Source organism: Nostoc sp. LEGE 12454 (assembly GCF_056620565.1).
In genome coordinates this window covers 1-114,933 of the sequence record NZ_JBWQXL010000021.1, presented here as the reverse complement: position 1 = coordinate 114,933, position 114,933 = coordinate 1, and the positions used below count along the sequence as shown (strand labels likewise).

At 42.0% G+C, this 114,933-nt stretch carries 78 protein-coding genes and 9 pseudogenes; 48 read left to right on the top strand and 39 right to left on the bottom strand.

Going from position 1 to position 114,933, the window contains the following annotated elements:
- The first annotated feature begins 282 nt into the window (after positions 1–282).
- Both topA and AC1F2U_RS21315 read left to right on the top strand, forming a co-directional pair.
- Positions 283–2,448 carry a type I DNA topoisomerase gene (topA, locus tag AC1F2U_RS21320; protein WP_480262892.1) on the top strand — a complete coding sequence of 722 codons (2,166 nt, stop codon included), beginning with the start codon at positions 283–285 and terminating at the stop codon, positions 2,446–2,448.
- A 35-nt stretch (positions 2,449–2,483) separates the two neighbouring features.
- The gene (locus AC1F2U_RS21315) at positions 2,484–2,738 is read left to right on the top strand and encodes a hypothetical protein (protein WP_480262891.1); all 255 of its coding nucleotides are present in this window, start codon (positions 2,484–2,486) and stop codon (positions 2,736–2,738) included.
- Here the strand turns inward: AC1F2U_RS21315 and AC1F2U_RS21310 are convergent.
- The 5 genes from AC1F2U_RS21310 to AC1F2U_RS21290 form a co-directional block, all read right to left on the bottom strand.
- Entirely contained in the window at positions 2,682–3,089 is a 408-nt protein-coding gene (locus AC1F2U_RS21310) for a response regulator (protein ID WP_480262890.1), read from the bottom strand. The genes AC1F2U_RS21315 and AC1F2U_RS21310 overlap by 57 nt on opposite strands.
- 6 nt (positions 3,090–3,095) lie before the next feature.
- The gene (locus AC1F2U_RS21305; protein ID WP_480262889.1) at positions 3,096–3,509 is read right to left on the bottom strand and encodes a response regulator; all 414 of its coding nucleotides are present in this window, start codon (positions 3,507–3,509) and stop codon (positions 3,096–3,098) included.
- 131 nt (positions 3,510–3,640) lie between these two features.
- A complete protein-coding gene (locus tag AC1F2U_RS21300; RefSeq protein WP_480262888.1) occupies positions 3,641–5,764 on the bottom strand; it encodes a sensor histidine kinase in 2,124 nt (707 codons plus the stop codon).
- Between the two features lie 33 nt (positions 5,765–5,797).
- The gene (locus AC1F2U_RS21295) at positions 5,798–7,558 is read right to left on the bottom strand and encodes a hybrid sensor histidine kinase/response regulator (protein ID WP_480262887.1); all 1,761 of its coding nucleotides are present in this window, start codon (positions 7,556–7,558) and stop codon (positions 5,798–5,800) included.
- 831 nt (positions 7,559–8,389) lie between these two features.
- Positions 8,390–8,908 (bottom strand): phosphoribosyltransferase, encoded by a 519-nt coding sequence (locus tag AC1F2U_RS21290; RefSeq protein WP_480262886.1) that lies wholly within the window; start codon positions 8,906–8,908, stop codon positions 8,390–8,392.
- Positions 8,909–9,005: 97 nt separating this feature from the next.
- Between AC1F2U_RS21290 and AC1F2U_RS21285 the strand changes: the two genes are divergently transcribed.
- Positions 9,006–10,457, top strand: coding sequence for an MFS transporter (locus AC1F2U_RS21285; protein ID WP_480262885.1), 1,452 nt, complete (start codon positions 9,006–9,008; stop codon positions 10,455–10,457).
- 171 nt (positions 10,458–10,628) lie between these two features.
- Here the strand turns inward: AC1F2U_RS21285 and AC1F2U_RS21280 are convergent, their stop codons facing one another.
- Together AC1F2U_RS21280 and ccmP are read right to left on the bottom strand one after the other, a co-directional pair.
- The gene (locus AC1F2U_RS21280; protein ID WP_480262884.1) at positions 10,629–11,441 is read right to left on the bottom strand and encodes a pentapeptide repeat-containing protein; all 813 of its coding nucleotides are present in this window, start codon (positions 11,439–11,441) and stop codon (positions 10,629–10,631) included.
- Between the two features lie 10 nt (positions 11,442–11,451).
- Entirely contained in the window at positions 11,452–12,093 is a 642-nt protein-coding gene (gene ccmP / locus AC1F2U_RS21275; protein WP_322670149.1) for a beta-carboxysome protein CcmP, read from the bottom strand.
- A 419-nt stretch (positions 12,094–12,512) separates the two neighbouring features.
- Between ccmP and AC1F2U_RS21270 the strand changes: the two are divergent.
- Positions 12,513–12,833, top strand: a pseudogene (locus AC1F2U_RS21270) (nitrogenase component 1); the annotation flags it as partial.
- A gap of 50 nt (positions 12,834–12,883) precedes the next feature.
- The gene (locus AC1F2U_RS21265) at positions 12,884–14,137 is read left to right on the top strand and encodes a glycoside hydrolase family 10-like protein (protein WP_480262898.1); all 1,254 of its coding nucleotides are present in this window, start codon (positions 12,884–12,886) and stop codon (positions 14,135–14,137) included.
- Positions 14,138–14,239: 102 nt separating this feature from the next.
- On the opposite strand, the gene AC1F2U_RS21260 is transcribed toward AC1F2U_RS21265, so the two are convergent.
- Positions 14,240–15,721 (bottom strand): site-2 protease family protein, encoded by a 1,482-nt coding sequence (locus tag AC1F2U_RS21260; protein ID WP_480262883.1) that lies wholly within the window; start codon positions 15,719–15,721, stop codon positions 14,240–14,242.
- Positions 15,722–16,024: 303 nt separating this feature from the next.
- Here AC1F2U_RS21260 and AC1F2U_RS21255 point away from each other — a divergent pair, with 303 nt between their 5' ends.
- Entirely contained in the window at positions 16,025–16,183 is a 159-nt protein-coding gene (locus AC1F2U_RS21255; protein WP_480262882.1) for a hypothetical protein, read from the top strand.
- Positions 16,184–16,295: 112 nt separating this feature from the next.
- On the opposite strand, the gene AC1F2U_RS21250 is transcribed toward AC1F2U_RS21255, so the two are convergent.
- The 3 genes from AC1F2U_RS21250 to AC1F2U_RS21240 form a co-directional block, all read right to left on the bottom strand.
- Positions 16,296–17,318: a spore photoproduct lyase family protein gene (locus AC1F2U_RS21250; protein WP_480262897.1), complete on the bottom strand. Its 1,023-nt coding sequence runs from the start codon at positions 17,316–17,318 to the stop codon at positions 16,296–16,298.
- A 103-nt stretch (positions 17,319–17,421) separates the two neighbouring features.
- The gene (locus AC1F2U_RS21245; protein WP_104900334.1) at positions 17,422–17,778 is read right to left on the bottom strand and encodes a hypothetical protein; all 357 of its coding nucleotides are present in this window, start codon (positions 17,776–17,778) and stop codon (positions 17,422–17,424) included.
- A 207-nt stretch (positions 17,779–17,985) separates the two neighbouring features.
- Positions 17,986–18,756: a lipoate--protein ligase family protein gene (locus AC1F2U_RS21240; RefSeq protein WP_480262881.1), complete on the bottom strand. Its 771-nt coding sequence runs from the start codon at positions 18,754–18,756 to the stop codon at positions 17,986–17,988.
- 113 nt (positions 18,757–18,869) lie between these two features.
- Here AC1F2U_RS21240 and AC1F2U_RS21235 point away from each other — a divergent pair, with 113 nt between their 5' ends.
- Entirely contained in the window at positions 18,870–19,349 is a 480-nt protein-coding gene (locus AC1F2U_RS21235) for a DUF6985 domain-containing protein (protein WP_480262880.1), read from the top strand.
- Positions 19,350–19,448: 99 nt separating this feature from the next.
- On the opposite strand, the gene coaBC is transcribed toward AC1F2U_RS21235, so the two are convergent.
- The 3 genes from coaBC to AC1F2U_RS21220 all read right to left on the bottom strand — a co-directional run bounded on the left by coaBC (position 19,449) and on the right by AC1F2U_RS21220 (position 21,716).
- Positions 19,449–20,657 carry a bifunctional phosphopantothenoylcysteine decarboxylase/phosphopantothenate--cysteine ligase CoaBC gene (gene coaBC, locus AC1F2U_RS21230; RefSeq protein ID WP_480262879.1) on the bottom strand — a complete coding sequence of 403 codons (1,209 nt, stop codon included), beginning with the start codon at positions 20,655–20,657 and terminating at the stop codon, positions 19,449–19,451.
- A gap of 86 nt (positions 20,658–20,743) precedes the next feature.
- Complete coding sequence (gene isiD / locus AC1F2U_RS21225; protein ID WP_094351471.1) at positions 20,744–20,956, bottom strand: protein IsiD; 213 nt, start codon at positions 20,954–20,956, stop codon at positions 20,744–20,746.
- Positions 20,957–21,110: 154 nt separating this feature from the next.
- Positions 21,111–21,716: an alpha/beta hydrolase gene (locus AC1F2U_RS21220; RefSeq protein ID WP_480262896.1), complete on the bottom strand. Its 606-nt coding sequence runs from the start codon at positions 21,714–21,716 to the stop codon at positions 21,111–21,113.
- Positions 21,717–21,913: 197 nt separating this feature from the next.
- Between AC1F2U_RS21220 and AC1F2U_RS21215 the strand changes: the two genes are divergently transcribed.
- Positions 21,914–22,240, top strand: coding sequence for a hypothetical protein (locus AC1F2U_RS21215; RefSeq protein ID WP_480262899.1), 327 nt, complete (start codon positions 21,914–21,916; stop codon positions 22,238–22,240).
- Positions 22,165–22,368 (top strand): hypothetical protein, encoded by a 204-nt coding sequence (locus tag AC1F2U_RS21210; protein ID WP_480262895.1) that lies wholly within the window; start codon positions 22,165–22,167, stop codon positions 22,366–22,368. Before AC1F2U_RS21215 ends, AC1F2U_RS21210 begins: the two co-directional genes overlap by 76 nt.
- 265 nt (positions 22,369–22,633) lie before the next feature.
- Here AC1F2U_RS21210 and AC1F2U_RS21205 read toward each other — a convergent pair whose 3' ends face one another.
- A complete protein-coding gene (locus tag AC1F2U_RS21205) occupies positions 22,634–23,212 on the bottom strand; it encodes a Uma2 family endonuclease (protein WP_480262878.1) in 579 nt (192 codons plus the stop codon).
- Positions 23,213–23,437: 225 nt separating this feature from the next.
- Between AC1F2U_RS21205 and purH the strand changes: the two genes are divergently transcribed.
- Complete coding sequence (gene purH / locus AC1F2U_RS21200) at positions 23,438–24,958, top strand: bifunctional phosphoribosylaminoimidazolecarboxamide formyltransferase/IMP cyclohydrolase (protein ID WP_480262877.1); 1,521 nt, start codon at positions 23,438–23,440, stop codon at positions 24,956–24,958.
- A 436-nt stretch (positions 24,959–25,394) separates the two neighbouring features.
- Here the strand turns inward: purH and AC1F2U_RS21195 are convergent, their stop codons facing one another.
- From AC1F2U_RS21195 to AC1F2U_RS21185, 3 genes are all read right to left on the bottom strand, one after another.
- The gene (locus tag AC1F2U_RS21195) at positions 25,395–25,832 is read right to left on the bottom strand and encodes a PIN domain-containing protein (protein ID WP_480262876.1); all 438 of its coding nucleotides are present in this window, start codon (positions 25,830–25,832) and stop codon (positions 25,395–25,397) included.
- Positions 25,829–26,128, bottom strand: a complete 300-nt coding sequence (locus AC1F2U_RS21190) for a hypothetical protein (RefSeq protein ID WP_480262875.1) — start codon at positions 26,126–26,128, stop codon at positions 25,829–25,831. Before AC1F2U_RS21190 ends, AC1F2U_RS21195 begins: the two co-directional genes overlap by 4 nt.
- 537 nt (positions 26,129–26,665) lie before the next feature.
- Positions 26,666–26,794: a hypothetical protein gene (locus AC1F2U_RS21185; protein ID WP_480262874.1), complete on the bottom strand. Its 129-nt coding sequence runs from the start codon at positions 26,792–26,794 to the stop codon at positions 26,666–26,668.
- Between the two features lie 129 nt (positions 26,795–26,923).
- Between AC1F2U_RS21185 and gatB the strand changes: the two genes are divergently transcribed.
- From gatB to AC1F2U_RS21165, 4 genes and pseudogenes are all read left to right on the top strand, one after another.
- Positions 26,924–28,399 (top strand): Asp-tRNA(Asn)/Glu-tRNA(Gln) amidotransferase subunit GatB, encoded by a 1,476-nt coding sequence (gatB, locus tag AC1F2U_RS21180; protein ID WP_480262873.1) that lies wholly within the window; start codon positions 26,924–26,926, stop codon positions 28,397–28,399.
- 682 nt (positions 28,400–29,081) lie between these two features.
- Positions 29,082–30,344, top strand: a complete 1,263-nt coding sequence (argJ, locus tag AC1F2U_RS21175) for a bifunctional ornithine acetyltransferase/N-acetylglutamate synthase (RefSeq protein WP_480262894.1) — start codon at positions 29,082–29,084, stop codon at positions 30,342–30,344.
- A gap of 173 nt (positions 30,345–30,517) precedes the next feature.
- Positions 30,518–30,803: pseudogene (locus AC1F2U_RS21170) on the top strand (IS701 family transposase); the annotation flags it as partial.
- Between the two features lie 74 nt (positions 30,804–30,877).
- Positions 30,878–31,060 (top strand): hypothetical protein, encoded by a 183-nt coding sequence (locus tag AC1F2U_RS21165; protein ID WP_480262872.1) that lies wholly within the window; start codon positions 30,878–30,880, stop codon positions 31,058–31,060.
- A gap of 13 nt (positions 31,061–31,073) precedes the next feature.
- On the opposite strand, the gene AC1F2U_RS21160 is transcribed toward AC1F2U_RS21165, so the two are convergent.
- Positions 31,074–31,328 carry a hypothetical protein gene (locus AC1F2U_RS21160; RefSeq protein ID WP_480262871.1) on the bottom strand — a complete coding sequence of 85 codons (255 nt, stop codon included), beginning with the start codon at positions 31,326–31,328 and terminating at the stop codon, positions 31,074–31,076.
- Between the two features lie 562 nt (positions 31,329–31,890).
- On the opposite strand from AC1F2U_RS21160, the gene AC1F2U_RS21155 reads away from it, so the two are divergent.
- From AC1F2U_RS21155 to AC1F2U_RS21125, 7 genes are all read left to right on the top strand, one after another.
- Positions 31,891–32,058 carry a hypothetical protein gene (locus AC1F2U_RS21155; RefSeq protein WP_480262870.1) on the top strand — a complete coding sequence of 56 codons (168 nt, stop codon included), beginning with the start codon at positions 31,891–31,893 and terminating at the stop codon, positions 32,056–32,058.
- Between the two features lie 477 nt (positions 32,059–32,535).
- Positions 32,536–33,918, top strand: a complete 1,383-nt coding sequence (locus AC1F2U_RS21150; protein WP_480262869.1) for a CmpA/NrtA family ABC transporter substrate-binding protein — start codon at positions 32,536–32,538, stop codon at positions 33,916–33,918.
- An 82-nt stretch (positions 33,919–34,000) separates the two neighbouring features.
- Positions 34,001–34,840 (top strand): nitrate ABC transporter permease, encoded by an 840-nt coding sequence (ntrB, locus tag AC1F2U_RS21145; RefSeq protein WP_480262868.1) that lies wholly within the window; start codon positions 34,001–34,003, stop codon positions 34,838–34,840.
- Positions 34,841–35,071: 231 nt separating this feature from the next.
- Positions 35,072–37,078 carry an ABC transporter ATP-binding/substrate-binding protein gene (locus AC1F2U_RS21140; protein WP_480262893.1) on the top strand — a complete coding sequence of 669 codons (2,007 nt, stop codon included), beginning with the start codon at positions 35,072–35,074 and terminating at the stop codon, positions 37,076–37,078.
- 84 nt (positions 37,079–37,162) lie between these two features.
- Positions 37,163–37,465: a hypothetical protein gene (locus AC1F2U_RS21135; protein WP_480262867.1), complete on the top strand. Its 303-nt coding sequence runs from the start codon at positions 37,163–37,165 to the stop codon at positions 37,463–37,465.
- 116 nt (positions 37,466–37,581) lie between these two features.
- Positions 37,582–38,439, top strand: coding sequence for a nitrate ABC transporter ATP-binding protein (locus AC1F2U_RS21130; protein WP_480262866.1), 858 nt, complete (start codon positions 37,582–37,584; stop codon positions 38,437–38,439).
- 185 nt (positions 38,440–38,624) lie between these two features.
- Positions 38,625–39,104, top strand: a complete 480-nt coding sequence (locus AC1F2U_RS21125) for a YbjN domain-containing protein (RefSeq protein ID WP_480262865.1) — start codon at positions 38,625–38,627, stop codon at positions 39,102–39,104.
- A 187-nt stretch (positions 39,105–39,291) separates the two neighbouring features.
- Here the strand turns inward: AC1F2U_RS21125 and AC1F2U_RS21120 are convergent, their stop codons facing one another.
- Positions 39,292–39,462 (bottom strand): hypothetical protein, encoded by a 171-nt coding sequence (locus tag AC1F2U_RS21120; RefSeq protein ID WP_480262864.1) that lies wholly within the window; start codon positions 39,460–39,462, stop codon positions 39,292–39,294.
- 332 nt (positions 39,463–39,794) lie between these two features.
- On the opposite strand from AC1F2U_RS21120, the gene AC1F2U_RS21115 reads away from it, so the two are divergent.
- Positions 39,795–40,145, top strand: coding sequence for a hypothetical protein (locus AC1F2U_RS21115; RefSeq protein ID WP_480262863.1), 351 nt, complete (start codon positions 39,795–39,797; stop codon positions 40,143–40,145).
- 65 nt (positions 40,146–40,210) lie between these two features.
- Here the strand turns inward: AC1F2U_RS21115 and AC1F2U_RS21110 are convergent.
- Positions 40,211–40,504, bottom strand: a pseudogene (locus AC1F2U_RS21110) (cyanophycin synthetase); the annotation flags it as partial.
- A gap of 830 nt (positions 40,505–41,334) precedes the next feature.
- On the opposite strand from AC1F2U_RS21110, the gene AC1F2U_RS21105 reads away from it, so the two are divergent.
- The 3 genes from AC1F2U_RS21105 (at position 41,335) to AC1F2U_RS21095 (ending at position 47,338) form a co-directional block, all read left to right on the top strand.
- Positions 41,335–41,571, top strand: a complete 237-nt coding sequence (locus tag AC1F2U_RS21105) for a hypothetical protein (protein ID WP_480262862.1) — start codon at positions 41,335–41,337, stop codon at positions 41,569–41,571.
- A 560-nt stretch (positions 41,572–42,131) separates the two neighbouring features.
- Entirely contained in the window at positions 42,132–46,373 is a 4,242-nt protein-coding gene (locus tag AC1F2U_RS21100; protein ID WP_480262861.1) for a PAS domain-containing hybrid sensor histidine kinase/response regulator, read from the top strand.
- A complete protein-coding gene (locus AC1F2U_RS21095) occupies positions 46,370–47,338 on the top strand; it encodes a diguanylate cyclase domain-containing protein (protein ID WP_480262860.1) in 969 nt (322 codons plus the stop codon). The genes AC1F2U_RS21100 and AC1F2U_RS21095 overlap by 4 nt, the downstream gene beginning before the upstream one ends.
- A 91-nt stretch (positions 47,339–47,429) precedes the next feature.
- On the opposite strand, the pseudogene AC1F2U_RS21090 reads toward AC1F2U_RS21095, so the two are convergent.
- From AC1F2U_RS21090 to AC1F2U_RS21075, 4 genes and pseudogenes are all read right to left on the bottom strand, one after another.
- Positions 47,430–47,633, bottom strand: a pseudogene (locus tag AC1F2U_RS21090) (helix-turn-helix transcriptional regulator); the annotation flags it as partial.
- A complete protein-coding gene (locus AC1F2U_RS21085; RefSeq protein WP_480262859.1) occupies positions 47,626–47,955 on the bottom strand; it encodes a type II toxin-antitoxin system RelE/ParE family toxin in 330 nt (109 codons plus the stop codon). The pseudogene AC1F2U_RS21090 and the gene AC1F2U_RS21085, both read right to left, overlap by 8 nt.
- An 87-nt stretch (positions 47,956–48,042) precedes the next feature.
- The gene (locus tag AC1F2U_RS21080) at positions 48,043–49,179 is read right to left on the bottom strand and encodes a cob(I)yrinic acid a,c-diamide adenosyltransferase (protein WP_480262858.1); all 1,137 of its coding nucleotides are present in this window, start codon (positions 49,177–49,179) and stop codon (positions 48,043–48,045) included.
- A 122-nt stretch (positions 49,180–49,301) separates the two neighbouring features.
- Positions 49,302–50,882, bottom strand: coding sequence for a group II intron reverse transcriptase/maturase (locus AC1F2U_RS21075; RefSeq protein WP_480262857.1), 1,581 nt, complete (start codon positions 50,880–50,882; stop codon positions 49,302–49,304).
- 761 nt (positions 50,883–51,643) lie between these two features.
- On the opposite strand from AC1F2U_RS21075, the gene fraC reads away from it, so the two are divergent.
- The 3 genes from fraC (at position 51,644) to AC1F2U_RS21060 (ending at position 54,163) form a co-directional block, all read left to right on the top strand.
- Positions 51,644–52,183, top strand: a complete 540-nt coding sequence (gene fraC, locus AC1F2U_RS21070) for a filament integrity protein FraC (protein WP_480262856.1) — start codon at positions 51,644–51,646, stop codon at positions 52,181–52,183.
- A gap of 60 nt (positions 52,184–52,243) precedes the next feature.
- A complete protein-coding gene (fraD, locus tag AC1F2U_RS21065) occupies positions 52,244–53,251 on the top strand; it encodes a septal junction protein FraD (RefSeq protein WP_480262855.1) in 1,008 nt (335 codons plus the stop codon).
- Positions 53,252–53,383: 132 nt separating this feature from the next.
- On the top strand, positions 53,384–54,163 hold the full coding sequence (locus AC1F2U_RS21060; RefSeq protein ID WP_480262854.1) for an ABC transporter permease: 780 nt from the start codon (positions 53,384–53,386) through the stop codon (positions 54,161–54,163).
- A gap of 150 nt (positions 54,164–54,313) precedes the next feature.
- On the opposite strand, the gene AC1F2U_RS21055 is transcribed toward AC1F2U_RS21060, so the two are convergent.
- Complete coding sequence (locus tag AC1F2U_RS21055) at positions 54,314–54,709, bottom strand: hypothetical protein (protein ID WP_480262853.1); 396 nt, start codon at positions 54,707–54,709, stop codon at positions 54,314–54,316.
- A 412-nt stretch (positions 54,710–55,121) separates the two neighbouring features.
- On the bottom strand, positions 55,122–59,900 hold the full coding sequence (locus tag AC1F2U_RS21050) for a beta strand repeat-containing protein (RefSeq protein ID WP_480262852.1): 4,779 nt from the start codon (positions 59,898–59,900) through the stop codon (positions 55,122–55,124).
- 217 nt (positions 59,901–60,117) lie between these two features.
- Between AC1F2U_RS21050 and AC1F2U_RS21045 the strand changes: the two are divergent.
- Positions 60,118–60,327: pseudogene (locus tag AC1F2U_RS21045) on the top strand (IS4 family transposase); the annotation flags it as partial.
- A gap of 612 nt (positions 60,328–60,939) precedes the next feature.
- Here the strand turns inward: AC1F2U_RS21045 and AC1F2U_RS21040 are convergent.
- The 5 genes and pseudogenes from AC1F2U_RS21040 to AC1F2U_RS21020 all read right to left on the bottom strand — a co-directional run bounded on the left by AC1F2U_RS21040 (position 60,940) and on the right by AC1F2U_RS21020 (position 64,893).
- Positions 60,940–61,596: a pentapeptide repeat-containing protein gene (locus AC1F2U_RS21040; protein WP_480262851.1), complete on the bottom strand. Its 657-nt coding sequence runs from the start codon at positions 61,594–61,596 to the stop codon at positions 60,940–60,942.
- A gap of 790 nt (positions 61,597–62,386) precedes the next feature.
- Positions 62,387–63,133 (bottom strand): SDR family oxidoreductase, encoded by a 747-nt coding sequence (locus AC1F2U_RS21035; RefSeq protein ID WP_480262850.1) that lies wholly within the window; start codon positions 63,131–63,133, stop codon positions 62,387–62,389.
- A 355-nt stretch (positions 63,134–63,488) separates the two neighbouring features.
- A pseudogene (locus tag AC1F2U_RS21030) lies at positions 63,489–63,748 on the bottom strand (DinB/UmuC family translesion DNA polymerase).
- A gap of 321 nt (positions 63,749–64,069) precedes the next feature.
- Positions 64,070–64,549 (bottom strand): SRPBCC domain-containing protein, encoded by a 480-nt coding sequence (locus AC1F2U_RS21025; protein WP_480262849.1) that lies wholly within the window; start codon positions 64,547–64,549, stop codon positions 64,070–64,072.
- A gap of 20 nt (positions 64,550–64,569) precedes the next feature.
- Positions 64,570–64,893, bottom strand: a complete 324-nt coding sequence (locus AC1F2U_RS21020) for an ArsR/SmtB family transcription factor (RefSeq protein WP_480262848.1) — start codon at positions 64,891–64,893, stop codon at positions 64,570–64,572.
- Between the two features lie 37 nt (positions 64,894–64,930).
- Here AC1F2U_RS21020 and AC1F2U_RS21015 point away from each other — a divergent pair, with 37 nt between their 5' ends.
- On the top strand, positions 64,931–65,269 hold the full coding sequence (locus AC1F2U_RS21015; RefSeq protein ID WP_480262847.1) for a hypothetical protein: 339 nt from the start codon (positions 64,931–64,933) through the stop codon (positions 65,267–65,269).
- Positions 65,270–65,911: 642 nt separating this feature from the next.
- Positions 65,912–66,808 (top strand): c-type heme family protein, encoded by an 897-nt coding sequence (locus AC1F2U_RS21010; RefSeq protein WP_480262846.1) that lies wholly within the window; start codon positions 65,912–65,914, stop codon positions 66,806–66,808.
- Between the two features lie 45 nt (positions 66,809–66,853).
- Here AC1F2U_RS21010 and AC1F2U_RS21005 read toward each other — a convergent pair whose 3' ends face one another.
- Together AC1F2U_RS21005 and AC1F2U_RS21000 are read right to left on the bottom strand one after the other, a co-directional pair.
- Positions 66,854–69,100, bottom strand: coding sequence for a caspase family protein (locus AC1F2U_RS21005; protein ID WP_480262845.1), 2,247 nt, complete (start codon positions 69,098–69,100; stop codon positions 66,854–66,856).
- An 878-nt stretch (positions 69,101–69,978) separates the two neighbouring features.
- Positions 69,979–70,083 (bottom strand): annotated as a pseudogene (locus AC1F2U_RS21000) (IS5/IS1182 family transposase); the annotation flags it as partial.
- 63 nt (positions 70,084–70,146) lie between these two features.
- Here AC1F2U_RS21000 and AC1F2U_RS20995 point away from each other — a divergent pair.
- The 13 genes from AC1F2U_RS20995 to AC1F2U_RS20935 all read left to right on the top strand — a co-directional run bounded on the left by AC1F2U_RS20995 (position 70,147) and on the right by AC1F2U_RS20935 (position 103,322).
- Positions 70,147–71,352 (top strand): sigma-70 family RNA polymerase sigma factor, encoded by a 1,206-nt coding sequence (locus AC1F2U_RS20995; protein WP_480262844.1) that lies wholly within the window; start codon positions 70,147–70,149, stop codon positions 71,350–71,352.
- Positions 71,353–71,359: 7 nt separating this feature from the next.
- Positions 71,360–72,541 carry a DUF1822 family protein gene (locus AC1F2U_RS20990; RefSeq protein ID WP_480262843.1) on the top strand — a complete coding sequence of 394 codons (1,182 nt, stop codon included), beginning with the start codon at positions 71,360–71,362 and terminating at the stop codon, positions 72,539–72,541.
- Between the two features lie 600 nt (positions 72,542–73,141).
- On the top strand, positions 73,142–79,261 hold the full coding sequence (locus AC1F2U_RS20985; protein WP_480262842.1) for an amino acid adenylation domain-containing protein: 6,120 nt from the start codon (positions 73,142–73,144) through the stop codon (positions 79,259–79,261).
- Between the two features lie 197 nt (positions 79,262–79,458).
- Positions 79,459–80,481 (top strand): TauD/TfdA family dioxygenase, encoded by a 1,023-nt coding sequence (locus AC1F2U_RS20980; RefSeq protein WP_480262841.1) that lies wholly within the window; start codon positions 79,459–79,461, stop codon positions 80,479–80,481.
- 251 nt (positions 80,482–80,732) lie between these two features.
- Complete coding sequence (locus tag AC1F2U_RS20975) at positions 80,733–84,761, top strand: non-ribosomal peptide synthetase (protein WP_480262840.1); 4,029 nt, start codon at positions 80,733–80,735, stop codon at positions 84,759–84,761.
- Positions 84,762–84,772: 11 nt separating this feature from the next.
- Positions 84,773–86,089, top strand: coding sequence for an MFS transporter (locus AC1F2U_RS20970; protein WP_480262839.1), 1,317 nt, complete (start codon positions 84,773–84,775; stop codon positions 86,087–86,089).
- A 339-nt stretch (positions 86,090–86,428) separates the two neighbouring features.
- Positions 86,429–87,655 carry an ABC exporter membrane fusion protein gene (locus tag AC1F2U_RS20965; RefSeq protein ID WP_480262838.1) on the top strand — a complete coding sequence of 409 codons (1,227 nt, stop codon included), beginning with the start codon at positions 86,429–86,431 and terminating at the stop codon, positions 87,653–87,655.
- 27 nt (positions 87,656–87,682) lie between these two features.
- Positions 87,683–88,840 carry an ABC transporter permease DevC gene (gene devC, locus AC1F2U_RS20960; protein ID WP_480262837.1) on the top strand — a complete coding sequence of 386 codons (1,158 nt, stop codon included), beginning with the start codon at positions 87,683–87,685 and terminating at the stop codon, positions 88,838–88,840.
- An 84-nt stretch (positions 88,841–88,924) separates the two neighbouring features.
- Positions 88,925–89,620 (top strand): DevA family ABC transporter ATP-binding protein, encoded by a 696-nt coding sequence (locus AC1F2U_RS20955; RefSeq protein WP_480262836.1) that lies wholly within the window; start codon positions 88,925–88,927, stop codon positions 89,618–89,620.
- A gap of 594 nt (positions 89,621–90,214) precedes the next feature.
- A complete protein-coding gene (locus AC1F2U_RS20950) occupies positions 90,215–91,702 on the top strand; it encodes a protein kinase domain-containing protein (RefSeq protein WP_480262835.1) in 1,488 nt (495 codons plus the stop codon).
- Between the two features lie 379 nt (positions 91,703–92,081).
- Entirely contained in the window at positions 92,082–92,633 is a 552-nt protein-coding gene (locus AC1F2U_RS20945) for a hypothetical protein (protein WP_480262834.1), read from the top strand.
- Between the two features lie 57 nt (positions 92,634–92,690).
- Entirely contained in the window at positions 92,691–97,607 is a 4,917-nt protein-coding gene (locus AC1F2U_RS20940; RefSeq protein ID WP_480262833.1) for a beta-ketoacyl synthase N-terminal-like domain-containing protein, read from the top strand.
- A 408-nt stretch (positions 97,608–98,015) separates the two neighbouring features.
- Entirely contained in the window at positions 98,016–103,322 is a 5,307-nt protein-coding gene (locus tag AC1F2U_RS20935) for an amino acid adenylation domain-containing protein (RefSeq protein WP_480262832.1), read from the top strand.
- Positions 103,323–103,371: 49 nt separating this feature from the next.
- Here AC1F2U_RS20935 and AC1F2U_RS20930 read toward each other — a convergent pair whose 3' ends face one another.
- Positions 103,372–103,518, bottom strand: coding sequence for a hypothetical protein (locus AC1F2U_RS20930; protein ID WP_480262831.1), 147 nt, complete (start codon positions 103,516–103,518; stop codon positions 103,372–103,374).
- Positions 103,519–103,849: 331 nt separating this feature from the next.
- Between AC1F2U_RS20930 and AC1F2U_RS20925 the strand changes: the two genes are divergently transcribed.
- Positions 103,850–104,437 (top strand): PEP-CTERM sorting domain-containing protein, encoded by a 588-nt coding sequence (locus tag AC1F2U_RS20925; RefSeq protein ID WP_480262830.1) that lies wholly within the window; start codon positions 103,850–103,852, stop codon positions 104,435–104,437.
- A 383-nt stretch (positions 104,438–104,820) separates the two neighbouring features.
- On the opposite strand, the pseudogene AC1F2U_RS20920 reads toward AC1F2U_RS20925, so the two are convergent.
- The 4 genes and pseudogenes from AC1F2U_RS20920 to AC1F2U_RS20905 form a co-directional block, all read right to left on the bottom strand.
- Positions 104,821–108,039: pseudogene (locus AC1F2U_RS20920) on the bottom strand (efflux RND transporter permease subunit).
- Entirely contained in the window at positions 108,036–109,373 is a 1,338-nt protein-coding gene (locus AC1F2U_RS20915; protein ID WP_480262829.1) for an efflux RND transporter periplasmic adaptor subunit, read from the bottom strand. The pseudogene AC1F2U_RS20920 and the gene AC1F2U_RS20915 overlap by 4 nt, the downstream one beginning before the upstream one ends.
- A gap of 40 nt (positions 109,374–109,413) precedes the next feature.
- Positions 109,414–110,289, bottom strand: a complete 876-nt coding sequence (locus tag AC1F2U_RS20910; protein ID WP_480262828.1) for a phosphotransferase — start codon at positions 110,287–110,289, stop codon at positions 109,414–109,416.
- A 606-nt stretch (positions 110,290–110,895) separates the two neighbouring features.
- Positions 110,896–111,553: pseudogene (locus AC1F2U_RS20905) on the bottom strand (ISLre2 family transposase); the annotation flags it as partial.
- Between the two features lie 234 nt (positions 111,554–111,787).
- Between AC1F2U_RS20905 and AC1F2U_RS20900 the strand changes: the two are divergent.
- From AC1F2U_RS20900 to AC1F2U_RS20890, 3 genes are all read left to right on the top strand, one after another.
- A complete protein-coding gene (locus AC1F2U_RS20900) occupies positions 111,788–112,066 on the top strand; it encodes a hypothetical protein (protein ID WP_480262827.1) in 279 nt (92 codons plus the stop codon).
- 499 nt (positions 112,067–112,565) lie between these two features.
- The gene (locus AC1F2U_RS20895; RefSeq protein ID WP_480262826.1) at positions 112,566–113,372 is read left to right on the top strand and encodes a class I SAM-dependent methyltransferase; all 807 of its coding nucleotides are present in this window, start codon (positions 112,566–112,568) and stop codon (positions 113,370–113,372) included.
- Positions 113,373–113,565: 193 nt separating this feature from the next.
- On the top strand, positions 113,566–114,876 hold the full coding sequence (locus AC1F2U_RS20890) for a prenyltransferase/squalene oxidase repeat-containing protein (protein WP_480262825.1): 1,311 nt from the start codon (positions 113,566–113,568) through the stop codon (positions 114,874–114,876).
- Positions 114,877–114,933: the final 57 nt, after the last annotated feature.

Sequence of the window (114,933 nt, the reverse complement as noted above, 5' to 3'; positions counted from 1 at the left end):
GAATCGTACTTGTCTTGAATGCTTTCTACTACCTGCTTATCAGACATATAAGCCTTTAATTCGGTTACATTCCGATCATCTAACCATTCGGCAAATTGTTCAAGTTATTTTTACATGATGCCTTAGAAGTGAAGCAAAGGTTAAAGTACAAGAAAATTACTTCAGAGTTCAGCAATTTGCAGAGCTTTTTGGTACAGTATTCTAGAAAATCCAGATGACGAGAATAGGCGATCGCTAATTGCAATTGCCAGTTTATTGCTCAAAATCTAGAACGCAGTTGCTATGATCAAACGCCTGCTTGTGGTAGAGTCTCCGGGAAAAGTCAAAAAACTCAGTCAAATTCTGGGTTCGGATTGGAAAGTTCTAGCCAGTTGTGGACATATCCGAGAACTCAGTAATGAAGGGGAAGATTCCTTGGGCTTCGTCATGGACGGCAGTAATGTTCGGTGCAATTACGTCCCACGTGACCAACGAGCGAAGGAAACAATTCAGAAACTCAAGTCTGCGGTGAGGCAGGTTGATGAAGTTGTCTTAGCAACTGACCCAGACCGGGAAGGCGAGACAATCGCTTGGCATCTCAAAGAAACGCTGGGTTTAAAGGAACCGAAACGAGTAATTTATACTGAGATTACAGCATCGGCGGTGCAGAGTGCGATCGCTAATCCTAGAAAGCTAGACCAAAACTTAATCGGTGCTGGGCTGTGCCGAGATTGCCTAGATAAGCTGGTAGGTTACAAAGGTAGCCCTTTAGTTTGGGCATTAAATAACGGTGCTAAGAGTGTTGGCAGAGTCCAAAGCGCGACGTTGCACCTGATTTGTCAGCGAGAAAACGAAATTCTAGCGTTTGTCCCCCAAGATTACTGGAGTGTGTGGGTAGATTATGCTGAAGGATTTCGGGCTTTTTACAAAGGGACGGTCGATTCTGTAAAAGATGCAGCAGACCAAGAAACTGAAACTCACGATGATGCAAAGGTTGGTAATAGTCCAGAAACACCGGAGTCTAAGCGCGTTCTTTCGGAAGCAGAGGCAACACGTTTAGTTGAAGAAGCACAACGACATCCTCATCAGGTGATTCATTTTGAAGGAAAAATCGTTAATCGCCAGCCACCGCCACCATTTACAACTTCCAGCCTTCAGCAAGCAGCCGGTTCAAAGCTGAGGTTTGCTCCCGACAAAACTATGATTGTGGCCCAAAAGCTTTATGAGGCAGGGCTGATAACATATATGCGAACAGACTCAGTAATGCTGAGTCCAGAATTTTGTGCCAGCGCCCGTAAATGGTTAGAGCAAAACGATCCGCCTAATGTGCCGCAGCAAGTTGCAAAACATCGCAGTAGCAAATCGGCTCAAGAAGCACATGAAGCGATTCGTCCAACGGATGTGTTTCGTCCCTCAGTTCAGTTGCGTTTAGAACTTCCTGATGATGAGTTTAATCTGTATGTGATGATCTGGAAACGGTCAATTGCTTCTCAGTGTCGGGCTGCTCAATTGCGTAAAACTCTGGTGATTACTCAGTCTGGTTCTCTACTGTGGTCAGCTAGAGGGCAAGTAATTGAATTTTACGGTTATGCTCGGTACTGGAATAATCTCAGCAAGGATAGTGTTTTACCTTCATTACAACAGGGACAAGCGCTGAAACTGGAGAATGCTGGACATGAGCAAAAGCAGACGCAGCCACCACCCCGTTATAGTGAACCAAAACTGGTGCAACTGATGGAACGTAAAGGAATTGGTCGCCCAAGTACCTATGCTCCTACTGTTGCTACTTTAAAAAAACGAAATTATGTGGAGTTGAAAAAAGACCATCTGCAACCGACAGCGTTGGGGTTAGAAGTTGATGCATTTTTGCTCAAAGCACTGCCGGATTTACTAGAGGCAGAATTCACAGCGAAAATGGAAGATGCCCTTGATGCAATCTCCGAAGGAAAAAACTCTTGGCAGCATTATTTAACTAGTTGGAATCAGAATTACTTTATACCAGCGCTCTCCAAAGCTAAAACTGTAGTTACGAGTTCCCCAGCAGGTAAAGCTCATGTGATAACTGAGCGGAAATATGAAACTTCCAAGACGCGATGCCCTGAATGCAAAAATTTTCTCGCCAAAATTCCGAGTAGTAAAGTTAAAAAGAAATATTTCCTCAAATGCACAAAAGGCTGTGAAAATGTCGTGTTGTTTTGGAGCGACTTTAACAAAACTTGGCAGCCACCACAAGCTAAAACAGTCCAAGCTGAGAATCAACAAAAGCCTCCCGTGAAGATGACGGCATATCCCTGCCCAGTATGTAAGAAACCTTTAGAGGAGTACAGTTATATCAAAGAAGGGCAGAGTAAGAAAATGTTGCGGTGTTGTGACCCACAATCGCGTAAAGATACCAAACATAAAGATGTGGCTTATTTCAGTACGCCAAAAGGGTGGTGGAGTCCTAAGTTTGGGGAGTTGAATTGTTAGACTAGACTGCTGATATTTTACTCAATACTAATTTGATGCATCGACCTGCACCTTTGTTGCATCGACCCGCACATTTGTTGCATCGACCTGCACGTTTGTTGCATCGACCCGCACCTTTGTTGTATCGCCCTGCACGTTTGTTGCATCGACCTGCACATTTGTTGCATCGACCCACACCTTTGTTGGATCGACCTGTACCTTTGTTGCATCGACCTACAAAAATTAGCTCACCCCTAACTGTCCTCAGTTGTACCTGGTGTAAGCAGTTGCTTAATTTGGTGAGCCAATAATTCTAGTCCAGCATCCTTGGCAAAAAATCCGTCTGCTTCTGGACACATTTGTTTGCCATGCACCTCTAACTCATTTTTGCTCATGTAAGCCGTGACGAGGATGACTACAGGAGAGCGAGGCAAGTGGCGCTTGAGAGCGGTAACAATTTCCATGCCATCTGTATTTAGCTCATACCGAGCCGTAGGTAACACGAAATCGACCAGAAAGATATCGTACTGGTTTAGTTCGTCTAACTCCCACAAGAAACTAGACACTGACCTATAGGTTGCTACATCATATTGTTGCTTCAGAAAGCGTTGGATGATGCGACACCAGTGTTCGTCATCATCCAAAATCGCCAGCTTGTACATGGAGATTCAATTCCTTTTTTGACCAAGAAGACTAATCATATCCAAAAAGGCATCGTAGTCAGTTATGGGTTTGGTATAGCAACTGTCAGCCCCAGATTGGGACAACAGGAGATGTTGATCGGCGGGCATGGTGTAAGCCGTCACCAGGATAATTGGTAACTGTTTCCACTGCGCCTTTAAATGGCGCGACAGGATGGAGCCATCGACTTTTTGTCCTTCCCACCTAGCTCCCGGCAAATTGATATCCATAATCACCAGTTCTACTGCCCCCGCTTCGCATTGTTGGAATATCTCTTTTGGTTCAGCAGTAATAAACACCTGATGACCCCCCAAACGTTCGATTAGTTTGGCGGTTCCCTTAGCCAGGAGTTCGTTATCTTCAACCAGCAGGATGTTCAAGATTGTTACTAAAACCTCCATGCTGTGGAAGCGCCTACATCCAATGAGAGTAAGGTACAGGTGATTTTAATTGCCGTCCAAATATTAAAATCCATAAAATACTCATCTTTTTTATAGTCAGGTGAAATATCTTCCAAGGGCCAAGCCCATAGCTAAAAGCTATGGGCTTGGCCCTCAACTAGAGAACCCTGACCTCCTACCTGACTTTGTTCGTTTAGAGGCAGGGTAAAAGTCACCGTGTTTCCCTGCCCTAGCCCAGGGCTTTCAAGCCAGATTTTACCACCCATTAGTTCCACTAATCGCTTGCAGATAGTCAGCCCTAAGCCGGTGCCCCCGTAGGAGCGCTGGGCAGAACCATCAGCTTGCACAAATGGGGAAAACAGTTGCTCTGAGTTTTCCATCTCAATGCCGATACCTGTGTCGTGTACCGAGATTTGAGCCATTGTCCCAGTACTATCGACGACAGCCCGGACATCGATTTGACCCTCATCGGTGAATTTGAAGGCGTTATCCAGCAGGTTTGTCATCACCTGACGGACTTTGATCTTGTCGGCGAAAACAGTCTCGATTTCACAGTCGAGTGTCAGAGGAATTGACTTGTAGCGGCTTTCGGCACCAGAAAGGAAACACTGCTCTTGTAAAAGCTTTTGCAGATAAACTGTCTCTAAATCTAAGGCTATGCGCCCGTCTTCAATCTTGGCAATGTCAAGGACATCGTTAATTATGGTGACTAGATTTTGCGTCGATTGGTAAGCGCCATCTATATATTCGCGCAACTCATCTTCGTCTTCATAAAGGCGCTCTTTGAGCAACTTTAAATAGTTTAAGGTCGAGGCCAGAGGAGTTCGCAATTCGTGGCTGGTAGAAGCCAAGAAGTTGCTCTTGAGGCGACTCACCTCTTCGGCGGCAGCTCGGGCATGAGAGAGAGCTTCGTTGTGCATCTCAACTATCAGGCGTTGCTGGCGTTCTCGGTGATAGAGGCGGTTTTGCAGCACAGCCAACGATAGGTGAATGTTCAAAGACTGGATGAGTTCCATCTCTTCGATGCTCCAGGGATGAGCTTTATCTTGTTTGAGCGCCTGCCATTGCGCCATTGACTGGCGGGGCCGCTGTTGGCGCTCATCGTCTTCCTCATAGCCTGGCCAAAGATTTTTTGTGCCGATTTGGTCACGAAAGAATGTTAAATACCCCAGGAATTCTTTACCATAATACAAGGGTTGAACAATCAAACCCCGAATCGGTGTGGTCTGGAAGGATTCAATCAGTTGGTGCAGACGCGGTTCTTGCTGAAGATTAATTACGACTCGCAGGGGAGGTTTATCTTCTTGAGTTAAGGCGGTGTCGATGGGAGCAGGAGTTTCCCCTACCTCTTGCCAAAGGGGATGATTTTCTAGTAAATGTGGTTGCTCTTGCTCGGATGGAGCCGGCTGATTTCCGTAAGTATAAAGATGGGCTGGTAAAGCCTCATCCGGGGAAGTTAGGTACAACCTTCCTCCAGAACTGCCAGAAGCTTTGACTGCTTGCTCCAGAACGTTATGCAAAATCTCTTCAGGGGTAAGAGGCGCGTGCAGCATAGTGGCAATCTGATTAACGATCGCATCACGCTGCTGCTGTTCCTGCATCTGACTCAGCAGACTCGCCTGGGTAATTGCCAGTGAAACCTGGTCAGCAAGCAATTGCACGACCAGCAAATCCTCTGATGTAATCTCTCTGGGTTCGGCATGATGAGAGATCAACAGCCCCCAGAGTTCCTGTTGATAAATTATTGGCACTACCACTGAAGATTGCACACCCATCTGGGTGAGATAGTCTACATGGCAAGGGTCTACCGGACGGCTTAAGATATCTTCGAGGGGTTGCTCTTGCACTTCTTCAAGGGTCAAGTCGCCGATTGCCGTCGTTTTAGAAGTCGGCAGCGAGTTGAGGATAATTCGCTGTTCGCTGACATTGACAATAGAGCGGGTACGTGCTTTGACAAACAAAGCCCGCGCTTGGGGCGGAATGTCATCAGCTGGATAGTGCAATCCCAGCAAAGAAGGTAGGCGGTTGGGGGCGCTGGCTTCGGCAACAACGTGTCCATGCCCGTCGCGATCGAAGCGGTAGACCTTAGTCCGATCGGTTTGCAAAAATGCCCGCAACTCGACCACAGTTGCATCCAAAATCTCTTGCAGGTTCAGCGATTGCCGGATGCGGTTCGCCATCCGAGCCAGTAGAGCTTCTTTGCCTTCAGGAAGGAACTGATCTTTTAGGTTTCTAAAACCGGAATTTGTTGCCAATTTTTACTCTCGACCTCTCAGAATAATTATTTATTATTTAACTAGGCTAGCAATTACCATCGCTAATTTTGCTGGTTCTATTGGCTTAGTCAAATGTTCTTGGAATCCTGCTTGGAGAATTTTTTCCTGGTTTATCTCTCCAGCATAAGCTGTCAGTGCGATCGCTCGGATCTCTCCCCCTTGCTGTGGCGGTAGCGATCGAATTTGCCGAATCAGCATATAACCATCCATTTCTGGCATCCCAATATCACTTAAAATAATATGTGGTTTCTCAAGTGCAAAGGCGTCTAGTGCAAGCGATGCTGAGGCGAAGGCACGTACAGAAGCACCATACTGTTGCAGGATGAATACTATTAACTCGCGGGTGTCAACTTCATCGTCCACAACTAGCACATTTATCCCCTCAAGATTAGGGGAACCATCAGCCAAACCCTTGTTTTCAGTTGTTTGAGGCTCGACACTCTTGATAGGTAACAACACAGTAAAGGTAGCACCTTTATCATCTCCTTCACTTTCTGCTTGGACTGTTCCACCGTGCAGTTCCACGATTTGACGAACGATCGCTAAACCAAGCCCCAAGCCGCCAAAGGTTCTTGTTGTGGTATTGTCAGCTTGACGAAAGTAATCAAACACGTGAGGCAGAAATTCTGGGTCGATGCCCTTACCTGTGTCACTGATTTGGATTTGCGCTTGTGTACCCACGCGCTCAAGTCGTATTTCCACTTCCCCCCCGGACTCTGTGAACTTAACAGCGTTAGAGAGCAAATTCCAAACAACTTGCTGCAAGCGACTGGGATCGCCTAAAACTTGCCCTACATCCGGTTCAAATTCCATCTTGAGTTGAATTGACTTGGCTTGAGCAGCTAGACGCACGGTATCAAGGGCTACTTCAATAACGGCGGACAGGTCAACAGAACCGATCTTCAGGCTGAGTTTGCTTTGAAGAATCCGGGAAACATCCAGTAAATCTTCCATTAGCTGAGACTGCAACTTGGCATTGCGCTCAATGGTTGCTAGGGCATAAGCCGTCTTTGCTTCATCAAATTTGCGGGTTTGCAGGAGTTTTGCCCAGCCCAAAATCGGGTTGAGAGGAGAACGCAGTTCGTGAGATAGAACAGCGAGGAACTCATCTTTGAGACGGTTGGCTTGTTCAGCTGCATTTTGTGCCGCTTCGCTAACGGCACGGGCGGCTTGTTCGCGCCGTGCCGATTCTTCGGCTGCTTGACGGGCGTTACTACTGTGAAGAACGGTGGCTGTAAAATTTGCGAAGCTTGTCATCAGCCGCAAGTCTTCTCGATCGAACTGCCGATGCTCATCGTGGGATACAATCCAAATCGTCCCAAGTGGTTGATTGTGAATCAATAAAGGAACCACCAATATCTCGACGATTGTTGGCTTAACCTGTTGCAAGAAGGTGAAATACCGTTCTGGATAGGAATACAACAGGGGGGCTTGACGTTCTAGGCAGGTGCCGCAGCAACTAAAGCTGTAAAGGGTGGCAGTTTGTTCATAGGCTTCTAACATCCCGGCTAGTGCGACCCAACGGCAAATATCTTCCCCGTTCGGAGTCATCTCAAGTAAGCTGACACCTGCTGATTCTGCCCGACACAGTTGAGTAATTATTTTTACAAGCTTTTTGAGCAGAATTTGAGGCTGCTCAACTACTTGCCCTATCAGGGTATGAAGTGCATCGTTTTCTTGCTTGAGGTCAGTGGTTCTGGGTATTCTATGAGATAACTCTTCAGTGATGAGAATATCCTCTAAACATATTTGTTCCACTTCCTCATTCGTCATTACACCACTCCGTTTCTAAGAAATATTGCCTTAGCAGTTCCTGTCCAGATTCACCAAGTTTCGTAACATTTCTTCAATTTTTATCAAGAAAAAATCAAAATTCAGAATTCAGAATGAATTCTGAATTTTGAATAAAAGAGTTTTATACACCCGCCTAATAAGGTGATTTTACAATCGGGTGGTAGTATAAAACCCTTTCATTCTTACTCCTGGATTTTGGTCAAGCCCTCCGGGCAAGGTAGAAAGTAGGAGGGAAGAAAAAGCTTTTGGGAAAGCCTTATGCGAAGGACTGTTTGGGGCCGGGCCACCATACCTCCGGTATGGTGGCCTCAAATACCCTTACGGACTCGCTACCCTACACTCAATTGTGGTTATAATCCCCAATTGATTGTTCCGTTTAGCATAGATGCCCCCTGCTTTCTTTTTTGGCTTCCTTTGATTCGCATAAAACAAAGACTACGACAAAATGATTTGCCTTTGGTACTTCCTGAAGGAAGATTTGGGAAGTACCTTCTAATACCAGCACAGCTTTTAGTTTGAAAGCTAATGTCAAAATTGACTTGCGATTAATAGTGCTAAGGGAAGCGATGCCTGCGGCGAGCTACGCTAACGCTAAAATTTAAAATACTACCAATGCGGTAATAAGCTATCATTTCGAATGTATTAAGCCTTTACGTATCAGTAATTACCAATTACCTTAACAAGTCCGCTTTGCGTAATTGTTAATAACGCAAAGCGGTACTAGTTACATTTACCATTTTGTGGAAAATTGTCCGTTAAGGAAGTTGGTAAGCATAAGCAAGTGTAAAATTCATTTTGTATAGGTATTAATCAACACAGTTGGCTTACCTTAGCCGCAAGTTCTGCGGGGTTCATCTGCTCGTAGTGTTCAAAAGGTTGATGAATCCAGGGGTTGTCAGGTAAATAATCAACATAATAATTGGGTGTTATAACTGAACAGGCTTTATACCAAAGAACGGCGGTGCGAATTTCCTCAATGGGGAAATCAATATTTTGCTCAAGCCAAGGTATAGTCTGTTGGAGTGTTACCCCAGAGTCTACTAAGTCATCCACTAGGAGAATGCGCGAACCTAACTTTTCGGCAGTCATCGTTAAGTGGCGGGAGAAAATTAAATTATTTCTTTCTTGCTTACCAGGGCCACTGTAAGATGAGGTTGCTAAAATTGCCAGCGGCTGCTGGTATATACGGGAAAGAACATCTCCAACTCTTAGTCCTCCTCTGGCAAGACAGATAATCTGGTTAAATTCCCAACCTGATTGATAAATCTGAATAGCCAGTTGTTCAATTTTTTGGTGATAATCTGACCAAGAAACATAAAGGTCTGGCATAAGTCTAACGGGAGTGGTAGATGGCTGTATTGAAGGCGATGTCTACGACGGGCTATGCCCACGCAGACTTTTTATTTTAGTATGAGTGCAAAGTTTTATGAATAATTCTGCTGCTGATGGCGATGTCCAACGAGATCCGCTCAGTGAAAAACTTGACCTTAAAACAAAGCTGGCTTACGGTGCAGGGGATTTAGGCCCAGCAATCACTGCAAATATCTCCGTCTTTTTTCTGCTGGTTTTCTTCACGAATGTTGCTGGTATTCCTGCGGGTTTAGCTGGCAGTATTTTGATGATTGGCAAAATCTGGGATGGCATAAACGATCCGTTTGTCGGCTTCCTGACTGATAAAACGAAATCTCGTCGTTGGGGGCGTCGTCTTCCGTGGATGTTTTATGGAGCAATCCCCTTTGGAATTTTCTTTTTCTTGCAGTGGATTGTACCGCAATTTAGTGCAAATCAGAGTGATAATATTTGGCCATTATTTTGGTATTACGTAGTCATTGGGGTGGTATCTCAGGCGTTTTACACAGTTGTGAATTTGCCTTATACGGCAATGACTCCAGAATTAACTCAAGATTACGACGAACGCACCAGCCTTAACAGCTATCGCTTTACATTTTCTATTGGTGGCAGCATTTTATCGTTGATTTTAACGCAAATTGTTTTTTCAGCGATCGCCGATCGCCAAAAACAATATCTCGTTTTAGCAGCCATTTGTACGGTAATTTCGATTTTAGGATTATATTGGTGCGTTTTTGGAGTCCGCGATCGCATCTTGGCTTTTGAGGCTAAACGCATCCAAACCGAGGAACCCGCATCTCTCCCCTTCTTTGAACAGCTAAAAATTGTCTTTAGTAACCGACCTTTTTTATTTGTTATTGGTATATATCTTTGTTCTTGGCTAGGTGTGCAGGTGACAGCCAGCATTATTCCCTATTTTGTAGTCAATTGTATGGGTCTTAAAGAATCAGACGTACCCACAGTGATGATTGCAGTCCAAGGAACTGCTCTGGTGATGCTATTTGTCTGGGGAGCGTTGAGTAAAAAAATCGGGAAAAAAGTTGTTTATTTTCTGGGAATGACTTTATGGATTATAGCTGCCGCCGGACTATTTTTCTTACAGCCTGGTCAAATAGTTTTGATGTATGTAATGGCTGTTATGGCTGGTATTGGTGTCTCCACAGCTTATCTAATTCCTTGGTCAATGATTCCAGATGTGATTGAATTAGATGAACTGCAAACCGGACAACGCAGAGAAGGCATTTTTTATGGCTTCATGGTTTTGCTGCAAAAATTTGGTTTAGCTTTGGGACTATTTTTGGTGGGAAATGCTTTGCAAGTATCTGGTTTCAAAGAATCTGTAGCTGGAAGTCCACTACCCATCCAACCGGAATCAGCACTGTTTGCTATTCGCGTTGCCGTTGGCCCCATACCGACAGTTTGTTTGATTTTTGGCTTAGTTTTAACGTATTTTTACCCAATTACCCGCGAGATGCACGCTGAAATTATGCTGAAACTCAAAGAAAGGCAAGAGAAGAGGGGGAATTAAAGAGCAGGGGAGCAGGGGAGCAGGGGAGCAGGGGAGCAGGGGAGCAGGGGAGAAGTGACAGTAAGTTTTTCCCCTCTGCCCCTCTGCCCCTCCGCCCCTCCGCCCCATCAAACGCCTGAAGCTTGTGAGAAATGCGGGAGTAGGGGGCTTTTCCCCAAAGCCAATTTCGAGTTAAAAATGCACAAAACGAGTGATATTAGGCATAATTGTTTCTTGAAGATTTACGCCGCTGAAGTCAGCTCCCCGAATGTCGGCTCCTCTAAGGTTAGTTCCTCTAAGATTCGCCCCTGCCAAATTCGCATCTCTAAGGTTAGTCCAACTCAAGTCAGCTTGACTCAAATTAGCTTCACTTAGGTTAGCCCGCAACAAGTATGCACCACTTAGGTGAGCCTTGGTCAGATTAGTTTTGTATAAGTCAGCTTTGTAAAGATAAGCTCCTAAAACATCTGCTTCGTACAAACTCGCCTCGCTGAGGTCAGCCGCAATCAAGTTAGCTTCAATGAGGTTGGCAAAAGAGAGGTTAGCCCGGATCAACTTTGCTGCACCTAAATCGGCATCTCTCAAGTTAGCGCCTTTTAAGTCAGTGCCAATTAGATTAGCAGATGCGATCGCAGCACCTCTAAGATCCACCCCACTCAAGTCAGCTCCAATCAAATTGGCATGACTCAAATCTGCCTGCGTAAGTATAGCACCACTCAAGTTAGCAACACTGAAGTTAGCCGCACTCAGGTTAGCTTCATTCAGGAAAGCATTATGGAGGTTGGCACTACTGAGGTCAGCACCACTGAGGTTTGCCCGCACAAGTAAAGCATTACCCAAATCAACTCTTCTCAAGTTTATCCCTTGGAGGTTTGCACCTCTGAGGTTATCGCCTTGCAAATTCGCGGCGCTGAGGTCTGGTTCAATCTGGGGATTTTTCTTTCTCCACTCAATCCATTTAACTGCACCTGCTTTGAGTAAAGTTAGATGCTCTCGATTTGCCATTTTCTCTCCTTTACTCCTGACGCCCACCCAGAGAATTTACCCGACCAGCGACACTTTCAATAGCCGTTAATGCTCCCGCTGCTCCTGCTAGAATATCCTGTTCTTGTCCACCTAAGTAAAGCCGTCCAAAACTACCTACAGCTTGAACTTCTAAAATGTTAATCCTCGCTGCTTTTTCCGCTTCATTGGCAGCTAATGCGGCGTAAGCAGCAGGCTCCACTTCTAATACATACAGCGTTTGACCTGCTAGTAGTAGCTGTCCTCGGCGCGTGCGATTAATCAGTTGTGTTTGATAAGCATCGATGTTGCGGATAATCTGACTAGAAATAACACGCGGTTTCAGACATTCCTCTCTTTTGACTCCCAGTGCCGCCAAAATAGCTTGACCAGCAGCTCTGGTTTCGCCTTGGGAGCTAGAATGAACTTCCAATAGCCCATATAGTCGTTCCACTACCTGTACTCCCGGACGGACAGAGGCAGATTTCAGGGCTATATCCGTAATTTTATTAATTTCGATACCAGGAGATATTTCAATCCACAGTGATGTATCTCCTGGTAATGGTAAGAAGCCTTGGGCTACTGTTCCCATATATGCTGCATGTTGAGGTTGCAGGCTGTCGAGAAATACGAAACTGCGTAATTCTATGCCCAAGATTTTGCTCTCCAGTCGTGAGGGTAAAAGTTATCTATATGCGAGATATAAGTGCCTAACTTGACAATATAGGGTATAAAAGAGCGCAAAATCCGTTAAACGGATCTACACCCGTGTGTCAAATAGCAATTATAGAAGCTAATGCTTATTTAAAAGACCATTGTCGTCTTGGGATAAAATCTACTTCGATCGGACGACATAATTTTTGTTTAACACGGCTGCTTTGTAAACATCTTGACCCTTTTACATTACCCCAGTTTTACCCCAAATATTTCCCCAACATCTCCCAACTGGAACTGCAAGGATTAGATACCAATAAATATGGCTCTTTCTAGCTATTTTCATCCTTATCCTCTCAATCAGGTAAATAAGCAGATACAAAGCACTTAAAAGCTTTGCCGTGGTTTGGGATTTCGGCGCGATCGCTAGGAGTTGAGATTCACGCAGCAGTGACAACAACACGCTTTCCTTTGCTAGAAAAATTTCCGATCAAGAGCGTCACTATCGGCGATTTGGAAGACTTTGAGCAACTAGCGGTTGGATCTGATTTGCTAATTACCAACTTTCATGGAGTAGCGATCGCTCAACGCTTAAAAATTCCTCTCTACCGTCAAGGGATTCCCATTTTTGACCGCTTAGATAGTGGCCAGTTATGCAAAGTTGGCTATCGAGGTACTATGCAACTTTTATTTGATATTGGCAATCTGTTTTTAGAGCAGGAAACAAAGGTTAAGCATTAATATTAGTTATCCCAATGTTTCCTTCAATGACACAGACATTTTAAATAATGATGAAAAGGTTTGTAGGGTGGTGTGTTGAGTTTTCTTCTTGGTGGAATATTCACCAAAGTAGAAAGTCTCTTTTGTTTATCGTTATGCTTACCTTGAGCACGATCGCTACGATGATGTTGTCGTTCCCATTGAACGCTCAAATTAATCTGCCGTCAACGCCAAAATCTGAGTTAAGGGGAGTGTGGTTAACAAATATTGATAGTGATGTCTTATTTGAGCGCGATCGCCTCAAGGGATCTTTGCAACGCCTTGATGAACTCAATTTTAACACTATATATCCGGCGGTTTGGAATTGGGGATATACATTGTATCCTAGCAAAGTTGCCCAAAAAGTTATCGGGCGATCGCTCGATCCCACGCCGGGACTCAAAGGGCGAGATATCCTCAAAGAAATTGTGGATGTGGGACATCAAAAAGGGTTAACAGTGATTCCCTGGTTTGAATTTGGCTTCATGGCACCAGCGGATTCTCTATTAGCTAAAAATCGTCCCCAATGGCTCACCAGTCGCAGCGACGGGACTCGGATTGTCAAAGAAGGGACACATAATCGCGTTTGGCTAAATCCCTTTCGTCCAGAAGTACAACAATTTATCCAAGATTTAATCGTTGAAATTGTTAGAAACTATAATATCGATGGTATTCAATTTGATGACCATTTTGGCTTACCATCAGAATTAGGATACGATGCCTATACAGTGGCACTTTACAAAAAAGAACATCGTGGTAAAGCTCCCTCCAAAAACTTTAAAGATCCAGAATGGGTGAGTTGGAGAGCTAATAAAATCACCGAGTTTATGAAACGGGTATTTACAGCCATTAAAGCTACTAAAAAAAATTGCCTGGTTTCTGTTGCTCCTAATCCTCAACGTTTTTCCTACGATTTCTTTTTAGCAGACTGGCAGAAGTGGGAACGGATGGGAATTATTGAAGACTTGGTTTTGCAGATATATCGGGATGATTTGAATGTCTTTATTAGCGAATTAGAGTATCCAGAAGTGAAAGCGGCAAAGAGCCATATTCCTGTGAGTATCGGCATTTTGGCTGGGTTGAAAAACAAATCTGTACCGATACAACAGATTCAAACACAAGTGCAAAAAGTACGCGATCGCAATTTTGCCGGAGTCTCTTTCTTTTTCTATGAAACCCTCTGGAATATGAGCAAAGAAAAGCCACAAGAGCGTCAAACTGCCTTCCAGAAAATTTTCCCCACACCAACAGCTTACCCGAATTTACTAGCAGGTTGGAAACCGTAGAAATTTAGGGAGTGGGGAGTGGGGAGATAGGCATAATTCTTCAAACTCCTCTTGTACAGACGCGATTAATCGCGTCTCTTTTGTACGATTAATCGCATCTCTCTATCCTATTCCCAAACGCCCAGCCAAACCGGGAGTTAGGGGTAGAAGCGTGGTAATCATCAAGAATAGAGCCAAAAGACCTAAAGCGGCTCTAGCATCATCAGGTTCAGTGACTTCATTCAAACTGGGGCGTTCTTGATCTCGTTGCAAGAAGAAAATCACGATCGCCCAGTACATGGCAAGAGTATTACCGAGAGACACTAACGCTAGTAAAATTAAAGTTGCGATCGTTGCTCGTCCTGCGGTTTTGCGTCCATAAATCGCCTGAATAATCCGCCCACCATCGAGTTGTCCGGCGGGCATTAAGTTCAAAGCGTTAATTACTAACCCCAGCCAACCAATCACCACTAGGGGATGAACACTTACCAGGGACGATTGCAAAGCCGAACCAAGGACAACTCGCGCCAAACTTCCCACCAAAATCGACCCTTGGAAAAACTGATTGGGCAATTGAAATAAACTACCTGGGTGGGAAAGCAGCAAGCCTGTCACCAGCATTAACAAAGAGACAATACCACCTGCGGCTGGCCCTGCCAAGGCGATATCAAATAATACCTTGCGGTTGGGCAATAGAGATTCAAAGCGGGTAATTGCACCAAAAGAACCAATTTGCACAGCCGGCAGAAAGAAAGGCCAGCTAAGGCGGATTTGGTGACGCCGAGCAAGTAACCAATGACCGATTTCGTGAGCTACTAAAATCGCAAATATCCCAGCGCCTATGGGCAAAGCTTCTTGAAACCGCCCAGGATTGCCAAAGAAATCAAAATTCAGCAGTAATCCCGCAGCTTCTAGACTTGTGGCAATGGTCGCTATCAACAGAATACCCGCAAAAGCTTTTTGCGATCGCAACATCGGCTTGGGATCGTTGCGGCTGGGTAGGACGATTACCACTGGTTTGCTGTCTGTATTTTCCACTAAAAACAGTCGATATCGATCGCCAAGGCGTTGCTGTAAACTTGCAGTTAGACGGTTGTGAGTTTCTTCTGGTTCTCCCCGCAAATTGCCTTTGAAAATGGCTCCATCTTGGTAAGCGATCGTTTCTGTGGCAAAAAACGTATCGATACCGAAAATACCTTTAACTGCATTCAAGTCTTCTTCTGGTATCGGTGGGATCTCCGGTTTCAATTCTGCTACTTTTGGTTGTGGGGAATTTGCTTCAAGTGAGGAAGCAGCAGCGAGTCTTTCTGTGGCGCGTTGCTTGAGGATGGCATCTTGCCCAGCTGCGCGTAACTGTCTGCCCAAGTAGACGTACAATCCGGCGGATGTCACCACTAAGAACAATATACCCGCTATATTGATGTAAATCCCTGCGGCAAACAATCCAAAAAACAGCAGCCAGGGAGTCATCAACACCACCGACTGTAACCAGGCTAAGATTCCCAGTTTACCAAAAGGTCTGGCGCGATAAAAGCCCCAGCCCAAAATGCCTAAAGCTACCAGTAGGATTGCCGCCAGGATAGAAGTTTCTGATAAAGTAAACATCTCCAAACCTTTGCTATTGAGACTAAGCCAGAACAAGTCCGGTATTGCAGATACACTTATTAATGTATAACGCCGCCTGTAATCTGCCCAAATTATCCCGCTTTGTGTAGGGCTATCGCGTACACACAAGTCTTTTAAAGTTACTGCCCAACATAGAGTAGGTTAATTTTTGCAAGTCGATGCAACAAAGGTGCAAGTCGATGCAACAAAGAGACATCTCCGAAAAAGAATATCAAAGCCTTGTGCTGTCAGGGTCAATATCTCATTACCGGAGATGTCTAGGTACAAGTCGATGCAGCAAAGGTGCAAGTCGATGCAACAAAGGTGCAAGTCGATGCAACAAAGGTGCAAGTCGATGCAGCAAAGGTGCAAGTCGATGCAACAAAGGTACAAGTCAATGCAGCAAAGGTGCAAGTCGATGCAACAAAGGTGCAGGTCAGGAGACTTGTGTATACACCGTAGCCTTGCTACGGGAGGGGCTACTTTTGAGAAGTCACGCAGGAATTACAACTAATTTACCGGGCATGATATGAGTAGATGAAGAGTTCAAACTCTATATGAGCAAAGTAGTCTTTTAAGTCCAATAAAGAATTTCAGCATTTGGAAAGCGCCTAGTAATCTCACTCTCAAAAAAGCTACGCAACGCCTTCATTGTGTCTTTCTCGTAAACGTACTTCGTCCCACCAAACTTATTACGCTTGACACTGCGTTTTGCTTCATCCATCTCTAATTTTGATTGCGGATACCAAGTTTGTAACACTTCTTTTGACCCTGGTGTAAACCGATGGGAGATTAACTCAAAGGTAAGGTTACAGTCAAAATCCAGTGCCTCGTTTATCTGGTCAAACAAACGACTATAGTGCATTTGCCAATCGTCTATCGGCATAATTGGCGCGATAACCAAACCTACTGGATAACCGCCACCGCCACGCTCTTGTGGTAGCGCCAACCGTCGCAACGCATTCAGTCTAGATGCTACGGATGCCGTGCCACCTTCAAACTTACCAGAAATCGGTGCGGCATTAACACTCATCCGACAGCGAGTATGCCCATTGTGTGGTAAATCGAGTAATCCATCCACAGCATCAAACTTCGATACCCAACGTAGATGTGCATTGCTACGAGTGCCAAAGTAACGGATACATTCAGCAAGACTTCCAGTTAAATGCTCAATACCCAATGGATCTGTGTAACAGCTAACTTCAAAACTCGTGGTTTTTCCCTGTTGCTCGTAGTTAGCTAAGTTCTCTAATATCTGCGGTAAGTTGGCAAAAGCGCGAATGACAGGCGGCCCCGACAAGCTACCCGCTAGGTAGCAGTATTGACAGTGAGCGGGACAACCTTCAGCAAGGTGAAACTGCCAATCCGCAGAAGGTGGGATCGGACTCAGTTTAAAAGAACTGGGTGGTGCAGTAACCACCGCTAAGGTACGCTTGGCAATGTTGTAAGTATCCCGCTCAGACTCACCGCGTAGTCCCTTCAGGCGGTTCTGTGATAGTTCTTCTATTGGTAAGTTGAGTGACTGCACGCGTTCAAAAATCTGCTGCCCCCAATCCTCATCTAGGGCAGCAGGTGTAAACAGTACCCGTTCAGGTATCCACAACCTTGGCGATCTTACTTGTGTCTCTGATACTGAAACTTGGTCTGTAGTTGTATTCAGCAATATCGTTCTCCGTTATTTAGTTTGCTGATTTCTGCAATTAATTTTCCAGGACTTGCTTAATTCGTCGCTCTAACAAATCAAGATCCAAACTGCCTTCATCACGGTTAATTCGACGCACAGTTGAATTAACATTAGCTAAATTAACCAATAAATCTTGAAGAATTTCCTGTTGCTGACGGGCTTGAGTAACTTCGCGTGGTTCTTGTACTAAATCACGCACGATGGTATCCTCAGCGCGAGAGGCGATAATTGGATCGTTTTGCCCTTGAACGTGAACAAAGGTTCGTCGCCCTGGGCCTCGCTCCTCTTCTATTGGTATAACTGCTGTCACTTGGTCAGAACGCACATATTTGCCAAATCCCAAATGGACTAGCTCTGATGAGAGTATTTTCATATAATTGAAGCGTTATTTTTATCTCTTACTTATATTATAAAATCTAGGAAAGTGACTTAAAGCCATAGACCATACGGCTTATACCCAATTGAAGGTAGTAGTTTCCTTTAGGAATTAGCTGCTTGATATCTCTCGTGTCAGTCACACTATTCCTACTTTCTACATAACTTAAAGTTTTGGAACAGGCGATACTTACGGTGAGCTACGCTAACGCACTTCATACAGCGATCGCAATTTGAGAATATCTTGCCATTCGAGATCGGTAAATGGTTGGCTAACTAGTTCTATGCCAAAGTACTGTTTTGCTGTCTCTGTCAATGTCTCCACAATCTTTGCAATCCAGCCATCCTCTTCCTGTGTAGTGCAAAGTGAGGTATTCCACGGAGCAGGTTGTTCAAAGATTTCCTGAAATAAATCTTTGTCCGTAGATAAAATCATCGAGCCGTGTTGAAGGATGGTATTTCTTCCCTTGCGTTGAGCGCTACCAATAAATTTACTTCCATCGGCAGTAACCAAGTCAGCTGCTGTTGCTGTGTTGAAGCAACTGGGATTATGAATGTAACCCCGTCCAGCAGAACCATAACTTAACTCAATACCCAACGTTTGCCAGCCTTGGATCAAAAAGTTACAGATTTTTTCATAAGTACCCCAGCTTTTTCCAGTACTAGCTGAGGTAATCACAGAGTAGGTCAAGTTCCCTTGGTGGAGAACAGCTCTACCACCCGTTGGCCGACGAACTAGATCGAGTGCCTGTCCCTGGTAAATCAGATTATGCCACTCGGCAGGCCATTGTTTTTGCAGATGTCCCAAGGAGAGCGCATGAGGACACCAGGTATAAAAACGCAGCGTGGGCGGGTGCTGTCCCTTTTCACATTGATTGAACAACCAAGCATCGATCGCCATTTGCACTGCTCCCGATGTCTGAAGCATGGGGATGAAACGCCAGGTGGATGGTGATTCCATTGCTACTTGTTTCATCGGTTTTTTAGGAGAGGGATATTACTGGTAAGGGCCTGAGCAAGAATATGTAACTATGAACAAAGATAAACATATTTTTTCATAATTTTGATGAATAAAGGTAGTACCTGAAGATGATGAAACCCCCAACGAGTTACTACGATGCTGAGTTTGGACAGATGAGAATGGAAGATAATCACTGGACTTTAGCAGAATGTGCTGTTTTGGGCGATCGCCGTGTACCGATTTGTGTGGATTTTGAACACGGGCAGATTGGGGAACTTTCATCGCTTCAGCGTGAAGCTATTCGGCAAGCTCTAGCCTTGCCACCAGATGTGTTACGCATCACTGCTCCTCTGGTGCTGCAAAATTATGATGTATATCGTGACATGATTGGAGATGAGTCAATGCCGCCCCTGGCTAATCCCATTCAGGTCTGGGATGAGGTCATTTTCTCATATATCTATGTGCCACCCCACGTTGAGTATGACCTGCATATTGCTACTTTTGAGTTGATAGCTGAGTGTGACTGGGAGCCAGAACACGGCTTAGAAGTGCGCTTTCGCAATGGAGTAGCAGACGATGCAGATCAGATAGGTGAAACAGGACGTTAACAATTCAAAATTCAAAACATTTTAGACATTTCAGACGGGGATTTAAACCCCTAATTTTAATTATGGGGTTCCTATCCCCTACACCCTACACCCTATCCCCTACACCCTCTTCATAAAATCAAATAATTGATGTGCCATTTCTAATTTAGAACAAGGTGCTATTTCTACCTGATTTCCTTGACTATCTAAAAATATGGCTTGATTATTATCGCTACCAAAACCACTATCAGGTTGATCGATGGGATTAGCAACGATCGCATCAAGTTTTTTATTGTGTAATTTTTCTAATGCTGGCTTGACAATATCCCCAGTTTGTGCAGCAAAACCAATTAATCTTTGATGCGGCTGCTTGAGTTCTGCTAATTGGGCGACTATATCCGGTACTGGTTCCAAGGATAAAGCTTGGGGGAGCGATCGCTTGGGCAATTTGTCTGTACTATAATCTTTCGGCTTCACATCTGCCACGGCTGCTGACATCACAATTACATCAGCATTGGGTAAACATTCCACCATCACGTGCTGCATTTGCTCGGCACTAATAACAGGAATTGCTTGCACTCCTAATGGTACATCCCAATTAGCTGGGCCATGTACTAGGGTGACATTTGCGCCTCGGTGAAATGCGGCTTGCGCTAAAGCTAATCCCATTTTACCTGTGGAAGGATTACCAATAAACCTTACTGGGTCAAGAAATTCTCGCGTTCCCCCAGCGCTAATTAAGACTCGTTTACCTGCTAAATCTCGTTTACCTTGAGTGTGTAATAACGATTGGATGTGAGCGAATATTTCTGGAGGTTCTGCTAATCTACCAGCACCGATGCGATCGCACGCTAATAATCCTGATGCTGTATTCATCCCATGATATCGGCTATCTATCAATAACTGTTGCCAATTCCGTTGCACCGATAATTGTTCCCACATATCAGTATTCATTGCGGGTGCTAACAGCACGGGACAAGTAGAAGCCAGCACGGTATTTGTGAGTAAATTATCTGCCATCCCATAGGCTAACTTTGCTAATGTATTAGCTGTCAAGGGGGCAATTACCATGACATCTGCCCATTCACCCAACTCAATATGTAACGGACGAGAGTGAGTTGGTTGCCAAAAATCATCATCTGTGTAGGCGGGATGACGAGATAGGGTTGATAAAGTCAGAGGCGTGATAAATTTTTGCGCCGAACGGGTGAGGATGACTCGGACTTCTACCCCAGTTTTAAACACCGTCGAAACCAATTCACAGATTTTGTAGGCGGCGATACCGCCACCTACAGCAATGAGAACCCTGTTCAATTTTGGATTAGTCATGGTAAAAAGTTAGGAGTGAGTCGTTCAAAAATTAGTACTAAATAGTTATAAATCCTAATTCTTAACTCCTAACTCCTAACTCTCAACTAAGCTTCATCGTAGGGTTCCAAGTCTAAGAGGTAGATATAGGGTTCAACTAACTCTGGACGCTGAAATGCGATCGCTCGCAATAGATGCCAATCATTTAAACCCTCAAAAGCATTACTATAATTATCCAGTTCCAGACGTGTAGCTAGTTCTTCTACTTCTACTGCACTCATGGCAGCAATTTCTTTTTGGGAAATGCTTAAAGTTGTCATAATACTTGCCCCTCCCTTATGCAGCACTCGCCTTCAGCATGGGTTAAGTTGCGCTGAACGCAGCCACCCAATATATATTACTCATTAGAAGTCATTAAGTTCGTGAAAATTGTCAGAATTTGTACCAGAATTTATAAAAAATTCGTAATCCTGACTAAGCAATTGTATTTACAACGAAATTTCGTAGCACCTCTAACGTTTTTGGATCTATTTCATGCCCCATATCAAATTCGTGGTATTCTACTGGCACTCCTAGAGACTTGAGAGTTTCTCGTGCCTTCAAAGCAGCTTGCAGGGGCACAACTTCATCATATCTACCGTGAGTGATTAAAGTCGGCGGAATCGCACTTTTAGCTGCCGTTAGCGCGTCAGGATGTAAATACCCGCTCATGACAACTAAACCTGCTAAGGGTAATTTTGAGCCGACATCTAAAGTCATTGCTCCGCCTTGAGAAAATCCACTTAAAATGGTACGTGACAAAGGTATGCCTGTGGTACTTTCTAAAGATTCCAAGAATTCTGTTAGCAGTTGCCGACTTTCTGCCAATCCTTGATACATATTTTCCCCTCGCAGGTCATACCATGCCCTCCCTATCGGAGAATAGGGATAAGGATAAGGTGCATTGGGCAATACAAACTGGTAATCGGGTAAGTTGAGCAATGGTAACAAAGATGCTACATCCTCAGCATTAGCACCCCAACCATGCAAAGTGACAATTAAGCCTGCCGGAGGTTGAGAAGTCGCTGTGGGAACGGTAATAGCTTGTAAAGACAGAGGTTTACTCCTAAAATTCTACTTTTATACATAGATCCTATCTCTTCAAGCAACTTAGTATTTTACGGCATTTGCTGCTTGTCTAAGGAATGCTACTTCGTCATGGCGATCCCAACTAATAGACCTCTTGCAGAATTATTTTATGGTAAGATACGGGGTTTTTAGCTTGATTCAACTAACTTATGCGATACAAGCAAACAAAAAAACTATCAAATCGAGAGTTCAAACGTCTGGTGGGAGTGCAAAGGGTGACATTTGATCAGATGGTCAAAGTCATGGGAGATACTACGGAAACCAAACAAACGCGTGCTTGTCCTCCTAAGCTAGATTTAGAAGACCAAGTTTTGATCTGCCTACAGTATTGGCGCGGAGTCGGCGACGCTCCGCCTCCGGAGAATATCGCACTTACTTGCATATTGCTCAAGATTGGCAGGTGTCGGAATCGACTGTTTGCCGTATCGTACACCGAATTGAAAGCACACTGGTCAGCTTTGGTAAGTTTCGTTTAAGCGGAAAAAAGTCCTTGTTGATTCCATCTCAGAAACCTTTAACAGCAGTGATGGATGTCACAGAGAGTCCGATTGAACGTCCTAAAATATGGTCAAATTTTGGTGGGATTAATTTTTTGGGATTGTAGGCATAAAATTTTCCCTCTTCTGCGAGGAGAGGGACGAACAAAAGGTTTTTCACTCCACTACTCTGCTGAGTGTATCTAACAAAACTGGCATAATTGACCTAGCCTGTAGCTTGGTTGAAGAATTTGACTTTGCGCTAAAATTCCTAAGTTGAGGTTAACTATTTGTTATCTGCTTCATCTTTAAGCAGAATGGTGTTCAGAAGATTTAATTCACTGGATGCCATAAAATAGCGATCGCTAAAAACTGTTGATTCCTAATGAAATTTTATGGATTTAAGCCAGCGCGTTGAAAGATTGCATGAGGGGTAATTTCTAATTCTGGTAGCAAATCATCAGTAATTACTTGATGAGAACGATAAGTAATCGGTAAGGAAGATGGTGCAAATACAGTTACAGTTCTAGCTTTTGTATCAACCACCCAAACACGAGAAACACCAGCTTTCAGATAATCAGTCGCTTTTTCAGCAATTTCACCAAAAGTTTGACCAGGTGAAATGATTTCGATGACTAATTCAGGTGCGACAGGACAAGCTTCATCTAATAGCCAATCAGCTGGAAGACGGTTATGAGAAATATAGGTCAGATCGGCCACAGGCATCCAATCTTGTTGATTTCGTGTTAGTTTAATTGCCCATTCAATCACAACTCGACCTTTTGCTTGTGCCCATGCAGACAATAGTATAAATAAAGCACCAGTAGTCGAGCCATGAAAAAATTTTGGTGACATTTGATTATCTTTATATTTGGGTACAGCTTCACCGTTAACAAACTCGTATGTAATATCTCCTTCGGGAAGTGCGAGAAATTCTTCTAGGGTTAGGCGTTGATTAGAAGACTGAACCATAGGTGTTATGTGGGTAAAAGATGCTTACTTTTAGTTTAGGCGATCGCAAATATTAGAGATTAAGCCTACTTAGTCCTTATTTCCAGCATTTTTAACAGTGCTGATGGGGGATGTAAGCATATAAATTACACGAGTCAATATTATTCCTCATGGTCTTGAAGTGAAGCAAGGCTTATGCAAAACTTGAGATCCTTCGCTTCTAGCCTACTTTTAAGGAATCGATCAATGGCGCGTCTAGCCCTGCTGAGTGTATCTAACAAAACTGGTTTAATTGACCTAGCCCGTAGCTTGGTTGAAGAATTCGACTTTGATTTAATCAGCAGTGGGGGAACAGCCCAAGCACTCAAAGATGCGGGACTCCCAGTTACCAAAGTTGCAGATTATACAGGTTCACCAGAAATTTTAGGTGGTCGAGTCAAAACCCTACATCCCCGGATTCATGGCGGAATTTTGGCCCGGCGAGATGTTCCCCAAGATATTACAGATTTAGAAAATAACCAAATTCGCCCGATTGATTTAGTGGTGGTGAATTTATATCCCTTTGAGGAAACGATCGCTAAACCAGGGATAACATTAGCTGAAGCTGTTGAACAGATTGATATCGGTGGGCCAGCAATGCTACGGGCATCATCGAAAAACTTTGCCCATCTCACTGTATTATGCGACCCAGCGCAATATGACGAGTATTTGCAGGAATTGCGCCAAAACAACGGTTTAGCATCCCTAGAATTTCGGCAAAAGGCGGCATTAAAAGGATTTTCGCACACTGCTAGTTACGATCGCGCGATCGCATCCTACCTCGCAGAAGCACAGCAATACACTCTTAGCGGCACACAATTACAATCTCTGCGTTACGGCGAGAATCCCCATCAACCCGCCACCTGGTATCAAACTGGTACTACTCCAACGGGATGGACAGCCGCGACAAAACTGCAAGGCAAAGAACTTAGTTACAATAACTTAGTTGATTTAGAAGCCGCACGCCGAATTATTGCTGAATTTACTGATACCCCAGCAGCAACAATTATCAAACATACAAATCCCTGTGGTACGGCATTGGGAAGTAGTATTTCTGAAGCCTATCAAAAAGCTTTCAACGCTGATTCTACTTCTGCTTTTGGTGGAATTGTCGCACTCAACCGTCCGATTGATGCGGCTACAGCTAGCGAGTTAACCAAAACATTTTTAGAATGCGTGGTTGCACCAAGTTGTGAAGCCGAAGCTCAAGAAATCCTGGCAAAAAAATCTAACGTGCGGGTTTTGACTCTAGCTGATTTCAGCAGTGGCCCTAAAGATACAGTGAAAGCGATCGCAGGTGGTTTCCTTGTCCAAGCTAGCGATGATATAATTGCTGACACCAGTCAATGGCAAGTAGTCACTGAACGTCAACCTACAGACAGCGAATTAGCCGAATTGCTGTTTGCGTGGAAAGTTTGTAAACACGTTAAATCTAATGCCATCGTTGTGACAAGCGATCGCACTACACTAGGGGTAGGTGCTGGTCAAATGAACCGCGTTGGCTCAGTTAAAATAGCTCTAGAACAAGCTGGAGAAAATGCCAAAGGTGCAACTCTCGCCAGCGATGGATTTTTCCCTTTTGATGATTCAGTCAAAACAGCCGCAGCCGCAGGAATTACAGCCATTGTTCAACCAGGGGGAAGTTTGCGCGATAAAGATTCAATCAAAGCTGCTAATGAACTGGGTTTGCTGATGGTCTTAACTGGTGTACGTCACTTTTTACACTAAATCATTGCTCATTGAGTGTGCGGTTTACAAAGTGTCACACTATATACTTTCTTTATGATTGAAGCAATGATATTATCTAATCGTGTGTGAGGAGCAAGTTAAAAATAAAAAGCGCCTGGGGTGGAAACACGGCAACACTCCCAAGCGCTTTTTAATTTGTCAGAAATTGGATTGCCTGTGGGTTTTAGAATTGTCACTCAATATACTTGCCATTTGATAGAAGTAGTGATATTATCTATTTGTGTGTGAGGAGCAAGTTAAGAATAAAAAATGTCTGGGGTGGAAACACGGCAACACTCCCAGGCATTTTTTAATTTGTATATAGAAATTATAGAAATTAACGCTTCCAAAATAATTTCATATTTTTACTACCAGTTAAAGATACGAATATTGTTAAAATTAATCACGTCAATTTCTACACTCTGAAGATAACTTGCTAGCTTGAATCATCAGTTAGTACAAGATACTTCCCTTTAGATAAAGTCAGGATTCCACTGTCAGTAAGTCCAAACTTGACAAATTTTTCAGTATTAACAGCATCTAAACTATTTACGTAGTATTCATCCAAAAGAGCAACCTTTTTAACAAATTGAGCAAATATTGCAAAGCACTGAGAACGTTCAGGTTCACCAAGTTGATTTGCAAGGCTATTAACTTCTGTCAGAATATTTGGAGTTGTTACAAGTTTTTGAAAGCGTGCAATAAATGCTAGCAGAAGCTCATAATCTTCTGGTATAAATTGCTGGGTTCGATTAAATTTAGTTATTCGTTCTTGATTGACGCTCCCAACTAAAAAGAGAAGCAGGATATTTGTATCAATTAAAATTCCTTTTTGGCAATAACGACGAACAAGGGAAGCAATCAAATCTTTCATACTTGTCTAATTTTCATTGCTTCTACTTCGCCAGTTTGAGAATTCACTTTAAAAAGTTTATATTCTCGTTCATACAACACAGGGGTAGAAGCAAGAGAAGAAGGAATTAAGTCTTCTAATCGGCTTTTAGGAGCTTTTTTAGGAATATCAAACCCTAGAGTAATCAACCAGAAGCTTTTATCTTCAGAAAGTTCAACTTCTTCAAGTCTCAAATCTCCTAATGAAGAACCCATCATGTCTTGTATGGATTTTATGTATTGATATGCAGCATTCACTGCTGTTTTGACATCAATCATAATCTTGGTTATTATCTGATATAATTTGCTAATTTCATACTTTATTATAGTAATTTAACCTTGGTTAGTGGTAGTTGGTTAACGCATAATTAACAATATCTACTTGACTTGTTTTTTCGGATTATTTTAATAGAGATCAATTGGGCAAGTCTGAATAGTGGGAAATTTTTTGTAAAAACTCTCTGACTTCTATCGGTTCGCGGAGAATAATAACTTGCTGGTTTAATTGTTACTTGACTAAGTTTTTCTAAAATCCCAGGACGACGAGTAATTGGGTATGACCAGATATATTTGAGAAATTCACAATTCAATCTTTCAGGACAATCTGATGCCATATCAGGTCTAGATTGTCCTGCATACATAAAGCGACGTTTAATCACTCGCGACAAACATAAAATTCGGGGAAAATCCAAAAAAATTACCGTGTCTGCAACCGACAAACGAAGATCGAGAGTACCGTCATAATTACCATCCATAATCTAAGATTCTCGTAGGGTTAGGTCTTGGATTATGCTCTGCCATTCAGTTTTTGGAGTCTCAACCCAACCAGGATTTTAGTACCAAGCATCCTAAGTGAATCACTTCTAAACCTAAGATGCTTCCCAGTTTGCGGGCTAGGGTAGATTTACCAGCACCTCCAGAACCAATGATTAAGATTTTCTTCACCTTAGATGTGCATCTCCCTTTTCAAGCTCAAGAGGTAAGCATTGCTCACCCAAATAACCGTCTTCAGGGCAACCCAATACGCCGCTACAATAGTACCACTACAAGGATTATGCCCAAATTATTGATATTATGACCACTGCTACGACCGTAAAAACTGAGTATGAAGCGATTATTGGTTTAGAAACCCATTGTCAACTGAGTACCAATACCAAGATTTTCTCTAATAGCTCTACAGCATTCGGCTCTGACCCCAATACTAACATTGACCCGGTTTGTATGGGTTTACCTGGGGTTTTACCTGTACTCAATGAAAAAGTATTAGAATACGCCGTCAAAGCTGGTTTGGCACTAAATTGTCAAATCGCTAAATATAGCAAATTTGACCGTAAACAGTATTTTTATCCAGATTTACCGAAAAATTACCAAATTTCTCAATACGATCTACCGATCGCAGAACATGGTTGGTTAGAAATTGAGTTGGTAGATGCTGAGGGTAATCCGATTCGCAAACGCATTGGTATTACACGTCTGCACATGGAAGAAGATGCGGGAAAATTAGTACACGCTGGTAGCGATCGCCTTTCTGGTTCTTCCTATTCTCTGGTAGACTACAATCGCGCAGGTATCCCGTTAGTAGAAATTGTTTCCGAACCCGATTTGCGTTCTGGAGTAGAAGCTGCTGAATATGCCGAAGAGTTGCGTCGGATTGTCCGGTATCTCGGCGTGAGTGACGGCAATATGGAACAAGGATCTCTGCGCTGCGATGTCAACATTTCCGTGCGTCCAGTGGGACGAAAGGAGTTTGGCACCAAGGTAGAAATTAAAAACATGAACTCCTTCAGCGCCATTCAACGGGCGATTGACTACGAAATTGAACGCCAAATCGCTGCCATCGAAGCAGGCGATCGCATTATCCAAGAAACTCGGCTGTGGCAAGAAGGCGCTCAATGCACAAGTAGTATGCGGGTGAAAGAAGGTTCTAGCGATTATCGCTACTTCCCCGAACCAGATTTAGCACCAATTGAGGTGTCAAATGCACAATTAGAGCAATGGCGTAGCGAACTACCAGAATTACCCGCTCAAAAACGCCATCATTATGAAAGCGATTTGGGGCTTTCCCCTTACGATGCGCGAGTGTTGACAGAAGATCGTTCAATCGCCGAATATTTTGAAACTGCGATCGCATCTGGAGCAAATGCCAAAGCTGCTGCCAACTGGATTACTCAAGATATTGCAGCCCACCTGAATAAGCAAAAACTCACTATTACTCAAATCGGACTGACTCCCACCAATCTAGCAGATATCATCACTCGCATTGAAACGGGCAAAATTAGCAATGCTCAAGCTAAACAAAAGTTGCCAGATTTGCTTAGTGGTATTTCTCCTGAGAAAGCCTTTGCCGGACAAGAGTTAATCACCGATCCAAGTGTACTGGAACCCATTATTGATGAAGTCATAGCCGCCAACTCCAAAGAACTAGAAAAGTATCGCAACGGTAACACTAACCTCAAAGGCTTCTTTGTTGGGCAAGTTTTGAAAAAGACAGACAAACGTGCCGATCCTAAGCTGACTAACGAATTGGTCGAGAAAAAACTGAACGCCTAGCAATCTGTCAAGTTAACTTTGCTGGGTGAGGAAGCAAAAGGTGCAGAGGGGCAGGGGAGCAGGGGAGCAGGGGAGAAGTTTCAGTAAGTTTTTCCCCTCTGCCTCTTCTGCCCCTCCGCTCCTCTGCCTCTTCTGCCAATGCCCAATTCCCAATTCCCCAATTCCCCAACTAAGTATTTTCCCGGTCTTGCTTCACACAATCTTCATATAAAGACTGGTGACAACCCTCATACGTAAAATGATATGCTGTGGTAAGTAGATGCACCCTGATGATCTGGAGAGCTGCCTAAGTAGCTCTCTTTTTTATTTTATTTTCATGGTATTTACGGATAAAGTTCAAAAATTTTTAAAAATAATCTCAATAAATAAGTATTAACCCTTAAAAAGTAAATCAGAGAGATCGGTAAGTAGATGTATCCTGACGATCTAGAGAGTAACCCAAGTGGCTCTGCTTTTTTGTTTTGGTTTTTCGTCATAAGAAAGGTAAAAACAATTATGCCAATCGCCAACTGGTGCATTATTATTGCCATCAGCAAATGAAAGGGATTGGGGAATGGGGAAGTAAGGAAAAACTAATAACTCTTAACTCTTGTACAGACGCGATTAATCGCGTCTCTCCTAACTCAGCACTTTTGTAAAGTACAAATTGACCTATCCAACCTGATAGTTGTAAGGAAGAATGATGGCAGATTGGCAAAAAATCACAGGTGGTATCACAGCACCAAGGGGGTATCAGGCGGCAGGAATTACCGCAGGATTGAAACCTTCGGGGCTGCCAGATTTAGCTTTGATATTCTCAGAAGTGGAAGCGATCGCAGCAGGTGTGTTCACCACCAGCCAAGTGAAAGCTGCCTGTGTAGAATATTGTCGCCAACGCTTGCAAGCGAAACAAAGCGCTCGTGCCATCCTCTGCAACGCTGGACAAGCAAACGCTGCTACAGGAACTCAAGGCAATCTTGATACCCTAGAATCTGCTCTGGCAATAGCCCAAGCCCTGAACATCTCGTCTGAATCTGTATTATTGGCTTCCACTGGTGTGATTGGTCAAAGAATAAAGATGGATGCTTTGCGAAGCGGAATTCCCAAAGTAGTAGCGGCACTATCAGAAACAGGTTCGGATGCTGCTGCTGGTGCGATTATCACTACAGACTTGGTAACAAAATCTATTGCTTTAGAGACAACTATAAGCGATGCCTCCGGCGGGCTGCGCCAACGCCCGGTACGAATTGGCGGAATTGCCAAAGGTTCCGGTATGATTCACCCGAATATGGCAACCATGCTGGCATTTGTGACTTGTGATGCTGTGGTTTCGCCTCATCTTTGGCAACAGATGTTAGCAAGGGCAGCTGATAGAAGCTTTAATTCCATTACTGTGGATGGTGATACCAGCACCAACGACAGCTTAATTGCCTTGGCAAATGGTCAATCTCGCACCCCAGCAATTATAGAATGGGGCGCAGAAGCAGAGAAATTAGAGGCGATGTTAACAGCAGTTTGCCAGCATTTAGCCAAAGCGATCGCTCGTGATGGTGAAGGCGCAACCTGTCTCATTGAAGTGGAAGTGACTGGCGCTCATGACGAACTCTCAGCCCGACAAATAGCCAAAACCATCGCTGGTTCATCCTTAGTTAAATCTGCAATCTTTGGACGCGATCCAAATTGGGGACGCATCGCCGCCGCCGCAGGACGTGCAGGTGTGCCCTTTGAGCAAGAAAACCTGCAAATTAAGCTAGGGAATTTCTTAATGTTAGAAAATGGACAACCTCTGGAATTTGACCGTGCAGCCGCAAGTGCTTATTTGAAAAAAGCATCGGTGGGTGCTTATCTGCAACAGGATACGGTGTTAATCTCCGTTAATGTTGGCAATGGTTATGGTGTGGGTAAAGCTTGGGGTTGTGATTTGAGTTATGACTACGTGAAGATTAACGCCGAATACACTACGTAAACGGATTGGAATAGTAAGTTGCATATACAGCACTTTGCAACTAAATGAGGTACAGAACCAAGGATTCACAAATCAAATTATTCTTCTGCCTCCTGCCTGGTTGTTGAGCGTAGTCGAAACACTCCCTCCTGCCTCAAAACCAGTGACTTTGTGCCTCATGCAAAAGAAAACTGCTGTATGTTAATCCTAAAACTCTCAGTTTTTGGGTAATAGATTATCGTATTTTCAACCCTGACAATGATGGTTTGACTAAGGTTGACCATGTGATAAATATGCTGAAAGGGCTTGTATATCAAAAGCTTCTGCCTTTCGATACAGAGAAGAATGGATACTTAGTATGCAGTCAATAATTTAATGCTTTATATCGATAGTCTAGATAAAAATTTTTATTGTCCTTTAAAGACTAATCGTTTAGTTGATGATACTTTTGGCAAAGAAAAATATAATTGTGTAGAATTGCATTCAGGACATTTCATTTGTCCATTATTACACTACTTTCATTACACTTTTAGCAACACCAAACTGTTTATCTAATGATGGATGTTTATGATGCTCGTAAAGATCAACCAAATTTTGAGCCTCCTAAAGATATGTCTTGGCGTGAGTGTTTAGCGTTTTTGGCCGATAAGGATATTTTTCATGAAACTTATTTTCATAAAAATGAATCCGGGGTGGTTGCATCCCCCAGATTCATCGATTCTGTTGAATTGTTTTGAGTATTTGAACTCATTAACGACGACAAGGCCCAGCTGGTCGTGTTTGTCCACCACAATAGTGTTTTCCCCTTCTTTTAAACGCTTCTGTTTCAACGCTAAGTCGCTTGTCATTTGGTTGAATTACAGTGTTATCGAGACTGCTGGTCTGAGCGATATTTGCAACATCACCGGTGGGTTGATAAAAATTTCCTTGAGCGTTTTGTGCAAAAGCTTCTAGGGGAGAAGCGAGTAATACTAAAGTAGCGATCGCAGTAATTTGGCGTTTCATAGTTAAATCTTTGTTTGTTGATGTTAGACAATCAAAATCATCAGTTTCTCTATTTGAGTCTGCAAAATTTGAACCTGCAAATTGAAATAGCTCAACCTTAACTTTTCATGTCTGCACAATACTTTAGTACAACCTCGCTTGTCTATAACCTATGTTTCACATTCTCAACTGTCACATCAACAAAACAATCGTAATGCTGAAGAATATCTGTCTAAAGTAAGAGAGGGTGCATCCCAGTTTTTATTTTGCACTGAGAGAATAACTTTAGCCAAAGATGTGTTGCAATCATTAATTGAATTGGTATAGGAATCCGGTTTGATTTTTGAAACGATCTACGTAGTCAGGGAACAGGGAACAGGGAACAGGAAAGAAGGCTTTCTTTTGATAGAGCGATCGCTAACTATGAGTTGGTTCTGTTTCTAGAGTACATACCACATATTCTGGAAACATGGCTGCAAGAAGTTCTATGTTGCCAGCATCGTCAAGTACCGCAGCATCATTGCGCTAATGCAAGACTTCTTTTCGGATATGTGGGCAAATAACAACAAGGACACGAAACTTCGTGACGCAGAACTACGGCTGCTGCTTAAAGAGACGGGGTTTATTCGCGGTGTTGGAAACGGCAGATAGTTGCGATCGCTGGATAATTAATACACCTATTTGGGCTATTTGCTTAGGTTTCCAACTTTCCCAGCCTTACCATCTCATTATTACCGCAGTGCGCTCCTAAATTATAGGGATAACATAATAGTTGCTATAAATAAAAACTTATAGATGACAAAAGACTACTAAAATTAAGTTACAAAACAAGTAAAGATAGTCAATCATCAAGTAAACATAATAGTCTTCATAAATAAGAGTTTATATATTAAAAATTATTCCTATAGTTGAGGATAATAGATAAACTTTTCCTTATACATCCAATCTAATATTTATTTAATAAATCGAGGTTCCAAGTTAACAATTTGGGCTTCAAAGGCTGTAAACTGATTTCAACAAGGTGAATGATACCTCTGCATCACACTAGAAAAGCAGAGCCAATAATTTAACCGAGTTCTTATATAGGTAGCTATTTCATTGATGAAATGGCTGCGATCGCTTGGCTAAATATAGCTTGATTAATCATTAGTGGCGCAAAAAATATAATGTTTTTTGCCTAAATTTTCATAGCTATAAAAAATAAAATTTACGTTTTCAGGAGATATTTATGACAGAATTTTTTAATCAAATTTCTCGCCGCAAATTTATTTTCACAGCCGGAGTATCTGCGAGTGCTGTATTGCTCAAAGGCTGTTTGGGTAATCCTCCTGAAAACCTTACTGGTGGAAGCACCCAAGCACAGCCTACTGCTCAGTTGGTTACTAATATTAGTCCCGAACAAGCACCAGAGACTACTACAGTCAAGTTGGGATATATTCCCATTGTAGAAGCGGCTCCTTTAATTATTGCTAAAGAAAAAGGCTTTTTTGCAAAGTATGGGATGAGTAATGTTGACCTTTCCAAACAAGCTTCTTGGGGTGCAGCCAGAGATAACGTAGAAATTGGTTCTGCTGGTGGTGGTATAGATGGCGGTCAATGGCAGATGCCAATGCCACATTTAATTACAGAAGGTTTAATTACCAAAGGCAATCAAAAAATTCCCATGTATGTATTATGTCAATTAATTACGCATGGAAATGGAATTGCGATCGCCAGCAAGCACCAAGGCAAAGGTATTAGTTTACAACTTGCCAGCGCTAAGTCTTTATTTAAGGAATTAAAATCTTCAACACCCTTCACTGCTGCATTTACCTTTCCCCACGTCAACCAAGATTTATGGATTCGTTACTGGTTAGCAGCAGGTGGCTTAGACCCGGATGCAGATGTCAAATTGCTCACAGTACCTGCGGCACAAACTGTTGCCAACATGAAAACAGGAACGATGGATGCCTTTAGTACAGGCGACCCCTGGCCTTATCGCCTGGTTCAAGACAAAATCGGCTACGTAGCAGCATTAACCGCAGAAATTTGGAAAAATCATCCTGAAGAATACTTCGCGATGAGAGGCGATTGGGTTGATAAAAATCCCAAGGCTACCAAAGCAATTTTAAAAGGAATTATGGAAGCCCAACAGTGGCTAGATAATTTTGATAATCGCAAAGAAGCGGCTCAGATTTTGGCTGGACGAAATTATTTCAATCTTCCTTCACCAGAAATACTGGCAGATCCATACCAAGGTAAATATGACATGGGTGATGGTCGCAAAATTGATGATAAATCAATGGCTGCTTACTACTGGAAAGATGAAAAAGGTAGTGTTTCTTATCCCTACAAGAGTCATGATTTATGGTTCATCACTGAAAATGTCCGTTGGGGATTCTTGCCAAAAGATTATATTGCTAATAATGCTGCTAAAGCTAAGGAACTTATCAACAAAGTAAACCGCGAAGATATTTGGAAAGAAGCTGCCAAAGAAGCTGGGATTGCCGCTGCCGATATTCCCACAAATACATCCCGTGGTGTAGAAGAGTTTTTTGATGGCATCAAATTTGACCCCGAAAAACCAGAAGAATATTTGAAGAATTTGAAAATCAAAAAGGTCAGTATTTAGAGACGCGATTCATCTCTTGTAGAGACGCGATTCATCGCGTCTACGACAAATAACAAATAAAATTTGAGGAGAACATAGCATCATGACACTCGCCCAAAAACGCCCTGCAAGCCCTAGATTGAATAATAGTTTTATATCCAGCCTGAAAAAGCAATTTCCCGATCTGATACCACCAACGATCGCCATCACAATCTTCCTCGTTCTCTGGCAACTCTTCGCTTGGATTCCAGGAGCCACATTACCAGGGCCAATACAGGTTATCCAAGACACTTGGGTTCTGATTTTCTGGCCATTTTATGACCGAGGTGGCATTGATAAAGGTTTATTCTGGCAGATTCTCGCTAGTCTGCAACGGGTTGCTATCAGTTATACCCTAGCTGCGATCGTTGGTATTGCCTTGGGCATTTTGATTGGGGTGAATAAAACCATGTCCAAAGCTTTAGACCCCATCTTTCAACTACTGCGGACAGTACCACCTCTAGCTTGGGTTCCGATTTCTTTAGCAGCTTTACGACAAAACGAACCAGCCGCCTTATTTGTAATTTTCATCACCGCCATTTGGCCCATCTTAATTAACACTGCTGTCGGCGTTACCCAAATTCCCCAAGATTACAACAACGTCGCCAAAGTTCTGCAACTTAGCCGCAAAGAATATTTCACTAACATTTTGATTCCGGCGGCATTACCCTACATCTTTACCGGGTTGAGAATTGCGATCGGTTTAGCTTGGTTAGCAATTATTGCCGCCGAAATCGTCATGTCCGGTATTGTCGGAATCGGGTTTTTTATCTGGGATGCTTATCAAAATAACAATGTCAGCGAAGTAATTTTAGCTCTAGTTTACATCGGTGTTGTTGGGTTGCTCCTAGATAAAGCTATGGGTTGGCTGCAAAACAAGATTTTACCAGCAGAACAAAAATAGTCATTAGTCATTGGTCATTTGTAGAAAGCTAAGGACTAGGGACTGTTTTCAAACTCAAAGATCCCCCCTAACCCCCCTTAAAAAGGGGGGGAAAGAAATTCTAAAAGCCCCCCTTTTTAAGGGGGGTTGGGGGGATCTTCAAAGACTAGGGTGCTTAAAGAGAGGTTTGAAAACACAACCTAATGACCACTTACCAAGGACAAATAACAAACGACAAATAACAAAGGACAAATAAGTATGTTCGTAGCTGTCGATCAAATTGAAAAAGTTTTTGAATTAACTGGTGGTGGCAAATATATTGCTCTCAAAGGAATCGACCTCCAAATTAAAAAAGGAGAATTCATTTCTTTGATTGGTCACTCCGGTTGCGGTAAATCCACTCTATTAAATATGATTGCAGGTTTGGATTTGCCTACTGAAGGTATTGTCACCCTAGAAGGACAAAGAATCACTAAACCCGGCCCAGACAGGATGGTGGTTTTCCAAAATTATTCGCTATTACCTTGGCGGACGGTAAGAGAAAATATTGCCCTTGCTGTGGACTCAGTGATGAAAGGTTCGCCCGCAGCCGAACGCAAAGCTATTGTCGAAAAACATATAAATATGGTGGGTTTGCGTCCCCATGCTGACAAACAACCGGGAATGTTATCAGGTGGACAAAAGCAGCGGGTTGCGATCGCCCGCGCCTTAGCAATTCGTCCTAAATTACTCTTGCTAGATGAACCCTTTGGTGCATTGGATGCACTCACACGCGGCAATTTGCAAGAACAACTGATGCAAATCTGCGAAGAAAATCAAGTTACCGCCGTAATGGTGACACATGATGTCGATGAAGCGGTGCTGTTATCTGACAGAATCGTGATGCTAACCAACGGCCCCGAATCTAAAATTGGTGACATTTTAGAAGTGGATATTCCCAGACCCCGCAAGCGGATGGAAGTAGTAGAACATCCCAGCTATTACAGCTTGCGGAGTGAGATGATTTACTTCCTCAATCAGCAGAAACGGATTAAGAAAATTCGGGCGCGGAAAACTGCCGACGTTGCCCGTCATGGATTAGAAAAAGTTAACCTAGAAATTGGCTTTTTACCTCTGACAGCTTGCGCCCCCTTAGCAGTTGCTAAAGAAAAAGGTTTTTTTGCCAAGCACGGTTTAGATGAAGTTAACCTGGTGCGGGAAAGTAGCTGGCGGGGTATAGAAGATGGCATCAGTGGTGGTTATTTAGATGCGGCTCAAATGCCTTCAGGAATGCCGATGTGGCTAACTTTGGGAGGACATAATAATCAACCCCTCCCCGTTGTCACTGCCCTTACCATGACTCGCAACGGTAACGCCATCACCTTAGCAAAACGCTTTTACGACCAAGGCGTGCAAACCTTATCAGACTTCAGAAACCATCTGATTCTCACCCACGAACAACGGCATACAATGGGGGTAGTGCATCCCGCTTCTATGCACAACTTGCTGTTGCGTTACTGGCTAGCGGCTGGTGGAATTGACCCCGATAGCGATGTAGACATGAAGACCATTCCCCCAGCGCAGATGGTAGCTGACTTAAAAGCCGGAAGCATTGATGGTTACTGTGTAGGCGAACCTTGGAACTACCGCGCGGCTGTGGAAGGTGTCGGTTTTACTATTGCTACCGATTTAGAAGTTTGGCTGGGACACCCCGGTAAAGTTCTTGGTGTGCGGGAAGATTGGGCAGAAAATTATCCAAATACGCATATCGCCTTGACTAAAGCTTTGTTAGAAGCTTGTCAGTATTGTGCAAATCCCGAAAATACCGAAGAAATTCGCCAAATTTTAGCAGGGCGAGAGTATGTCAGCACTGATTTAGAATACATTCAACTCGAAGATCCAGATAGTCTCACCTGTGACTTAGACCATCCGTTACGAGACTATGCCCATCACCAGTTTTATTCTGAGTCTGCCATTAACCGCCCCAGTCGCACCGAACAAATTTGGATTATGAGTCAATTGGCGCGTTGGGGTGACACTCCTTTCCCCAGAAATTGGGTAGAAGTTGTGGAACGGGTGTGTCGCGTGCGTGTTTTCAGTACCGCCGCACGAGAATTAGGTTTGGATATTAGCTATATTCGTCAACCGATCCAACTGTTCGATGGTACTCCCTTTAACGCCGACGATCCGATCGCCTATCTCAACAGCTTGAAAATTAAACGTGATTTTTCAGTCGCGGAAGTTGTTCTCGATGCACCAAGAAGGAGACTCGCCTCATAAAAAAATCGTGAGAGAAAGAGGGAGTGGAAGAAGTAGCACATCACACGCGAACCTTTTATCTCCGTTAACGAGTGTTTGAACTGGATGAATCCACCTTTTATCTCCGTCAACGAGTATTTGAACTGGATGAATCCACCTTTTATCTCCGTTAACGAGTGTTTGAACTGGATGAATCCACCTTTTATCTCCGTTAACGAGTATTTGAACTGGATGAATCCACCTTTTATCTCCGTTAACGAGTGTTTGAACCGGATGAATCCACCTTTGATCTCCGTTGACGAGTGTTTGAACTGGATGAATCCACCTTTGATCTCCGTTAACGAGTCTTTGAACTCCATTAATGATCTAACTTTTCACGTCATGTGGAAAAACCAACAAAAGACCTAACCCCCTACCCCCTTCCCTACAAGGGAAGGGGGAAAATTTAAAGCCTCTCCCCTTCTAGGGGAGAGGTTTGGAGAGAGGTCAGAATATCGAGTTGCACTTTTTAATAACCAAATACCATGCCAAACCCCAACTCAACAGCTACAAACACACTAGAAAAATCATTCGCCACTGCAACCACCAGCCGCAGACCTTTCCTAGAAATTAAAGACGTTACCAAAGTTTATCCGACAAAGCAAGGCCCCTTCACCGTACTCGACGGCGTTAACCTCAACGTTGAACAGGGCGAGTTTATTTGCGTCATCGGTCACTCTGGCTGTGGCAAATCGACACTACTAAATATGGTATCCGGTTTTAACTTTCCCACCTCCGGGCAAGTGTTACTCGAAGGAGAACCCATTACCAAGCCAGGCCCAGACAGAATGGTTGTCTTTCAAAACTACGCCTTGTTACCTTGGCGGACTGCTTTTGAAAATATCTACTTAGCTGTCAACGCCGTTTATCCCAACAAACCACAAGCCGAAAAAAGAGCGATCGTCCGCGATCATTTAGCAATGGTGGGACTGGCTGATGCAATGGAAAAGAAACCAATGCAAATGTCTGGCGGGATGAGACAACGGGTTTCTATCGCCCGTGCTTTGGCGATTCGTCCAAAAGTTTTAATTTTAGATGAACCTTTTGGGGCGCTGGATGCCATCACCAAAGAAGAATTACAGGAAGAATTGCTGAAAATTTGGGGTGATAACCGTTGTACAGTGCTGATGATTACCCACGACATCGACGAAGCACTATTTTTAGCAGATAAATTGGTAATGATGACCAATGGCCCTCATGCGAAAATTGGTGAAGTCATGGAAATTCCTTTTTCTCGTCCCCGCGATCGCAGCCGCATCATGGAAGATCCCCAATATTACCAACTGCGTAACTATGCCCTAGACTTCCTCTTTAACCGCTTTGCCCATGATGACGTAGGTTGAGACCATGCGGTAGGGGCGCAAGGTCTTGCGCCCCTACGATAGGTGTGGTTAATACATGAAAACTGCTTGCTGTAATCGTCATTCATTTTTCCAGAATAATACCAGATGTTGGCGGGAAGAATCCTACAACTACGTCTACAAGTTATAAAGTATGTGTAGAGCGAGTATGTTGAGAAAAAATCTGTATGACAAGCTACCCAGAAACCGTAACTAGTAACAAATCCGTTAATGATTTAATCGCCGAGACGACAAGCATTAACCATGTTGAGGTAATTGAAAATGTCATCGACTCTTTGGAACAAGATGATAGTGCGATGGTTAGCCACACTCCAGAGGGTGGTTATCTTTGGAAATTTAAGTATGGAAGCGTGGAAGTATTTGTCCAACTCAACGGCACAACCGATGAAGACACAATAACGGTTTGGTCTGCGGTGCTAAATTTACCTGCCAAAAATGAACCTAAGTTGATGCGGTATCTTTTGGAGTTAAACTGCTCTAGCACTTTTGAGGCACGTTTCGGTATTATTGAAAACCGAGTGGTTGTAATATCAACACGCACCTTAGCAGAATTATCTCCTGGCGAAGTGTCTCGGCTAATTACCGTTGTGGCAACGATCGCTGATAATAACGATGAAGCCTTACAAACTGAATTTGGTGCGACTTAAGGAATTTTAGATTTTTGATTGGGCTATTGCTACATCCGATGCATAGCAATCCGGTTTGGGCGAATCTGCAAAGATTTTTTTCTGTGTACCAATTAAAAAACGCCTGGGAGTGTTGCCGTGTTTCCACCCCAGGCGCTTTTTATTTTTAACTTGCTCCTCACACAAATAAATAGTATCACTGCTTCAATCAAAAGGCGAGTCTAGTAAGTGACACTTTTAAAACTGCACTGTCAATTGAATTTGGTTTATATTCCCTTGACTTGACCCCATCTGCCTTTTGGGTGCGATCGCTCCAGAAAGTCGGTTTGCTTGACAGACGCGATCGCGTCCAGGTTATGTGTTGGCTTACTGATTTCATTACACAGCCGCTTTATTGGTAATCACCAGCCCTCAAAAGGTGAGTTAGGGAGGATTTAGTCTTTACAAGTCGTAACATAACTAATTAAATAATTATTAAAAATATATGCATCCTTTAATTAATGCCTGAAACTTTTTAGTAATCAATCAAACTCTCAAATAAATATTAGCACTCAATGCTTGTAAGTGCTAATTTATAGCTGAAGTTTAACGCCTATGATATAGACCAAAACTGCACTTTCTGTAGATGCTTTAGTTCCTTTCCAGATATTATTTTAGAAATAGAAAAAACTAAATATTTCCTGTAAGTAATATAAAATTGGGAGTAGTGGCATGAAATACACTTTTGATATTGTAGGAATATCTCCACTTTTGCAGTTTTTTAATCAGCAACAGCAAAACGAGCAAAAACCACCTCACCAAGGTGTGGAATACTTGGGAATGCATACATGTACGCTAGATACGTTTTTAGAATCGGTAGAATCAGTTCCAGCAAAGCGAGATTGGAATTTGGATCAAGTGGTAGATACCGTGATTAAGTTTTGGTTGAATAACTCAGACAGTATTCGTTATTGGAAAGTGCGTTTAAATGATGCTGGTAAGGATAATTTACTAGTCACAAGGTTGGCGGATATAACCGCCTTACAAGCTGAATTTGAATCCCTACTAAATAAGGAGTGGTGAAGAGATCGGTAGAATTGAAAAAGAATTCAGGAGGGGAGCAACCTCTGCTTCGCCTCCAGTCAAAATCAATTATTTACTCTGTTATTCTCGTTTTCAAGTATTTTGAGAACTTGGAGATATAAATTTTCGACTTTTTTGATCTGAACTTCACCAAATGACGCATAGTGAGTTAAGCTAGGAGCGCCATTTACTTCAATAATTATATAATCTTTCATTGGTGAGGTTATATCACTAGCAAGAATATCCACACCTGATAATCTCAATTCCATATCTTTTGTAATATTTACTACTAATTTTTTAAAATCAGGATGGATATTGTCAGTGAAATCTATTGCCTCATCTCCAGTTGATAAATTTGCAATAGCCAAATTTATTCAAAAAAAAGTTTGAAACTACTTTGTCTTTAGTAATTCCCACTGATCCAAAAGAATTAATACTAAACCTGGTATTACGAAAAAAAGTTTTATTGCCGTTTTTAAATGTAATCAATCCCATAAAAGTGCATTCTGGATCTATTAAAAGTATTGCTTATATTTCCTCTGCTATTTTTTTAATTATTGATATTACAAATGGTGTTTTCATTATCGATAACTATAATTTCGTCGAAAAAACTTTAACTATTTTGTGGTAATTAGTCAATAATTTTCAATTTTAACAATTGCACTATGCTTTTAGAGTCAAAAGCTAAAGGAAAATTCATTTTTGAATATTTCAATAAACTCTGAAAATTTAATTATTCTCAACTAATTATAAAAAATGTAAATGCCTGCAATGTAGCTTTACTAATCACACTATAGAAAAATTAAGAGTGTGTACGTGTTGATTAGTTCTATGTATATTCTTCATTTTCTCTTCAACTTATAAATAGTATTTTTTCAGACATTAATGTTTGTTTTACCACTGATGCGGACTTTACTTATGTGTATGCATACAAATAATGCAAACCTAATAATTCCCAAACTTTTTGCTTAAACATTGTTGTGTCCTGGAAACAATTGCAGCTTAAGGCTTTGAGATTCATTGTCACCGGAAAATTTGAACTTAATTGGTCTAAAATATAGCGCTTAGTGTTGACAATTTATTAATAATCGAATAACAAGGTGGCAGCAGCATTAAAAAAAGCGTTAGTGCATTCCTACCTAGAAATTAATTAACGGTCTTCATTAAACTTCATACGGTTAACATAATTATGCCAGAAAATACGGATAACAAAACTTCCCAATCAGACAATCAAACTATTGCGTATAAAGAACGCCTCAATTCTTGGGCGATCGCTCGTCAACTTCCTAATACGCAACGGGAGATTGTTGCTCGCTTCCGCAGCCGTTCTGATGCCGATGGCTATATGCGGCACCTTCCTCAAGAAATACCAAATGCTTCCTATATGGTTGTTTTTGATTGTCAACGCCAAGAAGCTGCAATTTAAAGACGCGATAAATCAAGACGCGATAAATCGCGTCTCTACAATCTGGTTTTGTTGCTCATTCTGGAGTGTATTGGTTTTGAATTTCCATTACCCTTTTCTTGCGATCGCAGGTGTAGTCAACTGAAAATTTGCGCGAACCACTATATTTAATTTGCTCTCCAGCGAGAGGCTTAGATCCCCAACTTCTTGAAGTAAGTCGGGGATCTTTTGGTTTCTAGTACTTTCTACCATCTCAATTTATGTGAGGCTGTACTACAGAAAATTAGCAGTTCTCATCCTAATTCTCGGTGAAGTTGCACATTGTTTTGACCCCTGCCAACCTTACCAAGGAGATGTGCCGCAGGTGGTGGGATTTTTTACTAAGCGTATTCATAAATAATTGGTATCAAAATAAGTGTAATTATAATTAGAAATAATTAAGTTTTTCGTGCAATACATAAACATATTGATATATTAACTAAAAATTCAATACCGTAAATACCCTTTTATTACTGGTATTTTAAATTACTTAAAAGTAAAAGTTAGTGCAATAAGCCCTGAAAATTCTAGAGAGTTAATAAGTGGAAAAACAGCACCGATATAACTGGTTCAAAGCTGTGAGATTTTTTCGCCAACAAGAATTACTTGCCTTGTTGCTGGGGATTTTCTTCTCAATCTCTGTATTCTTACTCTGGCAGAGACTTTTAATCCGAAATCCGGGGTTATTAACACAACTAGAATTGATTGCAGGGTTATTAGTTGTTGTCACGCTGACATTATCAATTTATTTTGCCTTGGCAATGAATGCAAGAAACCAACAAATAACAGCAATCAATCAGGAGTTAACTCACAGAATTTTTGAACAGAAACAGATAGAAATTGCCGTGATCGCCAGTGAAAATCGTTTGCGACAGCTACTGGAAACAGTCAAAGTCATCCCTTGGGAATTAGACTTGAAAACTTGGCGATTTATTTACGTAGGGCCACAAGCCGTAGATTTGCTAAATTATCCGATCGCAGAGTGGTACGAGGAAAATTTTTGGGTTAATCATCTGCATCCAGATGACAAGAAAAATTCTATTCGTTTTTGTCAAGAAGCAACTGCTAGGTGCGAAAATCACGAATTGGAATACCGGATGTTAGCTGCTGATGGGCGAGTTGTTTGGCTGCGAGACATTGTTAGTGTCGTTGAGGAAGCCGGAACTGCGATCGGGCTGAGGGGATTTATGTTTGACATTACTGATTTGAAGCTGGTTGAAGAAACCTTGAGGCTGAGGGAGAGGGCACTTGCCGCTACCAGTAATGGAATTATGATTGCCGATGCCAGAATCGCCTACAATCCCATTATTTACGTCAACCCTGCCTTTGAGCAAATAACAGGCTACAGTGCTACTGATGTAATTGGGCAAAACTGTCGATTTTTGCAACGCACAGATACCCAGCAACCAGCACTTAATGAATTGCGTTCATCGATTCAAACTGGAAGAAGTTGCAAAGTTGTTCTCCGCAACTATCGCAAAGATGGTACTTTGTTTTGGAATGAATTGAGTATTTCTCCTATTTATGACGGCAATGGTGAGTTAAGCCACTTCATTGGCATTCAGAGAGATATTAGCGATGTCTACAACGAGCTTTGCTTACGCAAGCAAGCCGAAGCCAATCTACGTCGGCAAGCCCTCACCTTTGAAAATATGCATGATGGCGTAATTATCACAGATTTAACGGGAAGTATTGTTGACTGGAATCCTGCTGCCGAAGGTATGTTTGGCTATACCAAAGCCGAGGTTTTGGCTAAACATCCCAGTATTTTGCATCAGCCGGAAGTAGCCGCAACATTAAGCGCCAACATTTTGTCAACAGTGAATCAGCAAGGACGCTGGTCAGGGGAAATACACTTTATTCGCAAAGATGGCAGTGAGGGAATTTGCGAAACAACCGTAGTCGCTTTACAGGATGAACAGGGGGAAACTGTTGCTACTGTCGGCATTTATCACGACATTACCGAAAATAAACGAGCTAAAGAGGCACTGCAACGGCAATTACATCGCACCCTACTACTTGAACAAATTACTCAAGAAATTCGTCAAAGTCTTGACACCAGCAAAATCTTTAAGACGGCTGCTACCCAAATTGGACAAGCATTTGGAGCCGATCGCTGTCTAATCCACTCTTACATTAGTAACCCCACACCGCAAATCCCCTTAGTAGCACAATATAATACACTCCCTGGTTACTGCTCTGTATTGAAATTGGAAGTTCCCATGACTAACAATCCTCATGCCGAGCAGATGATGACCCAAGAAAGTGCGATCGCTTCTCCAAATGTCTACGTTGAGCCTTTACTGCAAATGGTTCAACCCATCTGTCGAGAAATTGGGCTGAAGTCTATGCTGTCAATCCGCACTTCCTATCAAGGAGAACCCAATGGTGCGATCGGCTTACATCAGTGCAGCTATTTTCGCCAATGGACACAAGACGAAATCGAATTACTAGAAGCTGTGGCGGCTCAACTAGGTATTGCTCTAGCACAAGCTCACTTACTGGAACAAGAAACGCGCCAACGTGAAGAACTTACCTTGAAAAACTTTGCCTTGGAGCGGGCAAAACGTCAAGCAGAAGCCGCAAATCGGGCAAAAAGTGAGTTTTTGGCAATGATGAGCCATGAAATTCGGACTCCAATGAATGCTGTTATTGCCATGACAGGCCTATTGCTGGATACTGACCTTACACCTCAACAGCAAGACTTTCTGGAAATAGTTCACAGTAGCGGAGATACTTTACTCACCATCATCAACGATATTCTAGATTTCTCCAAAATTGAGTCGGGCAAACTGGAATTAGAAGAACAGCCTTTTAGTTTGAGAGCTTGTGTGGAGGAGGCTATTTCCTTTTTAGCTCCGAAAGCTGCCCAAAAGGATATCGAACTAGTTTATCTGATCCAGCCCCAAGTTCCCATTCAGATCGTCGGTGATTTGACTCGTCTGCGCCAAGTCTTGATGAATCTGCTCAACAATGCTATTAAGTTTACCGAAACCGGAGAAGTATTACTCTCTGTGGAACTGGGGATTGGGGACTGGGGAGCAGGGGAGCAGGGGAGCAGGGGAGCAGGGGAGCAGAGGAGAAGAAGTAGCAGTAAGTCTTTCCCCTCTGCCCCTCTGCCCCTCTGCCCTTCTGCCTCTTATCCCCAATCCCCGATACCTGTTGAAAAAGAGCAACTTCTCTACGAAATTCAATTTGCAATCAAAGATACAGGTATTGGCATCGCACCAGAGAAAATAGAGCGATTATTTCAACCTTTCACTCAGGCTGATGTCTCCATGACTCGACGATATGGTGGCACAGGGCTGGGATTGGCGATTAGTAAGCGGCTCAGTCAGATTATGGGCGGCACTCTTTGGGTAGAAAGCCAGGGGTTTGTTGGTGGCAATCCTAGCCCTAGATGGGATAAAGGAAAATTATTATCATCTCCTAACTCTTCACCAGGTTCAACATTTTACTTCACCATTATTACCAAAGTGGCTGCTCAATCAGAACAAGCCGAATTAAGTATTTCGCCGCTGCTTGCATCCAAGCGACTATTGATTGTGGATGACAATCTAACCAATCGCCAAATTCTTAGCTTGCAAGCAGAGTCTTGGAAGATGGAAACTTATGCTGCCAAATCTGGAAAAGAAGCTTTAGTTAAACTTGCTAAGGGAACGCAGTTTGATATTGCTATTTTAGATATGCAGATGCCGGAAATGGGTGGCATAACTCTAGCTCGTCAAATCCGCAAGCAATCTGGTTGTCAAAATCTGCCTTTAGTGATTATGACCTCTTTAGCGAAAGTAGAAACTTCTTCTGACTTTAATGATGTCCAGTTTGCTGCTTCTTTGAGTAAACCCATCAAACACTCTCAACTTTACGATGTTATAACTCGTGTTTTGGGAAATCAGCCGATCTTAGCCAGTATTTCTCATTTTCCCTTGGTAGATCGGCATTTGGGCCATCGACTGCCACTGCGAATTCTTCTGGCAGAGGACACGGTTGTTAATCAGAAAGTTGCCCTACTGATGCTACAGAAAATAGGTTACGGCGCAGATGTCGTTAGCAATGGGCTAGAAGCGATCGCAGCTCTGCAAAAACAGCGATTTGACGTAGTGTTGATGGATGTTCACATGCCCACAATGGATGGGTTAGAAGCAACTCGGAGAATCTGTCAAGAATGGGGGGTAGGTTTTCGCCCCCATATCATCGCCATAACTGCCAATGCCATGCGGGGCGATCGCCAACTTTGTCTTGCTGCTGGTATGGATGACTACATTAGCAAACCCATTCAACTGCAAGAGTTAGCTCAGGCACTCAGCAAATGTCCACCCCAAAGAAATTTTGAATTTACTTCCATCGAACAACAAGGGGAAGTAATGTGCCCAGAATTGCAACCTTTGTCAAATATCTTACAGTCAGGGCAAAACCAGACATTAAAAAGTACCAAAATTGATGCCAAAATCCTTCAATCCTTGCAGCTTATGCTTAAAGGAGATCGTGTGGCATTTGCTGAACTAATTGAGTGTTATCTTACAGAGACAGCCAGACTAGTGCAACATATCAGCACAGCGATCGCAAGTCAGGATATCCAAACTATATGGAAGACAGCACACAAACTCAAGTCCAGCAGTGCTTCTATTGGAGCGATCGCCCTAGCTCACCTTTGCAAGGTATTAGAATCACAGGCACGCAGCAGTAACTTAGAAAACAATTTAGAATTACTTTCACTACTGTATCAGGAATATGAACAAGTTAAAACTGCCTTAGAAAAAGAACTCGCGAAGGAAGTACCATGAAAGCCACTGCTCAAGAAAGCCAATCTTTAGTTTTAATTGTTGATGATGAACCTTTTATTCGCCTGATACTGCGGCATTTCTTAGAGCGGGAAGGCTATCAAATAGTGGAAGCTCAAAATGGCATAGAGGCTTTAACTCTTTTTAACCAATTGCACCCTGATATAGTACTCCTTGATGCCATAATGCCGGATATGGATGGATTCGAGTGTTGCACCCAGTTGGAACTTCTGGATTGTAACAAGCATACTCCAATTTTAATGATTACAGGACTTGAAGATCAAGAGTCAGTTGACCGTGCATTTGCAGTGGGAGCAATGGATTTTGTTACCAAACCGATTCACTGGCCAGTTTTGCGACAACGGGTAAAACGTTTGATTCAGCAATCTCAGTTACAGCAAAAACTGGAAACCGTGAATCTGGAATTGCAGCGATTAGTTACTATCGATGGATTAACTCAAGTAGCTAATCGCCGACGATTTGAAGAGTATTTTTACCAAGAGTGGCAGCGCTTAAAACGCGAGCAACGTCCGCTTTCTCTAATTCTTTGCGATGTTGATTTCTTCAAATTATATAATGATACCTATGGTCATCGGGTAGGCGATCGCTGTCTTCAGAAAATTGCTCAAGCGATCAAAGATATTATTAAACGTCCCGGAGATTTAGTTGCCCGTTATGGTGGGGAAGAATTTGCTGTGATTTTACCGAACACAGACACTAAGGGGGCAACTCATGTTGCCGAACAAATTTGTGATGCTGTCCGAACCCTAGCAATTCCTCATCAAAATTCCCAAGTTAGTCCTCATGTAACTATTAGTGTTGGGTTTACGACAGAAATTCCTCAGCCAGATTCTGACTTAGAAGAAATGATTGCCGCAGCGGATCGGGCGTTGTATGAAGCAAAGGCAGTAGGACGCGATCGCTTTGTGCAAAATATTTTACTACCCAGAAGTAAAAATTCCTGCTAGTTGTCCACTCCTTTAAGCGGTTTTCTTCTTCTATCCGTACTAAATCGGCGCGATATTGGGCTTCGCGATTGAGCCAAAATGCTGTTGTACTCCCTAAAACTCGTTCTAGCTTTAAGGCTGTTTCTTCATTGATGGGTGCTTTGCCATTGATAAGTAGGCTTATATGTTTCGTAGTGTAGCCTAATCGCTCTGCTAACTGTACTTGTGTCCAATCACGCTCTTCTAATATATCAGCGATGGTATCACCGGGAGGAGATACCCAATCTGGAGTAAAGGTACGGCTTGTCTCAATCATGGTAATCTCCAATGAAAACAATACAAACAGCAGTAACTTTTGACCAATCAATGATTTCATCCTCGGTAAGGGGGATGGGGTCGTTATCTGGCTTAAATACAAGTCGTTTACCACCTTCTAGGTCTACTGCAAATTCACCTGCACGATCTCCTTTTAAGGGATGGGGACGACCTGCACATAATTCCTTGACACAGCTAACAGCTGCAAGGTCAGCCAATCGGGTTATCAATTTCTTGGCACAGTTTGCACCCAATTTTCTTTGCGCTACGTCTTGTTGTTCGCATAGATTTTGCAGTTTGCGGTCAGCGAAAGTGATTTCCATGCGTTACTAGACTAATATAAGTTTACCAAAATGGTAAATAAATTTGTTTTTTCTAGAAAATCTAGCATATCAATTAATCAGCAACGCCTAAAAATCTACCCCTCGTTTAAGTTCTACGCCTTGATTAGCATAGTGTTTGTGGCAATAAACCTCTGAGTGGACGCTAGCCAAATCAAAGTACGCGGGTGGATTTTGGCAGCGGCCAGTGATAATGATTTCGGTGTCGCGGGGTTTGCGGAGTAAAGCTTGGACAATGGGTTCAACGGGGAGTAGTTCTAAGTCAACAGTGGGGTTGAGTTCATCGAGAATAATAGTTTGATACAATCCAGAAGCGATCGCAACTTTTGCAATTTCCCAACCTCGTTCGGCTTCTACATAATCTAATTCTTGTCGGGAATTTCGCCAGACGATCGCATCTCCACCGCAACGCTGATGATCCACCACTTCTGGATATGACTGCTGCAAAGCGGCGATCGCTGCGTCTTCTGTGTAGCCGCTACCACCTTTAAGCCACTGCATAATCAATACACGGGTAGACCCTGGATGATTGATTCCCCTACCAATGGCCTGCAAAGCTTTGCCCAAAGCACTAGTAGACTTACCTTTACCAGCACCAGTATAAATTTCAATCCCTTCCAGGAAGAGGGCTTTGGCTGTTGGGTGGTGATGAGGTTTCATTTCTGAGTGCAAATCTGCAATATCGAGCAACTTTTGGGGTGCGGCGCGTCCAGTGGCGATGATTTCCAACTCTTGGGGTTTAGATTTTAATGTCTTTACGACTTCATCCACTGGTAGCAAACCCAAATCCAGAACTGGGTTAATTTCATCCAAAACGACAACTGAATATAAACCACTAGCGATCGCACCTTTGGCTACATCCCAACCCCGCATTGCTTCATCTCGGTCAAAAGTGGTGATTTCCTCCGGGCCAAAAAATTCCGCTCTCCCAGTGCGAACCTGGTCAATTAAATGGGGAAACCCGCGTTGTAAAGCTGCGATCGCGCCATCTTCGTCATAATCACGTTCTGGCCCTTTTAAAAATCGCAGCAGTAAAACCCGATTAGAATTGCTAGGCGTATTTATTCCCAAGCCAATGGAGCGCAAAACCACCCCCAAAGCCGCTTGAGATTTACCTTTACCCAGACCATCGTAGACGTGAATTTGACCAATAAGCCGTTCTTGACGCACTTGCGCCGTCCGAATTCCAATACCGTTCCTTGTCATCTCTCGAAAAGCTATAACTATGGCAGTCTTTAATCTGGTTGAGTCGATGGGGGATGTTATTCCCCGCACCTCTCAGTTAAATCTGGGCGTGCGACTTTCCCCGCACCCAGCTTCCGATGTTCTTAGCTTACACTTTTGCTCATGTGTTTGTAATCGTGGCAACTCTCGTGAATTGCTTCAAGATTGTTTTTCTTCCAGTTGGCGTGATTTCCGTCGATGTGATGCAGGTGAACCCGTTCCTCATCGATGAACTTTAAGCCGCAGGATGCACATTTATGGTTTTGCTTCTTAAGAGCTTTAGAGGTTTCGCCATCATAGAGTTTACTGTTACGTTCGCTCCAGTAGGCTGTATCTCCGTCATAGGGGGATTTTATTCCTTTGACCATGACGTGTTTATTTTCGGAGTAAGGAATCGCCGGAAACGCTTTATCTAGTAATGTTTTGCTAGAATGGCGTGTTTGCTTGGTTTCCTTGTTAAATACCTTGTAAGCTCTTGTTTCGATGTGGTACAGCGAATTCCTGGAGCCGTCCATCTTGCAGTACTTATGGTAATTTCTCCAGCCTCTAACTATTGGAGCCAGCCTTGTGGCTTTTTCCTTAGCACCATAATTCGAGTTGTTGACGATGTGTTTTACTTTCTTACGAAGTGCTTTGAAGTTATCCATTGAGGGAGTGCTTTTAAGCTTTCCGTTTTTCTGGACTTTGAAGTGCCAGCCGAGGAAATCAAACCCATCTGTCGCGGCGGTAACTTTGGTTTTCTTTTGGCTTATATTCATTCCGCGTTTGCGGAGGAACTCGCTGATTCTTTCAAGTATCTCTGTCGCATCATCTTCGGGTCGGAGTATAATAACCATGTCATCCGCGTATCGGATTGATGGCTCGACAATTCTCTTTTCTGAGGTGTTGTCTGTGATACTTTTACCGTATTTGTATTCGGCGTGGTATCTGTGGATACTCTCAATCCCGTTGAGTGCAATATTTGCTAGTAATGGGCTGACCACTCCCCCTTGTGGGGTTCCTTGTTCAGGAAATTCTGGGTTAACTCCTGCCTTGAGGCATCGGAAGATACCGAGTTTTAAGCCTTTGGGGGATATGAGTTCGTCCATTATTGCTGAGTGGTTAATCCTGTCGAAGCACTTTTCAATATCGAGTTCAATTACTCGTTTTTCTATTCCATTGACTCTGGAGCAAAGGTTATTAAAGATGTACTGTTGTGCATCATGGGCAGAGCGCCCAGTTCTAAACCCGTAGCTCCGTGCGTGGAAAGTGGCTTCATGTGCTGGTTCGAGTGCATATTTTGCTAGGCATTGCCAAGCTCTATCCGCGATGGTTGGTATTTTAAGCATTCTGGTAGTCCCGTCCTTTTTGGGGATGGGGATTTCCCGTAAGCCTTGATGCTTCCAATTTCCACTATTCATTTTCAGTATTTCTTCAAGGTTGAAGCGTTCTTCAAATGAGAGGGATTTCTTACCATCAATACCAGCCGTCTTTTTGCCAGCATTTAGCTGAGATACTTGTCTTATTGCAAGAAATCGAGCCGAGGTGGATTTTAGAATAAGCTTTTGGAGTAACCTAGCTTTCCGCTTGTCTCCAACAAGAACCGCTTTAAATACGCGCTTTTGAAGGCGGAAAAGATTACGGCGGAATTTCTTCCACGGTAATGCTCTCCAAGATTCACTAGTATGTTTACTGTGTCTAATCATTTTCTCTTCTAGAGTTTGTATTTTCTGAACACCTCAGACCAATTACGGTCTGTCCTACCCGACTTGTGGGAATTCCGCTTCTCGTCTAGCCTACTTGGGGTTCGACCGCCCCTAGACCCACAACTCGTTTTTATTCGTTCCCTCGGAGAGATTGATTGTTCCGTTAGATGTAGCCAATTCGACTGCTGGATTCCCTTGACTCTTGCCGTTATTTAGCTAAGAACGCGGCGGGAGTGAACTCCAGCGAGGTCAGGGTTTTTGTGTTGCGCCCTGCCTAGAGGTAAGTCGCTTTTCTAGGCTCTGTTTCATCGTAGGAACTCCCTATTAGCGCCAGTGTCAACCCGCAACGGCTGTCTGATTGCGCCCTGTTCCCAGCTTCACTCTACAAGAACCGAGCTTGTTCGGTGTGGGCAGATAAGGAGTCAAATCTGAGTCTGATTGGTAGGGCTTTCACCTACATCTGACCGAGAGTTCAGCCTTTAGTGACAGTAATCTGCTGTCAGGCTGGTTTAGTTATGTACGGGTTGATTACCGTGATTCACTAAACAACGAATCGCACTACCTAACCTCTTGTACTCTCAGATAGAGAAACTCCCCCTCTAACGCCTCTGTACAAGGGTCAGTTCGATCTATTAACAATATCAATAGAGGAATACTGGCACACCCGCATAGTAAAGGACAAGAACAATGGGATAATTTCCCCCATCACCCTTACTATCCCAGTTATACTCACTACAGCTAACCCTTACCCTTAACCATTTATGCCTGACAATTGGATGTTTCCCAGGATTTTTCCTATTGGTGGATTTCTGTTTGACTTTTTATTTGTACTGATTGCCATCCCCATCGAAGCTTATGTTTTGCATTCTCGACTAAAATTTGACAAAAAAACCAGTATTTTTTATGCAATTTCTATCAATCTGTTTTCTAGCGTAATTGGTTGGTTCATATTTTTTGTATCAGAACCAATGTTGCCAATACAGGTGAAATCAGAATTAATTAACTATATGTTTTTTAATAATTTTAAATCGCCGAACACACAGCCTTTAATTATTTTAACTGCTTGTATAATTTTTTTTACTACGTTTTTGATGAAATTTTTCATTTTAAGGGCTTTACTATTCTCATTAAATGAATCATTTGCGAAACCAGAAGAGGAACCTAAAACATCTCAGCGCTTGCAACGGCGTCGTTTTACCACCCTTAATTTCCAAAATACTAATTTAGTTACAACTATACTAATAGCAAATTCTCTAAGCTATACTGCAATAACTATTATTTTATTATTCCGTTCAAAATAGCAAGAGATTGTTTGTTTAATTTAGAGAGAAAATATCGATCGATCGGGTGTAAGGAGGAATATGAATACGCTACTAAAAGATGTCTTTGGTGTTTTTAAATTTGCTGAAGGGCTTTATGCAGGAATTAGAAAAATATTAATTCCACCCAAAGCTTATTCTTGGCAAACATTTATTTATTTAAGTATTTTTTCTTGGGTACTTTCATATTGTGCCACAGGTTATATCAAAGATATAATTGCCTTTTTCGGTTGGTTATTTTTAATTGCTGGTACAGCTTGGTATACAACTGAAGATCCTTTGAGAGTTCCTGGGACTTTTATGCCAGTCGGGGCAGTAATCACTGGATTCTTAGTGAGTGTTTTTGCATTTGGAGATCAACGAGATGTAATTACACCCAGAACAATCGTTTTTTGGCCGACAATTTCAGCACTAATTACGGCAATACCAGAGTTTATTGAAGGAAATGACACCGACGCAAAAGCTCGCATTCCTAAGCCGCAAGACCGCCAAAGAATCATAATTTTAGTTGCTAGTAGTATGCTGCTAAGTTGCTGGATTCAGTTTCACTTTGTGACGGATAATTGGTTACGACAATATCCCAGTTTGCAAGCAGATACTTTTAAAAATAGTATCTTTGTTGCCAGAACAGAAGAAACAGTAAAAATTCCCAAAAACGGCGTTGTAATTCTCCAGAGACTTCAACCAATAGTAGTAGAGCAAATAGCTGAAAGTCCTTGGTCAGAAGTAGAGAAATGGTTGCTAGATGCGAAACAACGGGTAGGAAATCTGGGTAGGGAAATCATTAAAAAGAACCTGAGTAAATATGAAGAGAAGGAATTATGGCGCGTTGAACCGCGTGTAACTAATACTAAGTCTGGATATATATTAGATTTATTAAGTATTTGGATAGGTCCGAGTTCTAACCCACGGGGCTATTACTTAAAAAAATCTTGTCGCATTGAACCAGTGGCAGCAGGTACTAATTCAGAGAATAAGATTACAGTTGCAGAAATCGAATGCGATCGCGCCAGTAAATTAATTTCTGGTTCACCACCTCCGCAGCAGTGAGGAGTGGGGCAGGGGAGCAGGGGGGCAGAGGGGCAGAGGGGCAGAGGAGCAGGGAGAAGAATAATAAAATTACCTTTTTACCCTCTGCCTCTTCCCAATGACAAATGACCAATGACCAATGACAAATGACAAATGACTATTAACAGAATTTTTGTATTGGCAAAGAATGTATTTCAGGAAGTGGTACGCGATCGCATCCTATATATTATTGGTTTTTATGCGCTAGTACTCGCCACTGCTTTCCGCGTCCTTCCTGAATTTGCAGCTACGGCTGAAGATAAAATGTTTTTGGACTTTGGGATGGCAGCGATGAATGGCATCGGGTTAATTATTACGATATTTATTGGTACGGGACTAATTAATAAAGAAATTGAAAAACGCACTATTTTAGTATTAATTGCTAAACCCGTTAGTCGCAGCGAAATTATCGTCGGCAAATACTTGGGTTTATCCGCTGTCCTAGCTGTGCTTGTCGCCACGATGACAGTAATTTATCTGGTATTTCTGCAAATTGGTAATATTCCTCATCCTACAGCAAGCATTCTAATTGCTGGAATTTTCTTATTTTTGCAGTTGTCATTAATTACTGCTGTGGCTATTACCTTCGGTGTTTTTACTGCTTCTCTGCTAGCAACTATTTTAACTTTTGCAGTATATTTAATCGGAAATATTACTCAAGATTTAGTACAACTTGGTCGTCTTAGCCGTAACCCTGGTATGGAACGTCTAACTCAAGCTTTGTTTCTTTTCTTGCCAGATTTATCTCGATTAGATTTGAAAAATGATGCCGTTTATGGTCTGCAAGCACTACCTGACACCACTGCACTGATTATGAATGCTGGTTATGGCTTACTTTATAGTGCCATGTTGTTAGCGATCGCAATTCTGATCTTTTCACAACGCGAATTTTAGGCATTGGGCATGGAGAAGAGGACAAGGTATACAAGGAAGATGAAGGAGATAGGGGAAAGACTTGTTCAATAATTCACTCTTGTCCCCTTGTCCCCCCTGCCCCTCTGCTCCCCTGCCCCCCTGCTTATCCAAACTGTATTGTTTACACATCTACAAGGGTTGAGTGCCTTGGCTAGATGCTTTTTGTGCAATAGTTTTCAAGCGAGTTGCTCTGCTTTTACGGATACGTTCACTTTTGCGAACTCCACCAGCCATCTCATATTCGCGGCTATCTTTGCCATATCTAAAACCGATTCCCATGAGCATTTTTTCGGAGAAAGTACCCAAGGTTTGTTCTAACTCATCAATTTCTACTTTGGAAGAGTCAATCGTGCTGAGAGCAGTATTATGAGCTTCTAACTTGCTGCGTAATTGCTCAATTAGTTCTGTCAGGATTTTTAAATTACAAGTCTCTCCAAGATCCAGATTGGCATCAATTGCTTTGAGTCCAGCAAATCTTAACTCAGCATTTTCTAGAACGCGGGATGTACGTTTTCTCAAAGACATAAATTTAGTTACTTGTAACATTTCTACAGTTACTATGCCCCATTAAAAATATATTCTGGTTCAGCAAAATCCACAAAAATAATGATATTTTTTCTGAAATAGATACTGGTAAATTCTCTTAATTTAGTTAAAACGTTTATAGCACTTCTCGTTTGTGTAAAGTACACCCGTAGGGACACGGCAGTGCCCATTGGTGTCAATTTAAGCAAAAAGCCTTTTCAAATCTCGTTTCCAGCCAGACGCTAGAAATGCGGCTCCTAGCGGCTCTCTCTGCTGCCAGAACGATGAGCATTTCCAGTTTCCGACTGGAAACGAGACAATCTAAAAGCTAGTTCTAGCCTGGGTTTTAGCTTAAGTTGCAATGAGTATTGCTGTGCCCCTACCACATGGTATATTTACCTGAAAATAGCATCTAAACTTGCACAACAAAATCTGATGCACTCAGAGTTGGCGCACCAGTCAGAGTTGCAAATAGACCGCCACTACCAAAACCAGCCGCACTGCCATTTTCGTTGTAAAATAACTGTCCACTCACAGGGTCGTAGATAATTTTTGCGGTGCTGGTTCCCGTATTAGAAATGATTTGAAAATCACTCTTGTTACTAAAACCTGTTCCAGTAGTTGAAGCGATGCCTACGGCAACTTGAAGCGGTAACGCACTAAAGGTAGTTTTATCTAGGACAATCTTATCACCTTGAGAACTGTTGAAGTCAGCGTAGGTGTAGCCCGTCGTAGACATCGCATCTACACTAACAGCAGTCGGGTCAAAAACTGCATCGGTGTTGTAAACGAAACAGTCAGCACCAGCACCGCCCACGAGAGTATCATTACCAGCACCACCCACGAGAGTATCATTACCAGCACCGCCTCGTAATAGATCGTTGCCACTCAAGCCATAGATAATGTCATTACCTCCCTGAGCATTAATCACATCGTTGGAGTTTTCAAAACCTGTGATGCTGTTATTCAGGTCATTGAGGAATGTGACTGTGTTTTTGTTAAACAGACTAGTTTGAGTGGAGTTGGCATCGAAGACATCAAAGCTGTCAGCAATGTTAGTTTGCCCATCAAACTCTATATTGCCAATCGCAGGTGTTGCTCCAGAAGCAGGCAAATTATCGAGGCTTTCTAATTTGAAGTTTTGCAGAGTGACTTTGGTATTAGCAACATTTTCAAAGGTGACTTCTAAGTTGTTAGCATTTTGAGTTAATTGCAAATTTTGGGCAGTTAAACCCGAACCTATAAATTGTAAGGTGTCCAAGGAGGCGATCGCTGTTGCCGAAGCCTTTGTGCCTTTACCAATGCCACTAAAATCGGTGATGGTGTCATTGCCATCGCCAGGGCGAAACACAAATTTATCTTGACGGATGTTGCCCATCAGGGTATCATTACCAGGAGTTACAGTCGGGTTAAGGGTGTCGCTACTGTTTATATTCGTCTCCCCAAACACCACATAGCTTTGCCCAGCAGCATTTTTGCCGTTGGGGTCGGCACCAGTTGCCCCAATAATCAGGTCGTCAATGCCATCATTGTTGATGTCCCCCGCATTGCTGACTGACTTCCCTGATAAGTCATTTGCTGCTATGCCGTTGATTATAAAGCCATTAGTGCCATTCAAATCAGAGAGATTGAAAGTGCCGCTACTACCGACATTCGTTCCCCCAAACACTACATAGCTTTGCCCAGCAGAATCTTTGCCGTTGGCGGTGGCATTATATTCCCCAATAATTAGGTCGTCGATGCCATCACCGTTGATGTCCCCCGCTTTGCTGACTGAGTAGCTTGAGGAGTCACCTTTTGCAATGACGTTAATTAAAAAGCCGTTAGTGCCATTCAAATCAGAGAGGTTGAGAGTGCCGCCACTGCCCAGATTCGTTCCCCCAAACACTATATAGCTTTGTCCAACAAAATCTTTGCCGTTGCGGGAAGCATATTTTGACGAAATAATCAGGTCGTCAATGCCATCGTTATTGATGTCCCCTGCATCGCTTACAAAGGAGCCTGAGTTGCTATCTTCTGCAATACCGTTAATTATAAAGCCATTATTACCATTCAAATCTGAGAGGTTGAGGGTGCCGCCACTGCCCAGATTCGTTCCCCCAAACACTACATAGCTTTGCCCAGAATCATAATTATAACTATCGGGGTAGAACTTTCGTGCCCCAATAATCAGGTCGTCAATGCCATCGTTGTTGATGTCCCCCGCATTGCTGACTGAGTAACCTAAGTGGCCATCTTCTGCAATGCCGTTAATGGCGAAGCCGTTAGTGCCATCTAGGGAAGAAACGTTGAGGGTACCGCCACTACCCAGATTCGTTCTCCCAAACACTACATAGCTTTGCCCAGCTTCATATTTGCCGTTGGGGGAAGTAAGAATTGCTCCAATAATCAGGTCGTCAATGCCATCGTTGTTAATGTCCCCGGCATTGCTTACTGACTCGTCTGAGTAGTCAGCTCCTGCAATGCCGTTAATGAAAAAGCCATTAGTTCCATCTAGGGAAGAGAGGTTGAGAGTGCCGTCACTGCCCAGATTCGTTTGCCCAAACACCACATAGCTTTGCCCAAGATAAGAGTTGCCATTCGGGTTGGCATTTGGTCCCCAAATAATCAGGTCGTCGATGCCATCGTTGTTGATATCCCCCGCATTGCTGACTGAGTTGCCTAAGGAATCACCTTCTGCTATGCCGTTAATCAAAAAGCCATTAGTGCCATTCAAATCAGAGAGGTTGAAGGTGCCGCCACTGCCCAGATTCGTCCCCCCAAACACCACATAGCTTTGCCAAGCAGAATCTTTGTCGTAGGGGTAGACAGCAGGTGCCCCAATAATCAGGTCGTCAATGCCATCGTTGTTGATGTCCCCTGCATTGCTGACTAAATAGCCTGAAGAGTCACCTGCTGCAATGCCGTTAATTATAAAGCCATTCGTGCCATTCAAGTCAGAGAGGTTGAAGAAAGGGTCGGCACCCGCACTACCGACAAGGGTATCATTGCCTGCACCACCGACAAGGGTATCATTACCTGCACCACCCCGCAGCAAGTCATTGCCACTGTTGCCGTCAATGATGTCGTCACCCCCCTGCCCATTAACCACATCATTAGAGTTGTCAAAACCCGTAATGTTATTGTTGAGGTCATTGAGGAAAGCCACCGTGTTCTTGTTGAATAGCGAAGTTTGAGTGGAGTCAGCATCGAAGACATCAAAGCTGTCGAAGGGGCTAGTTTGCCCATCAAACTCTATATTGCTAAGTGCAGGTCGTGAACCGCTTTCTGGGAGGTTATCCAGGTTTTCTAGTTTAAAGTTTTGCAGAGTGACTTTGGTAAAAGCCGCTTTTTCAAAAGTCACTTCTAAATTGTTACCATTTTGAGTTAATTGCAGATTTTCGGCAGTTAAACCCGAACCTTTAAATTGTAAGGTGTCAACATTGGCAATCACCGCCGATGTTGGGGTTGTGCCTTTACCAATGCCGCCAAAATCGGCGATAATATCATCGCCATCGCCAAGGCGAAACAAAAATTTATCTTGACCGCCATTGCCTTTTATGGTGTCGTCACCAGTCAACCCATTGATGATGTTGTTGCTAGGTGTGCTAAATAAGTTATCTGCATTAGCAGTTCCAGTCAGGTTGGGAGAAGTATTGCTACTGGCAATATTCGTCCCCCCAAATACCACATAGCTTTGCCCAGCAACATCTTTGCCGTTGGGATTGGCATAAGGTGCCCCAATAATCAGGTCGTCAATGCCATCATCGTTGATGTCCCCCGCATTGCTGACTGACTTGCCTGAGAAGTCATTTGCTGCAATGCCGTTAATTATAAAGCCATTATTGCCATTCAAGAAGGCGAGGTTAAAGATGCCGCCACTGCCCAGATTCCTTTCCCCAAACACCACATAGCTTTGCCCAGCATCACGGATGCCGTTGGGGTTGGCACCCGGTGCGCCAATAATCAGGTCGTCAATGCCATCGTTGTTGATATCCTCTCCATTCCTGACTGAGATGCCCTCTGAGTCGTCACCTACTGCAATGCCGTTAATCAAAAAGCCATTAGTGCCATCCAGAGAAGAGAGGTTAAAGGTGCCGCCACTGCCTAGATTGGTTCCCCCAAACACCACATAGGTTTGCCAAGGATAATTTCTGCTGTAGGGGTAGGGATTAAGTGCGCCAATAATCAGGTCGTCAATGCCATCATTGTTGATGTCCCCCGCATTGTTGACAAAGGCGCCTAACAAGTCATTTTCTGCAATGCCATTAATCAAAAAGCCATTAGTGCCATCCAGAGAAGAGAGGTTGAGGGTGCCGCCACTGCCTAGATTGGTTCCCCCAAACACCACATAGGTTTGCCCAGCACGATAGTTGCCGTTGCGTTTAGCACCCGGTGCGCCAATAATCAGGTCGTTAATACCATCGTTGTTGATGTCCCCCGCATTGCTGACTGAGGAGCCTAAGAAGTCATTTTCTGCAATGCCGTTAATCAAAAAGCCATTAGTGCCATCCAGAGAAGAGAGATTGAGGATGCCGCCACTGCCCAGATTCGTCCTTCCAAACACCACATAGCTTTGCCCAGCATTATATTTGCCGTTAGAGTCGGCATATCCCGTGCCAATAATCAGATCGTCAATGCCATCGTTGTTGATGTCCCCAGCATTACTGACTGAATAGCCTGAGTAGGTATCTACTGCAATGCCGTTAATTATAAAGCCATTAGTGCCATTCAAATCAGAGAGGTTGAGGCTGCCGCCACTGCCCAGATTCGTTCCCCCAAACACTACATAGCTTTGCCCAGCATTATCTTTGTCGTAAGGGTCGGTATTACTTGTCCCAATAATCAGGTCGTCAATGCCATCGTTGTTGATGTCCCCCGCATTGCTAACTGAATAGCCTGAAGAGTCATTTGCTGCAATGCCGTTAATTACAAAGCCATTAGTGCCATTCAAATCAGAGAGGTTGAGGCTGCCGCCACTGCCCAGATTCGTCTTCCCAAACACCACATAGCTTTGCCCAGCAGAATTTTTGCCATTGGGGTCGGCATATTGTGCGCCAATAATCAGGTCGTCAATGCCATCGTTGTTGATGTCCCCCGCATTGCTGACTGAGATGCCTAACTGGTCATATGCTGCAATGCCGTTAATTATAAAGCCATTAGTGCCATTTAAAGAAGAGAGGTTCAGCAGGTTGAATGATGAATTAGCCATGATTTTCTCCTGTATTTATTTCTTGTTAGTCAGAGAGTGGGCTTTAAAGTTTTACGCTTGAAGTTCCGTGTTCTAAGTAGGGGCGTACAGATGATATCATTGGTGTCAACTTAAGCAAAAAGTTAGCAAACATTTACGTAGATGTTGTCAGTGATACATCATGGGTGCAAACCGGCCTGCCAGTATTGGAAACCCAAATCTGCGCCAACACAAGCAGATACCAGCACCGCCAATTGAGGAAATCGAAAAACAACTATATTCATTGCTATCTCCTGCGAGCTTCAAGCCACTAAAATTATGTTCAGGGCAAAGATCAACAAAAAAATTGCGTTGGCGCAGCCTCTCGCAGGCATCATGAATATTGACATTATCAGTAATGATAGCGGTAGTGTTAAGCCTTGTGTATCGACAAACTCCAGGAAATCGCTATAGATGAATACCATTTCAAGGGTGACGCTTACACCTAACAAATTTGGGCTTTATCTTCTTAAGTTGAGACCAATGGGCTGCCGTGCCCTACACCCCTCGGTATAATGCTGTACCGCATCGGAATGGGAATGGCTATATTTTAATTATAGTTTGAGCATTTCTAACTACAGAAGAAGCTGTGTTAATTACAGTTTGAGTATTTCTAACTACAGAAGAAGCTGTGTTAATTACAGTTTGAACATTCATAATCACAGAAGAAGTCCTATTAACTACAGCCTGAGTATTCATAATCACAGGAGAAGTCCTATTAATTACAGCTTAAGAATTACTTATAATATAATGAATCTTTATAATTAATCCTTCAGTCGTATTAACTAAGGCTTCAAGACTTCTCGGTTAAGCATTTTTAATTCAGGATTGGGTTTTGGGAAAAGGGTAAGGATTATAAGGTTTTTTCTTTACCTTTCCTCTTCCCCCAAACCCGAGAAGTATTGGGTTTCAAGTTTACTTATTCTGACTTTTGAATTCTGAATTATGCTGCATCTCGTTTCCATGCAGAGTATGGAAACGAAATCACAAGATTATCTCACTTTAGCAGAGCTACTTCTAGCTAATAAATAACTATCTGAGGTTGCTCAATTGTACCATCAGGCATGATAGTATCCCGCAACTTCGTATAAATCAAATTCGTCTTCCAAAGGTTTGCATTGCTCAAGTTTGCTTTGGTTAAATTTGCCCATGTCAAGTCTGCACTAGTTAAGTTAGCCTCAGTCAAATTAGCTTCTAGTAATTTTGCTCCACATAGCTTTGCTCGTGTGAGATTTGCAAAACTTAAGTTAGCTTCAATCAGCGATGCTTCAATTAATTTGGCTTCACTTAAGTCTGCTTCTCTCAAATCTACATCACATAAAGAAGCACCCCAAAGAGTACTACCTATGAATTTCACTCGCCATAAGAAAGTTCCGCACAAATTTGCTCGTGTTAAATCAGCATTAGTCAAATTGGCTTCACATAAAGATGCTTCATACAAATTAGCTTCGCGTAAGCTAGCTTGCATCAAATTTGCGCCACTTAAATTAGCACGAGTTAGAACACAGCCAGATAAATTTGCATTACGCAAATCCGCTCCGATAAAGTTAATACCACTTAAATTAATTCCTTTCAGGTCGATTCCCCTCAAGTCACATCCACTAAAATCTCGGCGCTGAAAATATTTATTTGTGATTTGACTTAAAATAAATTCCTGTTGTTGAGCATAATTGTTCATGGTATTCACCTCTGGGTGTAATCGATCTCAAAGGTTGAGTGTGTTAGTTACCGCAATACTTCTCGGTTAAACATTTTTAATTCGAAATCGGGCTTTGGCAAAAAGTTACTGGGTTTGGGTTAAAGGTTTTTTCTTTCCCCTTAACCGAGAAGTATTGGTAGTTACCGTATATTGAGAGTACACCGCAAACAGAGATTAGCCCAGTAAATAATCAAAAATAAATTAAAAGAAAATCGGCAATCGCTTGAAAATGCGTTTTTTCAATGGTTTTTAAAACAAAAAATGCTGACATAAGTCAGGGAATATTCATATAACAAGAGTCATTTGTCTTTGGTCATTTGTCATTTATCATTCAATACAGTTCAGTTAAGCAATTTTTTCCTTCTCTTTCTTCTCTTTGCTTCCTCTGCGCCTTCTCTACGAGACGCTACGCGTTGGCGAAAGCCTCTCGTAGAGAAGGCGGTTCGTTAAAAAATAGACTTGGATAACAGAGTTTTAGCCTTAACCCAAGCGTATTGATTTATCATTGGTACTAATGACTTCGATTTCCCTACAGCCTTTTATGAAAAGCAGGGGATAAGGTAAGATTCAAAATTTCCATCAGTACTGAGTACTTCTCCTCACTTATTACCCAGCACTGATAGCGAAAGTATAACCCAACTCTGGCACACCCACTTATATTAATCCGTAATTCGTAATCCTAGCCTCTGTCTAGCAGCAAGCTACGTAATTAGAAAGTTTTTTAATATAACAACTATTTCAGAGAACCAATCTATATATATTGTGTCAATTACTTACCTCCCGAAACATCAATAAATGACCCTGTTGTATATGAAGCCTCGTCTGATAATAACCATAAAATTGCTTTTGCCACTTCTGCTGCTTTACCACCTCGCTTCATCGGTACAAACTCTTTTACTCTCTCAACACGATTCGGTTCTCCACCGCTTGTATGAATATCAGTATAAATAAACCCAGGACGTACAGCATTCACGCGAATACCTTCATCTGCTACTTCCTTTGCTAACCCAATCGTCATTGTATCGATAGCTCCTTTAGAAGCAGCATAGTCTACATATTCCCCAGCAGAACCCAGTCGAGACGCAGCTGATGACACATTTACTATCGCTCCTCCCGTTCCCCCATTTTTAGTAGACATCCGTTTCACCGCTTCTCGCGCACACAAAAAACTACCAATAACGTTTGTTTCAAATACTCGCTTTAGCCGCGCTGCATCCATATTCTCCAATCGCATTTGATGTTCTAAAATTCCAGCATTATTGACTAGGGCAGTTACTTTTCCTAATTGTTCATCTACCACTTGAAACAATTTAATTACATCCTCTTCCAAAGCAACATTAGCCGCAACTGCAATCACTCTACCTCCCATCTTTGCAATAGAACTAACAATTGCCTGTGCCGCTTGTTGATTATGAAGATAATTAATACAGATAGCATAACCCTGCTCGGCAGCAAGATAAGCCGTTGCAGCACCAATGCCACGACTACTACCTGTAATCAGCATGACTTTTTCCATTTTTATTAGGATTTACAAATTACTTCATTTAAAATACAGTGTTTTATTCAACTCAACAAATAAATTTTAACAATTGCCACTTTCCACATATTCAAACAATGGCAGTTGTATGACTTGTGTCTGTTTCGCGTTTTTTAGATTGGACAATGCAATTCCCAGCAACCTAATACTGCGGTTTTCCAGATCAATCGACTCAAACAGCGCTTTGCCACATTTCTCACAAGCTTATGAAGCGTTTGATAATGAGTAATAAGTAATGGGTAATGAGTAATAAGTAAAAGAGCAACAGGCGCAATACCAGTGCAAGAACTTGTACATTCTTACTCACTACTCATTACTCCTTACTCACTACTCATTACTCCTCCATTCGAGGTGTGGTGAGAAATCCGGGTTTAGCTATCTCAAAAATCGTAGATAGTTCACTGATGGGAGCAAGCATTGTCTTACTGCGGGTTAACTGGCGATAATCATAAAACTTGACTTTCAGAGTTAATGTGCGGCCTCGCGTTTGTGTTGCTCTAACCGTTGCTCGACAATTTGGGCAATCTGTTCGAGTTCATGTAACATCTGGCTGATATCGCTTAAGTCTTGTGCAAATGAAGTTTCTGCACCGATAGACTTACGAACCCGATTCGCCTCAACTGGACGGTCATCTTCTGCTCTTTATTCCAAATATCATATCTGCATTACTTAGCACTTGCTATGCGACCAGTCGCTACAGTAATGAGCTACGGCATTCGTCATCACAACTCATCTCGGAGCCACCAGGAGCAGATTGAAGTTACTTTAACAAACAGCAATATTAGTGTCAGTCGCTAAAAGAAGATTCTTATTTTGTATTAATGTTTTGTATTATAAATGTAGTATAAAAATATCGGTTTGACATTTACCTCAGCGATCGCTTTGGTAAATGTCAAGCCTGCGAGCAAGTTGTAATTAATCGTTTGGTTCTAAAAGCTTGCCCAAAGCTTCAACGGACTGCCGCCAGCCGCTTTCCATGCCGCTAGCAACCATGCCGTCACGGTCTGACTGGCTCATTGCTGTGCTATGGGTACGAATCTCAGTTGTATGTTCGTCAATTGCGACAAACTCAGCTTTTTCCAGCATGACATGCCCACGTTCCGGCATCCCCAAGAATTCAAATGTCTGCACGATTCGTTTATCTAGAGCGACTTCATGAAAACAGCCAGTAAACTCATACTCGTGACCGTCTTGTGATTGTTCAGCAATGTGCCAACTGCCGCCGTCTTGACAATCGAAGTGATACACTTTCATTGGATTACCGCGACACCACCAACTAGCAAACAGTTCCTCTTTGGTATATGCTTCAAATACCTTTTCTAACGGAGCGTTAATTGTGACAGTACCCAGGATATTTTGTGAATTTTCTGGAACTGTTACTGTAAGATGTGCCATACTACCCTCCTGCTACTTTGTTATCGATCTTCTAGTAGTTTTTCCAGAGCATCAAAGCGGGCACTCCAGATTTTTTCATACTCGCCCAGATACGCTGCGGCTACTTTGAGAGTTTTCGGCTGAATCTGAATAACTTTCTCCTTACCACTTCGACGCTTGGTAATCAGTCCGGCTTTCTCCAACACACTGATGTGCTTTGCGATCGCTGCAAAAGACATCGCATAGGGTTGTGCTAATTCGCCGATAGTATGTTCTGCTGTTGATACCCGCTTAAGAATGTCTCGCCGCGTCACATCAGCCAGAGCAGCAAAAATTTTATCAAGGGCTACATTTAATTCAACCATATAGTTGAATGATATCTAAAAATACAGATCGTGTCAAGTGACAACGCGGACAACTTTTACCTTCTGTCTTGGGCAAATTCTACCTGAAGTCACATACAATTTTGGGTGTTACTTCCACTGTGCTTCCAGGCGATCGCTAGGGAATCTTATTGCCAGCTTGCTCTACTGCCTGATGCCATACATCCGCTTGTACAGCCGATTCCAACTCGGCTTTCGCCAAAAACCGCAATTATCGTTTATTGGTCGCTTGTACTTCGCTCTTTTACAATCGCGAATAGTTTTGTGTGCCCGTGTATGCCAAAACCAAGAGCCAACGATGCGGAACTTGACAAAATCGCTCGATTTGAGCGAATTAAAAAAGCGATTACAGTCTTAGAAACAAGCTATTATATTAAGGCAGGGGGCGCTTGCTCCACAAGGAGCTTGGGTAGCGCGTTACCAAGTCCGCCAAAATCTGAAGAAGTATTGGTACTACAAATTACAAGCTTCTATTCCTTGCTTACCTCAAGCGACATCTTCAAAACTGAGTAAATACAAGCATTTAGGGTGCATCTGGTACTCCTGAACATATTGATGCTGTTATGTCTGTTTTCAGACGTTCTGTTTGGGATGAGATACAGAAAATAATTGATACCCTTGATGATTGTCTACTAGATATTAGTTCTGGTTCTGAGCAAGAGTCGGAAGATCCACAAGATTAAGTCACTCTTATTATTCGCGATGAATACTCGCGAATAATTTTCCTTTCTTTATTTTTGCACATTTGGGATGCTCCTGCGACAAGTCTATAAAGCAGGTGGGCAGATTTCATTAACGGGTGTAGAGTACACCTAGTTTTCTCACAAAGCCAGAGAAAAGAAGAGTAAAAACCTGCAAAAATGTCTTTTATCTATCCTCAAATAGTTGTTTTGATTATCTATCTATTGTTAAATATTTGTCTTTACTAAGCTTCATGAATCACTCGTTTAGTATTTAAGGTTATAGTAATATACTATAACCTTAAATACTAAAAATAGTTATGAGAATTGGAACGAAAGTCAATTTAATTGTGATGATAGCTTTTCTCTGTGGGATTTTAATTAGTGGTACTGCTTTATCAAGCGTTCTTGAACAAAAAGCAGAACAAGAAGTGTCTTCTCAAGCAATAATTGCCATGCAAATTGCAAATTCACTTAGAGAATATACCAATGATCGCGTACAACCATTATTGTTACCGAGAGTAGACACTCAAGAACAATTTATTCCAGAAGTTGTCCCAACATTCTCTGTTAGAGAAACTTTTGAAATTTTACGTAAAACCCAAGGATTTAGCAATTTTATCTACAAAGATGCCGCGCCAAACCCCACAAATATGAGGGATATGGCGGACAAATTTGAAGCCGATATTATTAATAAATTTAATCAACAACCAGAGTTAAAAAGTCTATCCGGTTTCCGAAATGTATTTGAAAATAAATTATTTTATACCGCTCGACCTTTTAGAATTGGCCAACAAAGTTGTCTGCGTTGCCATAGCGCTCCCGAAGTGGCTCCTAAAAGTCAATTAGTAACCTATGGAAAAGAACATGGGTTTGGGTGGAAGTTTAATCAAATTGTTGCCACTCAAATTGTTTATGTTCCGGCTGAGGAAATTTTTAAAAGTGCTCAGTGGTCTTTTTATCTAATCTTAGGACTTTTAGGGATTATTTTTACGATCATCGTTATCATTATTAATTTGTTGTTAAAAAAGACAGTGCTACAGCGTCTTAAAAGAATGGCTAATGTGGCAGAAAAAGTGAGTATCGGTGATATGGATGCCAATTTTGGTAAACAAGATAAAGATGAAATAGGAGCGTTGGCGGACGCTTTTAAACGGATGAAGTATAGTTTAGAAATTGCTCTGAATATGTTAAATAATAATACCAATACTAGATAGATATACTTTTCTGCCGCAAGCTCCTAGCGATAAATGTTCACTAACTTATTTTAATTTACCAAGTATCCTATATTCAAACTCTAAAGCCTTCTGCTTATTAGAGATTTTTGCTGCCAATTTGCTTACAAATTCTAGTAAGGAAATTTGCGGTTCAGATTTCAAAATCTCTTGAGTTAAAAAATTAGCAATTGGTCCAACTACATAGGCTAACTCGCGCTCGCATTTACTGATAAATTTGGGATCAATGCCTGAAGAATTATCTGACGTGGTTTTAGATGCAACAGTAGATTGTTCTAAAATAGCTATTGCTTGCTGCTCAAAACTTTGTTGCTGTTCTGGTAACAAGTAAAAGGTTAATTTTTCTACTAATTCTTTAGAGTTAGTTCCCTTTTTTAAAGCTTTTTTTAAAATGATAAGCGCAATCGGTCCTAATGATAGCTTCAGCAAGTGTTCTAATTTAGAATACTGTTCTGAGTCTAGCTTGAAATTTAATTGAGGTTGTGTTTTTTCTAAATAATCAGCAGCAATAGGAGCAGCAACAGAAACGGGCTGATTTGGAAATCGCTGGGATGAAGGCTGGGAAGCAAATTCTAGTTTGGGTAATTTATTAACGTCTTTGGGGAGTAAATTTTCCTGATTTCCTTGTTTGTTTTCCTCGTTTAATGGTACTTCCTTTGCCTGTAAATCTTGAAAAACTATGCCAATATTACCCGGTAAAATATCAATGACTGTTTGTGTAGCTGATAGCCAGACATCAAATTTGATACATTTTGCTGATAAATGCGTTTGTAATTGAGTAATCCATTTGGCAATTGACAACCCAACTTGCGGATTAGCTGCAATAAGTGTTTCTAGAAGTGTTTGAGAAAATAGTTCTGGCTCCTCTGCTGTGGAAGCACCGACAATTATACATTGTCCATGTTCCGTGCCGCTATGCAAATCTTCTATCCAGTTGTTTAGGGAAGTAGCCTCAGGACAATCCAGAATAATTATTTGTTGAGACTTTGCAGCGCGTCGTAACTCGTGTCTTAGCCAAGAACGACTTAGACGCATTCCATCGCCTAAAACTAACCAGGCTTCTCCATCTTCAATTTCCTCGATGTGCCCCCGTAAGTATAATAAGGAGGTTAGTGTCTTTTTGATTGTTCCTAACTGCGAAACGGATTTAGTTGCTGATTCACTACTCCAATGTAGAAAGTTTTGGATTGTTCCTCGTATTTCTGACCAAGATTTACCTTGTTGAGGAAAGAATTCTACCTCAAAGCCGCCAGCCCCAGCAAATAGCCGACTCAAGTCTGTTGTAGTTTTCTTATTTGCAAGTCCATCGATTACCAGCGCCCGTCGCTGTTTGTGAGATTCAACCGCATCAGGTTTGAATCCAAGAATTAATTCTCCTACTCCTTCCACAATTCGTTTGGGTGTTTGCAGGGGATATTCTGGATGGAGTTTACTGTCCCCACGATCGAGCTTTTGCTGATTAATCAGACGCAGTTGCTGATTTAATTTATCAATATATTGCAGCGTCTGGCGATAAACATATTTGTAAAGACCGTCGGCTTCGATGACACCCTGTGAGTCAGCGGCTTCACCTAATAGCCCCTGCATTAAGTAGTAAGTAAATAAACCATGCCCTAGTTCTGGAAATTCCCAGGATTGTTGTCCTCGATCGCATGATAGTAAGGCGCAAAATCCTTTACTTTGTGATGCACGTTGTTGTAACACCTTCATGAAGGTTGGGGCACAATTAAATAAATTATCAGAGATGTTTCCGTCTCTAGCCTTACCAGCGTTTCCCCCTAATAACTTGAAGTCTCCACTATGACAGGTGTCTAAACAAACTATTTGCTGATTTGCCGCAGTACCCTCCAACATCTGTAATAATTCTTGCAAACCCAAGCCCGTAGTCAGCAAGTCATCTTTGCGGGTATCTGCTAAACAAAGTACAGCCTGCTGAGTATTAGGCTCTAACATGCCATGTCCAGAAAAATATAGCAGAAGCGAATCCTCGGATCGAGTTTGCAAAACAAATCGTCGCAGGCTGCAACGAATTGTTTCCAAGGTCGGCGGTTGTGCCGCCAAATCATTATGAATAATTACTTCTTTATTAGGAAATCCCTGTGTAGCTTTTATTAGTGCTTCTTTTAACCCTTGGCAATCCACAGCTGGGTAACGCAAAGAAGGTAAGCCCGAATCTTGGTAATCGTTAACACCTACTAATAAAATCCAGAGCTTGGCTTCTCCTGTTTTTAATGTATTATTTGAGTAACTAGAACCAACAGCTATTGGAGACATCTTTGCTAGTTTTATCCTAAAATTACTGTTTATAATTAACTTCTTTAAAGTTATACTAAACTCAAAATCTCCGAAAGGCGTTACTTGAAAAAACTACTTTGCCTTTCATTTTTTATAGCAAGAATTTTGTAGTCACTTATTGAAACCCACATGCTCCAGGTGCCATCGCCAAATCTTGTATTTTTGATGCATAACAGCCTCAGCATTAGATATCAGCATACTAGATATTGACCACTACGGCATAGCCACAGGCATATCTATGAATATCTTATGTGCCTAATAAATCAAGAATTAGGCACATTGATGGTATCTTGAACAACAGCAATCCAGTTACTGCTTAAGAGAATCTCCATCTAAAAGCCGCCGATTCCCAACTGAACGTCGCGATTCTATCTTAACGTGTACTCAGACAGATTGCCTTTAATCGGAATCTTGTCCAACTCGCTGGGTGCGAAAGCTCGAATAATCGCAAATTGGTTAGATGCAGTGTAGAAGACACTGGAGGAACTGCCAAGCACAAATATATCTCCACTACCTCCAAGGATAAGTTTATCCTCTCAGAGGATGCTTGAAAAGTTTTTTAGAGGTAAAATATTATGCTAATAGCCTCGTATAATGCGGATCATGGCAAGATAAATAAAAGTCTCGAATGTTTCGGGCAATAACTCGCGCGTCTCTGATTAATCGCTGATATCCCATCAGCCAACTAAAAGTTAAAGTTTGTTCTGACTTTTCACGGTAAGTCTTCAAGCCCCGAAAAAGCGTGGCTTTTTCCACAGTATAATTATCAATAGCTCTAAGCTAATGATAATGGTTAACAGAAAAATCAGGGTTTGGAAACCCTCAAAATGACCTTTTCCACATACCGTGAAAAGTCAGAAAGTTTTTTCGACTACCCAACGTTTTTCAAGCAAAACAAAGCCTTTGGCTTCTTCCGATCGCAGAACCACCTGCACAATCCAACGGCAAAAGTTCATCACCCATTACATAAACCAGGACTTTTTAGTTGATAACTTAAGACTTATGCAAGAATGAGTAGTTATTTTATGCGTACTCGTAAAAGTATCAATGAATTATTTACAACTTTTTTACAATTAGATGCTGACAGAATAATTGGTTGGGCAATCGATCCTAAACTACGGCGAAATCTACTTAATTGTCAGGCAAGTCTATCGCAGCCAGAAGATTCAGAGAATTTTTGGATATTTTATTGGTATAAATTGTGGCAAATTCAACCAGAAGGTCTGGCAAGAGAACATTTTTCGGCTTATTTACAAGAACCGTGTTATTGGGCGGCTTACAAAATAATTACTAATCTTTCTGCTACTCAATACACAGTATCTGACTGCTTTCAAATGGTCATAACTAGTGTAGATAAAATTTTAAAAGGATTTAAACCCAACATGGGTTTTAATTTGAATAATTATGCGAGTGCAATTTTCAGTAACGAGATTAAGGAAATACTGCGATCGCACAATGAAATTGATATTAGTACTAACTGGCGATTGTTACGGAAACTGACTCAAAAGCGTTTGGTGGAGTCTTTACAAAATGTTGGCCTCAGTGGAGAGACAATACAACGCTACGTATTAGCTTGGAAATGCTACCAAGCATTATATGCTCCACAGCACCCTACAGGTACTCGCCAACTGTCAAAGCCAGATGACTCTACATGGATTGCGATCGCCCAGCTTTACAATTCGGAACACCACACCCAACTTTCCCAACCAGGGATGGAGTGCAACCCGCAAACGATGGAAAAATGGCTGGTTGCTTGTGCCAAAGCAGTACGAGAATATTTTTACCCCAGTATGGCTTCTCTGAATGCGCCCAGAGGGAATGACGATTCTGGAGAGTATCAAGATATATTACCGCAACTGAAGCAGGACTCCTTAATGACGGAAATCATTGCTCAAGAAGAATTGCTTGAGAGACAGTCAATGCAATCTCAAATCAGCAATGTGTTAATTGCAGCGTTGAACAACCTGGATGAGGAAGCACAAAAGATAATAAAACTTTACTATAGCCAGAATTTGACTCAACAGCAGATTGCCCAACAGATGGGAATTAAGCAATATACCATTTCTCGTAAACTCGCCAAAGCAAAAGACTCGTTACTACTCAAGCTGGCAAACTGGAGTAAAGAGTCACTGCATATTTCTCTAAACTCACTCATACTTAACTATATCAACACCGTTTTAGAGGAATGGTTAAAAGCTTACTATAGTCTTTCCTCCTCTAAGTTGGAGTAGTATCAACATGATGTTTAATCCAGGCACAGTCAATTTAATAAACTCTACACATTTGTGGTTAGAAATTCCGGAAGCCGAGCAAACCAAACTTTGGCAGCAAAGTCAAGCATTTTCGACGAGTAATCGCCGTTGGATCGCATATCTCAACCGCTTGAGCTTGAATGCTTTTCTGCCTTGGCTACGATCGGAACATACTCCCAATGCTGCTGTTTTTCCTAATATTGCTGCTTTGCCCAGCGTTTGGGAAGTAGTCGATGGCGTAGCGATTTCCCTGGAAGAAAAACGGTTGGTATTAATTCCATCTGAAGCAGCAGATTTAAGCGAACTGCGCGTTCCTCAGGAGTGGGTGGATATTCCTACCTGGACAGCAGATTATTATCTAGCGGTACAAGTTAATTTGGAAGAGAGTTGTATACGGTTTTGGGGATACACGACCCATACTCTACTGAAAAGTATGGGTCGTTACGATGCGAGCGATCGCGCTTATTGTTTGGATGGAGAGGATTTAATTTCTAACCTCAATATCTTGTGGATGGCAAGTCAATTATGTCCAGAAGAAGCGACCCATGCTGAAGAAACTGTACCACTGCCAGAATTAGCGATCGCGCAAGCACACAACTTACTTCAACGTCTAGGAAATCCGGAAGTGATTTTACCACGGCTAGCAGTACCATTTTCAATTTGGGGAGCGCTCCTAGAACATGGAGGTTGGAGACAGCGATTGTATGAACAACGCCAAGGACAACAACAACAGTGGTCGATTAATCAATGGTTGCAAACTGGGGTGTCAGATTTTGCACAGAAATTTGGCTGGGCGAGTATCGAGCCACAGTCAAATTTTGGATTAGCTAGGAGTTCACAGCAAGCATCAACATTGCCAATTTTAGTGCGGAAAGTCACCATTGCCGGACAACAATACAAGTTGCGCGTACAGCCTAAAACTAATATTGAAGATAGAGTATGGCGCATTGAACTGCATAATGCAAGCAAAGGCGAGATGATTCCCAGTGGATTTAAATTGAGACTTTTGACAGAAGATTTACAACCATTTGATGGAAACCAAGTACAAGCAAAAACTGCTGTAGATAGGCTTTACATTGAAGTAGCTCTGGGCGATCTCCAAGAAGGATTGGTTTGGGAGATAGAACCGACCCCAGACAATTTTGAACGCGAAATCTTACTTTTTTAAATTCAGTAGACCGAGAACTTTTGCGATGCCTGCGGCGGGTGTAGCCATCGCTAAAAAATAGTAGTGTACGATAGACCGCCAGATAAGATTTCCTAGTTATTTAGAGAATTGCTACTACTGTTTTACAGAGACTCCCACAGAAGGTTGCGTTGAGTACCTAGAGGGTGATGTACCACTTGTGAGAGGTAAGAGTGATTGCACATTTGTCAAGAGGGTGCAGAAAAAAGGTAATCGACCACGGGGGCGATCGCAGAAGGCTGGCTCAACTTTTAAAATCTCTGCACCATCCAATGAAAGTGGCGGTAAAGTCCGCCTAGTTTATTAGATGTAGGGATTTTGCTAGGAATTACCATTGACTTTTCAAAAAAGCAGCGAGGGTTCAGTTTTTCTGCCAGACATCTCCTCAAAGCCGCTTTACAACTAGCATACGAGCTTAACTTATCGTGCATACGCCCAAAATCAGCAATGCCAAAACAAGATATGTCGAGAAGTGACTGCATAAATTTATTGAGCTTGCCCTATAGAAATTTTGACCGATACTAGCCACTTACGTTGTGTAACTTTACTAAAGTTACCTTTTTAAATACAAGCAATAAATTTATGAGTGACTTACTAAAGCGTTTAGAACATCTATCGCCTCAAAAACGCGAACTTGTTCTGCAAAAATTGTTGGCACAGCAATCTTCTACAATCAACAATAAACCTAAAGTTCCACGAATTGAATCTGTTAGCACTGATAAATTAATACCTTTATCTTTTCCTCAACAAAGACTTTGGTTTCTCGACCAAATGGAGGGTAATAGCGCTGCATATAATATGGCTGCTGCGGTAGAAATTACTGGGAATTTGCAAGTATATATCCTCGAACAACTCATCGCAGAAATCATTCAACGTCATGCAATACTTCGCACTAACTTTAAAACAATTGATGGAAATGCTGTCCAGATAATTACACCTTGTTTAACAATAGCTGTTCCAGTAATTGACTTACAAACATTGCCAGCAGAAGAACAGTTTGTCGAGGTAGAACGTTTGGCAATTGAGGAGCAACTACAACCTTTTGACCTGACAAAAGATTGTTTGTTGCGAGTGACATTACTACATTTGGCATCAGAGTCTTATGTATTGCTAGTAACGATGCACCATATTGTTTCTGATGGCTGGTCGATGGGGGTATTTATTCAAGAGTTTTCCAGTTTATACGCAGCTTTTTATCAAAATCAACCTTCTCCACTACCAGAATTAGCCATCCAATATGCTGATTTTGCTCATTGGCAAAGGCAATGGTTGCAAGGTGAGGTATTAGAAAATCAACTCAACTACTGGCGGCAGGAGTTAGCTGGTATCCCACCAATATTAGAATTACCTACAGACCGTCCGCGTCCTCCAGTTCAAACCTTTCAAGGTCAAACTTTACATTTTGAACTCAACCAAAATCTCACAAAACAATTAAATATCCTGTGTCAAAAGTCAGGGACAACTATGTTTATGACCCTGATGGCAGCTTTTGTAACTTTACTGTTCCGCTATAGTAACCAGTCAGATATTGTTATCGGTTCCCCGATTGCTAACCGCGATCGCCAGGAAACACACTCACTAATTGGTTTATTTGTCAATACCTTAGTGCTGCGGACTAATTTAGAAGGAAATCCGAGTTTTGCAGAATTGCTGCAAAGGGTGCGACAAGTTGCTTTAGATGCCTATGCTCATCAAGATATGCCTTTAGAGAGATTAGTTGAAGCTTTGCAACCAGAGCGATCGCTTTCTCACACGCCTTTGTTCCAAGTAGCATTTGCCATGCAGAATGCACCGATGGGTAAATTAGAATTACCCAACTTGAGCTTAAATCTCTTAAAAATCGAAAATCGCACAGCGAAATTCGATCTCACCTTATCAATGCAAGAAACCGAGTCAGGACTTTTAGGAGAATGGGAATTCAATAGCGATTTATTTGATGCTACGACTATTAGCCGTATGGCAGGGCATTTTCAGACTTTGCTGGAAAATGTTGTGACTAACCCTCAGCAAAAAATTGCGGAATTATCACTACTCAGTGCTAGGGAGCAGCACCAGTTACTTGTAGAGTGGAACGATACCCAAACTGATTATCCCCAAGGTAAATGCATTCATCAGTTGTTTGAAGGGTGGGTAGAACAAACACCAGATGCAGTGGCGGTAGTCTTTGAGAATCAGCAACTTACTTACCGAGAGTTAAACGATCGCGCCAACCAATTAGCACATCAGTTACAAATCTTGGGTGTAAAACCAGATGTACTGGTGGGTATCTGCGTTGAGCGTTCTGTAGAAATGATAGTTGGGTTATTGGGGATTCTCAAAGCAGGTGGTGCTTATGTACCTTTAGATCCTAATTATCCGAGCGATCGCTTGGCTTTTATGCTCGGTGATGCTCAATTACCAGTGCTATTGACACAACAGCGATTGGTTGAGAAGTTACCACAGCATCAAGCAGTAACAATTTGCCTGGATGCAGACTGGAACGAAATTGCTAAGAATAGTAGCTCTAATCCTGTTGGTGCAGTTACCACTTCCAATTTAGCGTATGTAATTTATACCTCTGGGTCAACGGGTAAACCAAAAGGCGTGATGGTGGCACATACTGGGTTATGTAACTTAGCCAAAGCGCAGATTCAGACTTTTGACGTGCAAATATCGAGCGGGATTCTTCAGTTTGCCTCTTTCAGCTTTGATGCTTCCATTTCGGAAGTCATTATGACTCTGGGCGCAGGAGCTAGACTTTATCTGGGAACAAAAGAATCTTTATTGCCTGGTGCATCATTAATTCAACTATTGCAAAACTACGGTATTACCCACATCACTCTACCACCATCGGCTTTAGCGGTCTTACCTGCTGACGAACTACCAGCGTTGCAAACTATCATTGTAGCAGGAGAAGCTTGTCCTCCCGACTTGGTGGCACGTTGGTCTTGTGGTCGGCGTTTCTTCAATGCCTACGGCCCAACTGAAGCTAGCGTCTGCGCCACGATCGCAGAATGCAGCAGCAACAACACTAACAAACCCCCCATTGGTCGTCCAATTGCCAATACACAAATATATTTGCTTGATGGAGATTTGCAACCTGTACCCATTGGTGTTCCTGGGGAACTGCATATTGGTGGCATTGGATTAGCCAGAGGTTATCTCAACTGTCCTGAGTTGACACAACAAAAATTCATTCCTCACCCCTTTAGCAATGAACCAGGAGCGCGACTTTACAAAACCGGCGATCTCGCCCGCTACTTGAGCGATGGTAACATTGAGTACTTAGGACGTATCGACCATCAAGTTAAATTACGCGGCTTTCGCATTGAATTAGGAGAAATTGAAGCTTTACTCAGCCAACACCCAGGCGTAATTCAAAATACAATTATCGTCCGTGAAGATATCCCTGGTAGGCAGCGTTTAGTTGCTTACACAGTTCCTAATTCAGACCAAGTACCAACAATTAGTGACCTGCGACAATTCCTAAAGGAACGGCTACCTGAGTACATGGTACCATCGGCTTTTGTGATGTTAGATACTCTGCCTTTAACACCAAACGGCAAAGTAGACCGTCGGGCATTACCTGCACCAGAATCCCGTCCTGAGTTAGAAGTCAACTTTGTGGCTCCACGTACCCCACAAGAAGAAAAGTTAGCGGCAATATGGGCGGATGTGTTGAGATTGCAGCAAGTGGGGATTCACGATAACTTTTTTGAAATTGGTGGCGATTCTATCCTCAGCTTGCAAATTATTGCCAGAGCCAACCAAGCCGGAATTCAATTAAATATCAAGCAGTTATTTCAGCATCAGATAATAGCTGAGTTGGCTGCTATGGCAAACACAACACAGAGCATCAAAGCAGAACAAGGTTTAGTTACAGGTTCCTTACCATTAACACCTATTCAGCATTGGTTTTTTGCACAAAATCTACCTCAACCAGCCCATTTTAATCAGTCAGTGTTGTTGGAAGTACCAGCAGACCTGAAACCAGAAATATTAGAACAAGCCTTGCAGCAATTATTATTGCACCACGATGCTTTACGTTTGAGATTTATCCAAGAAGGGGAAAGCTGGTTACAAACTAATGCTGATGCTGATGGTACAGTAACTTTAACTTGTGTAGATTTATCAGCGATCGCCTCACAAGAAAAACAAGCAGCCCTAGAAACTACTGCTAACAGGCTACAGGCTAGCTTAAATCTGTCACAACAGTTAATGCAAGCTGCCCTGTTCAACTTTGGTGCCGAACAACCTGCTAGATTGCTCATAATTGTGCATCACTTAGCTGTGGATGGTGTTTCGTGGCGAATTTTGGTAGAAGACTTATTTAATGCTTATCAACAACTAAATCGGGGAGAAACAATTCAACATCCAGCCAAAACATCTTCCTTCAAGGAATGGTCGCATCACTTAGTTGAATATAGCAACTCAGAAGCACTCGCAGCCGAAATAGACTTTTGGTTGGCTCAGTCATCCGGCTCTACTTCTTTGCCTGTAGACTATAAAGCAGTTAATACTGTTGTTTCATCCGCACAAGTTTCGATATCTCTCGACGAAGAACAAACCCGTGCTTTGCTGCAAGAGGTTCCTGCTGTTTACAACACCCAAATTAACGATGTGTTGTTAACTGCTTTGGTACAAAGTTTTGCTCAATGGACTGGTGAATCTTCCCTACTCGTTGATGTTGAAGGTCACGGACGAGAAGAACTGTTTGCAGACATCGATTTGTCGCGCACTGTCGGGTGGTTTACTTGCCTTTTCCCCATTAAATTAGAATTGGCAGCGTACGCCGATGCTGGTAAAACTTTAAAATCAATTAAAGAACAACTACGCCCTTGCCAAAAACGGGGTATTAACTACGGGATTCTCCGCTATCTCAGCCCCAATTCAGCAATTCGCCATCAACTCGCAACTGTACCCCAAGCACAAGTTAGTTTTAACTACTTGGGACAATTTGACCAAGAATTATCGGAATCTGGCTCGTGGAAATTGACCCAAGAATCTGCTGGTGCAGAGCAAAGCAAATTAGGCGATCGCACTCACTTACTAGAAGTTAACGCCTTAGTAGCATCAGGTAAGCTGCAACTTAATTGGACTTATAGCCAAAACATTCACCAACAAGCCACTATTGAGGCTTTAGCTGCTGGTTTCATCAATACACTAATAGATATTATCAATCACTGTCAGTCTGCTAATGTTGGTGGTTATACACCTTCAGATTTTCCCGAAGCTGAGTTAACTCAGAAATATCTGGACAATTTGATTGCAGAAATGGCAATCCGTGACACAGCCAGCAAAAAGAAAAATATTGAGTCGATTTATCCCCTTTCCCCGATGCAGCAAGGTATTCTCTTTCATAGCCTGTATGACCCAGAGTCTGGAGTGTATTGCGAACAGTTAAGCTGCGCTCTCCACGGATATATTAATACAACAGCGTTTGCCCAAGCTTGGCAACGAGTAGTTGAGCGTCATCCGGCTTTGCGTACCTTCTTTGTCTGGGATAATCTTGACAAGCCACACCAAGTCGTTTGCAAAACTGTAAATCTACCTTTTGCTGCTGATGACTGGCGTTCTCTATCGCCTACCCAGCAACAAGAACAACTTACAGCTTTTCAGGAAGCAGATAGAAACAGGGGTTTTGAACTTAACCATGCTCCCTTGATGCGTTGTAGTCTCATCCAAACAGCAGATGATACTTACGAATTTGTCTGGACTTTCCATCATTTATTGATAGATGGATGGTCTTTACCTATTGTGGTTCAAGAAGCTTTTGCTTTCTATGAAGCTGCGAATCAGGGTAATGATTTATATTTAAAAACCCCCCGTCTCTTCCGAGATTATATAACTTGGTTGCAACAACAAGACCTTTCCCAAGCCAAAGAATTTTGGAAGCGATCGCTTCAAGGTTTTACAGCCCCAACTTTGCTAATTGCAGATAAGTCTGTTGTTCACAATTCCCAGCAAAAGCAAACTTATCACGAACAGCATATTCAATTACCACAAGCATTAACAACTACGCTGGAATCTCTAGCTAGACAACATCAACTGACTCTTAACACTGTAGTACAAGGAATTTGGGCACTGTTACTCAGCCATTACAGCACCCAAGAGGATGTAGTGTTTGGCACAACTGTATCCGGTCGGCCTCCATCTCTTGTAGGTGTAGAAACTATGGTAGGCATGTTTATCAATGCGTTACCAGTACGGGTACAAGTATTAGAAGATTCTCAAATCTTACCTTGGCTGAAAAATTTACACATACAGCAGGTAGAACGGGAGCAATACTCTTATACTCCCTTAGTGGAAATTCAACGGGTAAGTGAAATAGCTAGCGGCACACCAATGTTTGAGACTAACGTCGCATTTTATAATTACCCGGTAGATCCTACTTTGCAAAATTCCAGTAGCGGCTTAAAAATTGACAACATCAGTAATTATGAACGCACAAAATATCCTTTGATGTTAGTAATTATGCCTGGTGAAAATTTATCTGTGGGACTGAGCTATGAAGGCAACCGCTTTACTCACGATACTATTGCTAATATTCTAGACAATTTTGCAACTATTGCCAAAAAAATTACTGAACAGCCTGATGTACAGTTAAAAATATTAGCAGAAATACTTGTCCAAGCAGACAAACAAAAACAACTCATCAAAGACCAAAAACTGGCAGCAACAGCAATTAATAAGTTGAGCAAGTTCAAACGTAAATCAGCTTAATTTTCTGGCGTTGCTAATCAAGTGTGAATTTTACTCACGCAAAGACGAGACAGCGCCGTGGGCGGGCTTCGCGACTTGAGGCGACTGTCGTCGGCTTTGCTGACTTGAAGCGACTGCCGTCGCAGAGGCACAAAGAAGGGTGTAAAAAATCAATTTTGCAAGTATTGTTTGATTTTGAACTTTTATCCTTAATAAAAATGAACAATTTAGAACTAACAACAAACACCATCAAAAAACTACAAATCGGCAAACGCAAAGTAGTTGAAAAATTAGTCAACATAGAACCGCTCAACTCAGCTAATCCTCTACCGTTAATCATTTACCCTGCTGTAGATGGTGTCAATTTAATTAATTGGACGCAGCAAAACCGTGATTTTATTGAAATTAATTTACTTAAAAATGGTGGCATACTTTTCCGAAATTTCCATGTCAATACAGTCGAAGATTTCCAAAGGTTTGTGAAGGTAGCTTCAACCGGAGAACTCTTAGATTACACCTATCGTTCAACGCCACGCACAGAAGTAAGCGATAAAATCTACACTTCAACTGAATATCCCGCAGATGAAGCAATTCCACTACATAACGAAAATGCTTACTCTCCCATTTATCCCATGAAGATATGGTTTTTCTGCGTTAAAGCATCTGAAATTGGCGGAGAAACACCAATCGCTGATAGCCGTAAAATCTTTGAACGCCTCAATCCATCCATCAAAGAACGGTTTATCGAAAAGAAAGTCATGTATGTGCGAAATTATGGAGATTTAGATTTGCCTTGGCAAGAAGTTTTTCAAACCGCAAATAAATCTGAGGTAGAAAGTCATTGCCGCAAGTTGGGTATCTCTTTTGAATGGACAGGTAACAATACCCTCAGAACAAGCCAAGTTTGTCAAGCTGTTGCCAAACATCCTAAAACAGGTGAAATCGTGTGGTTTAACCAAGCTCATTTATTCCATATTTCCAGCTTGAAAGCAGAAGTACGCGAATCATTGTCTGCATTACTCAAAGAAGATGAATTTCCTCGCAATGCCTATTATGGTGATGGTTCTCCGATCGAAGTCTCTATTTTAGATGAAATCCGCGAAATATATCGCCAAGAAGCAGTTATTTATCCTTGGGAGAAAGGAGATGTGTTAATGCTGGACAATATGTTGGCAGCACATGGACGGATGCCATTCGTCGGCAAAAGAAAGATTGTAGTTGCGATGGCAGAACCTTGTTAAAGCAGTTTTATTTTGCTTTTTTTCAACGCAAAGGTACGCGGAGGTTAGCGCAAAGGTACGCAGAGGGTTTTTAATGTTATCCTCCCAAATGCTTATTAGGTAAGTATTTGGGAGTTTTTGTTTAAAATCTGGTAACTTACAGCATAAATTGATTTGGCTATCCCTATTAAAACATTGATGCAGGTGCGACTTCGTTCAATTTACATAACTTGTATCGCCAGTATTAATTAATTGCAAAGGATTTCAATTTTATGCACGTTGAAATGACCAATCTGATTCGCATTTCTCCTCAGCAAAAGCATTTATGGTTGCAACAAAAGGATAATTATCAAGCTTACTGTTCCCAAATTGCGATAAATATCGGAGGTAATCTTAACCCCGATATTCTTAAATTAGCTTTAGCAAATATCAGCGATCGCCACGAAATATTTCGCACTATTTTTCACTCCTTAACAAATATGAATATCCCGTTCCAATCAATTAGCGATCGCAGCACAATTTCACTTGGAGAATACGATTGGAGTAGTTTAACTTCTCAAGTACAAGAAACCAAAATTGATGCGCTTTTTCAAGATAAAAGCCTCCGAACTTTTGATTTTGAACAAGCCGCAAGTTTACATTTTATCTTAAGTAAATTAGCTCCAAACAAGCATCTACTGTTTATCAGTTTGCCTGCTTTATATGCAGATATAACAACACTCAATAATCTTATATGTGAAATCGGTCGTTCTTATACAGCTTGTTTACACAGCGAAGAACTGTCAGATGAAATGATGCAATATGCAGAGGTTTCTGAATGGCTAAATGAATTATTAGAGTCTGAGGAGACAGAGACAGCAAGAAATTATTGGGATCAACAAGATATTTCTTCTGTGTTAAATTTGCAAATTCCCTTTGAAAGTAAAAATGTCAATCAATCATCTGGAGAAATTGTATTTGCACCACAATCGCTCTTTTTGGAGATTAATCGAGATACGGTAGAAAAACTGGCAATATTGCAAGAAAATTATCATACTTCAACTGAAGTAATTTTATTAGCTTGCTGGCAAGTACTAATTTGGCGCTTAAGCGGTCAGTCTAATATTGTGATTGGGACTGCTGGCAATGGACGCGAATATGACGAATTAAAAGAAGTTTTAGGGCTTTTAACTAAATATTTGCCCACTCATTCACACTTAGAGGATGTTTTGAAATTCTCAGAACTTATGGAAAGAGTTTCTGAGTCTTTGCGTTTTGTCAAAAAATGGCAGGAGTATTTTGATTGGGAGCATTTGATTGCTGCAAATGAGAAGTTTGCTTCTCGTGCATTTTTCCCTTTCTGTTTTGATTTTACGAAACAGTCACAGAGCTATGTAAATGCTGATATTTCCTTTTCGGAATCTAAAAAATCCGCCAATGTAGAGAAATATCAAATTAAGCTTTCCAGTGGCTATAGTCAGAATAATCTATCTTTAAATTTTGATTACGATTCTAGTTTATTTTCAGAGGATAGTATCAAAATTATTGCCGGACAATATCTGACATTAATAGAGAGTGTCACTCATAACCCAGAAGCAGCAATCATTGATTTAAATATAATTGGTGAAAGCGATCGCCAAAAATTATTGATTGATTTTAACAATACAAAAACAGAATTTCCACAAGATAAATGCATCCATCAACTATTTGCAGAACAAGTAGAACGCACACCCAAGAACATCGCCATTGAATTTAATAACGAGTATCTCACTTATGCACAATTAAACGCTAAGTCCAACCAGCTAGCGCATCAACTACAAAAGTTGGGAGTAAAACCAGAAGTATTGGTAGGAATTTGTGTAGAACGTTCCTTAGATATGCTGATTGGTATCCTTGGTATCCTCAAAGCAGGTGGTGCATATATACCATTCGATCCCACATATCCCCAAGAACGCCTGGGATTTATGTTAGAAGATGCTCAAATTCCTATACTGTTAACTCAACAAAGACTTGTAGATAAGTTTGTTGAACATAACACCCGTTTAATTTGTCTCGATCGAGATTTGCCAGAAAATGCCACACTCAGCATTGAAAATCCTGTAAGCGAAGTCACGCCAGAAAATCTGGCTTATATAATTTATACCTCTGGTTCTACAGGAAAACCTAAAGGAACCATGATTCCCCACAGAGGTTTAGTTAATTACCTGAGTTGGTGTACAAATGCGTATAAACTTGCCCAAGGTTACGGCGCTCCAGTACAATCTTCCATAGGGTTTGACGCAACGATTACCAGCTTATTCTCACCGTTATTGGTCGGACAAAGGGTAGTACTGTTGCCTGAGAAGGAAGAAATTGAAGCATTGTCAGCACTTTTGCAGTCTGATAAAAACTATAGCTTGGTTAAAATTACTCCAGCTCACCTAGAAATGCTCAATCAGATGTTACCTAACCGCGAAGGTGTAACGAAAACGAGAGCATTAATCATCGGTGGCGAAGCATTATTGGGTAAAAGCTTGAAATTTTGGCGCGATAATGCTCCAAATATCAGAATAATTAACGAATACGGCCCAACCGAAACTGTTGTTGGTTGTTGTGTTTATGAAGTTAGCGAACAAACTTCTTTATCAGGTGCAATTTTAATAGGTCGTCCTATTGCGAATACTCAACTTTACTTGCTTGATGAAAATCAAAAACTTGTACCAATTGGTGTTCCCGGCGAACTATACATTGGTGGTGCAGGAGTAGCTAGGGGTTATCTCAATCGCCCAGAATTAACACAACAGCGATTTATTCCCAATCTTTTTAGCGATGAACCTAATTCTCGCCTATATAAAACAGGGGATTTAGCGCGATATTTACCTGATGGTAATATAGAGTACCTCGGACGCATTGACCATCAAGTTAAAATTCGCGGCTTCCGCATTGAACTAGAAGAAATTGAGTCTTTACTGGCTCAACACCCCTTAGTAAATTCTGTTACGGTTATTGCCAGGGAAGACCAACCTGGAAACAAACGTTTAGTAGGTTATATTGTTCCTCAAGAGCAAGCCCCAACAAGTAGCGAACTGCGCCAATTTTTACAGGAAAAGTTACCCGAATACATGATACCTTCTGCCTTTTTGATGTTAGAGGTAATACCTCTAACCGCTCATGGCAAGGTAGACCGACAAGTTTTACCGCAACCCGATACATCTCGTCTCAGTACACTCAAAACCGAATTTTTAGCACCACAAGATGATTTAGAACAGAAATTAGCTAATATTTGGGAAAATCTACTCAACGTCCATCCTGTGGGAGTAAAGGATAATTTCTTCGATCTGGGCGGTCACTCGCTGTTAGCTGTACGCTTAATGGCTCATCTTAACCAAGAGTTTGGTAAAAACTTGTCTTTAGCGACACTTTTCCAAAATCCTACAATTGAAAAACTGGCTAATATTCTTCGCCTAGAAACAGAAATATTATCTTGGTCTGCCTTGGTAGAAATTCAAAAAGGTAATTCCAAGTATCCTTTTTTCTGTTTACCTGGAGGTGGCGGCAATGTCCTCTATTTACATAATTTGGCTCGTTATTTAGGGGAAAACCAAACATTTTATGGATTGCAAGCACCTGGTTTAAATGGGGAATCAGAACCATTGACTTGTGTTGAGGATATGGCAGCTTATTATATCCAGGCAATAAAAACCGTTCAGCCTGAAGGGCCATATTTTCTTGGAGGTCACTCCTTTGGAGGTATTGTTGCCTATGAAATGGCTCAACAGTTAATCAAATCAGGAAATGAGGTTGCTCTGGTTGCGATTTTAGACGCTCCGGCCCCGGTTGCTAGCGACAAACCCTTATATATTGATGTCGATGATGCAACTAGACTGACCGAAACTGCTCGTCTCATCGAACGCTGGGCAGGCAAAAACCTAGATATATCCTATGAGATGCTCCAGCCGCTAGAACTCGACGAACAATTGGAATATCTCAAAGAGCGATTAATCACCATTGATTTACTGCCTACTGGTACTGATACAAAGCAAGTGCGTGGTTTGGTGCAAGTTTTCGAGGCAAATCTGCAAGCTAGTATCAAATATTTACCACAAGAAGCTTATCCCAATCGCCTGACTCTGTTGCGAGCTAGCGAAGTGAATGCGGAGGATGCTGCACTTTTAACTGATTTACGCGAAGATCCCGCTTGGGGATGGGGAGAGTTTTCCGCTCAAAACATCGATATTCACGTTGTTCCAGGCGACCATATTACGATGATGGCTCAACCTCATATTCTAACTGTTGCAGAACAGCTGGGAATCTGCATTGAGCAAGCAAATGTAGGTAAATGAGGAGTATTGAAATGACCCAACATCCAAAAAATACAGGAATGCAAATTTTTACCCTCATCTGGTTTGGACAGATGATTTCTCTCATCGGCTCTCAGTTAACTAACTTTGCCTTGGGTGTATGGGTATACCAGCGAACTGGTTCGGTAACACAGTTCGCCCTCATTTCACTATTTACCAGCTTGCCCATGATTCTGATTTCCCCTATAGCAGGAACGCTGGTAGACCGATTTCCCCGCCGTTGGATGATGGTATTTAGTGACTTAGGATCGGGCATCGCTACAGGGGTAATTGCGATTTTGTTAGCCGCAGGTGATTTAGCTATTTGGCACATATACGTGGGCGCTGCCATTAGTTCCTGCTTCAGCGCCTTTCAATGGCCAGCTTATACAGCTGCTACCACTCTCCTTGTCCCGCCACAAAAACTGGCACGCGCCAACGGTATGCTGCAAATCGGGGAAGCAGCTGGTCGGTTGGTTGCACCAATGTTAGGAGGTGTACTGCTGCTCTTTCTCGACATTGATGGCATTATCTTTATTGATTTTGCCACCTTTGTTTTTGCTCTGAGTACTCTGTTACTAGTTTCGTTTCCCAAACAGTACATTGATAGACATCGCGCCGAAAAAACTCCTTGGTTTGAGGAAACATCCTACGGCTTAGTATATTTAGTGAAAAGAAGAGGACTGTTTGCACTGCTACTTTTCTTTGCCGTTAACAATTTTCTTGTCGGAATTGTGCAGATGCTAATTACACCTCTAGTCTTGTCTTTTGCTTCAGCTACAGACTTAGGTACAATTATGACCGCTGGTGGTGTGGGAATGCTGGTCAGTAGCGTTCTCATCAGTACAGGAAAATCGTCGCAGCATTTAATTCTCAGTATATTTACTTTTATGCTGCTAGGTGGAATCTGCATTACCTGTGCAGGATTTTATCAATCTGTTTTAGTCTTAGCACTGATAGCTTTTCTATTTTTCTTTGGTCTACCAATTATTAACAGTTCAGCCCAAGTTATTTTCCAAAAGAAAGTACCCTCCAGTCTCCAAGGTCGAGTTTTTGCAACAATAGGAGCGATCGCTAACGCGTCACAGCCTTTTGCTTACACAGTTGCAGGGCCAATGGCAGATAAAATCTTCGAGCCATTAATGACTCCGAACGGACTTTTAGCAGGAAGTATAGGAAAAATTATTGGTGTCGGTCAAGGGCGTGGTATTGGTTTGATGTTTATTGTCATGGGAATACTAACTGTATTGGTAACAATTATTGCTTATCAGTATAAATCGTTGAGACTGGTAGAAAAGATTGTGCCCGATGCTATTAACCCAAGTTGCTAATTGTTCTTCCTTAAGTCATAAAATCCCCTCTAGATGAAAAATACGAGGGGTTTATGCCCAACGGAATAATGCCATCCATACTTAGCACTTAACCCTCTTGCTCCCCCTGCTCACCTTAAGAGATAACTTTCTTCACCGAACCGTATTCGGTGAGGACAGCCATACCACAAGATATTTTGGGATGTTTTTTGATTTTTCAGTGCCTAAGCGAGTGCATAAAATAATTGGCTTACCCCCTATCAAAATACAGAAGCGAGATGATTCGGAATTGAAGAATATTTACGAATTACAAATCTCAACATCTAAAATTGCACGAATATTAAATGAGGTTGACCTCCAATGGACATTTTTCGCAAACCAATAAACTTTGATACAAAATCTAAAAAGTGGAGGCTAGCTTTAATAGTTCCTGTAGGACTAGCGGCTGTTGGTGTACCAACCTATATTTTTTCCACTAGCTCAAATTTTAATTTGCAATCTACGAAGCAGAGTAATATTGCCCCAGTAGTTCCAGTTCAACAACCTGTAAATCCAACAGTCGCAGCTTTGGGACGTATCCAAACAAAGGATAAAATCATTAACTTATCTGGTCCATCAGCTTTGCAAACTGCTAGGTTAGATCGGGTTGTGGTAAAAGAAGGCGATAATGTTCGTCGCGGACAATTAATTGCTGTTCTTGATAATGTCAGTCAACTGCAAACAAGCCTAAATAAAGCACAAATAGGTGTTCGAGTTGCTCAAGCGCAACTGATGCAAGCTAAAGCGGGGACTACAAAACAAGGAGAAATTGCCGCTCAACAAGCACGCATTGCAGATTTAGAAGCGCAGTTTCAAGGAGATATTAACATTCAAAAAGCTAAGATTGCTGGATTGCAAGCGCAGTTGAGAAATGCCCAGACTGAATATACACGCTTTCAATCTTTATACGACCAAGGAGCCATATCTGCGGTCACTAAAGATACTAAAGTTTTAGCAGTAGAAACTTTGCAAGCACAACTCAAAGAAGCTAAAAGTTCTCTCAACCAGACTTTATCGTCGTTTCCCAATCAGATTAGACAAGCTAAAGCTAGCTTGGAAGAGTTAAAAGAAGTTCGTCCTGTAGATGTGCAGGTTGCTCAAAGCGAGTTGGAAAAAGCAAAAGCAGCTGTTCTGGAAGCCAAAGCTAACTTAGATTTAGCTTACGTGAAAACCCCGATGGATGGAAAAATTTTAAAAGTTAATACTTTTCCGGGAGAAACTATTAGTGAAAAAGGAATAGTCGATCTAGCTCAAACTCAAACTATGTATGTAGTTGCAGAAATTTACGAAACTGACATTAACAAAATTAAAGTAGGTCAAAAAGCTTTGATATCAAGTATTGCATTACCTAAAAAATTTTCTGGAACCGTTGAAACTATAGGTGTCCAAATAGGTAAGAGAAATGTTGTCAATAATGACCCAGCCATCAATATAGATTCAAGAGTTGCAGAAGTAAAAGTTCGCTTAAATCGCAATGATGTTGACGAAGCCGCTAAGTTTATTAATCTGCAAGTCAATGTCAAATTAGAAACTGATATCAATAGTTAAGTTAAATTAATAGATAAATACTAGAATATGAACGCTACAACACCAGTTGCTTGGTTACAATTAATTCATCGCAAATCCCGACTAGTAGTAACAATTACTGGCGTTACTTTTGCTGTGATGTTGATGTTTATTCAATTGGGTTTTCGAGACGGTCTTTTTGAAGATGCTGTTGTATTCCATAAAAAAATACAAGCAGATTTAGTAATGCTACATCGCGACACCGAGCGCTTTTTTGATATGAAAGTGTTTCCACGACGCTATTTGTATAACATCTCAGCGGTTGATGGCATCGCATCAGTCAATCCTTTTTATTTTTCCGTTATAAATTTTAAAAATCCTGAAACTTTTGTCAATAGACCAATCGCTATTGCTGGTTTTACACCCGATCAACCTGTTTTTAATTTGCCAGAAGTCAATCAACAGAAAGAACTGATAAAAGCTGCTAACACTATACTATTTGATAGACTTTCTCGACCTGAATTTGGCCCAATCGTTGCAGAATTAGAAAAGCATGGAGAAGTAACAACAGAAGTATCTAATCAACAAATAAAAGTGAAAGGATTATTTTCTCTAGGAGGTGGGGTGATGACAGCTGATGGTGTAATCATCACCAGTGATTTAAACTACTCTGAGATTTTAAACCACCCATTAGAAAAAGTTCAGATGGGAGTTATTCAAGTTAAACCTGGTGTTAACCCTAAAAGTATAATCAAAAAAATCTCAAAAGACTTACCTCAAGACGTGAAATTAATGACTCTAGAAGACTATATAAAACTAGAGAAAGACGTTTTAGCACAATCTACACCTATAGGATTTATTTTTAATATGGGTACTGTGATTGGCTGTGTCTTTGGTGGCATTATTGTTTATCAAATTCTATACACACAAATTTCTGATAGCTTATTTATTTATGCAACATTTAAAGCTATTGGATACGGCAATTCTTACTTGGTAAAGCTGGTTTTACAACAAGCAATTTTAATGTCATTGATTGGATATATCCCTGGATTTGCTGTTTGCATGTATCTCTATAACTTTGTTCAAGAGGCTACTCGTTTACCAATGATTATGACTATTACTAGGGGTGTAATAGTCATGTTGCTCACAATTATTATGTGTTCTCTTGCAGGAATGTTAGCGATGAATAAACTTCGTTCTGCTGACCCAGCCGAACTTTTTGGGTAAAGTCATACCATCATTAATAACCTTAGTATTTTCAGAATATTTACACCACAAATTTATCTATCTTTCAATTTTAAGGTAATCACTATGTCACAAGGTTCTATCATATCTGTTCAGCATCTCAACCACTACTTTGGCAAAGGCTCGTTACGAAAACAGGTTTTATTTGATGTTAGCTTGTCAATTCAATCTGGTGAAATTGTAATTTTGACTGGCCCTTCTGGCTCAGGTAAAACAACTTTATTAAGTCTAATGGCTGGTTTACGGAGTGTGCAAGAAGGTAGCGTGAAAGTTTTGGGAAGGGAAATATATCGAGCTAACAATCAAAAGCTATTACAACTACGCCGTCAAATTGGGTATATTTTCCAAAAACATAATTTAGTACCTTTTCTAACTGCTAGTCAAAATGTACAAATGACTATGGAATTAGCTCGAAATATGTCTCGTAAAGAAATGTGTAACCGAGCAGAAGCAATCTTGGAAATAGTAGGTTTGAATCACCGTATTCATTATTATCCTGAGCAACTTTCAGAAGGACAAAAACAACGTGTGGCGTTTGCACGAGCGCTAGTTACTCAACCTAAATTAATTCTTGCTGACGAACCAACAGCATCGCTAGATAAAAACAGTACTCATACAGTCGTTGAAATTTTAAAAGAATGCGCCAGATATCAAGGTTGTTCCATTCTTTTAATTACTCATGATAATCGCATCCTTGATATGGCTGACCGCATCATTCACATGGAAGATGGCCAATTAAAAAATGATGTATGCGCTGCTTAATAAGTAGAAGTTGTACTTACACCAAAGTTACCTTATTTCCCTCAATCTAAACTAACATTCACTTTGATTATAGGAGATATCTCATGATAACTACAGCAAAAAGTTCTATCACAAGAATTTGTAATCCTAGCAAGCAAGAATTCTTAAATCTGTGGAAATAAGGGCAAGCATTTATTATTAATGGTGTAGCTAACCAATGAAATGCTTATAAAAATTGGTTAAATAGCTATCTAACAAATGTTTCTGGAGATAATCTTGTTCCTGTCGAAACTTATAATCCAACATTCTTTCAAAATTATAACTTTGCTTTTGGCAATTATTATAATCATCCCAAGCAAATGATGTTTAAAGACTATATTAATATAGTTAATGGTAATCAAAAAGTAAAGCTAAATTATCTATGACAATGTAGCTGCTTGGGATGGCCATACTAGCAGTAAATTGTTGATGCATATGTTCCCTAGCGTTAGTTTTCTCCTGGAGGAGGAAAATTTTATTTATTCGCTAACTGTCTGTTTTTTGCATAATTCTTGAGGATGCAACACTATTAAATAAAGAAATAATGTTTGTTCCAAAATTAATAAGGTATTAGAAATGATTACAGAAATTGAGTCAGGAACTTTAATAAATAACCGTTATCAGATTCAGAAATTGCTTGGTAAGGGAGGATTTGGACGAACTTACCTAGCATTAGACAATCAGCGATTTGATGAACCTTGTGTTTTGAAAGAGTTTGTACCAACAGCGTCAAAAGCAGAAAACCTACGGAAATCCCAGGATTTATTCGAGCGTGAAGCAAAAGTTTTATACCAGATTCAGCATCCTCAAGTCCCCAAATTTTTAGCTTGGTTTATAGATAACCAACGAATCTTTATCGTTCAGGAATATATTAACGGCAAAACTTATTCTGAAATTTTCTCAGAACGCCTGGTGCAGACAGGTCAGCCTTTTTCTGAAATAGAAGTGAGAACATGGCTGACAGATGTATTGCCAGTTTTAGACTATCTCCACGAACGTAAAATAATTCACAGAGATATTTCACTAGAGAATATCATGCTACCTCATAATCAATCTAAACCTGTGTTGATTGATTTTGGGACAGTTAAAGAAAATTACACGCCGATTCTGTCTGCTGATTCTCTAAACTTTTATAACTCAATTCGTATTTCAGTAGTTGGAAAGTTTGGCTATTCTCCACCTGAGCAGTTACGTTTAGGATATTCCTATCCTTCCAGTGATATTTATGCACTTGGTGTTTGTACAGTGATTCTTTTAACTGGAAAAATGCCACATGCTCTCTTAGATGAATCACTAAATTGGCAATGGCGTTCTCAAGTCAATATAAGCGATGATTTTGCCAAAATTATCGAAAAAATGTTAGTACAAGAACCAAATGCCCGCTTTCAATCAGCTAAAGAAATTCTCCTTGTCTTGAATAATCTAGACAGTAGTTCATCTGTTTTACCTCGTTTTGACTTCAAAATCACATCTCCAATAAAGGCTATTAAGATTCGTAGAGAAAAAAAAGAAACTAATAAGGCATTAGAAGAATTATTAGTTTTACAAAATTTAGAACGAAACCTAAGAAAATCTAATAATATAAATGAAAATATTAGTCTGCAAAAACCTATTTATCTCAACTTAGATTTATCAGAGTATACAAAACAAAAATTGAGTGTAAATTCTGAGTCTTCTACTCATGCCTTGATTAAAAATTCGGCGATATTCACAAAAATTCATAATTTTTTAACGAAAATAACTACTAAAGAAGTAGCAGAAAATAATGACTGTAATAACAAAATTTATATTCAAATTAACATACATAAATTTATAGAGAATTATTCGGTAACTAGTAATTTACAGCTTTTTGAACTTATCAAGAAAGAATATACTAATTTTGTTGGGCCAATTGCACAGCTAATTATTAATAACGTACTAGTAAGTTTTTCAGATTGTTCTACCAAACAAATTATTGAAATATTAGCAGCAGAAATTCCTGAAAAATTAATGGCAGAACAGTTTCAAAAGCACATGTATAAGATAATTGAATCAAAATTGTATATTTTACAAACTACTGAATAAGTAGCTGTCATCAACTGTATGTCATAATAACTTTTGTAGGCGATCGCAGCTCTCAAAGGCGCTTTAAATCTACGGTTTTTCGCCACAGCAATATTTATAAGTTAACTATATCGCTTATAAATCGTTTATAAATTACTTAATATTTTCTTTTCTACTCTTTTCCTTCAAAGACGCTATATGAAAGGAGATGGCGGAGACGTTCGACAAATTATTTAGAGCTTTATATATTTCTTAATGTTTGCTATTTACGACTATCTTTTCTAAAAATTGCTTTTCAATTGCATAATTTTATAGATTAGATCCGTAATATACATTATAAGCAACTCTCCTAAAATTTTGAATGAATTCACTCATCTTAGTTATACATTAAAGTAGAAAAATGAACTTTTTAGTATTGGTTAACGAGCAGCAAAAAGAAGTACAAAATTTTGTTGATGAAAGTAACCTCAACCTAAATAAACATTTTGTCAGAAACATAATTAGTATTCGAGGTGCTAATTATTCCACTCAAGCTATTGAAAAAATCGTAAATCAAAGCCATCCTTCCTTAAGAAAAAATGCAGGAGTGGCATTTCCCGTCGAAGTTAATTATCAAGAACGGTTAGTAGTTATTCAGGAAGTAAAGAGAACCTATTCACATATTCTTAACGTGGATGAAGTAATTCAAGCTATCCGTTCTGCTGTGTTGGAAGAACATGGATTGCAAATATATGCTGTAGTACTTCTAAAGGCAATAAGTCTCCCAAAAGACTCTGATGGAAAGATTGACCGTCAAACTTGTCAGAAAATTTTTCTGAATGCAAGTTTGGATGCAATACATACTTGGACAGTAAACCCCCAACAAGATTTGCAGCAACTACAGGCAGATGTAGATGCTTTGTTAGAAAACATACAAATGTCTATTCAACAGGCACAGTTCAAAGTCTCTTAACTTCACTATTAATTACAAACTCCGTCCATTGCTGGATTTATTATAAGGAAAAAGCAAATGATTACTAGCCTCAACAATTTTGCCAATAAAAATAATGTTAACTTTTCTACTTTAATAGACCTTTTAACCTATAGAGCGCATAATCAACCTGAGCAAACAGCTTATACTTTTCTTGTTGATGGAGAAACAGAAAGTGTTAACTTAACTTATCAAGAATTAGATCGAAAAGCACGCGCGATCGCTACTCAACTTCTGCAACAAGGAGTACCAGGTTCGCGAGCTTTGTTACTGTATCCACCTGGACTAGAATTTATCGCCGCCTTTTTTGGTTGTTTATATGCTGGTTTTGTCGCAGTTCCAGCTTATCCACCCCGACGCAATCAAAAAATGTCTAGGCTACAGGCGATTGTATCTGATGCTGAAGCGGTAGTAGCATTGACTACAGAATCTATATTGACAAGCATCTCGCCTCAATTAGCTGAAAATATTACATTGGCGATGATACCCTGGATCGCAACTGATAGTATTAACATCGGTATAGTTGGAAATTGGCAGCATCCAAATGTCAATAGTGATACTTTGGCTTTTCTGCAATACACTTCGGGTTCTACTGGCACACCGAAAGGAGTAATGATTACCCACGGTAATTTATTGCATAATTCTCAACTAATCTATAACTTTTATCAACACACACCCCAAAGCCAAGGTGTAATTTGGCTGCCACCTTACCACGATATGGGATTAATTGGTGGGGTTTTGCAACCGATATATGGTGGTTTTCCAGTAACGCTGATGGCACCGGTTGCTTTTCTGCAAAAGCCTTTCCGTTGGTTGCAGGCGATTTCTAATTACAAAGCAACTACGAGTGGAGGCCCAGATTTTGCTTATGACCTCGCCTGTCGCCAAATTACCCCCGAACAACTAGCAAGTCTTGATTTGAGTAGTTGGAAAGTTGCGTTTACAGGTGCTGAACCGATACGCGCCCAAACACTGGAACGTTTTGCCGAGACTTTTGCTCCTTGCGGTTTCCGGCACTCAGCTTTCTATCCTTGTTATGGGATGGCGGAAACGACTTTAATTGTATCTGGCGGTTTAACATCTGAAGTTCCAATTGTTCGTCATATTCAAACCACAGCTTTGTCACAAAACCAAGTCATAGATACTACTGCTGAAGCTGGCGGCAAAGCGATTGTTGGTTGCGGTAAAAGTAGCCCAGACCAAAAAGTATTGGTTGTAAATCCCGAATCATTTATGCCTTGTGCAGATGGACAGGTGGGAGAAGTTTGGGTATCAGGGCCTAGCGTTGCTCAAGGTTACTGGAATAATCCCGAACAAACAAAAAATACTTTTCATGCGTACCTTGCAGACAATACAACTGGCCCTTTTTTGCGAACTGGAGATTTAGGCTGTTTACAGGATGGTGAGTTGTTTATCACTGGTCGTCTCAAAGATTTAATTATTATCATGGGTCGCAACCATTATCCCCAAGATATTGAATTCACAATTGAAAATTGTCATCCAGCATTACGTCCTGCTAGTGGTGCAGCCTTTGCAGTTGAAATCAATAACTCAGAAAAGTTGGTCATAGTCCAAGAAGTTGAACGCTCTCATCTCCGCAAACTCAATGCTGATGAAGTCATAACAGAAATTCGTAAAGCCGTAGCCGAACACCATGACTTGCCAACTCATGCCATTGTCTTAATTAAAACCAACAGTTTACCCAAAACTTCTTCCGGCAAAGTGCGACGCAGTACCTGCCGAGCTGAGTTAGAAGCTGGTACTCTTGATATGGTTGCCCAGTGGAGTGCTGATGCTCCCAACAAGACGCAAGAAGCAATTGCACCACAATTAGAACAAACAGTAAACACCGAAACGATCGCAGCTTGGTTAGTCGCAAAAGTTACTGAACAATTGCAATCTCCCCAGGAAATTAATATTGACGAACCGCTTGCACAATATGGTCTGGGTTCCTTGGCAGCCGTGAGAATTTCTGGAGAATTACAAGAATGGTTAGGACGGGAACTTTCACCGACGCTGTTATATGATTACCCTTCTATCGCTGTGCTGGCACAATATTTAGGTGATGGAGTGCCACAACCGAAGATAATAGCGCAACCGCAAACAGAAAATAATGCGATCGCGATCGTTGGTATTGGTTGCCGTTACCCTGGTGCTAATAACCCAGAAGCCTTTTGGCAATTACTCCGTAATGGTGTTGATGCCATTAGTGAAGTACCTAAACAGCGATGGAATATCGATACTTTCTACGATCCAAACCGCGCTACACCAGGCAAAATGAATACTCGCTGGGGTGGCTTTTTAGAGCAAGTAGACCAATTTGACACGCAATTTTTTGGCATCTCCCCACGCGAAGCAGAATCTCTCGACCCGCAACAGAGATTATTACTAGAAGTTAGCTGGGAAGCGCTGGAAAATGCAGCTTATCCACCAGATAAGTTAGCAGGAAGCAATACTGGTGTCTTTGTCGGGATTAGTAATTTTGATTACTCTCAATTGCAATCCAAACGAATTACTGGATTAGATGCTTACACGGGTACAGGTAACGCTTTTAGCATCGCCGCTAACCGTATTTCCTATTTGTTAGATTTGCGCGGGCCGAGTTTGGCAGTAGATACAGCTTGTTCTTCATCTTTAGTTGCGGTTCACCAAGCTTGCCAAAGTCTGCGTCAGGGAGAATGCGAACTGGCCTTAGCTGCTGGTGTAAACTTAATTCTCACTCCACAATTGACGATTACATTTTCCCAAGCCGGAATGATGGCTAGCGATGGACGTTGTAAAACTTTTGATGCTAATGCTGATGGTTATGTCCGGGGAGAAGGTTGTGGTGTAGTAATTCTCAAGCGTCTTAGCGATGCTCGTCGGGATGGTGATAATATCCTGGCAGTGATTAAAGGTTCGGCAATTAATCAAGACGGACGCAGCAACGGACTGACAGCACCCAATGGCCCAGCCCAACAAGCAGTGATTCGGCAAGCGATGCAAAATGCAGGTGTGTCACCTGATGAAATCGGCTACATTGAAGCCCACGGTACTGGAACCTTTTTAGGCGATCCTATCGAAATCAATTCCTTAAAAGCTGTACTGACGCCAGGGCGATCGCCGGAAAATCCCTGTGTGATTGGTTCGGTCAAAACCAACATTGGACATTTAGAAGCAGCAGCGGGAATCGCTGGTTTAATTAAAACTGTACTATCGTTAGATCGCGAGGAAATTCCACCCCATCTGCACCTCAAACAAGTTAACCCCCACATTTCTTTGGCTGGAACGTTATCCATCCCCACTGCATGTGTACCTTGGCATCGAGGACATAAACGGCGCTTGGCTGGTATCTCTTCCTTTGGTTTTGGTGGTACTAATGCACATGTAATTTTAGAAGAAGCACCTCTTCAAAAACAAACAGGCCGCGATGAACGGCAGATGCATCTTTTTACACTCTCTGCTAAAAGTGAAAATGCTTTGCGCGATTTAGCACGAGATTATGAAAATTATCTTGGTAATAACCCTGATGCATCATTAGCAGATATTTGTTTTACGGCTAATACCGGACGTTCCCATTTCAAACATCGCCTAGTTGCGATCGCTCAATCTAACATCGAATTACAAACGGGACTTGGTGCTTACACGGTTGGTAAAAAAACATCTCAGTTAGAAAGCGGTAAAATTAGCGGCAAAAAGCATCCCAAAATCGCCTTTTTATTCACAGGTCAGGGTTCCCAATATCTAAATATGGGTCGCCAACTTTACGAAACTCAACCGACCTTCCGCGCTTGCATCGACCAATGCGATGAAATTTTGCGGTTACATTTAGATAAACCTCTGGTGTCGGTTTTGTATTCTGATGAAAGTAGCTGCATCGATGAAACTGCCTATACCCAACCAGCTATATTTGCTGTAGAGTACGCTTTGGCGCAATTATGGAAGTCTTGGGGTGTGGAACCAACAGCGGTAATTGGTCACAGTTTCGGTGAATATGTGGCTGCTTGCATTGCTGGAGTATTTAGTTTGGAAGTAGGACTGAAGCTAATTACTGAACGATCGCGCTTGATGCAAGAAATCAAGTCAATGGGTGCGATGGCTGTGGTATTTGCCAATGAAGCGCAAGTGCAAGCTGTAATTGAATCTTACAGATCGGAACTTACGATATCTGCGGTTAATGCTCCTAATAATATTACCATCTCTGGTACGATCGCCAAAATTGAAGCCGCGATCGCCCAATTCACAGCCCAAGGAATTGAGACTCGACGCTTGAATGTATCTCATGCTTTCCATTCTCCTTTAATGGATGAAATGCTTGATGCTTTTGAACAAGTAACAAGCCAAGTCAAATTTCAAGCACCACTGATTCCTTTAGTTTCCAATGTCACCGGGAATTTTCTACCAGCAGGACAAGTACCTGATGCCAAATACTGGCGATGCCATACGCGCCAAGCTGTAAGATTTATGGCAGGGTTGAATACTTTATTAGCAGAAGGTTACGAATTATTCATAGAAATTGGTGCTAAACCAATTCTTTCTAGTCTGGGTAAACGTTGTCAGCAAAACGAAGATTCGGTTTGGTTGCCTTCTTTGACTGCAAAGCGAGATAATTGCCAAACATTATTGGAAAGTGTATCAGTATTGTATCTGCGAGGAGTAGATATTGACTGGACGGGATTTGAAAGCGATTATTCGCATCAGGTACTTCCAGTTCCTACTTATGCGTTTCAAAGAAAACGTTACTGGGTTCAATCGCAAAATTCGGTTGACAGTACAGAAGTAAATCTCAATAGCAATGGTTCTAAACCTGTTGCTTCAGTTAATGGTGATGGTAGAAGAACACCATCTCAAGCATTGGTAGAAAAAATGCTCAAACAACAACTACAGATTATGTCTCAGCAATTAGAAGTTTTGCGTAGTCATAATTTGTCCACAGACAAATTTTTGCCATTCCAGAATGGAATACGGTCAAGATAAGTCCCCTGTAGAGACGCGACGCCAGTCGCCTCAACGGAGGGAACCTCCGCACGGGAGGCGGAGGGTTTCCAACGCCTGTGCGGTCTTGGGGTCTTCCCACAGACCGCACTGGCTCCTTCGCAAACAACTGCGTTAGCAACGCAGGAGAGTCACCCAAAGGGCGCTGGCTCATTAATCGCGTCTCCTAAAACTAAACCGTATTGATTTATAACCAAATTTAGCGAAAAAAAGAACGGTAAGTTAGTGATTGCATAAATTAATTGACTTACCCCTATAAAAACATAGGCGATATATGGGACTTATTTTATTTTTGCGAAGTTAGGTACACATTTATTCCTTCTTCCTTTTATATATAGCCCCTGGAAAACTAATCAGATTAAATTCCAATTAAGCAATTGATGAAAAATCATGAACACATATACTTTTAACACTGATAATTCTTATTTTCAAGTTACCAGTCAACCCAATAAATGCCAAAAATTATTAACAGAACTACGTACAATTATTGCAAATTTACTCAAATCCGATCCAGAAGATATTGATGTTCATGCTCCTTTTTTAGAAATGGGTGCTGATTCGATAGTGCTAATTGATGCCATTCGTCAAATTGAAAATACTTTTGGAATTAAAATTGCGATTCGTCAGTTATTTGAAGAACTAACAAACCTCAATACATTAGCAAACTATATTGATGAGAGTATACAACAAGAACCTATCAAATCTCAAATTCAAGAACAACCCGAAATATCGCCCTCTCAAGCGTCAGAAACGACATCTGAAACATTAGTAGAAATCGTTCTTCGGCAGCAGTTTGAATTGATGTCTCAACAGTTGGAAATCTTGCGTAATTCAAGCTTATCAATAAATTTAAATTCTTCCCCTAGCCCACATAAAGAAGCGAAATTTGCCCATAACCCAGTAGAATTACAGAAATCAACCGCAAAACAAGATTTACCCTCTTCTTTCTGGCGAGTTGAACAATCGGCAGCCAAAACCCTCACCCCACAACAACAACAATATTTAGATTCTCTGATCGCCCGTTATACCAAACGTACAGCAAAATCCAAACAGCGATCGCAAACCTATCGCCCTGTCCTCGCCGACAGAAGGGCTTCTGTAGGATTTCGTCCCGAAACTAAAGAAATCCTCTATCCTATTGTTGGCGATCGTTCTCAAGGTTCAAAAATTTGGGATATTGATGGCAATGAGTATATAGATATTTCTATGGGTTTTGGCGTACATCTTTTTGGTCATGATGTTCCCTTTATTACAGAAGCTCTAGAAAATCAACTCAAGCAAGGCACGCAAATCGGCCCCCAATCTAAACTTGCTGGTGAGGTAGCAACTTTAATCTGTGAAATGACAGGAATGGAACGAGTCACTTTCTGTAATTCAGGTACAGAAGCAACGATGACAGCGATGCGTATAGCCCGTGCAGCTACAGGTCGTGCCAAAATTGCTATTTTTAAAGGCGCTTATCACGGTCATTTTGATGGCACCTTAGCCATACCACAAACATCTGAGGATGGAAAATTACCAGCACACCCAATGGTTCCAGGGGTGCTGCAAAATATGGTTGATGATGTTTTGCTTCTGACTTATGGGGCTTCTGAATCGCTTGATATTATCAAAGCCAATGCTCATGAATTAGCAGCAGTTTTAGTTGAGCCGATACAAAGCCGCAAACCCGATTTACAACCTAAAGAATTTCTGCAACAGTTGCGAGAGGTAACACAACAACTAGATATCACCTTGATTTTCGATGAAGTAATCACAGGTTTCCGTGTTCATCCCCGTGGAGCGCAAGCATGGTCTGGTGTTGATGCAGATATTGTCACCTATGGCAAGTTAATTGGTGGGGGAATGCCAATCGGGGTAATAGCTGGAAAAGCAGCTTATATGGACAAAATTGACGGTGGTATGTGGAACTATGGAGATGAATCTTATCCAGAAGTAGAAACGACATTTTTTGCTGGTACTTTCTCCAAACATCCTTTGACGATGGCAGCAACACGAGCCACACTCCTACACCTCAAAGCTGAAGGAGCTACCCTCCAAGAGCGATTGAATCAACGCACATCACAGTTAGCCGCAACACTCAATACTTACTTTGAACAAGAAAATATCCCTGTCCAGATAGTGCATTTTAGCTCGCTTTTTCGCTTTACTTTATCGGGAAATTCTAGCTATCTATATCAGCCTTTAGAAATGGATTTGCTGTATTACTCTTTAATTGCAAAAGGCGTTTATATTTGGGAAGGACGCACCTGTTTTCTATCTACTGCACATACAGATGAAGATATAAATTATGTAATTCAATCAGTCCAAGATAGTGTACAAGAATTGCGCACAGTAGGTTTTTTTCCTAAAAAGGTAAAATTATCGATAGTCCAAAAGCAGACATATAACACATCAGACAAATTGAGAAGTTCTGTAGCTTTGGAAACCCAAATTAAAAATGAATTAGAAGTAAAACCAGCATTCAAAATTCCCCTGAGTGATGCCCAAAAGCAGCTTTGGTTTTTAGCTCAAATTGGTGACAATGGGTCTTTAGCTTACAACATTTCCCTCAATATTCAATTACAGGGTACACTTCATCTAGCAGCCATGCGTCAAGCAGTGCAGCAAGTGATACAACGTAATGAGGCTCTACGTACAACTATCAGCAGTCAAGGCGATTTTCAAGAAATATTACCATCACTGCAAATAGACGTTCCTGTAATTGACTTTTCAAATGTAGAAGATGGCAACTTTCAACTAGCCCAGTGGTTGCAAAACGAAAGCCGCGAATCTTTTGACCTCACCAACGGGCCTTTATTCCGCGTTCGGATTCTGAAATTAAAAGACCAATTGCATATATTAGTTGTTAGCGCCCATCACATTATTACTGATGGCTGGTCAATCAGCGTTATCTTGCAAGAAATGATTGCATTGTATTCAGCAACTTGTCAGGGTGATGTTTACCAGCTAGAACCACCGATGCAATATAGTTCATATCTCGACTGGCATCGTCAATACTGTGAAACAGACGAGATGAAAGCTCATGAATCTTATTGGTTACAGAAGTTTGCCAGCCCAGTTCCAGTTTTAGACCTGCCCACTGACCGTCCTCGCCCACTAATCAAAACTTATCAAGGTGGCAGACAACAGTTACAGCTTGACAGTAGCTTAAGTGGTGCAATCAAACAATTCAGCAAGCAAAACGGTTGTACCCTATTTATGACGCTGCTGTCTGCATATGCTGTCTTACTCTATCGCTTAACCAACCAAGACGACATTACCATTGGTATTGTTGCTGCTGGACGCTCTCTTGAAGGTAGTGAGCGACTAGTTGGTTATTGCAGCCATATGCTACCGATACGCGGTCAAATTGTGGGCGATGCGACATTCGTCGAACATCTCAAAACTTGCAAAAGTTTGTTGTTGGATGCCTATGAGCATCAAGATTATCCTTTCGCTAAATTAATTGACAAACTGGGAGTAAAGGCTAGTAGCAGCATGTCTCCTTTAGTGAACGCCACCTTTAACCTGGAGCGCCCCGTAGACATTCCCCAAATGTATAATTTGTCAAGTAGCTTGTTACCTCAATCTATAAGTTTTGCTGACTACGATCTAGGCTTGAATGTGACTGAGATTGAAAACGAGTTACTGTTGGAATGTGATTATAATGCAGACTTGTTTGATGCTGCCACTATTGACCGCATACTTGGACATTACCAAACGTTATTGATGGCGATTATTGCCAGCCCCCAAACATCGCTCTCGCAATTATCCTTATTAACAGCAACCGAACGCCATCAAATACTGGTTGAGTGGAATAACACTCAAACCGACTATCCCCAATATAAGTGTATTCATCAAATATTTGAACAACAAGCACAATTAACTCCGAATGCTGTAGCAGTAGAATTTGCTGAAGAAAAACTGACCTACCGAGAGCTAAATCAGCGTGCTAACCAATTAGCGCATTTTCTACAAAGTTTAGGTGTAAAACCAGAAGTCCTCGTGGGCATTTGCGTTGAACATTCTGTAGAAATGTTAGTAGCGATGCTGGGTGTTCTCAAAGCTGGTGGTGCTTACGTACCCCTAGACCCGGCTTATCCTCAAGAACGCTTGGCTCATCTGCTAGGTGATTCTCAAGCCTCAGTGCTACTGACAAGTGCTGAATTAAAGAGTCAACTGCCTCCACACTCTGCAAAACTAGTAGCATTGGATACGGATCGGCAAGTGATTTCTCGTCAATCAATCACGAATCCTGTTAGTGTTGTTGAGCCGACAAATTTAGCCTATGTGATTTATACTTCGGGTTCTACTGGCAAATCGAAAGGGGTACTAATTCCGCACCAAGCCTTAGTAAACCATAACTACGCCATAGCTAAAAATTATGAACTCAAAGCGAGCGATCGCGTCCTACAATTTGCAAGCTTTAGCTTTGATGTAGCTGCCGAGGAAATATTTCCTACTTGGTTGAGTGGAGCAACTTTGGTACTACGACCAAAGAAAATGTTTGCAATCGCAGATTTTGTGCAATTTGTCAAAAAACAAAAATTGACTGTCCTAAACCTGCCAGTAGTATACTGGCAAGAGTGGGTTTCCCAAATGCCCCATATCAGCTGGGCAGAGAACGTACGTTTATTGGTTCTTGGTAGCGAAAGAGTCCCATTAGAGCGGTTTATTACTTGGCAACAGCAAGTAGGTAGCAACGTTAGTTGGCGAAACGCTTACGGCCCTACCGAAGCTACAATTACAGCTACAGTCTATGATTCCCAAGTGAGTTTAGAACATCAAACAGCTTCTTCACTGTTTATTGGTCATCCCATAGCTAATACTCAAATTTATATTCTCGACCATCATTTGCAACCAGTGCCTATCGGTGTTGCAGGTGAATTGCATATTGGTGGTAATGGTTTGGCACGAGGTTATCTTAACCGTCCAGAATTAACAGTCGAAAAGTTTATTTTCAACTCCTTTAGTGATGAACCGACAGCCCGCTTGTACAAAACAGGAGATTTAGCCCGCTACAGAAGCGATGGTACTATTGAATTTATCGGTCGAATTGATAACCAAGTGAAGATTCGCGGTTTCCGTATTGAATTAGGAGAAATCGAAGCAGCGCTGAGTCAACATCCACAAGTCAGAGAGTGTGTAGTTATAGCCAGCGATGACCAACTAGATAATCAGCGATTGCAAGCATACATTGTTTTTCATCAAGAGCAAAATGTAGATAGTAGCAAACTGCATCGCTTCCTCAAGCAAAAATTGCCTGAGTACATGTTACCCTCTACTTTCTTCCAAGTAGAAACCATACCCCTTACCCCTAACGGTAAAATCGATCGTCTTGCTCTAAATAGCTTGGGTGTGTTAATCAACAATATTGAGGTGAATATGGTTTCACCCCGCAACCCTATCGAGGAGTTACTAGCTTCTATCTGGGCAGAAGTTTTAAACTTAAAACAAGTCGGTATCCACGATAATTTCTTTGAATTGGGAGGCAATTCGCTCTTAGCTATGCAACTTGTAAATCAGGTCAACGAAGCCTTCTTGATAGAGTTACCGTTGCGTAGTTTATTTGAATGCTCGACAATCGCTGAAATAAGCGAATTGGTACAGACTCACAAACTTGAACAAGTAGAAAGTGATTCTCTAGAACAAATTTTAGCTGAAGTTAATGAGTTAATGGATACAGAAATCGAACAAATGCTTGCCAACTTTTAGTAGGCTAAGGAATAAGGATTAAATAAGATCCAATAATTATGGATTTTATTTAATCCTCATTTATTAGTGGTATCATCACCACTTCTTCTAGGGAGCATCCACTTTTGGCAGAAACACTCAAATGTCTCTCTCCTAAGAAAACAGAATGGTTTCTTCCATCTATAGTGGGCGATCGCTCATGAACAGCTTCTATCACTTTCCGGGTATTCTGAATATCTGAAGTTTGGGAAAAACAAGCGACAATGCTCTGCCGAAGATCCTTGCGATCGCTAAAACATAGCTTTCAGTAAAATGTATAAAATGTTCAGGCACTGCTGGGATTAAGGAAAGAATTAAAAATAGAGTTACAAAAATTATTCCAACTGCCAGCTATCCATTGACATCGCAGATGTAACATAATCTCTGCATTATCTCGGAGCCAAAACTTACTGTAGGCATCGCAGAACTTGTTGGTGTACTGAGTGTATCTTAAATTGCCAAGGATGTGATAGCATACTTTCAACAATTTTAGATAGCATAACCTTTTCATGAATCAAGTTCGACTCCCCAAACTTAGCATCGCCGTGATTGGTTTGGTAGTTGCAAGCGTATTTCATGCTACTCCGGTGCTGGGAGCTATTCTAACTAAACAAGAATTTTCAGGTGATTTTACCTTAGTCGATGCTACTACCCCATTCCTTACGAACTTTTTGCCATTCAAGAGCGAATATTCGGGATTCGTGGTTTACTCAGAGAATGGGACTTTGAGAGATTGGGAGCTATCCGTCAACAATCTAAACCTGAATTTGAATCCAGGATCTACTAATGGCGGTGACTTAACCCCAGATGTTGATTTTGAGCTTGATTCTAGGTCGAATTGGAATTTAGTAGTTGATTTTGGCATTGCTTTTGATGCTCCTAGATATACCCTAGAAAGAACTTCAAGCTCTGAAATTACCTTGACGGGTGAAGTGGGACGGGCAGGAACATACATCTATCAAGATTCTGCTGCCAATATTACCCTGAGTTCTTCATCTACATCAGTACCTGAATCCACTTCCCTACTAGGTCTATTGTTTGGAGTTGGTGCAATTGCTGTCTCTAAAAAAGCTAGTGAGACTAAATCTCAAGGATGAATACTCAACTCTTTAGCAAAGCTTTATCGATCTACACAGCTTTGAGCCAATCACAGACCACAGACCTACGCCCGCTATTCATTGCTCTATAGCCGAATGGCACGCTTGATAACGTGAAATCTAGCCAGGGCAGGGTGTAGGGGGTAGGGTGTCGGGTGTAGGGAACAAATCAAGAAAATGAACAACAAGTGCGAACATTAATAAACTTTTTCGTCACTACACCCGACACCCGACACCCAAAAGTCTTATGAATACTGGATTTGCTGATATCTTAGTGCCATTCCTCTATAGCCATCCTGAGAATGGGTTTAATTAAAATTAAACTGCAAAACATTCTTCAAATTTTTTGCGGTCTCCCCTAACCGAACCGTATTGAATCAGCTCTAATGGCTGGCTGTATGGCTACTGCGATCGCGTGAAAAATCATGCAACAGTGCCATCAATGCCGGAACCACAGTCGGGGTCAGGATTGTGGAAAACGCTAAACCTCCGGTTAAGGCAATTCCTAGACCTTGATACAGTTCAGATCCCTGTCCTGGAAAGATTGCTAAGGGAATCATACCCAGGACGCTCGTACCTGCTGACATAAAAATGGGACGGAGGCGATCGCGTGTCGCATTGTAGAGCGATTCATCGTATTTTTGCCCTTCCTCCTGAAGTTGTAGCACTCGCTCCACAATCAAGATGGCGTTATTCACCACTACTCCAGTCAAAATCAAAAACCCCAATCCGGTAATCATATCTAAAGGCACAATCACGCCAGGAATCCAGTTGGCAACAACCAGACTTAGCAATGCTCCTGTCAATCCCATTGGTACTGTTGCCATAATCACCAGTGGATAGAGGAATGAACGGTACAGGGCAACTAGTAGCAAATAGGTGATAATCACCGAAAATACAAAAGCAGAGGCGAGTTGTCCGACGGTTTCTGAAAGGCGATCCGCAGATCCAGCCAGTTCCAGGCGGAATGCCGACGGCAATTTGGTTCGTAATGGTGCCAGAATTTGATTTTCAGTTTGATTGACAAGTTTTCCTAATGGTGCATCTGGAGTCAAGCTCACCGTTAGAGTAGTAGAGCGTTCTAAATCCACATGATTAATCACACCGGGCCCGGTTGTTTCGCGGACAGTTGCTACATCTGCAAGCTGAACTTGTCCCCCTTGAAAGCTAGTCATTGATTGCTGACTATTCCCTGCTGGCTGCGCTTGAGGAATTTGAGAACTGTACAGCGACAACTGACGCAGCTGTTCGGGTGTTTTGACAAAGATATTTTGCAACTGTACAGTAACATCCAGTTCTTCTTTACCATCCACAAATTCAGAGGCAAAGCGTCCTCCCAGTGCCGCTTCGACCATCGCGCCAACCTCCGATTCTGACAAACCCACTTCGGCAAGCCGGAGGCGGTTGGGAATGACTTGCAGTTGGGGAGCGCCGTTAATAGAGTTAGAGCGAGCATTCGCAACTCCCGGCAAGGCTGAGATTTGCTGAGTTAACTGTTGCTCTAGCTCCCCAAGTAGTTTCAGGTCTGGCCCAATGATCTGCACCTCAAAGGATTTACCCGGATCATTGAAGATGGGAAACCGGATTGGAAACATGAATTTGTAGCCTGGATAACCAAAGCTTTTACCAGTCAAGCGTTCTACCATCTGGGCTAGCCCGCTACCTGTCGCTGATTCTGGCTTGAGGCTGATGCCAATCCCGCGAAACTGCGGAAAGTTAATAAAAAATGTGTTGGCGATTTCAGATTGCTCTTTCAGGAATCCTCTGGCAGGCGCAGATAGTTTGACTGCCTCTGGGACACTGGTTCCGGGAAACGTCTCGGTCAACCAAAACACAAAATTGAGGTTGCCTTCTGGTAAATAGTCTGCCGGGGGCAGCAAGACAATACTGGAAGCTAGCAAAACAATCGGAATAGACAGCAATGCAAGTCTGCGCTTGAGCCGACGCGGGCCTAGTGCCCAACCAACTGTTGCCAATAAAAAGCTTTCTAACTTGCTTTGCAGCCGTCGAAACCCGAACGAAGTCTGCACGATCGATCGCTCTAGCCAGTTGCCGCTACTTTGTAGTTGGGAATCGCTGGCGTTTCCTAATTGGAACGTTTGCTGTGCTTCTGCTGGGTTGAGAAACAGACTCGCTAACATTGGTAGCAATGTCAATGATGCAAACATTGATAATACAGCAGCAGCCGTAATTGTAATTGCCATATCGACAAACAACTGTGCGACTTCGCCCGTCACCAGCACCAGGGGCGCAAATACTGCCACGTTTGCCAATGTTGCCGCCAAGATTGCCCCGCCGACTTATTGCGTCCCATCAATTGCCGCTTGCAGGCGACTTTTACCCTGCTGCATGTGGGTAAAAATGTTTTCAATGACGACGATCGCGTTATCGACCACCATCCCCGCCGCAAATCCCAATGCTGCCAAACTGATGATGTTGAGCGATCGCCCCAGCACTGCACTGACGATGAACACCACGATCATCGCAATCGGAATGCTAATGGCAACAACAACAACGGTGCGGAGTGAACCCAAAAACAGTAGCAATACTGCGATCGCCAACACTCCACCTGTAATTAAATCACCCCGGACGTTAGACACCGACTGGTCAATGTACGTGCTTTCATCGTAAAGAATCTCAAACTCAACTCCTTCCCCCTGGCGATCGAGTTGCGTTGCCAAATTCGCTAATGCGGCGCGGACTCCCTTAGACACTTGCGGCACATTCGCGCCTACCCGACGGATGATGCCAATTCCGGCAGAGGGAGCATCGTTGAACAGAAAGGCGCTGTCCTGGAACTTGCGCCCCATTTCCACCTCAGCAACATCCCCCAGATATACTGTTCCTGCGTCGTTGCGCCGCAGGACAAAGGTTTTGAGTTGATCTAACTCTTGCGCTCGGTTGACCGTCCGCACCTGATATTCGCGTTTTCCTAGCACCAAGGGCCCGCCCCGAATATCACGATTGTTGGTTCTTAGGGTGTCAGTGACATCGGTAAGGGTAAGATTGCGATCGGATAAGGCTTTCGGATCGACTAATATCTCAACTTCCCGCTCCTGTCCGCCGACAATAAAGAAGCGACTCGTCCCTTCCACTCGCCTTAGTGCGGGTTCAATCACTTCATCAATCAGGTCGCGGTAGCGGTTAGAGTCAGTCTGATAACCGGGTTTGGGCTTCAGCACGATCCACATCATCGGGTTATTGTTGCCGCTAGCAACCTGTACATCAGACTCGCCCGCTTCCTCTGGTAGTTCTTCTAGCTGCTGTAATTTGTTCAGCAGATTGACTAGGCGGGCATCGACATCAGTACCCCACTCAAACTCGATCGTGATAGTGCTAATCCCTGATAGACTTTGGCTGGTTATTTCTTGAACGCCCTCGATTTCCTCCACCACATCTTCAATTGGGCGAGTGATCAAATCTTCTACTTCTGCTGGAGCTGCACCGATGTAGGGAGTGGTAATTGTAATTTCTGGGCGATCGCCTCCTGGTTGCAGTTCCAAAGGCAGTCTGAACAGGGCAATCAACCCAAACATCGTCAACAGACAAAATAAAACAAAGGTGCCATGCCGCCAACGGACAGAGGTTTCAATGAAGTTCATGATTCTTGCCTCGTGTTTTGTTCCGCAATCTGCACTGGCGCTCCATGCATCAGCGCTTCACCACCCCGCACCACAACGGGTTGCCCGACTTGCAATTGACTGCTAGAAATCGCCACTGTTTCGCCCATATCAACGACTAGTTTCACTGGTACTTGGGCTGCTTTGCCATTGGCAACGGTGTAAACCAGCCAATCTTCATCACGCCGAACCAAAGCATCGCGGGGGACGATAAAGCTATTCGGCTCAACCTGCAACTGTAGCTCTGCCGCGATCGCCATTTTGGCCAATAAATTCTGGGGTGGATTTTGCAATCGCACTCGTACCATTTGCCGCCGTGATGCGGCGTTGGCAGCCGGAACCACGCCGCTAATTGTGGCACGTCTGCGCCAGTTAGGAATAGCACGGGCAGTCAATTCTACAGGCAAACCGGGGGTGATGCTGCCGCTGAGTTGCTCTGGCAATTCGAGAAAGACATCCAACTCGTTGCTATTCACCAGGGTTAACACCGGATCGCGAATATCGACCAAATCGCCTGTGCTGACCTCCCGCGATCGCACAATTCCCATCATCGCAGCTTTGACCTGTGTCCGTGCCAAGGCAAGTTGTGCCTGATTGACCAAAGATGCGGCGGCGGCGACGCTGGCTTGTTGAGCCGCAATTTCTTCGCGGGTAGGGCCGGCGGTGGCTTCTGCCAGCGTGGCTTCTACTTTCAACCGTTCTGCTTGGGTTGCATCCACCGCAGCCCTTTCCTCTAATAGCGCTTTCTCACTGATTGCTCCTGCTGCCACTAACTCTTGATAACGTTTGAGGTTCTGCTGTGCCTCTCGTTCTCGTGCTTGGACAGAACGGAGTTCGGCTCGACGCTGGTTAATGATTTCCGGTCGGGTGCCTACTAAAAGACGCGCTAGTTCGCTGCGCTCCTGCGCCAGCCTTGCTCGTGCTTCTGCCAATGCTAGCTGCTGATCTGCATTGTCTAACGTGGCAATCGTCATTCCTGGTGTGACGCGATCGCCCACCTCCACCAAAACCCGCTCGACTGTGCCAGCTGTTTGGGTACGGAGTGTGGCGCTTTTACTTGCCTCAACTTGCCCTAATAACTGGATGCGTCTAACGCCTTCGCCTCGTTTCAGGGCAACGGTTTCTACGGGCGTTGGGGGCAGTGCTTGAGCCATTTTAGAAGATGCGGGTTCACTGGCAGGAGTGATTGTCCGCCAAATAACCACACCGCTACCCACTAGTAACAGGAGTGCTAGCAGCCCAAGTTGCACTCGGTTTAGGCGGCGAGGTGCAGCTGAAGGTTTTGGTGATGAACCCTGAGATTGGGAAGTTTTCATAGTGAACGAAGCACCTCTAATTAGATGCCTGGTATGGGTTCTATTCGTTGAGATAGTGCTCATCGCGTAAGTTATTGAGCATCACTTTGGCATATTCAGCCCAGTCAGGAAATTCTGGTAGTAACGCATAAACCCAGACAATCGCGTGGAGTTGTCGCATCTTGATGTATGGCTCCAGTACGCTAGAGTCAGGCGCGTTGGGATAAGCTGACCTCCCTTCGTCATCCAGGTTGATCAAGTCCCAGGCGATGTGCCCCCTGCAAGTGTCCTCAAAGTCGTTCCAAAGCCATCCTTCTGCTGTGGGGATTAAATTTAAAGCATTGGCATCACCATGCAATGGCTGTAGTTGATCGGTTGCTAACTGAGGCAATAAGCGATCGTAAGTCTCTTGCAGCAATGTTAAATCACTTGTAGTCAAAATATCGCCCGCCTGTTTCAACCGCTCCAGCCCGCGGGGAATATCGTTCCGGGGCGGTGCTAATAGAGGTAGATCGCCAGGATAATCGTGCAGAAGCGCGTGTAATTCAGCCAGCATTCGGCCGATGATTTGAGGATCTGGCAAGCGATCAGAGACAGGTTGGACATAGCGCCAGAAGGTCATAAATAACCCGTCGTGCTGGTGCGGGATTGCGGGTAAGCGATCGCTGGGTGCAATGACTGGAGAGCCGCATGAGGCAAGAAACTCAGCTACAGAAATTTCACGCGCCAGCCAGGACTCGATTGGCGAACGGAGTAAAGCGGTGACGGTACTGACACGGGCAACAATCGGTGCAGGGTGTAAATAAACCCGCACTGAATAAGCATTATTCAGCACATGGGGAGCGTTTACCTTTACGCCGTGGGCAGAAACAACCGATACGGCTGCTGCGACTGCCCGTGCTGTGAGTGCAGTGCGGTTTGAATTTTCAGATGACATGACGAAGACTTTTTGCTTTGTAGCGTGTGACTCATCGCAGAGAAAGTATATTTTGTAAAAGGGGCTAGGGACTGGGGATTAGGGATTGGGGACTGGGTGTAAAATCGATTATGTTATAAGTGGGGCTTTTACCCACCACCAAATTTTAAAAAACAATTCCTGGTACCCAGTACAGGAGTGTCGGAGTCCTCCACCAACTTTTATGTATGATGCGGGACTTTGACGCTCGTAGACTCGCTAACGCCGCGACCAAAACACCAATAGCATTACCTAAGGAAGAAACAAGCGAGAGTGTAGACTACCGGAGCAACGTGATTTTCTGAAGTCGGAAAAAAAAAAGAGCGATCGCTAAAATATATAGCTAAGTAAAAGTTATTTTTGACACAAAATGCTCTAAATAAGTATGACAATTAATCTTAATGAGTTATTTCAAAAAGATGACTGGTCAGTAATTTGGTAATAATTTAGCTTTAATACCAAGTATTAATTATTATAATAAGCTGTCGATGAGAGAGTTTATGTATAAATTGTTGAAGCACAGCTGAGGTTAAGGAAAGAAGTAAAAATAGAGTCACAAAAATTTTCCCAACTTCCAGCTATCCATTAACATCGCAGATGTAACATAATCTCTGCGTTACTTTGAAGCCAAAACTTACCGTTTCCCTTCATACGTAAGTTAACAGCTTGACGAATTAAACAATCAAGAAGCACCACTACCAAGTGGTAGCTGATGGGAGGCAACAACAGGATAGTTTAATAGCCGCCTACGATATGCTTTGAGAAGATAATTACGCTCTCTAACTAAAATTTTACAACGCTCTCCAGTCGATGTTGTAATAAATTCACCCATATCTCTCATTAAATTTAGAGATTGACCTTTTTTCAAAGCTTTTCGAGCTTTTTTAAACCATGATTGACGCTCATTATCTGTAGTAAAAGCAGCATTAGCAAAGTCTTGTAAATGTGAAGCAGCATGATAAAAATCTAATAGCTGATAAGTGGCAGTTGGGCATTTTACTTTCTCCAATAAAGGCGGAATATGTTTCTAAATCCACTCAGCACCATCAGCAACTAACAAAACCTGTTTAGCTTAACTTATTACCAAATCAACTAGATACATCTATAAAATTTTTACCAACTCTTTATAACCTAAATATGTACCATCATTGGTAATAGGTATAGCTGATGTTCTAACTTTTTTACCATGCTCATTCACGGAAATAGTTAATAACTGTGGTTCAACCCATTCGTAAGTAAGTTGTACTAAAGTTGGAATCCAAATTTCAACTTTAGTTGGAGCCAACCTTCCATTTTGATATGGACTGATTTATCAATCATTCTATTGAGCAAAAGTTTCAACTTTTAGGGGACGACAAGTTAGAGTTAATTGCATATATTTGTACAGAAAGCCACCAAAGCTTCAACAAAAGTATGTAAACGTTTAGTTTCTGACTGGCGGCGAAATCCTCTAGTTAATTAAAAAAGGCAAAATACAATTATGGATGTTTGGAATTTGGCTAAAGGTTTAGGAGTCGTAATCGTTGGCGCAATAGCTTTCTCTGGAAACTCTGCTATTGCCAGAATGAATCAGAGTGTGACTCTAGAGAATAATCTGAATGCACCTACTTTAAACACACCGATTAAAAAGCACAATACATTAGGAGACGATGCGCTGAAAATTAATTACAGCATTAAACAAACTCAATTTCAAAATAGAAATGCTGTAAATAAGAAAAAAGTTTTGATAGCCTGCCGCCCGATCATAGCGTGTCCTTAAACCCTAGCGTTTTTTATTTCATCCTAATAAAAAAGCTGCCGAAATCACAGCCAGCTTTTTTATTAGGTTGGATTAGGTACGATGGTTACAAGCGAACCGGCGTAGCCATCGCACTTATTCACTCATCAAATTTAATAGGCTTGCCATTGAAGTGACCCTAGATAATTTCCGGTCTAAGCCACCCAGATAAATTCCAATTCGTTGCCATTATTATCCACTAATCCCTCAAGTATTCCCTTGAACAATAGCTTGCCTTGTGGCTTAGTCTTCTAGTTGAGTCTGTATGATTTAACAGTTATCAAAATAATTTTAGTTTACAAAGTAAAATCCGTTGACTAGCTGACACAAAATAGCGTTATTAATATAACTGGTAATTTTAAGCCCTGTAATAGGTAATTAAACCTCTTAATTACGAATTACAAGACTTACAAACGCTCTAATTCTTCGCATATATTTAAGAATAATTAATTAAGTCAAGCAGTTCTAAGATGAAGAAAAAATGATACATGATGACCGTTATACACTAGCCACTGGAAAAGTAGGCGCAAATCGATTGCAAATTCTTCACCAAATCCATAAGCCATATACAGAGTTTTTACTTGCGCGAGTTGGACTCAACGAAGGGATGCATATAGCTGACATTGGTTGCGGTATTGGAAGTGTTTCCACTTGGTTAGGCGAGCAAGTTGGATTCAACGGTTCAGTTATTGGTGTAGATGTGAGTACAGAGCAGGTAGAACAGGCACGAGGAAATGCAGACGCACTTGGCTTGAAAAATGTAAAATTTGTCTTAGGCAGCGCTTACAATACGGGATTACCTCATAACTCCTTTGACCTAGTTTACTGCCGCTTTTTGCTAGTCCATCTAACTCACCCTGAAGATGCACTGGAACAAATGCTGGCACTACTCAAGCCGAGTGGGTTGTTAGTGTGTGAGGAAGCCGACTTTAGCACTGCTTTTTGTCAACCTCCTAATTCTAGCTACGACCGTTGTATTGAGCTTTTCCTTAAACTGGGTAATGCTCGTAACCAGCACTTTTGTATGGGAAGCAAGCTTTACCAAATATTTCAAAATGCTGGTTTGCTTACGCAAGAAATTTTTTTAGTGCAGCCGGTCGCACTTCACAAAGAAACTAAGCGTTTAATAGATTTGTCACTCAAAGAGGCAACTGATGCTTTAATTGAAACTGGAATAACAACACCAGAAAAGATTAAGCAAACTATAGAGAAAATAAGAGAGTTGGCAGAGGACGAAACAACACTGTTTGGCATCCCTCGTGTGACACAAATCTGGGCGCGAAAATAACTATACAGTTTATTGAAGCTTTACAGAATTATTGGATTGTGAAAAGAAAATCAATTCTCTAGTGAACAATTGAAAATATAAAGCGTGGGCAGGTGAGGGTCAAAAGTAAAGTGTATTTTTGCGTTAGCGCAGCTTACCGTAGGTAGTTCACAGTTGTTACGCTTTTGACTACTCTGATGCACAGTATATATATATGAAAAATTTAAAAAACTTCTCTGAGTCTTCTATACTCACTTCTTCTGTTTTTCAAGCTTTAATACGAGGTGAGTCAGATTTGCGCGATCAAGTTATAGACTGCCAGAAGAAACTTACGGACTATCTAAAAGACCAAGTGAAAACAGACGGTTCTCTCAGAGATATTTGCAAGAGCCGTGTGCTTGAATCCTCATTAATGCTGCACTTGCTTACTATCCAAAAAATATATCCAAATTGTCAGTATCAACTCACTCAATACTTGACTACTCAACTTGACAAAGAGCAGAATGATCAGTTCCAGAAAGCTCTAATTTTTGGAGCATTAGGTAAAAGCACACCTTCAGATGTACAAGTTGTTGAAGACTATATGGTGGGCTTTAAGCATTTCACAGTAAGCCGTAAGTACATGCTGTTCCGTGCAATCCTAGCAGAATTACAGGTAATAACTTACGGCTGTCAATACCAGGTAGAACACTTTTATTATCACGGTTATCAAAGTTGGGTTGCAGCGGAAATATGCGCTCTTAAAGTTTTATACGCTTTTGGTTTAAACAACCCAAAATGGGTCAATCATCATGACATAGAATTTCTACTGGCAACGCAGAACAATGACTCTATATGGGAAAAACACGTTCTGGCTAATATCATCATATTATTGGCACTTCAGAAATTTCCAGAACACCACCATATAGTCTTGAAGGGAATTAACAATTTGCTAAGTTGTCAAAACTCAGATGGCGGTTTTCCTTTTATTGCTAGTTTTGAGATTTTCTGCACAGCAACTGCTGGAATAGCCTTAACAAAGACTGGAATTGACATTGAGACTCTGTTAGAAATGGCTGAGTATATAGTAGGACAACAACAGTCAGATGGCGGATGGTCATATGCGGAGGGTGTACGTCAGACTGACGTAGATGATACTTCTTTTTGCGTAGAATTTTTACTGTCAGTTAACCCTGAAAAATACAAAGAATACATTTCAAAAGCAGAGGCGTATCTTCTCGCTATTCAGAATAAAGATGGTGGCTTCCCTACCTTTGTTCGTGGTAATCCATCTGAAATTACTATGACAGCAGCAGCTCTTAACGCCTTGACTCCTCGCGCTGCTAAATATACAAATGTCTTCGAGCGTGGGCTAAACTACATCATCAGCCAACAAAAGTTGGACGGTTCTTTTGAAAGGAGCTGGAGCCTGAGCGAGGCACAGGCTATTTTCCGTTCGCTGTTAGCAATGCGTACCCCTAGCTATCTAATTGGTATTTTAGGGCTTGAGACTCAAGCACAGAGAGAATTTCTGTATGTTGATTGACCAAACCTTGTATTGCGGTAATTGGATCATGGTGAAGGCGATGTTTGCGTTGGCGAG

Coding starts and splice junctions, on each gene's coding strand:
- AC1F2U_RS21305 (WP_480262889.1), bottom strand. CDS start 3,509: ATGGAGGTTTTAGTAACAATCTTGAACATCCTGCTGGTTGAAGATAAC.
- AC1F2U_RS21120 (WP_480262864.1), bottom strand. CDS start 39,462: ATGAAATCAGTAAGCCAACACATAACCTGGACGCGATCGCGTCTGTCA.
- devC (WP_480262837.1), top strand. CDS start 87,683: ATGAACGCTACAACACCAGTTGCTTGGTTACAATTAATTCATCGCAAA.
- AC1F2U_RS21040 (WP_480262851.1), bottom strand. CDS start 61,596: ATGAACAATTATGCTCAACAACAGGAATTTATTTTAAGTCAAATCACA.
- AC1F2U_RS21295 (WP_480262887.1), bottom strand. CDS start 7,558: ATGACGAATGAGGAAGTGGAACAAATATGTTTAGAGGATATTCTCATC.
- AC1F2U_RS21245 (WP_104900334.1), bottom strand. CDS start 17,778: ATGAAAATACTCTCATCAGAGCTAGTCCATTTGGGATTTGGCAAATAT.
- AC1F2U_RS20945 (WP_480262834.1), top strand. CDS start 92,082: ATGAACTTTTTAGTATTGGTTAACGAGCAGCAAAAAGAAGTACAAAAT.
- AC1F2U_RS20910 (WP_480262828.1), bottom strand. CDS start 110,289: ATGTCATCTGAAAATTCAAACCGCACTGCACTCACAGCACGGGCAGTC.
- AC1F2U_RS21165 (WP_480262872.1), top strand. CDS start 30,878: ATGATGGATGTTTATGATGCTCGTAAAGATCAACCAAATTTTGAGCCT.
- AC1F2U_RS21190 (WP_480262875.1), bottom strand. CDS start 26,128: ATGATTGATGTCAAAACAGCAGTGAATGCTGCATATCAATACATAAAA.
- AC1F2U_RS21010 (WP_480262846.1), top strand. CDS start 65,912: ATGAGAATTGGAACGAAAGTCAATTTAATTGTGATGATAGCTTTTCTC.
- AC1F2U_RS20895 (WP_480262826.1), top strand. CDS start 112,566: ATGATACATGATGACCGTTATACACTAGCCACTGGAAAAGTAGGCGCA.
- AC1F2U_RS20940 (WP_480262833.1), top strand. CDS start 92,691: ATGATTACTAGCCTCAACAATTTTGCCAATAAAAATAATGTTAACTTT.
- AC1F2U_RS21285 (WP_480262885.1), top strand. CDS start 9,006: ATGAATAATTCTGCTGCTGATGGCGATGTCCAACGAGATCCGCTCAGT.
- AC1F2U_RS21105 (WP_480262862.1), top strand. CDS start 41,335: ATGCCAGAAAATACGGATAACAAAACTTCCCAATCAGACAATCAAACT.
- AC1F2U_RS20890 (WP_480262825.1), top strand. CDS start 113,566: ATGAAAAATTTAAAAAACTTCTCTGAGTCTTCTATACTCACTTCTTCT.
- AC1F2U_RS20955 (WP_480262836.1), top strand. CDS start 88,925: ATGTCACAAGGTTCTATCATATCTGTTCAGCATCTCAACCACTACTTT.
- AC1F2U_RS21215 (WP_480262899.1), top strand. CDS start 21,914: ATGCGATACAAGCAAACAAAAAAACTATCAAATCGAGAGTTCAAACGT.
- isiD (WP_094351471.1), bottom strand. CDS start 20,956: ATGACAACTTTAAGCATTTCCCAAAAAGAAATTGCTGCCATGAGTGCA.
- AC1F2U_RS21125 (WP_480262865.1), top strand. CDS start 38,625: ATGACAAGCTACCCAGAAACCGTAACTAGTAACAAATCCGTTAATGAT.
- fraD (WP_480262855.1), top strand. CDS start 52,244: ATGAATACGCTACTAAAAGATGTCTTTGGTGTTTTTAAATTTGCTGAA.
- AC1F2U_RS20950 (WP_480262835.1), top strand. CDS start 90,215: ATGATTACAGAAATTGAGTCAGGAACTTTAATAAATAACCGTTATCAG.
- AC1F2U_RS21035 (WP_480262850.1), bottom strand. CDS start 63,133: ATGGAAAAAGTCATGCTGATTACAGGTAGTAGTCGTGGCATTGGTGCT.
- fraC (WP_480262856.1), top strand. CDS start 51,644: ATGCCTGACAATTGGATGTTTCCCAGGATTTTTCCTATTGGTGGATTT.
- AC1F2U_RS21290 (WP_480262886.1), bottom strand. CDS start 8,908: ATGCCAGACCTTTATGTTTCTTGGTCAGATTATCACCAAAAAATTGAA.
- ntrB (WP_480262868.1), top strand. CDS start 34,001: ATGACACTCGCCCAAAAACGCCCTGCAAGCCCTAGATTGAATAATAGT.
- AC1F2U_RS21025 (WP_480262849.1), bottom strand. CDS start 64,549: ATGGCACATCTTACAGTAACAGTTCCAGAAAATTCACAAAATATCCTG.
- AC1F2U_RS21095 (WP_480262860.1), top strand. CDS start 46,370: ATGAAAGCCACTGCTCAAGAAAGCCAATCTTTAGTTTTAATTGTTGAT.
- AC1F2U_RS20995 (WP_480262844.1), top strand. CDS start 70,147: ATGCGTACTCGTAAAAGTATCAATGAATTATTTACAACTTTTTTACAA.
- AC1F2U_RS21085 (WP_480262859.1), bottom strand. CDS start 47,955: ATGGAAATCACTTTCGCTGACCGCAAACTGCAAAATCTATGCGAACAA.
- AC1F2U_RS21205 (WP_480262878.1), bottom strand. CDS start 23,212: ATGGTTCAGTCTTCTAATCAACGCCTAACCCTAGAAGAATTTCTCGCA.
- AC1F2U_RS20900 (WP_480262827.1), top strand. CDS start 111,788: ATGGATGTTTGGAATTTGGCTAAAGGTTTAGGAGTCGTAATCGTTGGC.
- AC1F2U_RS21280 (WP_480262884.1), bottom strand. CDS start 11,441: ATGGCAAATCGAGAGCATCTAACTTTACTCAAAGCAGGTGCAGTTAAA.
- AC1F2U_RS21260 (WP_480262883.1), bottom strand. CDS start 15,721: ATGTTTACTTTATCAGAAACTTCTATCCTGGCGGCAATCCTACTGGTA.
- AC1F2U_RS20970 (WP_480262839.1), top strand. CDS start 84,773: ATGACCCAACATCCAAAAAATACAGGAATGCAAATTTTTACCCTCATC.
- gatB (WP_480262873.1), top strand. CDS start 26,924: ATGACCACTGCTACGACCGTAAAAACTGAGTATGAAGCGATTATTGGT.
- AC1F2U_RS20915 (WP_480262829.1), bottom strand. CDS start 109,373: ATGAAAACTTCCCAATCTCAGGGTTCATCACCAAAACCTTCAGCTGCA.
- AC1F2U_RS21195 (WP_480262876.1), bottom strand. CDS start 25,832: ATGAAAGATTTGATTGCTTCCCTTGTTCGTCGTTATTGCCAAAAAGGA.
- AC1F2U_RS21160 (WP_480262871.1), bottom strand. CDS start 31,328: ATGAAACGCCAAATTACTGCGATCGCTACTTTAGTATTACTCGCTTCT.
- AC1F2U_RS21135 (WP_480262867.1), top strand. CDS start 37,163: ATGAATCCACCTTTTATCTCCGTCAACGAGTATTTGAACTGGATGAAT.
- AC1F2U_RS20925 (WP_480262830.1), top strand. CDS start 103,850: ATGAATCAAGTTCGACTCCCCAAACTTAGCATCGCCGTGATTGGTTTG.
- AC1F2U_RS21075 (WP_480262857.1), bottom strand. CDS start 50,882: ATGATTAGACACAGTAAACATACTAGTGAATCTTGGAGAGCATTACCG.
- AC1F2U_RS20985 (WP_480262842.1), top strand. CDS start 73,142: ATGAGTGACTTACTAAAGCGTTTAGAACATCTATCGCCTCAAAAACGC.
- AC1F2U_RS21020 (WP_480262848.1), bottom strand. CDS start 64,893: ATGGTTGAATTAAATGTAGCCCTTGATAAAATTTTTGCTGCTCTGGCT.
- AC1F2U_RS21235 (WP_480262880.1), top strand. CDS start 18,870: ATGATGAAACCCCCAACGAGTTACTACGATGCTGAGTTTGGACAGATG.
- coaBC (WP_480262879.1), bottom strand. CDS start 20,657: ATGACTAATCCAAAATTGAACAGGGTTCTCATTGCTGTAGGTGGCGGT.
- AC1F2U_RS20990 (WP_480262843.1), top strand. CDS start 71,360: ATGATGTTTAATCCAGGCACAGTCAATTTAATAAACTCTACACATTTG.
- AC1F2U_RS21055 (WP_480262853.1), bottom strand. CDS start 54,709: ATGTCTTTGAGAAAACGTACATCCCGCGTTCTAGAAAATGCTGAGTTA.
- topA (WP_480262892.1), top strand. CDS start 283: ATGATCAAACGCCTGCTTGTGGTAGAGTCTCCGGGAAAAGTCAAAAAA.
- AC1F2U_RS20935 (WP_480262832.1), top strand. CDS start 98,016: ATGAACACATATACTTTTAACACTGATAATTCTTATTTTCAAGTTACC.
- AC1F2U_RS21080 (WP_480262858.1), bottom strand. CDS start 49,179: ATGACAAGGAACGGTATTGGAATTCGGACGGCGCAAGTGCGTCAAGAA.
- AC1F2U_RS21115 (WP_480262863.1), top strand. CDS start 39,795: ATGAAATACACTTTTGATATTGTAGGAATATCTCCACTTTTGCAGTTT.
- AC1F2U_RS21050 (WP_480262852.1), bottom strand. CDS start 59,900: ATGGCTAATTCATCATTCAACCTGCTGAACCTCTCTTCTTTAAATGGC.
- AC1F2U_RS21240 (WP_480262881.1), bottom strand. CDS start 18,756: ATGAAACAAGTAGCAATGGAATCACCATCCACCTGGCGTTTCATCCCC.
- AC1F2U_RS21130 (WP_480262866.1), top strand. CDS start 37,582: ATGCCAAACCCCAACTCAACAGCTACAAACACACTAGAAAAATCATTC.
- purH (WP_480262877.1), top strand. CDS start 23,438: ATGGCGCGTCTAGCCCTGCTGAGTGTATCTAACAAAACTGGTTTAATT.
- AC1F2U_RS21310 (WP_480262890.1), bottom strand. CDS start 3,089: ATGTACAAGCTGGCGATTTTGGATGATGACGAACACTGGTGTCGCATC.
- AC1F2U_RS21060 (WP_480262854.1), top strand. CDS start 53,384: ATGACTATTAACAGAATTTTTGTATTGGCAAAGAATGTATTTCAGGAA.
- AC1F2U_RS21265 (WP_480262898.1), top strand. CDS start 12,884: ATGAAAAGGTTTGTAGGGTGGTGTGTTGAGTTTTCTTCTTGGTGGAAT.
- argJ (WP_480262894.1), top strand. CDS start 29,082: ATGGCAGATTGGCAAAAAATCACAGGTGGTATCACAGCACCAAGGGGG.
- AC1F2U_RS20965 (WP_480262838.1), top strand. CDS start 86,429: ATGGACATTTTTCGCAAACCAATAAACTTTGATACAAAATCTAAAAAG.
- AC1F2U_RS21315 (WP_480262891.1), top strand. CDS start 2,484: ATGCATCGACCTGCACCTTTGTTGCATCGACCCGCACATTTGTTGCAT.
- AC1F2U_RS20980 (WP_480262841.1), top strand. CDS start 79,459: ATGAACAATTTAGAACTAACAACAAACACCATCAAAAAACTACAAATC.
- AC1F2U_RS21005 (WP_480262845.1), bottom strand. CDS start 69,100: ATGTCTCCAATAGCTGTTGGTTCTAGTTACTCAAATAATACATTAAAA.
- AC1F2U_RS21150 (WP_480262869.1), top strand. CDS start 32,536: ATGACAGAATTTTTTAATCAAATTTCTCGCCGCAAATTTATTTTCACA.
- AC1F2U_RS20975 (WP_480262840.1), top strand. CDS start 80,733: ATGCACGTTGAAATGACCAATCTGATTCGCATTTCTCCTCAGCAAAAG.